The organism is Rhodococcus sp. OK519, from assembly GCF_003051005.1.
Lineage (GTDB): Bacteria > Actinomycetota > Actinomycetes > Mycobacteriales > Mycobacteriaceae > Prescottella.
Genome location: NZ_QAOW01000008.1, coordinates 115344 through 230686 on the forward strand (window position 1 = coordinate 115344; position 115343 = coordinate 230686).

Consider the following 115343-nt stretch of genomic DNA (forward strand, 5'->3'; position numbering starts at 1 on the left):
GAGGGTGTGGACAGCGCCTTCGTGTACTTGTTCGCCTTGCCCGGATACCCACACCGCCCGGACGGTGACCCCAGGGACGACTTGGACCGGGCGGGCCTGGGCATCGTCAAACTACTCGAAGGACGCCGGGGACAGACCTACCCCGACATGGAATGGGAACCCAAGGCCGCCTTCACCGCAGTGGCGCACCGGTATCGGGGAATTGTCGAGGGGACTGACTCAGCCGGTCAGACCTCACCTGGAACGAACGGCGTCTCCTGGTAGACGCAGTAGTTCAGCCAGTTGGAATACAGCAGGTGCCCGTGGCCGCGCCATCGATTGAGCGGGATGGCAGTGGGATCGTCGCCGGGGAAATAGTGCGCAGGAGCTGGGATCGGCAGCCCCTGCTCGCTGTCGCGGCGGTACTCACTTGCCAAGGTGTCCGCATCATATTCCGGGTGACCGGTCACGAAGACCTGGCGGCCGTCCGCGGTGGCTGCCAGGTAGACCCCGGCCTCTTCGCTCACCGCCAACACGTCGACCTCACCGGAGGCCTCGATGTCGGCGGCGTGAACATCGGTGTGCCGTGAGTGCGGCGCTAGGAACTCGTCGTCGAACCCGGTGACGATCGGCGACCCCGCACCAGTGATCCGATGGGAGAATACACCGGAGATCTTCTGTGGGACTTCATGTTTGCGGACACCGTAGTAATGGTAGAGGGCCGCCTGCGCACCCCAGCAGACGTGCAGAGTCGACTGCACGGCACTGCGTGCCCAGTCGAGGATCTTGGTCATCTCCGGCCAGTAGTCGACATCCTCGAAGTCGAGTTTCTCGATCGGCGCCCCCGTAATGATGAGGCCGTCGAAATGCATGTGGGCCACATCATCGAAAGTTGAGTAGAACGCTTCGAGATGCTCTGCAGAAGTGGTACGCGAGACATGGCTGGCCATGTGCAGCAGAGTGATCTCGATCTGCAGCGGATTATTGCTGAGCAACCGCAGCAGCTGCGTCTCGGTGCTGACCTTCATCGGCATCAGATTCAAAATGGCGATCCGCATAGGGCGAATATCCTGATGTCCGGCACGCTCGTCGGACATGACAAAGATTCGCTCCGCCTCCAGGATGGCCTTGGCGGGAAGATCGCGCGGCACAGTAACAGGCATCGCCCAGCAGCTTAGTCCGCGTCCAGTTGCCGGCAGGGACCGGAGCTTCGATAGCTCCAGCGGCGCGTCGCGAGAACAGCGTCGCAAGACAAGTCGCAAACACAATCTGTGCGCATAATCGAACGCAACCTCATCCGCGAACGCGCCTTCGCCGACCTCGTCACCGCCCGAGCCGGCCCGGCAGTCCCACAGCTCTTCCTCGGGACCGGCGGACGGCGCTACCGTGGTCTGTAACGCCGTTCCGGAGGAGGTTCGCTGTGACGCCGTTTCCAGCTCTCACCCACATCGCGGTCACGGTGTCCGACATGGCCGTCAGCACCGAGTGGTACACCCGCCTGTTCGGATCACCACCGGTGCTCGACGAGGACGAGGCCTCCGGCGTCTTTCACCACGCCGTGTTCGTGCTCGGAGGCGGGACGATGTTCGGCCTGCACACCCACACCGGCGAGCCCCCGAGGGACGGATTCGACGAACGACGGATCGGCCTCGACCACGTCGCATTCGCCTGCACCAGCGGAGAACTCGAATTCTGGCGGGACCGTCTCGACGAACTCGGCATCGCACACGGCGGCATCAAGCACGCGGCCTACGGGTCGGGGCTGTCGTTCCGCGATCCGGACGACATCGCGCTCGAATTCTTCTCCCCGCCCGACTGAACCTGACTGGTCGCACGTCAGCCGACCTGCTCGAACAGGGACACGATGATCCCTTCGGGCCCACGCACGTAGGCCATCCGCACGCTGTTCTCGTACTCACCGATGCCGCCGACCAGGCCGTACCCATCCGCAGCGACCGTGTCGACGGCCGCCTGGAGGTCGCCGACCTCGAAGGACACGTTGCGCAGCCCGAGCTCGTTGGCCATCGCAGTCGGCGATCCGGACACATGATCGGGCGTGACGAACGCCGAGAGTTCGAGCCGGGACCCGCCGCCGGGCGACCGCAGCATCACGATGTTGCAGTGCGCGCCGGGGATGCCGCACACGGTCTCCACGAACTCACCCTCCACGGACCCGGTGCCCTCCACCTCGAGACCGAGCCCGACGAAGAACGCCGTCGCCGCGTCCAGGTCCGCGACGGTGATACCGACGTGGTCGAAACGTTGCACGTGTGCCATCGAATCCATCGCCTCCGAGTCCGATGAGAGGGCGGCGTCGGTGTGCCTACTTCCCCTTCGCCGCCTTGGCCGCGGCCTTGGCGGCCTGCTTGAACTCGCGCACCTCGAGCAGCGTCTGCCGGTCGACGACATCGGCGATGGACCGGCGCGATCCCTCGTCGCCGTACGACCCCGCCGCCTCGCGCCAACCCTCAGGCTGCGCGCCGATCTGCTTCCCCAACAGCGCCAAGAAGATTCGAGCCTTCTGGTCGCCGTACCCGGGCAGCGCCTTGAGCCGCTTCAGCACTTCCTTGCCGCTCGGCTCGCCCGACGTCCAGATCGCGGCGGTGTCGCCGCCGTAGTGCTCGACGATGTAGCCGCACAGCGACTGGATGCGCTCGCCCATCGACTTGGGGAACCGGTGCACCGCCGGCGGCTGCGCGCACACCGCGATGAAGTCGTCCGGGTTCATCTCCGCGATCTTGTGGACGTCGAGGCCGCCGAGACGGTCATCGAGCTTCTTCGGTCCCGCGAAGGCGGTCTCCATGGGCACCTGCTGGTCGAGGAGCATCCCGATCAGCAGCGCGAGCGGGTCCGACGCCAGCAGGGCGTCCGCCTCGGGGTCACCGACGAGATTCAACGTGAGGGCCATGCCCCCGATCCTGCCACCGACCGCCCGGTCGGCGGGAACCATCGGCGTCACGCACTCGTTGGACCGGGCGCCGCCGTCGAAAGGTTCTCCGTGTCCGACGCAATCCACGAATTCGATCGCCAACTCGACCACCTCGTCTCCCTCGGCTACCCGGAGCTCTCCGGAAAGTCCGAGTCCGCGTTTCGAAACGGTCTGTACCCGCTGCGCGACGTCGTCGCCGCCCGACCCGACGCCGACGTGGTCCGCCACGAGGACCACGTCCCGTTCGTGCTGGTCCCGTCCGGGATTGCCGCCGACGAGTCCATCACCCGCACCGCCCTCGGCAAGCAGCAGGGATTCACCGTCCTCGAGGCAGCGGAACTGCCGACGTTCCGACCGATCGAAGGCGTCGAGGTGCCGGACGCAGACGGCTACCTGCTGTTCGATATCGACACGGGCACCGAGTTCCTGAACGTCACCCCGCAGGATGCGCTCGTGAAGATCATCACCGAAGGCCGCAGCCCGCTGACCATCGACGAAGGCATCGCGCTCGTCACCGCACGCCCGGACATGCTGCGCAAGAACAAGTGCTTCTCGCTGCTGGCGTCGCGGTGCGGCGACAAGCGGGTTCCGGCGCTGTGGATCAGCGACCGCAGGCCGAAGCTGGGCTGGTGCTGGAACGGCAACCCGCACACCTGGCTCGGCTCGGCGCACGCCGGGGACCGCGTCGGGATCTGACCACGGATCAGGCGTCGGCGCGGCCCAGCAGCGCCGACGCCCCCTCGACCAGCAGATCGCGCCACTGGATGTAGTCGTGGCCACCGCAGAACTCGCGGTAGGCCACATCGAACCCCCCGGCCCGCAGCAGGTCCCGAACCTCGCGATTCTCGTCGATCAACCGGGGCTCGAGCTTCCCGGCGGCCATCCAGAACCGCGACCCGCTCGCCTCGAGATCTGCGAGCCGCTCCTGGATCGAGCGTCCCGACATCGGAGGTCGCGGCCACCAGAACGAACCGGACAAACTCACCGCGCCGCCGAAATGTTCGGGCGCCTCGAGCGCCGCGAAGGTTGCCGCGAGCCCGCCGTAGCTGGAGCCACCCACGAGCACCGACGAAGGGGTGTCCGTGGCGCCCCACCGCTGCCGAAGGTCCGGCAGCAGCTCGGTGGTCAGCGATTCCAGAAAGGCTTCGCTGCAGGGGAGTTCCTTCGACCGCAGGCCGGGATCGATGCTGTCGATCATCACCACCAGCGGCACCCGGTGGCCACCGTCGCCGAGCCGATCGAGTGCGGGGCCGATCGGAATCTCCACCGCCGTGACCCGACCGTCGAACACGATCAGCACCGGACGGTCGTGGTCGGCGAGGCCGAGCGGCTCGTAGAACCAGATGCGCCGCTGCACCCCCGCGAGGGTCCGAACCTCCTCGGTCAGGGTGCCGCGCACCCGCGCGCCGTGCCGCCACCAGCGCTGCGCGGGCGCGTTCGGCATCACCGCCTCCGATCGCGCCGGCAGACCCATCGACGAGACTGGTGGCAGCGGGTTGAGGACATCGACCTCCAGGCCGGCAATCACTCCCCGCCACCACTCCCATTCCGTCTGCCCCGCAGCAGGTTCGGTGATCGGATCGACGCGCGGCAGGAAGCCGTACCCGCCACGCCACTCCTCGGGCACCTCGCGCGACAGCACCCACAGGTCGCTGCCCGGCACCGGACGGAGCGCGTTGGCCTCCGGATCCCGCCGATCGGTGATGCCGTTGGCCTCGAGGTACACGTGCCGCGCCCGCGACCCCGCCGGTGCGCGCCAGACGAAAGTCGCGGTCGCGAACCCGGGTGGTCCGGGGTCGATGAGCGGCCCACCCTCGGCGCGTAGGCGACGCTGCAGGCCGTCGACGGATGTGACCTCCGACATAGGTACCCCTTACTTAGGTGACGCTCCCCTAATATTAGGGTCGGGCCACCTACCCCTCAGGAGGAACCCCCCTTGTCACCCACGACGCTTCGCCGACGCTCCGTCGGCGCCCGGATCGCGGTCACCCTCGGCGCCCTCGCGATCGGTCTCACCACCGTCGCCTGCTCGTCGTCCGACGACAGCGCGGACGCCGCGGCCACCTCCACCCAGTCCGGCGAGTGGCCCCGCACCGTCGAAACGGCCAAGGGCCCAGTCACTCTCGATGTCCAGCCGACACGAATCGTTTCCACCAGCGTCACGCTCACCGGATCGCTGCTCGCGCTCGACGCTCCGCTGATCGGCACCGGGGCGCAGCCCAAGAGCACGGTCACCGACGACCAGGGTCTGTTCACGCAATGGGCAGACGTCGCTGCCGAGCGCGACGTGGAGGTGCTCTACCAGGGCGTGCCCAACGCCGAGAAGATCACCGCGGCAGCACCGGACCTCATCGTCGTGTCCACCAGCGGTGCCGACTCGGCCGCGCAGCAGGTCGAGACGCTGTCCAAGATCGCACCCACCCTGCTGTTCGACTACTCCGACAAGTCGTGGCAGGACCTCACCACCCAACTCGCTGCCGTCGTGGGCAAGGAGGACCGGGCGCAGGAGCTGCTCGCCGAGTTCGACGCCAAGGTCGACGGGGCCAAGAACACGATCGCGCCCGCGCTGCAGAACGGCGCCACCCCGGTGAACATCCTCACCTACAACTCGCCGGAGGATTCGAAGATCTTCACCGCCGAATCGGCGCAGGGACGTCTCGCGACGCGACTCGGCCTGACGATCGCCGACCTGCCCGCCGAGATCGCGGACGTGGGCGCCGCGGCCGGGCGGTCCGACATCGTCAGCGTGAACATGGAGAACCTACCGCGCGCGCTGACCGGTGCGACGACGTTCATCATCAACGCGCAGCAGCCGGGTGCCGACAAGCTGAAGGCCGATCCGACGCTCGCCGCCGTGCCGTCGGTGCAGCGCGGCGCCGTCGTCCCGCTCGACTACGACAGCTTCCGCCTGGACTACTACAGCGCGAACAACGTCGTCGACCGGATCGTGGCGGCGTTGTCGTAGCCGCGCACCGGGGGAAAGCACAGTGGCCGGGCACCTTTCGGTGCCCGGCCACTGTCGCGTTCGAGGGTTACTGCTTGGTGAGCGCGTGCTCCGCGGCCGCCAACAGAACGCACGTCGCGACGCCGTCCATCGCCTTGGTGAGCTCGTCCATCGACGGGAAGCTCGGGGCGAGGCGGATGTTCCGGTCCTCGGGGTCCTGCTTGTACGGGAAGGCGGAGCCGGCCGCGGTGAGCGCGATGCCGGCCTCCTTCGCGAGCTCGATGACGCGCTTCGCGGTGCCGTCGACGACGTCGAGGCTGATGAAGTAGCCGCCCTTGGGCTCGGTCCACGACGCGACCTTCGTCGCACCCAGCCGCTCGTCGAGGATCTCGAGCACCTTCGCGAACTTGGGCGCCAGGATCTCGCGGTGCTTGTCCATGTGTGCGCGGACGCCGGCGGCGTCGCCGAAGAAGCGCAGGTGACGCAGCTGATTGATCTTGTCCGGGCCGATGCTCTTCTTGCCCAGGTGCTGCTGGTACCACGCCAGGTTCGCCGCGGAGCCGCCGAAGAAGCTCACGCCGGCGCCGGCGAAGGTGATCTTCGACGTGGACGCGAACACCAGCGGACGGTTCGGATTGCCGGCCTCCGCCGCCATGCCGAGGATGTCGAGCGCCGGGGCGCACTCCTCGACCAGCGGATGCACGGCGTACGCGTTGTCCCAGTAGATGCGGAAGTCGGGGGCCGCGGCCGGCATCGACGCCAGCGCGCGGGCGACGTCCTCGGAGTACACCGCACCCGTCGGGTTGGAGTACGTGGGCACGCACCAGATGCCCTTGATCTGCGGGTCCGACGTCACCAGCTCGGTGACCTTCGCCATGTCCGGGCCGTCGTCGCGCATCGGGATGGCGATCATCTCGATGCCGAAGGACTCGGTGATCGCGAAGTGCCGGTCGTAGCCGGGCGCCGGGCACAGGAACTTGACCACCGACTCCTGCGACCACGGCCGCGGGGAGTCCGGGGTGCCGTGCAGCAGCGAGAACACGATGGTGTCGTGCATGATCTCGAGGCTCGCATTGTTGCCGGCCATCAGGTTCGCCGTCGGGATGTCCAACAGCTCGCCGAAGATCGCGCGCAGTTCCGGCAGGCCCGTCAGACCGCCGTAGTTGCGGCAGTCGGTGCCGTCGCCGTCCCGGAAGTCGCCGTCACCCGGCAGGGAGAGCAGACCGTCGGACAGATCCAGCTGTTCCGGTGCAGGCTTTCCGCGAGTGAGATCGAGCTTCAGCTTCTCCGCCTTGAGCTGCTCGTACTTCGCGTTCTGACGCTCGAGTTCGGCGCGAAGTTCTTCATGGCTCATCAACCCGATTTGGGTTTGCACAGGCATCTGGGCGGCCTTTCACCGACACAAACCGGTCGGGGACGGGAAGATAGGGGACCCCGCGCACCCGGCAGAGCCCGTTGACCCTTGCTGCCTTCCGGCCCTGGGGGAGTTCACAGGATGCGCGCCGCGCGGGATCCGCCTACGAGTGTAACCGGACGATCGGGAATCGCGTTGACGCACCCCTCCCCGGGGCCCGTTTGGCGTTCCGGCCCCTCCAACATGTAGGCTCCCCCACGGAGGATTCGCCTAGTGGCCTATGGCGCTCGCCTGGAACGCGGGTTGGGTTAACGCCCTCAGGGGTTCAAATCCCCTATCCTCCGCCACGGGAAGCCCCCGGTGACATGTCACCGGGGGCTTTTCTTCGTCCACTGCAGGTCAGCGGTGCCCGCGAAGATCGGCGCCCTCGGTCTTCGCAAGGGGAGCGTTGCATCGACCGCAGCGACTTCGCGCGCTCCTCGCCTATCGAGTTCATGAAACTTTCCTGGGTGCGCTTCTATCGCAGTGGCGATGGCGTCAATGTAGGCGCACGTCGAGATGGGTGAAATGCCATTGGGGGGCACGTAGCCGTTGCCTATACGGCAGGGATGACCGCTCGAACACGGGCCGCGAGCCAGATCGCATGATCAAGTTCCCAGGCGGAAATCCGGCGACCTATCCGGACGCTCAATCGCTCGGCGACAATTGCCAAAACAAACCGCGCCTCTCCCGCCGACACGCTCACACCCTGTCGGGCCAGCCAGCGCAGAACCATGCGATCTGGCTTCACGAGGTCGTCGTTTCCGAGGAGCATCCACAGATAGCCGCGGCGAACGCCTGCTGCACCCTCACCCGGGATCCCTCGTAGATCGGCTTCGACTTTCTCGAGCCGGGCCTGATCGGCCAACAGCTCACGAGCGTCCTGCAAAGTCCGAACCTCATGCTCGCACAAAACCTGCGCATGTCGCAGCACCGCATCGGCTTTCAGGATCCCGCCTCGCGTGGAAGTGCGCTGTTTGTTCTGGGTCCCGGCAACCAACGCGGCCGAGTCTGGATAGCGATCGAGGAACACCCCGAGCGGCAGCGGATCCGGCGCCTCGTCAGCCGAATTCGGAACCGCCGGGGCATCGATTCCACAATCCACAGCGACCCTGTGGACAACAGGAACCACAACAGAGTCGTAGCGGGCGCCGATGCTGTAGACGGCATCGAGGATGCAGAAGCTTGCGCTGACCCAGCGGCGCTGACGCGGTTGAGGATCGAGAGCCTCCGCGGCATCGACCAGTCGGTTGAGATCATCGTCTGTCGGCATGGAACGGACCGTAATGGCGCACCCCGACAGTCACTCGCATTTGGAGCGGATCCACTTAGCCGATTTTGTTGGTGGCCCGGCGCAGTCCACGAATCGGACAGAGCGCTTACGCTCGGCGCACAGTGCGGAGACCATGCCGAAGTCATGTCATAAGACCGCGCCTACGGCGGCCGGACGATGGCAGAGGATCGGTCCGGTTCCGATCACTGACCCGCATTCCGTGAGCGCTACCCACCGCAACGCGCGCAGCCGACCGCAGCCCCTCCCGCCCGCCTCCTGGCTATGGCAGATCTCCATCAGAATTCGCGGGAAGCACGATTACACTGTGCTCGGCGAGCAGCTCGTGCACGCCCACCACGACGCGGGTCTGCACTTCGAGAGAATGTTCTCGCCGCCCTACCTCGTCGGACTCCGGAACTCGCAATCGCCCTCGAGAACTACCGCTAGCTTCGGGCCGATCCCGACCGCTAACAGGCCACGCACTCACCCGCCCGGCGCGTTGGTGATCTTCTCCCCCGCTGGATTGAGCGCCCACCACAGGTTGTCCATGCCCTGTCCCGCAACGGAACCAGGCCGCGGATCACCCGCGAACAGGTACAGCGGCATGCCGTTGACGGTCACCTGTTTTCCGCCCTGCGGTCCCGGGATGGTGCCGATCACGCCGGCGACACCCACGACCTCGGGCCGGGGCATGTCGGTCGTCACGGGCGGCCACATCTGGAGGCACACGGCGTCGCACGCGCTCGCGTTCGCGCCGGGTTCGTCGCGGTCGTAGGCGTAGACCGTCATGTTGTCGACGTCCACCACGATCTGACCGATGCTGGACTCCCCCGTCGTCAGGGTGGGGCCTGCCTCCGGCACTGTGGACGGCATCGACGTCGTGGAAGACGGGGCCGGGCCGGAGTCGTCGTTGCCGGAGCAGCCGACCAGCGCGGCGCTCGCCGCGAGCGCGGACAGCGAGATCACCAGAATTCTTCTCATGCCGTTACTCCCATCCGTGTGTGCGATCCGGCCCGTTCCGGGCACGGGATGTCGGTGGCCGCACCTAACCTGGGCGGCATGGGGTGGTACACGCCGGCGCCCGTGGCTCCGGACCTGTCCGAGGCGCTCGTGTGCGCGTGGTCCGCGCGTGCCGAAGGTCGGCAGCTGCTGGTGCCCGACGGTTGTGTGGACGTGCTGTGGATCGCGGGCGTCGGCGTCCGGGTGTGCGGCCCCGAGACCTCGGCATGGTCGTTCACGCTGCCGCGAGGCAGTGAGTCTTTCGGCATCCGGTTCCGTCCGGGCGCTGCTCCGCACGTGCTGCGCACCTCGGCCGCGCACATCCGCGACACCCGGGTCGCCCTCGAAGACATCCTCGGCTCGGCGGTCGAACGAACGCTGATCGACCGACTCGAGCACGCGGCAGACACCACTGCACGGCTGACGATCCTGCAGGACACCGGCCGGCAGTGGCTCACCGGGCAACGCGCACCCGACCCCCTCGCGGCCCGGATCACGTCCGCCCTGGCCGCCCGCTCGTGGAGCGTCGAGCAGCTGGCGGATGCGTCGTCGATGACGAGCCGGCAACTGCACCGACGCTGCAACGAAGCGTTCGGGTACGGGCCGTCGACGTTGCGATCGATCCTGCGGCTGCAGCGGTTCATGGCGCTGGCCCGTGCCGGACGGCACGGCGGACTCGCCACTCTCGCAGCCGAATCCGGATTCAGCGACCAGGCCCACCTGTCGCGCGAATGCCGTCGCATCGCGTCGCTCACCCCCACCGCGCTTCTCGCGAGCGAGGCACCCGACTGGCACGGGGAGGCGTCCGTGCTCGACGCGGGGGTCCGATCCGTACAAGACCGCACCGTCACGACGAATGGAGAATCGGCCGCATGATCACCACCGAATCCACCCCGGACCTGTACCGGCGCCTGGCCGCCGCACTCACCGATCACATCGAGGCGGTGCCCGTCGACCGCTGGGACGCCCCGTCGCCCTGCGACGGCTGGACCACGCGAGACGTGGTCGCACACATCGTCGACACGCAGGCGCAGATCGTCGGCGTCGTCGGGTTGTCGATCCCGGACGGTCCGTCCGCTACCGACGACCCGGTCGCGGCCTGGCGCCACACCCGCGACGCTGTGCAGGCGATCCTCGACGATCCCGCCAAGGCGTCGCTCGAGTACGACGGACACTTCGGACGCACCGACCTGGCCACGACGATGCGCACGTTCTACTGCTTCGACCTGGTCGTCCACGGCTGGGACATCGCCCGCGCCGCGGGACTCGACGAGACGATTCCCGACGGCGATCTCGACATGCTCGACGCCGTCGTCGCGCAGTTGGGCGATTCGCTCCACATGGACGGCGTCTGCGGCCCCGCACTGGACGTGACCGCCGACGCCGACCGGCAGGCTCGCACCCTCGCCTCGCTGGGGCGCCGCGCCTGACGGAGACGGCTCACGGGCCGGCGTCATGTGTCGTCGCGATGCCGGCCCGGCTCGTGCCTCTCATCCTCCGGCGGCGGCTTGCGATCGCTGTCGGCCTCCCGATCACTACTCTCGATGACCTCTGTCAACTGTTGTTTGGATATACCCGGACCGATGTGCGCTTCGGCCCGCAACCGCTCCACCATGTGCGGGTAGTGCAACTCGAATGCCGGTCGCTCCGAACGGATGCGGGGCAGCTCGGTGAAGTTGTGGCGCGGCGGCGGGCAACTGGTGGCCCACTCGAGTGAGTTGCCGTATCCCCACGGGTCGTCGGCCGTGACGACGGTGCCGTAGCGGAGGCTCTTGAAAACATTCCACAGGAACGGCAGCGTCGACGCACCCAGGATGAACGACCCGACCGTCGACACCGAGTTGAGCACGGTGAAGCCGTCGCTCGGCAGGTAGTCGGCGTAGCGGCGCGGCATGCCCTCCGCACCGAGCCAGTGCTGCACCAGGAAAGTGCTGTGGAAGCCGATGAATGTCAGCCAGAAGTGCCACTTGCCCAGACGCTCGTCGAGGAAACGCCCCGTCATCTTCGGGAACCAGAAATAGATGCCGGCATAGGTGGCGAACACGATGGTGCCGAACAGCACGTAGTGGAAGTGCGCGACCACAAAGTACGAGTCCGTGACGTGCCAATCAAGCGGCGGGCTCGCGAGCAGGACGCCCGAGAGACCCCCGAACAGGAACGTGACGAGGAACCCGATCGCAAACAACATAGGCGCTTCGAAGGTCAACTGCCCCTTCCACATCGTGCCGATCCAGTTGAAGAATTTCACCCCGGTCGGCACCGCGATCAGGAACGTCATGAACGAGAAGAACGGCAGCAGAACGGCGCCGGTCGCATACATGTGGTGCGCCCACACCGCGACGGACAACGCCGAGATTGCGATCGTCGCGTACACCAGGCCCGTGTATCCAAAGATCGGTTTGCGGGAGAACACCGGGAAGATCTCCGAGACGATGCCGAAGAACGGCAGGGCCACGATGTACACCTCGGGGTGCCCGAAGAACCAGAACAGGTGCTGCCACAACAGGACTCCACCGGTCGCCGGGTCGTACACGTGGGCGCCCACCACTCTGTCCGCGAACAGGCCCATCAACGCCGACGTCAGGATCGGGAACGCGATCAGGATCAGGATGCTGGTGATGAAAATGTTCCACGTGAAGATCGGCATTCGGAACATCGTCATGCCGGGCGCCCGCAGGCAGATGACCGTCGTGATCATGTTGACCGCGCCGAGGATCGTGCCGAGACCGCTGAGGGCCAGACCCATGATCCACAGGTTCGCGCCCATGCCGGGCGAGTGCAGGTAGTCGGTGAGCGGCGAGTACGCCGTCCAGCCGAAATCCGCTGCACCACCAGGCGTGATGAACCCCGCGCTGGCGATGATGCCGCCGAACAGATACAGCCAATAACTGAAGGCGTTGAGACGCGGGAAGGCGACGTCGGGAGCCCCGATCTGCAGCGGCAGAATGTAGTTCGCGAATCCGAACACGATGGGCGTCGCGTACAGCAACAGCATGATGGTGCCGTGCATCGTGAACAACTGGTTGTACTGCTCGTTCGACAGGAACTGCAGGCCCGGCACCGCGAGTTCTGCGCGCATGAGCAACGCCAGCAGACCTCCGAACAGGAAGAACGCGAATGACGTGATCAGGTACAGGATTCCGAGCACCTTGGGATCCGTCGTCGTGACCACGCGATAGATGAGCTCGCCCTTGCGGGCGAACCGGGCCGGATACGGCCGGGCGGCAACAGGTTTGGATGTGACGGTGGCCACCGGTCCTCCTGACCGCACGCCACGCGATGGGGCGCGCTCCCTCGTCGTGGCATGCCCCGTCGCGCTCCGGTCGACGATTCGACCGACAGGGCGGCAACCGGCACACGCTCAGCACTGTGGACGCTACGCCTCCGACCCACCGTTGGCTACGCGATTCGCCCACCTGGACCGGACGCAAAGTGACCTCAACGACCTCGATAAGCTGCAGCAATGCCGAACCAGGTCGACGAATCGACGCAAGCGGGACGATTCGCCCCCAGCCCCTCCGGCGACCTCCATCTCGGCAATCTCCGCACCGCACTGCTCGCGTGGCTCTTCGCCCGGTCCACCGGTCGGCGCTTCCTCGTTCGGGTCGAGGACCTCGACCGGGTGCGCCCAGGGGCCGAGGAGCGTCAACTCGCCGATCTCGCTGCACTGGGACTGGACTGGGACGACGACGTCGTCCACCAGTCGTCGCGGCTGCCGGTGTACGACGCCGCGATCGCCCGACTGCAACGCGCCGGCCTGACCTACGAATGCTTCTGTACGCGGAAGGAGATCCTGAAGGCCGCGTCGGCGCCACATGCCCCGGCAGGCGCCTACCCGGGGACGTGCCGGGGCCTGTCGGAGGCCGCACGCGAGGAGCGACGGGCGAGTGGACGGCCCCCGGCGATACGACTGCGCGCGGGCACCGACTCGTTCACCGTCCACGACATCCTGCTCGGCGACTACACCGGGACGGTCGACGATCTGGTGCTGCGGCGGGGCGACGGCATCCCCGCCTACAACTTGGCCGTCGTGGTGGACGACGCCGCCCAGGGCATCGACCAGGTGGTCCGCGGCGACGATCTGCTGGCGTCGGCGCCGCGCCAGGCGTACCTCGCCGGGCTGCTGGGATTGCCGGCACCGATCTACGCGCACGTCCCGTTGGCGCTCAACAGCGAGGGCAAGCGACTCGCGAAGCGTGACGGCGCCGTCACGCTCGCGGATCAGGCCGCGCTCGGGCACAGCGCGCAAGACGTGCTGAGCGCGCTCGCGCGGTCGCTCGGGATGGCAGACGACGGGGAGTCCGTGACGCCGCAGCAGCTTCTCGATCGATGGGATCCGAACGCGATTCCGCAGGAGCCCTGGGTTTACACCGCATGAATCTCCGCTGGGGGACCATACAAACAGACCACTCGCGACGTAGGGTCACGGACGAGAAGTTCATCTTCGCCGTGCGCAGTACCCCGACGACGAGAACCAGGTGCACACATGACCAGTGGTGGACAGGACCCGAACCAGAATCCCGAGGGCGGCAACAACGAGCCGCAGCAGGGCGGAACGCCACCGCCTCCGGGGAACTACCCGCCCCCGCCCGGTGGCACGCCTCCCCCGCCGCCACCCGGGAACTACCCCCCACCGCCCGGTAGCTACCCGCCGCCGCCCGGTCCCGGTGGTGGCTATCCTCCCCCGCCGGGGAACTACCCCCCGCCGGGGAGCTACCCGCCGCCGCAGGGCGGCTATCCGCCACCGCCGGGTAGTTACCCACCCCCTCCGCCGGCGTTCGACTCCGGCTACGGCCAACCCGGACCCGGTGCCGGGCTCAGTGTCGGCGCCGCGATCTCGTACGGATGGAGCAAGTTCTCCGCCAACGCGCTGTCGTGGGTCGTGCTGATGCTGATCGCCGCCGTCATCCAAGGCCTGCTCAACTGGGCTTTCAGCAGCAGCAACAACGCGGTGTCGCTCATCGGCGGCCTGATCTCGATCATCGTCGGTTACCTGCTGCAGGCGGCCTTCGTGACGGGCGCACTCCAGGAGACTGACGGCACCAAGCCGTCGATCGGATCGTTCTTCCAGATCCGCAACGTCGGCGCCGTGATCGTCGCCTGCTTCCTCGTCGGTGTCCTGACCACGGTCGGCCTGATCCTGTGCATCATCCCCGGTCTCATCGCAATCTTCCTGACCTCATGGACGCTGCAGTTCGTGATCGACCAGAACCAGGATCCGATCGGCGCGATCAAGTCCAGCTTCGGGGCGATCTCCTCGAACTGGGGAACGCTCCTGCTGCTGGCGCTCGCTCTGCTGGGCATCAACATCCTCGGCGCGATCCCGGTCGGCCTCGGACTGCTCATCACGGTGCCACTGTCGATCATCACGATCACGTACGCGTACCGCGTTACCGTCGGAGGACCGGTCGCCCCCTAGTTCCACATTGCAGGTTCCGCGTTTCACGCACTTACCGCTGCCGCATCCATCCGGAGGGCAGCGGTAAGTGCGTAAAACGGGCGGTGACGGGGGTGCGAATCGGCGTCACACCCCCCTGGATGTTTGGATTGCGCGGTGACAGAGCCCGTGCATTCCCCGCCCCACGCGTCCGATCCGGCGGCCTTCGCCCCCGTCCATCGCGGCTACTACGCCACTCTCGTGGCCCTCTTCACGGCGACTCTGCTGGTCTCCAATATCTGCGCCACCAAGGGGGTGGCATTCTTCGTCGACCAGGATCTCTCGGTCGGCCCGTTCCAGGTTCTGCCGATCATCACCGACGGCGGATTCTTCCTGTTCCCCCTCGCGTACGTCGTCGGCGACGTCCTCAGCGAGGTGTACGGCTTCAAGGCCACCCGGCGCGCGATCTACATCGGTTTCGGCTCGCTGCTGCTCGCGGCGCTCAGCTTCTGGATCACCCAGCAGTTGCCGTCGGCCGACTTCTACGAGAACGAGGCGGCGTTCGACGCCGTCGTCGGCGTGGTGCCGCGACTGCTCATCGCCGGACTCGCCGGCTACCTCGTCGGCCAGTTGCTCAACTCGGCGGTGCTGGTGCTCATCAAGGAGCGCACCCGCGAGAAGTACCTGTGGGCGCGCCTCATCGGCTCGACGGTGGTCGGCGAGTTCGCCGACACCCTGATCTTCTGCTCCATCGCGGCCGGAGCGATCGGCATCTCCACGTGGGAAGACTTCATCAACTACTTGATCGTCGGCTTCGTGTGGAAGACCCTCGTCGAGATCCTCGTGATGCCCGTGACCTACCGGGTGATCGCGTACGTGAAGAAGCGCGAGCCGAGCTATGCGCCGGTCGAAGACGGCTTGCTGCCGTAGAAGCGGCCCAGCATCTCCGCCTTGTACTCGTCGAAGTAGCCGCCCTCGATGCTCTCCCGGATCCGGTCCACCAGACGCACGGTGAACCGCTCGTTGTGGATGGTGCAGAGCGTCGAGGCCAGCATCTCCTTCGCCTTGAACAGGTGGTGGATGTAGGCGCGCGTGTAGTTGGCGCACGTGTAGCAGTCGCACTCGTCGTCGATGGGCGTGAAGTCCCGACGGAAGCGCGCGGTGTTGATGTTGAAACGTCCGTCCGGGTGGTAGATCGCGGCGTTGCGTGCCACTCGGGACGGGTTGACGCAGTCGAACGTGTCGGCGCCGTTCTCGATCGCGACGAACATGTCGTCGGGCTCGCTGATGCCGAGCATGTGCCGCGGCTTGTGCTCGGGCAGCTCCTCGTTGACCCAGCGCACGATGGTGCCGAGGTTCTGCTTCTCGAGTGCGCCACCGATGCCGTAGCCGTCGAAGCCGCGTCCGCTCACGCCGGTGATGGTCTCGAGACCGCGGGCCGCCTGACGGCGCAGGTCCTCGTACTGTGCGCCCTGCACCACACCGAACAGCGCCTGGTACGGCCGGTGCGCGCGCTCAGCAGTGAGCTTCTCGTGCTCGGCGATGCAGCGCACCGCCCAGGCCTGCGTCCGTTCGACGGACTGCTCCTGGTAGCCGCGGGTGTTGAGCAGCGTGGTCAGCTCGTCGAACGCGAACATGATGTCGGCGCCCAACTGGTGCTGGATCTGCATCGACACCTCGGGGGTGAACCGGTGCGCCGAGCCGTCGAGGTGCGACTTGAAGGTGACGCCGTCGTCGTCGACGTGCGCGAGACGCTGCTTGCCCTCGGCGATGACGTCGTCGGACTGCACGCCGACGGCCTCCATCGCGAGCACCTTCTTGAAGCCGACGCCCAGCGACATCACCTGGAAGCCGCCGCTGTCGGTGAACGTGGGGCCGTCCCAGTTCATGAACTTCCCGAGCCCGCCGGCCTCGTCGACGATGTCGGAACCCGGCTGCAGGTACAGGTGGTACGCGTTGGCGAGCACAGCCTGGGTGTTCAGGTCCTTCATCGCCTCCGGCAGCACCGCCTTGACGGTGGCCTTGGTGCCGACCGCGATGAACGCCGGGGTCTGGATGTCGCCGTGCGGGGTATGGATGGTGCCGGTGCGGCCCAACCGGTCGGGCAGGCGGGTGCCCACCGTGAAGAACGGGTCGGGCGGGGTCGGCACAACATCACTCACGTGGCCATGGTGTCACAGCCCGGACGCGGCACCGCGCCACCGGGTCAGGCGCGCTCGTGCGCGGTGAGCAGCAGGTACTCCCAGTCCATCGCGAACGACCCGTTCCCGACGTCGAACTGTCGGGCCAGGTCGGCGAGGCCCCGATCCAGCGCCGCGACCTTGTCCGGATCGTCGGCGATGGCCTTGTACACCGCAATCGTGGGTCCGTAGTTGGCCTTGAAATAGTCGCGGAACGCCTCGGGTCCGTCGAAGTGGTCCACGTGGACGGTGTCGCGCTGCGCGACGACATCGGTGACCCGATCCCCGAGCAGTTCCCGCACGTGAGCTTCGTCGCCCCATCGCGGCGGCGGTTGCGCGCCGGGCGGGGGCGGCGGCGCGTACGGCTTCATCGCACCGAACATCCGGCCGATGAAACCGTCCGGTGTCCAGCTGAGCAGGCCGATGGTGCCACCGGGCTTGCAGACCCGGACCATCTCGTCGGCGCTGTCCTGATGGTGCGGCGCGAACATCACGCCGACGCACGACAGCACGACGTCGAAGTCGTCGTCCGCGAACGGCAGCGCCTCCACGTCGGCTTGCTGCCACTCGAGGTGGGCACCGCGCTTCGCCGCGAGTTCGCGGCCGCGGTCGAAGAGTTCGGGAGTGAGGTCCGACGCGACGACGTCGGCGCCCGCGAGGGCGGCGGGGATCGCGGCGTTGCCGGTGCCGGCGCCGACGTCGAGGACCCGTTGCCCGTCGTGGACTCCCGCCGCTCGGGCCAGGACCGCACCCAGGTCGGGGATGACATCCGCCGCGACGGCCGGATAGTCGCCCGACGCCCACACCGCCCGATGCTTGGCCTTGAGGACCCGATCGGCTTCCTTGGCTACAAGTGATTCGCTCATGGTTCGAGCGTGCGCCGGGGCGGCATCGGGAACAAGGCCACCCAGGGGGTCGAATCATCACCCCTTCGCCTCCCGCTGTGCCCGGAGCCTTATCCGCCATCAGGCGCCTCGGGTTCGTCCCCGGCGGACTCCACGATGCGGCGATAGGCTTTTTTTCGAGCCGCGGCACCACCGCGAGAATCGGGAGGCGCCACGTGACCGGACAACACACGACGGCCGGAGCTGCCAGCTCCGCCCAAAACCCCGCGTTCGAGAAGGTCGCACGCGTCGGCCAGGCCGCGAGCGGTCTCGTGCACCTCCTCATCGGCTACATCGTTCTGCGGTTGGCGTTGGGCGGCGGGGGGACCGCCGATCAGTCGGGGGCCCTCACCACGCTCGCCTCACAGCCGGGCGGCCGAGTCGCCCTGTGGGTGGCGGCCGTCGGCCTGGCGGCGCTCGCCGCCTGGCGGGTGGTGGAGGCCTTCGTCGGGAAACGCTCCGACGTCGAGGACCCGTCCGCGCTGGACCGGATCAAGACCGCAGGCGTCGCGGTGGCCTACATCGCGTTGGCCTTCACGGCATTCCAGTTCGCCCGCGGCAGCGGGAAATCGAGCACCGAACAGAACGTGGGCACGAGCGCCCGGCTGATGCAATCCGCCGGAGGCAAAACGGTTCTCGTCATCGCGGGGCTGGTGATCATCGGCATCGGCGCCTACCACGTCTACAAGGGCGCCAAGAAGAAGTTCCTCGACGACCTGCACCGCGCCGACCTGCCGCGAGTGGCCACACCCCTCGGCGTCGTCGGCTACATCGCGAAGGGCCTGGCGATCAGCGGAGCGGGTGTCCTGGTCGTCGTCGCGACGTTCACCACCGATCCGGCCAAGGCGAGCGGGCTCGACGGTGCACTCAAGACGCTGGGCACGGTCCCGTTCGGCCAGGTTCTCCTCGTCGCGGCCGGACTCGGCATCATCGCCTACGGCGCGTACTGCTTCGTCCTGGCGCGCTACGGCAAGATGTGATCGTCGGATCCGGCCTCGGCCGATAGACCGAGCGCGATCCCCTTCGACTGCGCCGTCGCCTGAGGCTCCCGAATTCGGGCCGTGCACTGCATCTCTCGTCATCCCGAACAAACCACCGAAACCGCATCTCGCTGACACGGTGTCGAGTTAACCTACGGGAAGTCAACACGGTACGGATGGCGCGCGGATTACCGATCAGCGAGGACCGGCTATGAACTTCTCTCTTGTCATCTCGAACGGAACAGTGGTGGACGGGACCGGTGGCGAGCCGTACTTCGCCGATATCGGCGTTCGTGAGGGCCGGATCGTGGCCGTCACTCCCAGCGGCGGTCTCGGCGGCGCGAACGCCGACGAGGTCATCGATGCGACCGGGCTGGTCGTGACACCGGGCTTCGTCGACATCCACACCCACTACGACGGGCAGGTCACCTGGGATCCGATGCTGACGCCCAGCTGCTGGCACGGCGTCACGACCGCCGTGATGGGCAATTGCGGCGTGGGATTCGCGCCCGTCACCGAGGCCGAGCGGGATTGGCTGATCGGGTTGATGGAGGGCGTGGAAGACATTCCGGGTGCCGCACTGTCGGAGGGCATCAAGTGGGCCTGGGAATCGTTCCCCCAGTATCTCGATGAGATCGATCGCCTTCCGCTGGCGATCGATGTCGGAACACACGTCCCACACGGATCGCTACGGGCGTACGTCATGGGCGATCGGGGTGCCCGCAACGAGCCCGCCTCGCCCGAGGACATCGAGCTGATGGCCAAGCTGGTGCGCGAGGGCGTCGAGGCCGGGGCCCTGGGGTTCTCGACCTCACGCACCATCGCCCACAAGGCCATCGACGGGGAGCCGGTGCCCGGCACCTTCGCTGCAGAGGACGAACTGTTCGCGATCGGTCAGGCGTTGGCCGCTGCGGGCACCGGGGTCTTCGAACTCGCTCCCGCGGGCATCATGGGCGAGGATCTCGCGGCGCCCGATCGAGAAATGGACTGGATGCTACGGCTGGCCGAACTCACCGGGCGGACAGTGTGTTTCGGTCTGATGCAGCACGACGCCGTACCGGACGACTGGAAGCGTCTCCTCGACCGGGCCGCCGACGCGTACGACTCCGGCATACCGCTGCGTCCGCAGGTTCCCGCGCGTCCACTCGGCCTACTGGCCGGGTTGCAGACATTCAACGCCTTCTCGACTCGGCCCACCTACCTCGCCGCCGTCGAACGCTCCGCCGGGGACCTGGACGCCCTGGTCGCCGCGCTTCGAGACCCTCGAGTCCGACGGGCCGTGCTCGCCGAGTCCGACTCGCCCACCAACAAGATGCCCTACCTCGGCCAGCTGGACCGGACCTTCAACCTCGGCAACCCGCCGGAGTACGAACCCGCTCCCGAGGCCAGCCTCGCCCGAGAGGCCGAGCGTGCCGGGCGGGATCCGTTCGAGTACGCCTACGACCTGCTGCTGTCGGATTCGGGCCGCGCACTGTTCTTCCGGCCGCTGCTCAGCTACTCCGACTTCACGCACGATGCCCTCCGGGACATGCTGATTCATCCCGCGACCGCGGTCGGCCTCGGGGACGGCGGAGCGCACGCTGGCGCCATCTGCGATGCGTCCAACACCACCTATCTGCTCACCCATTGGGCCCGCGACCGCAGCCGAGGCGCCCAGATTCCGTTGGCGACCGCGGTGAAGAAGATGACCCTGGACACGGCCACCATCTACGGGCTCGGCGACCGCGGCGTGATCGCCGAGGGCAAGAAGGCCGACCTCAACGTCATCGACTTCGAGCGACTGCAACTGCGGCCGCCGGCCGTGGAGCACGACCTGCCCGGCGGGGCACGGCGGCTGCTGCAGCGCGCCGACGGGTACCGGGCCACGATCGTCTCCGGCCAGGTGGTGTTGCGCGACGGGGAAGACACCGGAGCCCGTCCCGGCGCCCTGGTCCGCGGCCCACGCTGACCGCCCATCGCGCCAGCGCTCGACCGAAACCGGACGTCATCCGGATAGTCCAGCCCAACGGCCACCGTGGACCCGAGGCGCATCCCCGGAAGTTCGATGTCTTTGCTTCGGGAAGCCGTGGTCACCGGCCGATAATTCGGACGCGCCGTACAGTGGGGTACAAGCCGGGAAGTTCTCATACCCGGCGATCTATTCTCCTCAGAGATTCGTCTCGCTGATCGAGTAGTGAAATCCACCGCGACGCCGACGGGGCGTCGCCGGCGACGCCGACCTGGCGCGAGACAGTGCCAGGCTCGAGAGACGGCCGACCGATACCGACATGTAAGGACCCGCCGTGAACACCAACCATGATTCCGCGAACGGACGACTCTTCTCCGATCCGATAGCTGAAGCTGACGGCGGAAACAGCTACCCCGCACAAGAGGTCGCCGACCCCACAACCCCTCCTCATCGGCAGGCGCCGACGACCAGTGAGGAGATTCACCGCGCGCTCTTCAGCACGCAGTAGCCCTCTGCGACAACACTTGCGGGTTCTTCGACCAGCCGATCTCGGCGGGCCTGCACAGCCGATACGAGCTTTTCCCCGCATGTGTGGTTGACTGTCGTCGGTCGTAGTTTTTGTTCGCGTTTTGCCACGCTCGCAAATGCTTGTTGCGGGCGGAATGGATCTCCTTTTCAGGAATCGCCGTCGTGTGATGCCGACCTGGCTGTGCCAAATTCTCGGCAGAGTTCGTAGAGCATGACAAGAGGAGATACACATGGCAGAGGGCACCGTGAAGTGGTTCAACTCCGAGAAGGGGTTCGGCTTCATCGCACCTTCCGACGGTTCCGCTGACGTCTTCGCGCACTACTCGGAGATCCAGACCGGCGGGTTCCGCACGCTCGAGGAGAACCAGCAGGTGCGGTTCGAGATCGGCCAGGGCGCCAAGGGCCCCCAGGCAACCGGCATCACCGTAATCTGATCCACCCCGCCCTCCCCCTCGCGGGGATGTGAGGCAACGTCGAACCCCGCCCCCTATGCATGGGGCGGGGTTCGACGTGTTTGTACGATCAGGAAAACTGTAGCCGCGCAGTCGAATTCGCGAGCATCACGTTCTCCTCGATCAGGCGTGCGCGGGTGTCTTCCAGGTCCAGGATGTGCGCAATGCCGATGAGGTTCACCCCCAACCCGACCAGCTCGCCGATCCGGTCCAAACGCCGCAGATCGTTCGGACTGTAGCGCCGGGTTCCCCCCGACGTGCGGGTGGGAGTGATGAGGCCCCGGCGCTCGTACAGGCGCAGCGTCTGCAGGCCTACGCCGGATAGTTCCGAAGCGACAGAGATGCTGTAGACGCCGCGACTCGCGCGTCCGACCGAGTCAGTACCTGGCGCCACCGTGCCCTCCGGATCGATAGTAATTGCAGCTTCAATCACCCGATACCGAACACAATAGATCGCCCGCGCAGTGCCCGCCGGGCGTTGACTCGTCGCCAAGGCCTACGTCAGGGCAGTACGGCCACGTGCAGGTTGTCGACGGCACGAGCAAGGGTGGCAAGTTCTGCTCGCGCAGATTTCATCGCAGCCGAATGGCTGAGCGGGACCGCCCGCACGGCCCCGCCGCCGACCGGTCGACGCCGACCCGTCCCGGCCGCCCGCTCCCTGTCGTCTTCCACGCGCTGGCGGCTTGCATACACGCGGAGCCAGAACGCTGCATCGAGGGTTAGTGGCATGGGTTCAGTGACCACGGTCATAAAAATTCTATACTGGCGACTGTAGACAATCGGGAGCTTCCGTTATAGCCTTTGTTTCGTTGATACAGAAGCCCGAGTGGCGCGGCAGAGAACGAACTGCCGAACGGAGAATCCCGATTGGGAGGTGGTGCACGGTCAGCTATTACTCGATCGCGTCCCGTCCGCCGAGACAGGGCGCAAGCAAGGAGGCCGGCCGAAAGGCGGGTCTGTTCAAGTGAATCCCCTCGGGCCCCGGCGCCGCACAGGCGCCGGGGCCCCCGTCCGTGCATACGAAAGGCGCCGAGCGCATTCCTACGAAGCCTGATAGCAACAGCCCGAACGAAAGCGGCCCTGGAGACAGGTTCGACGACGAGGACTTTCCTGCATACAGCATGGGACGGGCCGCCGAGCTTCTCGGCGTCACACAAGCATTCCTCCGCAGCCTCGACACCGCGAAACTGGTCACCCCGCTGCGATCCGGCGGTGGCCACCGCCGCTACTCCCGATACCAGCTACGCATCGCTGCCCGCGCCCGCGAACTGATCGACCAGGGCACCGCACTCGACGCTGCCTGCCGCATCATCATCCTCGAAGACCAACTCGCCGAAGCCCTTCGCATCAACACCGAACTCCGAGCACAGCAGCATCCGGACCAGGCCACTGCCGAGGACGACATCACCGACTGACACCGGCCCCGATACCGTCCGATAACCGGCGCACCCGAGACCCCACCCGAGACCCTCAGTTCCGAGGATCTCAGGTCAGCTCCCGGTCACGTCGGAATCGAGCGCCTGCAATTCGGGAGTAGCGCGTCAGTCGCGGGCCCGGCTCGGGGGGAACCCACCTGTCGCGATGGGACCCCATTCCTCGATCGTGATCCGGATGAGGCTCTTGTCCTGCTTCCGCATCGCCTCGCGGTACTCGTCCCAGTCGGGATGTTCGCCCGAGATGCACCGGAAGTATTCGACGAGCGGTTCGAGGGCGTCGGGCATGTCGAGAACCTCGGCGGTGCCGTCGATCTGGACGTACGCCCCGTTGAACTCGTCGGACAGCACACAAACGCTCACGTGCGGGTCACGGCGCAGGTTCGCAGCCTTGGCCCGCTGCGGGTACGTCGAGATGACGATCCGGCCCTCCTTGTCCACACCCGAGGTGACGGGCGAAATCTGCAGTCCCCCCGACCGTTTGTGCGTAATGAGAACCATGCGGTGGCGGGGACGGATGAATTCGAGCAACTGCTCGCGGGTGACGATCTCGGCGGTGGCGACGGCCATGGCGCACTCTCCTGGTCGGCTCGGTCGGTGTACTTTCCCAGCCTATCGGCGGGACAATTCGTCTCGACGGGTGATCTCGCCGGAGGAGTCGGAAATGACACCGTTCAAGGGCTCGCCCAGACCGTCGTCCTCGCCATCGCCGTCGCAGACCGGTGGCGTTACATGACAACCTGATTCAGCGCCGATGCCCGTCCGGCGACGCCCCGTTCGCCGCCTGATTCCACGCCCCGCCCGCTCCCGACAGGAACGGGCCCACGATGTCGATCGGCAGTGGGAATACGACCGTCGAGTTCTGGTCCGCTCCGAGCTCGAGCAGGGTCTGCAGGTACCGCAACTGCAGCGATGCCGGGTTGCGACTGAGCACCTCCGCGGCCTGCCTCAGTTCCTCCGACGCCTGCAGTTCCCCGTGCGCGTTGATCACCTTGGCCCGTCGCTCCCGCTCGGCCTCGGCCTCGCGTGCCATCGCCCGCTGCATCGCCTCGGGAATCTCGACGTCCTTGATCTCGACGGCGCGCACCTGCACTCCCCACGGCTCGGTCTGCGCGTCGATGCTGGCGCGCAGGTCGCGGTTGAGCTCGTCGCGATGCGCGAGCAGGGTGTCGAGGTCGGCGCGCCCCACGACCGAGCGCAGAGTGGTCTGCGCCATGAGTGAGGTTGCCACGGCATGATTCTCGACTGCCGTCACCGACTTCACCGGATCTGTCACCTGGAACAGCACGACGGCGTTGACCCGGGCAGGCACGTTGTCCTTGGTGATCACCTCCTGCGGCGGAATGGTGAGGGTCACCACCCGCAGGTCGACCCGGATCATCCGGTCCACCGCGGGAGCCAGCAGACGCAGGCCGGGCCCGGTCGCAGGGCGCACCCGGCCCAAGCGGAACACCACACCGCGCTCGTACTCTCGCAGCACTCGCACCGAGAACAACAGAACGACGACGGCGAACACGATCACCGCGAGAACGACCACGACGGCGGTCATGATCGCCTCACCCGACTCCAGCCGGCCGGAGGACCGCCGTCGTCGGATGCGGGTTCGAATCCGCCCCACCGGGTGCGATAGCGATCGTGCCGCATGGCGTCCTCCCCTGGATTCTTCTCGGGCACAGCTGGATCGGGTGTGTCGAAGTTGGCGGGGCTGCGCCGCAGATGTGACGTGAGCGGGATCGCGCACACGGCGGAGAGCACCGCGCTGCCGACGAGGAGCGCGGACTCCACCGGTGTGTGGAATCCGATCAGCCCGAAGAGCGGAAACAGGACCGCGAGTCCGGCAGGAACGCACGCGATCCCGCGGTGGAAGAGGCCCGCCTCCGAATGCGGCCACGGGTCGAGCGCCCGACTCACCTCACGACCGTGCTCGGACGTGGTGCACGAGGCCTTGACCGGGCAGCTGTTGCACACGGCCGGACTCGCCCGGTACCTCACGACGCGGTTGTCCGGATCGAACGACGTCGGCCACAGCCACTGGTTCTCCGGACACTCCCACGCATCGTGATCGCGGTGATAAGTGAAAGCGCCGTGCGTCCAGTCCCCCGCCCGACGGCCGACCCGTCGGGCCAGAAGATCCAGCCCGTACGCGGCGACGACGAGGAACGCGGAGTATCCGCAGATCATCCAGACCACCGGATCGACGGCGCTCACGACTCCCGTTCCTTCTCCTGCGGGTGGACCTCGATGAACAGCACGTCCTGAGGCTGCTCGTGTGTGGTGGCCTTGATCCGGTATCGAACGCCGAGCCAGCAGATCCACAGGAACGGCAGGACTCCGCCGATGATGAACACCACATCGCCCGGCAAACGCATCCATTCGAGCAGGAGGTTGCCCGGCTTGGTGAGTTCGGCGAGCGACCGCGCCTCGAAGTAGCCGTTGGCCACGGACTCGTACAGTTGCGCCACACCGAGCGGCAGCAGGGACGCGAACACCATCCAGGCCAGCCCGAGATTGAGGCACCAGAAGGACAGCCGCGCCAGTTTGTCGGGCCATCTCTCGGGCGGGATCAGATAGCGCAGCGCGAACAGTGACAGTCCGACCGCGAGGTTGCCGTACACGCCCATCATCGCGCCGTGTGCATGATTGGCGGTCAGACCGGTCCCGATCTCGTAGTACGACACGATCGGGAGGTTGATGAGGAAGCCGAAGATACCGGCGCCCAGGAAGTTCCAGAATCCGACCGCGACGAGGAACATCACGGCCCACCGATGCGGGAACGGTTTCGCGGTGCGCGACTGTTGCCGGGAACCGAGTTGCAGGAAGCTCCACGCCTCGACGGTCAGGAACGTCAACGGAATCACCTCGAGTGCGGAGAAGAAGGCACCGAGAGCCATGTGCTCCACGGGCGTGCCCGAGAAGTACACGTGGTGCATCGTGCCGATCACACCACCCGCCGAGTACAGCACGATGTCGAGGAAAATGATTCCGAGAGCGATCTTTTCGCGCACGACGCCGAGCATCACGAATACGTAGGCGACCATCACCGTGGTGAACAGTTCGAGGAAGTCCTCCACCCACAGGTGCACCACCCAGAAGCGCCAGAAGTCCGCGACGGACAGGTGCGTCTCGGTGCCCGCGAGCAACCCGACCGCGTAGAACACCGGGATGGCGAGCGCCGAGTAGAAGAACAGCCACGGCATGTTGCCCCGCGACTCACCTTTCAACCTGGCCCGAATTCCGCGATAGATGATCGCGATCCAGAGGAACAGCCCGATGACCAACAGAACCTGCCACACCCGCGGCAGGTCGATGTACTCCCACTGTTGGTCGATGAACGGTGCGCCCAGCGACCACTCCACGCCGTAGATCGACAACGCCTCACCCGTCATGCTGCCGGCGACCACCAGTCCGACCGCACCCAGCAACCCGTAGGCCAGCAGGTGTTGATTCTTGGGTTCCTTTCCCGAAATAAACGGGGCCAGAAAGATTCCCGCCGCGAGGAATCCCGCGGCCGGCCACAGGATCGAGAGTTGGACATGCCAGGTCCGTGCAAGGTTGAACGGCAGGTAGTCGGCCAGGTCGAACCCGTAGAAGCTGAGGAGATCCGAGCGATAGTGCGCGGTGGCGCCGCCGACGAGCGTCTGCCCGAGGAACAGCAGCGCGATGACGAAGAAGAACCACGCACACGCCCGTTGCGCGGGGGTGATCCGCACCTCGCCGGGCTGACGGAACGAGATCGCCGGGGCGTCGACACTGCGCCAGCCGATCTTCTGACTCCATCGCCCGTAGACGGCGAACAGGATTCCGGTACCACCGAGCAGCGCGATGAGCGACAACACGCTCCACACGACGATGTCGGCAGTGGGCTTGTTGTCCACCAACGGTTCCGGCGGCCAATTGTTGGTGTACGAATAGTCCACGCCGGGGCGCTCCGCGGCGGCCGCCCACGCCGTCCACGCGAAGAACGATGTGAGTTGTCTGATCTCGCCGGGGTCGCTGATCGCGTCGGGCAGCAATCCGTTCTCGTTGGCCTCGGGCCCGAAGAACGTGGCGTAATGCTTCTGCACCTCACCGAACGCCTTGACCTGACGGTCGGTGAGCACCAGCACGCCGGAGCTCTCGTCGTAGCGGTTGGTGCGGAACTCCTCGAGCATCACCGCATCCGGATCCGGCACGCCCTCGCGCAGCAGGTCCTCACGCACGGTGGAGGCCGAGCGCCGCAGGTAGTCGGCGGTGTAGTCGGGCCCCAGGTAGCCGCCGTGCCCGACGATCGACCCGTACTGCATCAATCCGCGTTTGAGAAACAACTCCTGTCCAGCGACGATGTCGTTGCCGTCGAAGACCTGTTCGCCCGAACTATCCACCACGCGAACGGGTCTCGGCATCGAATCGGTGTAGGTGCGGTAGGCGAGGAACCCGAGAACGAAGAAACCGAAGACCATCACCAAGCCGACGGCTTGGACCCACGTCTTCGAAATCTGCATCGGGGAACGTTTTCGGGGCGGCTCCGCACCGGTACGTTCGACGGTGTTGTGGGCCATCTCGACACCTCCACCGGCGGACTCACCCCGCCGCTGGACGCGTCATCGGGGGTCCCTTTGGGTTCACGGGCAATCGGAAACAGGAGGCCTCGCATGTGACGGTATCCCACGAACACCGAGGTTGCCCAGGTGTTTTCGTCGCAATCGACCGAATCGCGGCCAATGTGCCGAATGCGGGACGGGTCAGCGGAAGGCCGCGTGCCCCGTGAGCGCTCGGCCGATCGACAGCAGATGCATCTCGCTGGTGCCCTCGTAGGTGAGCACCGATTCGAGGTTGTTGGCGTGCCGCAGCGGCGAGTATTCGAGGGTGATGCCGTTGGCGCCGAGAATGGTGCGGCACTCGCGGGCGATCGCGATGGCCTCGCGGACGTTGTTGAGCTTGCCGACGCTGATCTGGTCGGGTGTGATCTCGCCGCGATCCTTGATGCGGCCCAGCTGGATCGCGAGCAACATGCCCTTGCCCAGCTCCAAGGTCATGTCGGCGAGCTTCTCCTGGGTGAGCTGGTAGCCGGCGAGGGGGCGGTCGAACACCTCCCGTGTTCCGGCGTACGCGATCGCCGTCTCGAGACTGTCGCGGGCCGCGCCGAGGGCGCCGAACACGATGCCGAAGCGGGCCTCGTTGAGGCACGACAGCGGCGCACCGAGACTGTGTGCGCCCGGCAGCTGCGCCGAGGCCGGCAGGCGAACGCCGTCGAGCACCAACTCCGACGTCACCGACGCCCGCATCGACAGCTTGCCGTGCACGGTGTTGGCGGTGAATCCCGGTGTGTCCGTGGGGACGAGGAAGCCGCGCACGCCGTCGCCGGTCTGCGCCCACACGGTCGCGACGTCGGCCAGGCTGCCGTTGGTGATCCACATCTTGGTGCCGTCGAGGATCCAGTCGGAGCCGTCGCGGCGCGCGCGGGTGCGCATGCCCGCGGGGTTGGAACCGAAGTCGGGTTCGGTGAGGCCGAAGCAGCCGAGCGCCTCACCGGCCGCCAGACGCGGTAGCCACTCCTGCTTCTGTTCCTCCGACCCGTACCGGTGGATCGAGAACATCGACAGCGAGCCCTGCACCGACACGAAGCTGCGCAGCCCGCTGTCGCCTGCCTCGAGTTCGAGGCAGGCGAGCCCGTAGCTGACGGCGTTGGTACCGGCGCAGCCGTAGCCCTGCAGATGCATGCCGAACAGCCCGAGACCACCGAGCTCTCTCGCGACTTCCCGTGGCAGTGTTCCCGATTCGAACCATTCGGGCAGCTGCGGGCGCAGCCGATCGTCGACGAGCCGCCGGACCGTGGCCTGGACGTCGCGTTCCTCGTCACCGAGGAGGGCGTCGACCCCGAACAGGTCCAGCGGCTTCATCGTCATGTCAGTCCATCGCTCCCGCAAACTGGCTGTTGTACAGGTCGTAGTACGCGCCGCGCCGCTCGAGCAGCTGGTCGTGATGACCCTGCTCCACGATGTGTCCGTCCTCCATGACGACGATCAGGTCGGCGTCGCGGATGGTGGAGAGCCGGTGCGCGATCACGAAGCTCGTGCGGTCGCTGCGCAGCTGCGCGGTCGCCTGCTGCACCAGAAGCTCGGTGCGGGTGTCGACGGAGCTGGTGGCCTCGTCGAGGATCAGGATCGACGGCTGCGCAATGAACGCGCGGGCGATGGTGATGAGCTGCTTCTCACCGGCACTGACGTTGCTGCCCTCCTCGTCGATGACCGTGTCGTAGCCGTCGGGCAGCATGTGCACGAAGCGGTCGACGTAGCTCATCCGGGCGGCCTCACGGACCTGTTCGTCGGTGGCGTTGGGGCGGCCGTACGCGATGTTGTCGCGGATGGTGCCACCGAACAGCCACGTGTCCTGCAGAACCATGCCGATCCGCGAACGCAGATCGTCGCGGGTCATCTGCGAGATGTCGGTGCCGTCGAGGGTGATTCGGCCGCCGTCGATCTCGTAGAACCGCATGATGAGGTTCACCAGCGTCGTCTTGCCGGCACCTGTCGGGCCGACGATCGCGACCATCTGGCCCGGCTCCGCGGTGAGCGAGAGCCCCTCGATGAGCGGGGTCTCCGGGTTGTAGCCGAAGCGGACGTCCTCGAACTGCACGCGACCGCGGGCCTGCGCCGGCGTCGCGGCGGGATCCGGATCCTCGGACTCCTCGTCCTCGTCGAGCACTGCGAACACGCGCTCGGCGGACGCGATGCCCGACTGCAGCAGGTTCACCATGGAACCGATCTGTGTGAGCGGCTGCGTGAACTGACGCGAGTACTGGATGAACGCCTGTACGTCGCCGAGGCTCATGGTGCCCGACGCCACCCGCATGCCGCCGATCACGGCGATCGCGACGTAGTTCAGGTTGCCCAGGAACATGATTGCCGGCATCACCATGCCGGAGATGAACTGCGCCTTGAACCCGGACTGGTAGAGCTGCTCGTTCTTGCCCTGGAACTCGGCCTGCACCTCACGGCCGCGGCCGTACGCGGTGACGAGTTCGTGGCCGGTGAGGGACTCCTCGATCTGTCCGTTGAGCTCGCCGGTGGTCTTCCACACGGCCGCGAAGTGCGGCTTGGAGCGCTTCGCGATCTTCGCCGCGACGACGGCCGACAGCGGCACCGTCAGCACAGCGATGAGCGCCAGCAGCGGCGAGATGATGATCATCATCGCGAGGATGCCGATGACGCTCAGCGTCGCGATGACGAGCTGACTCAGTGTCTGCTGCAGGCTCTGCGAGACGTTGTCGATGTCGTTGGTGACGCGGCTGAGCAGGTCACCACGCGAGCTGGTGTCGAAGTAACGCAGCGGAAGTCGGTTGATCTTGCGTTCGACGTCGTTGCGCAGCTGACGCACGACACCCTGCACGATGTTGTTGAGCAGGTACGCGGCCGCCCACGACACGAACGCCGACCCGAGGTACAGGGCCAGCACCAGCGCGAGCACCTGGCCGATCGCGGTGAAGTCGATCCCGACACCCGGCACGACGTCCATGCCCGAGACCATGTCGGCGAACTGGTTCTGTCCGGCTGCGCGCAGCCCCTCGACGGCCTGGTCCTTCGTCAGGCCCTCGGGAAGCTGCCGGCCGATGACACCGTCGAAGATGATGTTGGTGGCGTGGCCCATCAGGCGCGGGCCGATCACCGACAGCACGACGCTCGCCACGGCGAGGATCAGGACGAAGCTGACCGCCATCCGCTGCGGGCCGAGCCGTCCGAGCAGGCGCTTCATGGACGCGCCGAAGTTCTCCGCCTTCGCGGTGGCGGGCGCCCCGGGGGCTCCGGGCATGGGGGGCGAGGATTGGGTCGCGGTGCTCACAGCGCCTCCTGAACAGAACGCTGGGACTCGACGATCTCGACGTACGTCGAACAGGTCTCGAGCAGTTGCTCGTGGGTGCCGATGCCGACGGTCGCGCCCTCCTCGAGGACGATGATCTGGTCGGCGTCGATGATGGTCGATACGCGCTGGGCGACGATGATGACGCAGGCGTCCTCGGTCTCGGGCCGCAACGCCGCGCGCAGTCGCATGTCGGTCGTCAGGTCGAGCGCCGAGAACGAATCGTCGAACAGGTACACCGCGGGACGCCGGACGACGGCCCGCGCGATCGCGAGTCGCTGCCGCTGACCACCGGAGACCGTGGTGCCGCCCTGCGAGATCGGGGACTCGAGGCCCTCAGGCATTGCGCGGACGAAGTCGGCCGCCTGCGCGATCTCGAGCGCCTGCCACAGTTCGTCGTCGGTGGCGTCGGGCTTGCCGTAGCGCAGGTTGCTGGCGACGGTGCCGGAGAACAGGAACGCCTTCTGCGGAACCAGACCGATCTGCGACCGCAGGAGGTCCGCGTCGAGCTCACGGACGTCGGTGCCGGACACCGTGACCGCGCCGGACGTGACGTCGATGAGCCGCGGGATCAGGCCCAGCAGCGTGGTCTTGCCGGAACCGGTGCCGCCGATGATCGCGGTGGTCTTGCCGGGCTCGGCGGTGAAGCTGATGCCGCGGAGCACAGGCTCGTCGGCACCCGGGTACTTGAACTCGGCGTCGCGGAACTCCACGAGAGCCGGCTGGTCCATGACCGTGACGGGATTCGACGGCGCCACCACCGACGGCTCGGTGTCGAGGACCTCGGTGATGCGCTCGGCACACACCGCGGCACGGGGGGCGAGCATCGCGATCATCGACGCCATCATCACGGCCATGAGGATCTGCATGATGTAGCTGAGCATCGCGGTGAGCGAACCGACGCCCATGGTGCCGTTGTCGATCTCGTGGCCACCGAACCAGATCACCGCGACGCTCGTCAGGTTCGCGATCATCATCACGAGCGGGATCATCAGCGCCGTCATGCGACCCACCCGCAGGGCGGTGTCGGTGAGGGCGCCGTTGGCCTCGTCGAACCGTTCGGCCTCGGAACGTTCACGCACGAAGGCTCGCACGACCCGGATACCGGTGATCTGCTCGCGCAGAACCCGGTTCACGGCGTCGATGCGCGTCTGCATCGTGCGGAACGAGGGCACCAACTTGGTGATCATCACGATCATCGTGAGCGCGAGCAGCGGCACGCTGACCGCGAGAATCCACGACAGTCCGGCATCCTCGCGGATCGCCATGATGATGCCGCCGACGCACATGATGGGCGCCATCACCAGGATCGTGGCGCTCAGCACCACCATCATCTGCACCTGCTGGACGTCGTTGGTGCTGCGAGTGATGAGCGACGGGGCGCCGAATCGTCCGACCTCGCGGGACGAGAACGCCCGCGCGCGGCCGACGATCGCGGCACGCACGTCGCGGCCGAAGCCCATCGCGGCTCGGGCACCGAAGAACACCGAGCCGATGGAGCAGATGATCTGCACCAAGGTCACGAGCAGCATCTTGCCGCCCGCGCTCATGATGTAGTTGGTGTCGCCGGCCGCCACTCCGTTGTCGATCAGGTCGGCATTGACGCTGGGGAGATACAGCGCGGCGCCGGTGGCGACGAGTTGAAGGAGGATGACGCCGGTGAGGTCGCGCTTGTAGGGCCCCAGATAGGTGCCGAGGAGTCTGATCAGCATGGTTTGCGAAGGTTACCAATCGAAAGGACGAAAAAGGAGGGATCAGGCCCACGTATTCGGACCCGATCCCTCCCTCTTCATCGAATGTTCACAGTCTCTTCCAGGAGACCTCTTCTAGGAGACCGTGGCGTCTTCGAGGTCCTGCTTGTCCCGCGGTAGTGCGCGGGTGAGCTTCTCGCCCTCGATGTCGACGTTGGGCAGGATCTTGTCGAGCCACTTGGGCAGCCACCATGCCTTGTCGCCGAGCAGGGCCATCACCGCGGGGATGAGCACCATGCGGACGATGAACGCGTCGAAGAGCACCGCCGCGGCGAGCGCGAAACCGATCGACTTGATGAACGAGTTGGGCTCGAGCATGAACGCCCCGAACACCGAGATCATGATCAGCGCGGCGGCGGCCACCACGCGGGCGCCGTGACTGAAGCCGATTGTCATGGCGCCCTTGGCGGACGCGCCGTGCACGTACTCCTCGCGCATCCGGGTCACCAGGAACACCTGGTAGTCCATCGCGAGACCGAACACCACACCGATCAGGAAGATCGGCATGAAGCTGACCAGAGGCTGCGGGTTGGCGATCAGCCCGCCCCAGCCCTCCTGGAAGATCGCGACGGTGGCGCCGAAGGTGGCGGCCACGCTGAGCAGGAAGCCGAGGGCCGCGGTCAGCGGCACCAGGATCGAGCGGAATACCAGCATCAGCAGGATGAACGCGAGCCCGACCACGATGATCAGGTACGGCACCAGAGCCTCGAGCAAGCGGTCCGAGACATCGGTCTCGAGCGCGGTCTGTCCGGTGACGCCGTAGTTGACGCCGATCTGTTCGTTGAGCGCGCCCTCACCGTCACGGATGGACTGCATCAGGTCGATCGTCTTCTCGTCGGTCGGTGCGCTGCCGGGAGTCACCAGGACCTGCGCGGTGTCTCCCGCCGGGTTCATGGCCACGATCTGGGCATTGACGACATCGTCCTGCGCGGAGATGGTCCGGACCACCTCACCGAAGGCCTCCGACGCCGGGACGGTGGCGTCCTGGGCATCGACGACGACGAGCAGCGGGGCGTTACGGCCGGGGCCGAACGCGTCGGACACCCGGTCGTAGGCCTGCCGCGAGCTGGTGGCGGGGTCGCCGGTGCTCTCGGACGGCAGGGCCAGCTTGAGTCCGGCGGCCGGCAGCGCCAGCGCGCCGAGGACGACGATTCCGGCAATCAGCGGGATCGCAGGCTTACGGGCGACCCAGCCTGCGTAGCGGGCGGCCGGACCGGGGGCCGCGTCCGCCGCCTCCGGATCCGGAGCCTTGACGAACGGAACCTTGCCTGCGAACGCCTTGCGGCCCAGCAGACCGAGGAAGGCGGGCAGGAAGGTGAGCGCGACGAGCACCGCGACGAACACGGAGAACGCCGCTGCCATACCCATGTCGCTGAGGAACTTGATGCCGACGACGCGGAGCGCCACGAGCGCGATGATCACCGTCAGGCCGGCGAACACGACAGCCGAACCGGCGGTGCCGACCGCGCGGCCCGCCGCCTCCTCGCGGTTGCCGCTGACGCTGACCTCATGCTTGAAGCGGGAGACGATGAACAGCGAGTAGTCGATGGCCACGGCGAGGCCGATCATCACCGCCAGGGTCGGAGTCATCGACCCGAGTTCGGTGAATCCGGTCGCGACGGTGATACCCAGGCTGCCGATGCCGACACCGATGATCGCGGCGATCAACGGCAGTCCGGCGGCAACGAGGGAACCGAACGTGAGCAGCAGAACCACGGCGGCGACGGCCAGGCCGATCAGTTCCGCGGATCCGCCCGGCATCTCGGGGGCCTGCGCGGCAGTGCCGCTGAGCTCGACCGTCAGTCCCGCATCCCGCGCGACCTGGGCGGCGGCCACGACCTGATCGGTCAGTTCGACGTTGACATCCTCGAAGGTGCCGGAGAAGGGAACCTCCACGTAGCCGACGGTCTTGTCCGGGCTCAGCGGAGACAGCGCCGCGGCGTCGGCCAGCGCAACGTCGACGGGTGTGCCGGCCTGTTCGGCCTGCGCCGTCACCATCTCGGTCAGACCGGCATCGGCGACCACCGGGTTGACCAGCGCACCCTGAGCGGCCTCGGGGGAGGCGGTGGCCGGGTCGACCTTGGCGGCCGGGTCGACGAGCTCGATGCCGCGAACCTGGGCCAGGGTCGCGTCCATCGCGGCCTGGTTCTCCGGGCTGTCGAGGGTCTGACCCTCGGGGGCAGCGAAGACGTACCGCGCGGAGATGGAGCTGAACGGATCCTTGGCCGAGGCGGGGAACCGCTCGGCCATCAGGTCCTGCGCCTTCTGCGCCGGCGTCCCGGGAATCGAGAACGAGTCGTTCGTCGGTCCCGACAGGGTTGCGGCGCCGACCCCCATCAGCACGAGGATGGCCAGCCAGATGGAGAGGACCGTGCCTTTTCGCCGGTAGGCGAATCGGCCGATCCGATAGAGATAGGTGGCCATGACGGCTCCTTCGCGATCGGGTGGGGTTTAGCGCGTGGGGACGGCGAGACCGGACCGCAGGTGGTCGAAGGCCTCGCGAACGAGTTGCTCGGGGTTGTCGGCCGACGACCGGCCGCTCATCCACAGATCGAGGGACGCCTTGCAGGCGGCGCCGACCACCATCTGCAGCAGGCTCGGGTAGAGGCCGGTGGCACCGGTGCGCTCGGCGATGACCTCGTCGAGCATCGGGGTGAGCCGCACGTGCATCTCCATCTTCTTGGCGAGCAGTGCGGGGCTCGAGTCGATGAGTTCGACGAGCGCCTGCATCTCGTCGAGTTCGCGCTCGGACCCGGTGAGGGCCCGCACGACGATCTGTTCGAGCGAATCGAGGATCGGTTCGTCGGCGGGACGCTCGCGCAGCCAGTCGGCCCACTCGAGAACCTGCGCCTCCAGGTGGTGGAGGACGGCCTCTTCCTTGCAGGAGAAGTAGTTGTGGAACGTCCGGGTGGAGACGCCCGCGTCGGCCGCGATCATGTCGGCGGTCACGAGTTCGAGGCCACGCCCCTTGGCGAGGCGTGCGGCGGCCTCGCTGAGCGCGATGCGCGTCGCCGCCTTCTTCCGGTCTCGGAGCCCGAGTACTTCACTCACTTCATCAAAAGTACCGAAATTGCAGATCTCTGCAATGTTGCAGCGGAGTGCATCTTTGTGGGCTTCAGCACACCCGGCGGATGCGAGTGATCGACGTCACCGCCAGGCCCTCCGGGCCTAGGCTGATCGCACACCCGGCGCACCACCGAACGGCGGCCGAAATGCCCGATTGGGACGGCGAACAGTACGCACGGACCAGCGATCTGCAGCGCGCGATGGCAACGCGCGCGATCGCCGGACTGGAGCTGAATCCGAACGACCGCCTGCTCGACGTCGGCTGCGGCGACGGCTTCGTCACGCGACTGCTCGCCAAGCAACTGCCCGCGGGCCGCGCGGTGGGCGTCGACGCATCCCCGCGGATGATCGCGAAAGCGGGCAAGGGCGCACCGAACGTCCAATTCGTCCTGGCCGATGCCCGCGACCTACCGTTCCGCGCCGAGTTCGACGTCGCGGTGTCGTTCAACGCGCTGCACTGGGTGACCGAACAGCGGCGCGCGCTCGGGTCGATCGCTGCCGCGGCCCGGCCCGACGCCCGCGTGTTGATCCAGGTGGTGTGTGCGGGCGAACGTCCCAGCCTCGAGACGATTGCAATGGAGGTCGCGGGCGCGCCGCGCTGGGTGGATCGGTTCGCCGGCTTCGCTCCCCCGTTCGTCCACGTCGACCCCGCCGAATACCCGGACCTCGCGGCGTCGGCCGGACTGCGCACGACCGACCTGTCGGTACACGACGTCACGTGGGACTTCGGCTCGCACGACGCGTTCGCCGAGTGGTGCAGCAACGGCGCCGACGCCTGGACCGGACGACTGGCCCCCGAGGACCGGCCACACTTCCTCGAGGATTGGGTGGCCGCGTACGAGGAGGTGTCGGGACACCCGGGGCTGTTCCAGTTCACGCAGATGCGTGCCGACCTGCGGGTGCACCACTAACGGCGGCGCCATGCCCCGGGGTCGGCGGTGAGGTCGTCGACGAAGGCGGGCAGCGCGCCGGCGGCGACGTCGGCGATCGTGACCCCCTCGAGCACCGCGCGCAGGTTGACGCGGACCGCGATCCACACCTGCTGCAGCGATGCGGCCGCGCCGTCGTAGCGGACATCCTCGGGCCGCTCCCCGCGCACCGACGCGAGCGGTCCCTCGACGGTGCGGATGACGTCGGCGATCGTGATCTCCTCGGCAGGACGGGTGAGCCGGTACCCACCCTCGGGTCCACGTCGGCCGTGCACCAGGCCGCCGCGACGCAGATCGGCGAGGATCGCCTCGAGGAATTTGGGGGCCATCGACTGCGCGCTCGACAGCGCCTCTGCCTTGACGAGGCTCGGCGCCGCGGCCGCGAGTTCGACGAGGGCACGCACCGCGCAGTCCACCCTCGCCGTGATGTGCACGCCTGCCCCCCGCCCGATTCGACAACGCCTCGGCACAGACGTTACTCACCACCCGTGCGACAGTGACCCAGGCCACCGTGCGGGGTAGATTTTCGATCAGATGCGCTCGAAAGCTCGGAGGCGACATGTGGGAGACCCTCACTGCGGCGTGGGGATCGCTGCTCGAACCGCTCGGTGACCCGGTCACCCTGGCGATACCGGCGTTCGTCGCGTTCCTGGGGCTCGAGTGGTTCGCCGCCCGCAAGCTCGAGGAGACCGAGCTCCGGGACGGCCGCTCTCATCCGCCGACGGCGGGGTACGAGTTCCGGGACGCGCGGGCGTCGATCTCGATGGGCTTGGTGTCGATCGCGACCACCGCGTTCTGGAAATCCTTGGCCTTGATCGGCTACTCGGCGATCTGGGTGTACGTCGCACCATGGCATCTGCCGGCGAACGCCTGGTACACGTGGGTGCTCCTGCTGGTCGGCATCGACCTGCTGTACTACACGTATCACCGTATGGCGCACCGGATCCGGCTGATCTGGGCCACGCACCAGGCGCATCACTCGAGCGAGTACTTCAACTTCTCGACGGCACTGCGGCAGAAGTGGAACAACAGCGGCGAGATCCTGATGTGGATTCCGTTGCCGCTGATCGGTATTCCACCGTGGATGATCTTCGTCGGATTCTCCGTGAATCTGGTGTACCAGTTCTTCGTGCACACCGAACGGATCGACAAGCTGCCGCGGCCCGTCGAATTCGTGTTGAACACCCCGTCGCACCACCGGGTCCACCACGGGTGCGATCCCGAGTACCTGGACCGCAACTACGGCGGCATCCTCATCGTGTGGGACCGGATGTTCGGCACCTTCCACGCCGAGAAACAGCGCCCCACCTACGGTTTGACGAAGCCGGTGGGCACGTACGACATCTGGAAGTTGCAGACCCACGAATATGCCGCGATAGGACGTGACGTCCGCGCCGCAGCCACGTGGCGTGAACGCCTCGGCTATGTGTTGGGGCCCCCGGGGTGGGCGCCGTCAGGATCGGGCCAGGCTCACCAGGAAGTCGACCGTGCCATTGCCGTCGACCGTCACGAATCCCAGTGACGGCGGCGTGATTCCGTAGTCGGTCCACGTGACCGGCACGGCGCCGGACGCGACGAGGACGTCGCCCGTGTGCAGCACCTTGACGTCCACGCTCACCGGACGGGTCTGATCCTTGAGGGTCAGCGTCCCGTCTGCCTTCACCGTCGCGGCCGTGCCGTCGGTGGGAAGCGACGCGAGATCGACCGGTGCGGTGAGGGCGAATTTCGCGGTCGGGAAGGTGTCGGCGTTCATCACGTTGCCGCGGAACTGTCCGTCGCGGCGCGAACTGTCGGTGGCGATGTCGGCGACCTGCACGACGATCTCGGCGGCGGTCAGCTTCTGGCCCGCAATGCTGACGTCTCCGTTGACCTGGTTCGTGGTGCCGACGACGGTGACCCGGGCTCCGTTGAGGATCTCGGACACCGTGTACCCGGCGACGGTCGCGTTGGCGCCCTCCCCCGGGCCGACAGCCCACTCACCGTCGATCGAACCTGACGCGGCCTGCGCCCCCTCTGTGGACACGCTCGCGGCCGGGGCGTCGTCCTCGGCGATGAACTTGCCGTAGATCCACGGGCCCGCGAGCAGACCTGCAAGCACCACGACGACGACGCCACCGACGATCCACCACTTCTTCATCGGCACAGAGTAAGAGCACCCCGGGCTCGGCCGCTACACCTACATCCTGGAAAGCTGTTCAAGACCGCTGCTCCACGCTCCCGCCCGGTCGCTGTCCTGGATCGGTTCGACGGCCGGCATCTCCGCAATAGCCGGATCCGGCGGCGGATGTGCCTCCCTCCAAATGCAACTCGTCCACCGGTGACGGTATGGCGATCTGGATCGAGCGGGATTCACCGCATGTCGTCACATTCCCGGCTGACTCCATTGTCTCGGTTAATGAACCCGAACGCGGTAACGCACTTCTCGTCGGCGGGGCTCGATCCATACGGGGCGGGAGAAGCCATCGACGATCGAGCCCAAGCCACATAGCAAGTGCGGGCGGCTCTCATCCTGTGTCGGTCATGCGAGGTTCTCCGTCACAATCGCCTCGCTATCGAGGGGCCGAATCACAGCCCAGAGTTCGGTGGCGTGGCACCTACTAATCTTCCACTGGCCGTCTTCGGTGACGTACGCGTCGTCGTACTCGACGGCGCAGACCTTCTCGGTGCGGTCACGCAGATTCAGTTGCCGGAACCGCAGTGTCCACGTCCCTTCGGCGGTGGTATCGCTGGTCAGCCGAATGTCTGGGTGCAAGCCGTGGTGCATATCGAGAATGAGATGCCTTTCGCCCTCCTTCTGCAGCGCGACGGCTCGATAGACAGCGGCGATACCATCGGCATCGTCGAAAGCGCCCATTCGTCCGTAATCGATCGACGCTCCCCTCGCCACGAAGCTGGCGCGGAAGCCGTCGGCGTCCTTGCCATCGCATGCCCGCCAGTAGCGGTACTTCAGCGCCTTGATTGCTTCGATGGCCTCTAGTCGAGCGATTCGCTGTTCGATATTTTCTTCAATATGCGTGGGGTTCATACTAGCCTCCTTCAGATTGATGATTTTTAATCGCCAGGTAGCGCGGTAGGCATTATTCTAAAATGGACCGCGGCGCAGCCGTCCACTCCGTCGATCACGGCAAGCTACAGGGTCGCAATTGCGCACTTCGCAGAGTGAATCTGCGCCGACAACATGGCGACCGACGGTGCCATGACTGCCTATCCACAGTTTTTCATGAAAGATTTTCAGCTCCGCATCTCCCTCTGGATGAGCGAATGGCTGGGGATCACACCGGGCCGAGATTTACTTCATTCCTATCCATGCTTGATCGAACAGCATGACGCCGGCGGCTGACGGAACAATGCCGTAGATGTTTCTCTGCCAAGCCCAGAATGAGGGCAGCCCACTGGTCGGCACAGACGGCACGGTTTCATTCCACAGGACCTGAATCTTCGACAGCGTCTCTTCTGAAGATTTGAGGTCCTTCGCGTGCTGAAATTCGAGAAGCAACATGTCCATATCCGGGTTCACGTAGCCGGAAGTATTGGATCGAGATTCACTGCTCACGGTTGAGTACAGGCCCAGATCCGGAATCGCTTCATAGAGACCCATTCCCGAGTGGGACAAATCAAAATCGTGCTTAACATAGACTTTCAGGCCCAGGTCTGCAACATTATTGACCGGCACTATTCTCACATCGAATCCGACGTCCTGTAATAGAGACTGCACAGCGAGACCGCCAGCCTGGTCCTTTGGTTCGTTGAGCACAACGTACTCGAGTGCCCCGTTGAACCCATCGGCCTTGGCCTGCGCCACAAGTTCTGCCGCCTTGGCTCGGTCATAGGCGACTCCCGGGGTGCTGGAGTGCCACTGCGAGGCTGGACCGAAGAGTTCAGAGCCGGGCAAACCTTGGCCCTTCTCGGCGCGCTGATCGATGAGGTCAGGATCCAACGCATAGGCGATTGCCTGCCGCACCCGGATGTCTGAGCCTGGACGGCCTTCTCGGTTGTTGATGATCACGGCGCCACCGGTGTTGAGGACGCTGATGTAACCGGGGTAGCCCTTTTCTTTGGCCGCGTTGATCGCCGAACTGTCTCCCCTGATGTAGGCGATGCCGAGCTGTCCACTCTCCAAGGATTCGAGGTTGGCCTGCGGTCCATTGAGCGGTACTATCCGGAGTTTTTCGAGCCTGACAGGGCCGCCGTAGTACACCGGATTGGATTTGAAGACCCGCTCTTCGTAAGGAGCAAACTTTTCATCAATGAAAGGACCCGCGCCAATCGCCTTGAAGTTTTCACCTTCGTCTACACACGGTGCGACTATCATGCCGTGTCCGAGTGCGAGCATCGACGGGAACCGCATCCACGGCGCATTGAGATGGAAAACGACGGTGGACGTATCGATGGCCTCAATCGACACAACGGACTCAAGCCAGAGTTCGGCACCGTTGCCCTTGTCTTCGTTGTAGCGATTGATGCTCGCGATCACGGCGAGAGCGTCGAGTGGAGTGCCGTCGCTGAATTTCACTTCGTCGCGTAGCCTCAGCGTCCACGTGGTGCCGCCATCGGTGGTATCGAGGGACCGCGACAACTTCGGCTTGAATTCTCCGGTGCCGGTGTCATACCGCATCAATACGTCGTAGACGGCGGCGAGTGCCGCCCCCGCGTCGTCGCGTGCGGCAGTCTTAGCCGGGTCCAGCGAGGTGGGCAACAATTGCACGCCGTAGGTCAGCGTGCCGCCCGCGACTGCCTCACCCGCCTCTGTTTGAGCATTGACCATGCCTGTTGCGAACATACTGTCGTCGCTGACCCCGGCCTCACTGTTGGCGCAACTGACGAGAAGAAAGCCAGCGCCGAGCAGCGCCGCTGTGCTCCGCCAGCGCTTCCCGAAACGAAACTTGATCATGCCGATCACCGCATTCTGTGTTTGCTATGGCCCTCATGGCTCCGACGGTAGGGACGCACACGTTGTTTATTGATGAACGGAGGCCTCAGGCGCCCAGGTGTTCGGGGCCGCCTTACTCAGACGGCCAGCTAATGGGGGTGATCACCTCGGATTCATCGGATGTGACGTAGCAACAAAGATCTCTGAGCTGGTTGATGCTTCGACTCGGGCCGCCGACCGGAGTCTGACCCTGCGCAGATCCGTCCATGTCCCTCCCGCGCGGATACTTCCGCAGTTCCGACGTCAGCCCGACGAGCATCTGACCACCAAATTCATCGCGTCGGTCGAACACATGATTGATCAATTTTCAGGGGGAAGTCCAAGACTGCGACCATGCCGATCTAGTTTGTTGGCATGCTTGATCTGACTCTGCGAGACCTTGAGTACGTCGATGTGGTGGAGAGGGAGCGGAACTTCACACGCGCCGCCGAGCAGATCCCCATGGCACAGCCGGCGCTTAGCCAGGCAATCCGGAGGGTGGAGCGCCGCCTCGGCGTTGAGCTTTTCTCCAGGACCAGTCGACATGTCGAGCCGACCCTGGCAGGCAGGGTGCTCGCATCACATGCTCGGCAGATTCTTCACGATGTGCAACGAGCAGTGGCCGACGCACAGGTAGCCGGGGGGAATCGGACATTGAGTGTTCACGTCACGGAACCGTCGCTTCGCATCCCGCGTCAGGTTCTCGCAGCAGTTCGCCGAGATGTTCCGTCGGCGGCCATCCACCAGACCACCCTGCCGCACCGATTCGTGCCGGATAAACTCCGCGCAGGCGAACTTTCGCTTTCTATCGGTAATCGAATCACCGGTCCTGACGTCACATCAGTATTGCTGTGCCACGAGCCCGTTGTCGTCGTCATGGCGGCCCACCATCCGCTGGCTGCATGCGAGACGGCCACCATTGCACAGTTGGCCGAATATCCGTTGGTGTCGATCGATGACACGATGAGCACCTGGAATCAGTTCGTCGAGCACATGCTCGTCCGCGAAAATCTTGTGCCACTGTGGACATCGTCGAGCTCATTCGGCGCTGCAGCCGGTGCCGACCTCGTGGCTGACGGTCGATCCCTGCTTGTTTGCCTGGCCTCCGTCGGCGACGAGCAACCATCCGATCGTGTGTCCCGCCCGCTTCGCCCAGCTCAACAGGTTGGCTGGTTCCTCAGCTGGCGAACAGCCACAGGTGAACTGCCGCTCATCCGTAAGGTGCTTGCTGCCGCGGTGCGATTCCATGGACGTGGGGTCAGCCACTGTACGGCCGAATAGGCACTGCGCCACTTTGGTTGACGGGCTGCGAGACGCACTTCGCGGTGAATGGATGTCGAGGAGCACCGCAATACCTACGGGTGCGAGGGCAGCCGTTCGACGGACCGTTCGGCGACGGCGGTGCCGACCTCGTTGACGGCGGTGCGGATAAGAATCGTCCTGTCGCTCTAGCTCTCCGACGCGGTCGGCATCGCAAGGGTGGTGAGGTCGCCGTCGGTCGCGGAACGGATCACGACGGGCATGTCGGGGGCGGAGATGTCGAGCATGATGTCGGGTCCGACGGCAGTCGCGATCGCGGACAGCAGGTTTCCGCGACGGAACGCAAGGGCCACGTCGGCTCCGGTGACGCGAGCCGTCATCGATTGCGGCGGGCCGTCATGCGTCCTCACGGACAACGACCCGTCCGCGGTGTCGACACGGACGGTGCCCTCCATCGGCCCCTCGACCGCGGCGAGCAACTCGTCGCGGCGAACGAGAACGCGGGTGCGCGACGCAGGCAGACCGTCGAGCATCATGCGGTAGCCGGGGTATTCGCCGTCCAGTACGGGACAACGGGTCTCGTCGCCGGACACCGCGATCACCAGAGCACCGGGGGCGGGGCGAAGAACGATCGCAGCAGCGGGGCTCTCGGGGCTCAGTGTTGCGACGAGAACGTCCAGTTCCCGCGCGGGAACCACGACCGCCCATGTTTCGCCGGGCGCCTGCGCCGGCAGGCTCCGGGTCGACAGGCGGTAGCGGTCGGTCGCGGTCAGCACCACAGCGCCGTCGCCCGCCTCGATCAGAATCCCTGTGAGGATCGGGAATTCGACGTCGGTGGCGGTGGCGGGCAGGACCTGTCGGACCGCTTCGGCGAACAAGCTCACCGGCAATGCGACCGAAGGCCCGTGACCTTCTACCGGCGGGGCCACCTGGAACGACGCGGCGACCGCGGCCGCCGCGTCGGCGCGCTCGCGCAGAAGCCGGACGTGTTCGTCCAGCAGCCGGGCCGCCTCGCTCGGATCGGCGGACAGAATCCGGGTCACCGCCTCGAGCGGAACGCCGATCTCGCGCAGCCGGCGGATCGTCGACGCGCGCTCGCGCTGGGCGTCGCTGTAGTACCGGTACCCCGTCACCGGGTCGATGTGCGCCGGCGCGAGCAGACCACTGTCGTCGTAGAACCGCAGCGCGCTCGGCGTCAGCCCGGTCGCCCGCGCGAAGACGCCGATCGTGATGAGGTCGTCGGATCCGGATGCACTCACGAGGCCATCATGGAGTCTCGACCAACTCGAAGGTCAAGCCGCCTTCGCACGCGCCTCGGCGTCGGACAGGGCGGGATCCTCGGTGATCTCGGGGGCGGCGACAGTCAGTTCCTCCGGATCCTCGGGGACCGGTGCGGCCTGCGTCGTCGCCTCCTTGCCGCGGCCCAGGACGATCGCGGCGACCAAGGCCACGACCAGGCACGTGATTGCGCCGAGCATCAGTCCGGCTCGGCCGCCCCATTCCTGACTCACCCATCCGGCGATCGGACCACCGATGGCGGTGGAGCCCTGGAAGGCGGTGGCCCACAGCGCCATGACTCGGCCGCGCATCTGCGGTTCGGCCTCGAGCTGCAGGGTGCTGTTGGTGGTGGAGTTGAAGGCGATGCTGACGGCGCCGACGATCATGAGCGCGACCAGCACCAGCGCCAGGTTCGGGGCCGCGGCCGCCGCGACCATCGAGAAACCGAAGGCTGCGGCCGCGACGATCAACACGCGGGTACCGGTGCGGCCCCACGTCGCGACCAGCAGGCCGCCGCACACCGCGCCGATTCCCATCGCCGCGGTCATGAACCCGTACGCCTCGGATCCGGCGCCGAACGTCTGATCGGCCACGATCGGGAGAACGACCTGGAACTCGAAAGCGAGGCAGCCGATGAACGCCATCATCAGCAGCGGAACCGCGAGATTGCGATTGCCCCGCACGTAGCGCAGGCCCTCGCGAAGCTGACCGCGGGCGCGTTCCATCGGCGGAGAGGGGTGCAGTTCGGAGACGTTCAGCCGCACGAGCGAGCTCACGACCGCGACGAAGCTGGCCGCGTTGAGCAGGAAACACAGCCCCAGCCCGCCTGCTGCGATGGTGACACCGGCAACGGCCGGCCCGATGATGCGCGACGCGCTGACCAGTGTCGACTGCAGACTGACGGCGTTGCGCAGATGCTCCGGGCCGACCATCTCGAGCAGGAACGACTGCCGCGCCGGGTTCTCGAAACAGTTGTTGAAGCCGAGTAGCAGCGCAAGCACGTACACGTGCCACAGCTGAACGGTTCCGGTGAGCGTGAGGACGCCGAGCACAAGGGCCTGGACGCCCATCATCGTCTGCAGCGCGATCATCAGCCGGCGCTTGTCGGTGCGGTCGGCGATGACGCCGCCGTACGGGCCGAGCAGCAGGACCGGCAGCGTCTGCAGCGCGACGACCAGTCCGATCGCGGTACCCGAGCCGGTGAGTTCGAGGACCAGCCACGACTGCGCGACGAGCTGCATCCAGGTGCCGATGAGCGAGACGGCCTGGCCGCTGATGAAGCGGCGGAAGTTGCGATTGGCCAGCGCCGCGAAAGTCTGGCGCCCCAGCTTGCCGGCCGCCGTCATGAGCGGGCCGCGGCCCGGGCCTGACACATCCGTTCGCCGAGCGCCTCGAGGGCCGGCAGGGCGTCGAGCAGGTCCTGGGTCTCCGTCTCGGGAAGCTGGCCGAGGTACTCGGCAAACAGCAGCGTCCGCTTGTCGCGCAACTCGGTGTGCAGGGCGATCCCCTCGGGAGTCGCAGACACGACGACGGCACGGCCGTCGTCGGGATGAGCGGAGCGCGACAACAGCCCCGCAGTCTCCATCTTGCCGATCATGCGCGAGAGCATCGTCGGGTTGAGGGTCTCGATCTCGGCCATCTCACTGGCCCGGATCGGGCCGCGCCGCACCGCCGTGGTGAGGATCGAGAACTGCGTCTTGGTCAGTTCACCGCCCGACGTCTGCCGATCGACCTGCCGCGAGATCCGGCCGAGCGCGACCCGCAGCCGCGACACCTCGTCCTCCTCGAAGAGGCTCGTCACATCCACCTCCCAGTTACTTGCTTATCGGCAAGCATACATTAGGTCGAGCTCGAGCTCCACCCGCCGCCGGCGCCATGCCGTGTCGCCTATAAAGTGCCGCAGTCACCAAAAAACCGTTCATGCGGTTTCATTACTCCAACTCACCATCGATTCAAGGAAGCTGATGACGAACTCCGTACCGCCGCCCGCCCCCGGCCAGCCCCAGAACCCCTACGGCCAGGCCCCCCAGGGCTACCCGGCTCCGCCTGCCCCTCCGGCACCGGCGAAGAAGAAGAAGTGGCCGTGGATCGTCGGGGCCGTCGTGGTGCTGTTCGTGATCATCGCCATCGCCGGCGGGGGCGGAGACAAGGACAAGGCGGACGAGGCAGCCCCGGCCGCGTCGAACAGCCAGCCGGCCGGCGGCGGTGCGCCCGCAGCAGCGCCCGCGGCAGCGCCCGCCAAGTCCGCGCCCGGCATCGGCGCCGAGGTCCGTGACGGCAAGTTCGGCTTCGTCGTCACCGGCATCGAGACCGGCGTAGCCACGGTCGGTGACAACCCCTACCTGCAGAAGGAAGCTCAGGGCCAGTTCGTCCTGGTGCACCTGAACGTGACGAACATTGCCGACAAGCCGCAGTCCTACTTCGCCTCCAATCAGAAGCTGATCGACGCTAAGGACCGCGAGTTCTCCACCGACGAGATGGCCGCGATCAATCTGAACGCCGAGACCGCGATCGGCGGTCAGATCAACCCGGGCATCACGCAGTCGACGACCATCGTCTTCGACATCCCGGCTGACGCGACCCCTAAGGAACTCGAGGTCCACGACTCCGCATTCTCGGGCGGCGAGACGATCTCGCTTACCCCGTAGTCACCCCGTCAACGCACGAAAGCGGCGGCCCGTCCTCGAATGCTCGAGGACGGGCCGCCGCTTCGTACCATTCCGATCAGGTCAGCTTGACGGCCTTGCCGATCGGCAGGACACGCTGCTGGTTGTCCACCCATTCGCGCATCACGACCATCTCCTCGCGGCGCTGCACCGAATCCCACGTGGCCATCTCGATATTGCCGACGAGGTTCTGGCTCTCCTTCACCACGCGTTCGCGTTTCGCCTGGACCACGCGGTCGCGGTAGCGCTTGACGGAAATCCGCAGGTCCTGGATAGCGTCGATCTCGCTCTTGGCGACCTCGAGTGGCCGGGACACGTCCTCGTCGAGTTCGGCGGGATCCTCGATGCCTGCCGTCACGAGGCGTTGCTTGAACAGGTGGATCCGGTAGATGTCGTTGTGGATGCGGCGAGCCACGTCGTCGAGCTTCTCGGGCGTGATCCGGATCGGCCCGACGTCGCCGCCGGCCCATCCGAGGAATGCCTTGAACAAGGCCACTTCGGTCGCGAGGTACACCAGGAGCGTGACCTCGGTGAGGACCTTCGGATCATCGGGGTGCGGCCGGGTCTTGACGCTGAGCAGCTCACCCTTGACGAGCACCTCGTGCTTCGGAAACACCCGATGCAGCAGGTCCAGGTAGACCCCGGGGCCTACCTTCTTGGCGCGGATGCGCTTGATCCCCTGCTCGTAGCGGGCCGTCCACTCGCCGCCGTCGTTCGGGATGTCGTACAGGAACACCCGAATGGGGTCCCCGTGCGAATAGTCGGACGCCTGATCGGCACCCTCGCCCTCCCCGCCGGCTACGGATGCCGGGGATTCGGGCTCGATCGACTGCGGATCGGAGTCCGGGGCGGCAGCCTTCGCCGCCTCGCTGTCACTGACGGTGGTCATGGTCAGTGCGCGGCCGCGAACGCCTCGGCGATCTCACGCGAGATACGCCCGCGGGTCGAGACGGCGAAACCGTTGCGGGACGCCCACTCGCGGATCTCCTGCGTGCTCGCGCCATCGGTTACAGAAATGGCCGCTGCGCGCGACTTCTGCCGACCGCCGACCTTGCTGGCATGCCGGATGTAGTAGTCCATCTTGCGATGGAACTCGGTAGCGTTCTTGTCGTTGAGGTCGATCGTGTACTCGACGCCATTGACCGCGAAGCTGATCGTTTCGCCGCCGACGTCGATGGGCTCACCATCAAGATCATCGATGAGCTCGACAATTACCTTCTGTGCCACGTGTCACTCCCGAGGTTCATCAACCAAGCTGCATCGGCAGCCTACGGGACAACCCCACACACAATCCGACGCGGATCACAGTTGCCACGTCGTGGACCGCCGAGCCGCTTCTCAGCGGACGTCGACGGCCACAGGCGGGTGGACCGGTCACGGCGCTGCCCGACCACGCGGTCACGGCACTCGCGGAAGTCTTCGAAGTTGCCGTAGAGCGCCTGCCGCAGCGCCGCCGGCGCTGTTCACCCATCCCACGCCCCTCCGGATCGGGTACGTCACCCGGCGGGCATGGTTGGTACCCGGGGCATCGCTTCCCATCGCAAGGAGGGTCGCGTGGACTTCCCGGAACCGTCGATATGGTCGCGCCCTACCCTTGCCGTGAAACCGAACCAAAAGGTTGATAAGTTTCAATCCGTCCATTCGGTTCAGTTCCACTGTCAGACAGGGAGTATCGAAATGCTGAGTGTCAACGATCTCTTCGCCGTCATCCTCAATCTGGGTCTGCGGGTCGGCTCCGCCGGGTTCCAGCTGAACACCTCCGTGGAGAACCCGGTCTAAGGTTCGGACTTCGGATTCACGCACTGGGCCCCCGGCGAGATCGCCGGGGGCCCAGTCGTACCGAGCGGGTCAGTGCCGCCGCCTTCGTCTCAGCACAGCACGCAGCAGAAGCCGCGCGACACCCACACCGGCCGCGACGGCCAGCGCGGGGGCTCTCGACGCGCGAGTTCGACAGCAGGGTCGGACCTTTCGTGGACCGCCGCCTTGGTGCGCGCCGGCACGTCCACTCGGTGGGTGAGCTCCTCTCCCGCTTCAGCGAGTTCGGCGCGCTGTTCCGGTCATCGAACTTCGCGCGGGCGGTCCCCACCGCGGCCGGCGCCGGAGATCTCGGCGCCGATTCCCATCCGGGTGCCTTTCGTCTCCCGCGGGTCGGCTTCTCGGGGCCCCATCGCGTCAGCCATCGTCACTTCCCTTCTCTTCTGCTGTCGATGGCGTGGAATGGGACAGGCGCAGACGGCGACCGTCCTCGACGTCCCGGGTGCGCTTCTTCTCGCGCTTCTCGATGTCACGCGTATCTCGGGGCGGCAACTGGATGGACTTCTCCGCGGGCAGCCCCGCCTGCAGTTCCCGGCCCCGCTCGAGTTCTGCATCGAATTCGGCCCCGAAGAGCAGTGCCAGGTTGGTGATCCACAGCCACAGCAGGAACACCACCGCGCCGGCCAGGGAGCCGTAGGTCTTGTTGTAGCTCGCGAAATTCGAGACGTAGACCGCGAACAGCGCCGACGCGCCGATCCAGACGACGATCGCGATCGCTGCGCCAGGGCTGATCCAGCGGAACTTCGGCTGGGACACGTTCGGCGTCACGTAGTACAGCACCGCCACGAGCACGCCGACCACGAGGAGCAGAACCGGCCACTTCGCGATGTTCCAGGCCGTGACGGCGGCCCCACCCAAACCCAGAACATCGCCGACGGAATGCGCGACCGGACCACTGATCACCAGCATCAGCCCCGATGCGCCGACCGCCACGAGGCAGAACGCGGTCACCACGAACATCAGGGGGCGAAGCTTCCAGATCGGCCGACCCTCTTCGATCTCGTAGATCCGGTTCATCGCACGGGCGAACGCGCCCACGTAGCCGGAGGCCGACCACAGAGCACCGAGCACACCGATGACCAGCGCGATCCCCGCGGACGGTGCAGCGACGAGCTGCTCCACCGGTTCACGCAGCGTGTCCACGGCATTGGTGGGGCCGAGCTGCCCGACCATCTCCATCACCGCATCCACCGTGCGCTGTCCCTGCCCGAAGACTCCGAGCAGTGAGACGATCACGAGCAGCGCGGGAAACAGCGCCAGAACGGCGTAGTAGGTGAGGGCCGCGGCGAGATCTGTGCATTGATCGCTGCCGAACTCCCGCGCCGTCTTGCGGAGCACGTAGATCCAGGAGCGCTTGGTGAGATCGCCCGGCGAATCGGGCTCGACCGCCTCGTCTGCGCCGGGCTCCCCTCGGCGCGCGGCGTGTAGATCGTCGCGAGCTGTCATCTTCGGGAGTTACCCGGTGTCCCCGATGTGTAAACAGACCGCCACTACGCCACCGCCGTAGAAACCGGCATCGTACGAGGCGGTCCACCGAAGATCAAGCGACGCAAAGTGAATCGGTGCAGGTCCGGATCGTACGGGCGGTACGCCAGGTAGGCACCGAGGTGGGTGAACCAGTGCAGCCGCAGGAGCCGGCGATGCTGAGGCGTCATGGCGCCGTGCCGCTCGAGGGTCCTGATCCCAGCCCGCACGTAGTGTGAGAACTCGCTGGGCGGGGTCAGTGCCCGGCGCGGCGAGACGTCCGCGCGCATCTGCGACAGCTGGGCGATCTCGGCGCCCGCGGCGCAGATGCACAGGGCCAGATCGGCGTCCTCGTGCACACCGAGATCGACGCTCGTCGCCGACTTCACTCGCTCCCACGTCGTTCGACGCAGAGCCATGTTGGCACCGTGCAGATTCCGTATCCGTTGTTCGTTACCGAGCACGCCCTTCGACACCAGTCGGCGCATGTACCAGCCCTTGAGGCTGCGATAGGGCGAGTCGTACGAATTACTCAGCCCGGTCACGGCGCCCACCGACTCGGTGTCGGTACGCCCGAAGAAGTCCAGGACGGTCCGCGCCCACCCTTCACCGACGCGGGTATCTGCGTCGATGCGTCCGAGGATGTCGCCGCTGGCAGCGTCGAAGCCGGTGTTGCGGGCATGTACTGCGCCGGGAGTGCGCTCGCGGACCAACCTGACGGCCGGGTGGGAGGCAGCTATTCGCTCGACGATCTCGACGGTGCGATCGGTGGAATTGTTGTCGACGACCAGGATCTCGTGGAGGAGTTCCTCCTCCCTCAGCAGCGCCTCCAGGCATACGCCGATGTAGTTCTCCTCGTTGAAGGTGGGCACGATGACCGACAGCGAATGTGCAGACGTCATACTTCCCGTATACCGGACCTGCCGAGGCCCTGCATGGCAACTCCTCGACGCTCGACCGGGTCTCGGAAGCCCCGCCGCACTCAGTCGACGCCGGGCCGGGGAATCAGCCAGGCGCGTGCCTCAGAGCAGGTGGGCCAACGGACTGCGATCGAGTTCGTTGCGCAATGCGTCGACGTCATCGCAGCAGTGATCGGCGCCCGCGTCGACCAGTTCCCCGCGCGAGATCCCTCCGCTCAGGACGCCGACGGTGGGCACTCCCAGTGCCCGGCAGGCACGCATGTCCCACACGCTGTCGCCCACGAACACGGCTCTGCCCGTGTCTGTTCCGGCGCGGTCGAGCGCGATCTGCACGATCGTGGGATCGGGCTTCGCGGTGTCGACGTCCTCGCCGCTCGTCACCGCGTACAGTACGGATTCACTGTCGAGAAGACGGCGCAGGATGGCCAGTTCGTCGGCCGGCGCGGACGTGGCCAACACCACTCGCAACCCGGCCTCGTGCAACTGCGCGAGGATCTCCCGGGCGCCCGGCAGCAGCCGCAACTGATCGGCGTCGTCTTTGTAGAAGCGTGAGTGCAGTTCGTCCACACGGTCCGCAGTCGCGTCCTCGATCCCCGGGCACACGTCGCGGATCAAGGTGGACCCGTCCATGCCGATCGCACGATGGATCCGCCATGTCGGCACCGTCAGACCCGTCTCCGTGAACGCGCGGTGCCACGCGTCGGCATGTAGGTAATTCGAGTCGACCAGGGTGCCGTCGATGTCGAACAGCACCGCAGCGTGGATTTCGGACACCTGGATTCACGCCCCTCACGTCTGTCTGTCGCGTGCGCCTCTCGTCCTCTCAGGCTAACGGGATCGGGCCGCCCCCGCGCGCCGCAGTCGCGTCTCGCACTGCCACCTCAGACCTATTGGACATGGGCGCGCACTCCGTGCACCCCGAACAGAATGAGTAGCTCGACGGCGCCGCCGTCGGCGCTGCCGAGCCAGTGTGGGTGGGCGGTGTCGAATTCGGCTGCCTCGCCGGCCGGCAGCGTCAGATCGCGGTCACCGCGCCGACATTCTTCGTGAACTGATCGACGGCGCGGCAGGGCGCTGAAAACCGTTCTACGGCAGGGTGGTCAGTCGGCGGCCATCCCCGCCTTCGCGTACTCGACGTCCTCGTCCGGCTGCGCGCCACTGACGCCGATCCCGCCCACGACCTCGCCGTCGACCACCACCGGCAGGCCGCCGGGCAGCGTCGTCAGCGACTGCGCGGCCTGACCGTCGATCAGTTCGACGAGCGCGGGGTGCGCGTCGGCCAGGCCCGAATAGGCGGTGGTGGGGATGCCGATCAGCGCGGAGGTGGCGGCCTTGGCCCGCGCCACACCGGCGGTGAACCATGCGGCGCCGTCGTCGCGGATCACCAGCACGTCGTGACCGCGGGTGTCCACGACTGCCACACTCACCCGGTTGCCACCCTGCCGAGCCGCCGCGATCGCCGCGTCGGCGGCGCGCCGTGCAGTCACCAGATCGAGCCGTGCCTGCTTGCCTGCCATCCAACGTCCTCCCACTGTCGGTCTCGTCGAGCCTCGATCAAACACGACACCCGCCGAACCCCCATCCGGCGGGCAGGATTCGACGGGCGTCGGTGCCGTCAGCCGAGGGCGGGCAATTCGACGCCGGCCAGATCCGCCTGGATCTGCAGCGCCAGGTACTTGCTGTAGTTGCGGACCAACATGAAGTTTCCGCCGTTGATCCAGAACCGGTCGTGTCCGGACCGTCGCCACACCGACCGCAGTTCGCCCTCGTCGTCGAGACCCCAGACGGGTCCGCAGGCGTCTGCGACCGTGTCGCCGAGGACCCGACGGGCGGTATCGAGGATGCCGCGGAACCCGGTGGCGCACACGATGGTGTCGGCCGGGACGTGTGTGCCGTCCGACATGACCAACCCGTCGGCGACCAAGCGGTCGATCGATCCCGAAACGAGCCCGATCCGGCCGTCCACGATCATCGGCGAGGCCCCGACGTCGATGTAGTACCCGCCGTTGCGGGTGAGGAACAGCATCATCACGCCGGTCCCGTCCGGGCCGCTGTCGTGGGTGAATCCACTTGCGGTGAGCCCGTCGAGCAGGTCGCGATCGTGATCGGCCAGAAGGCCCACCCCCATCCGCAACCCGGCGACGAACTGCGGATCCAACCGGGCGGTGGAGGCGTCGAGCAGGTCCGCGACCTCGGTCGAGGTGTGCTCGCTGTAGCGGCGGCGCGCCTGATTCGACAGCGCCTGTCCGCTGACGACGTGGGTGGGGCCGCGCTGGACCAGCGTGACATCCCCGCCGGATTCGTGGAGGTCCTGGGCGATGTCGTGTCCGCTGTTGCCGGTGCCGATCACCACCGTGCGGGTGCCGCGGCGCCCGGGACCGGTCCGGTAGTCGCTCGAGTGCAGCAGTTCTCCGGCGAAGTCCTCGGCGCCCGCGATCGTCGGCATCACCGGTTCGGTGCCGCTGAGGCCGGTTGCCAGCACCAGATGCTGCGGGCGCAGGGTGCGACGTGTTCCGTCACGGTCCACCACGACGGTCCACCGCCGCGAATCCGGATCGAACGTTGACTCCACGATCTCCGAGCGGTTCCAGACATTGAGTTCCATTGCTCGGGAGTATATTTCGAGCCAATCGCCCATCTTATCCTTGGGCGTGAACACCGGCCAGTTCGACGGGAACGGCATGAACGGCAGGTGATTGGACCAGACGGCGTCGTGCAGCACCAACGAGTCGTATCGGCCGCGCCAGTTGTCCCCGACCCGATCCGCCCGGTCGACCAGCAGCGTCCGGACCCCGAGCACGCCGAGTTGCGCCGCCAGGGCGAGACCCGAATGTCCGGCGCCGACGACGAGCACGTCGGGATCAGCATCCAGGCAATCCAATTCGCGCTCGCGTCGCGCCGACCAGTACTCGATTCCAGCCGCGGGCATCTCGGTACCCTCGCGGCGCAGCGGACCGACCGCCGGTTCGTGTCCGGCGAGCGAATCGAGCGCGGTGAGCAGGTTCCGGGCACGCCAGGTTCCGTCGTCGGAGACGAGGCGAGCGACGCCGCGCACATGCCCGAGTCGCATCGTGAACCGGAACACCACTTGGATCGACCCCGGCCCCGCGCCGCCGGGGACCAGCACGGGCGGCGCCGCCGGATCGAGGTGCTCGTCCCGTACGCCCTGGGCGAGTGCGGCGTCGAGCAGTTCGGCGGTCCGGTCGCTGCCGTGCAGGCTGCGCAGATCACCGGTGAAGGCGAGCAGGTCACGCCACCACAGGTCCTGATGCAACAGATCCTCGGCACCCGCAGCCGTGCGGAGTAGCTCGGCGAAGCCCGTCAGCCACCGCTGCGCCACGTCCGCGACGACATCCGCATCGAGCGAGGAGACGTCCAATTGTGTTGTCATTCCTTCTCCTTCGTATGCATTCAGCGGGTGGTGAACCCGGCGTCGACCTTGAGTTCGGTGCCGGTCACGTAGCGGGCCTCGTCCGATGCCAGGAACAGCACCGCGTGGGAGACGTCGACCGGATCCACCCACGGGACGGGAATCGCATTGGCGCCCGCGAACAACGGGGCCACCTGCTCCTTGGTCGGGTGTTCGACACCCGGCAGGAACAGACCGAAGCAGCGGTCGTTGATGATCATGTCGGTGTCCGTCGCCCCCGGATGAACGGTGTTGACCCGGATCCGATGCCCTCCGAGTTCACCTACGAGCGTGCGCATCAGCCCGACGACGGCATGCTTGCTGGCCCCGTAGGCGGCGGTTTTGGCGGCGCCCTTGAGGCCGGCGGTGGAACTGGTGATGACGATCGAACCACCGTCGCCCTGCTCGATCAGGTGCGGGATGGCCGCCTTGCACGTATGCCAGACGCCCTTGAGGTTGACGTCGAGGACGTCGTCCCACTCCGCCTCGGAGATCCGGTGCGCCGGCTCCCCGCTGATGAAGATGCCGGCGTTCGCCACGACGACGTCGATGCGGCCGAGTTCTGCGACACCGCGGTCGACGACGGCGCGCACGGCATCGAAGTCACGGACATCGGCTTTGTCGGCGACGATCCGACGTCCGAGGGCTTCGACCCCGCGCACCGTCTCGGCCAGATCCTCCGCGGTGGCAGGCGGATAGAACGGCGTGACGGTGTCGATGCCGTCCGCGATGTCCAGGGCGATGATGTCGGCGCCCTCCTCCGCGAGCCGGAGCGCGTGACTGCGCCCCTGCCCTCGCGCCGCCCCGGTGACGAACGCGACCTTCCCAGCAACTCGTCCTGACATGTCGTCCCTTCCACAAAACCGGCAATTCGGTCGGAAAGTAACGTCGATCACATCTGCGGCAAGGTAACGGTCCCGCTCACCGGGAATTCCTGTGCCGTGGATCACATATTCGCCGGAGGCGCGCCCGGAGGGGGTGAAGTTGACGCCCTACGCGGGACCGTCAACGGGCTCAAATCACCCAGTCCTTCACCAGGTTTCGACGCGACAAAGCGCGGCCGCAACCGCTAGCTTCATCTCGCAGCCTGCCGTGTTCGGGAAACGGTCAACCGTTTGAATTCGGTATTCCTTGCAGTCCAACCACTTTCACCCAAGGGGTAATCATGGGATCTCTCTCTGCGCTCGACCTGTTCAGCTTCGCTCTCGGCAGCCTCGTCGACATCTTCGTCAGCGACAGCGGCTCCGCCAGCGAGCTCGAAATCTTCGCCGGCCTGAGCTGATCAAGGAACAGAAAAGCCCCCCACTTGCATGCAAGTGGGGGGCTTTTTGGCGGTGGCGGAGGGATTTGAACCCTCGGTACGGGGTTACCGTACACAACATTTCGAGTGTTGCACCTTCGGCCGCTCGGACACGCCACCGCCGAGAACTGTACCGGAGCCGAGGCTCAGCATGAAATCGGCTGGTCAGAGTTACTTTCCGGTGAGTTTGTCCTTGACTGTGGAGGCGGCGTCCTTGATCTTTTCGCCCGCGTCCTTGACGGCGGACTCAGCCTGGTCGCCCTTGCCCTCGTTCTTCAAGTCGTCGTCACCGGTCGCCTTGCCGGCGGTCTCCTTGGCCTTGCCGCCGAGGTCCTGAGCTTTGTTCTGCGCCTTGTCTGCGATTCCCATGAGCACTCCTCCGTGAATCTGCGTAGACCTTGCGGTCCCGGTGCCACACGAGCACCTACCTCCACCAGACCACGATTCGCCGAACCGTGCCGGGAAACTCGGGCCACCGAGCCGTCGATACCCGAGATCGAAGCAGGTCAGACGGCTATCGCTGGTCCCGAAAGAAGTTCTCGAGAATGCCCGCGCACTGGTCCTCGAGCACGCCGCCGCGCACCTCGGGCCGATGAGTCAGGCGCCGGTCACGGACCACGTCCCACAGTGAACCGACCGCGCCCGTCTTGGGCTCCCACGCCCCGAACACCACCCGCTTGACGCGCGCGAGCACCAGCGCGCCCGCGCACATCGTGCACGGCTCGAGCGTCACCGCCAGCGTCGCGCCCTCGAGACGCCAGCCGTCACCGTGAATCCGCGCCGCCTCGCGCAGCGCGAGGATCTCGGCGTGCGCCGTCGGGTCTGCCGTGGCCTCCCGGGCATTCGCGGCGCGCGCCAACTCCACTCCGTCCGCGTCGAACACGACCGCGCCCACCGGCACGTCCACTTCCGATGCGGCGGCGGCTGCGTCGAGGGCGGCGCGGATCATCCGCTCGTCGTCCTGAAGTGTCACCTGGAGCTACCCGACGAGTCGGTCAGCGCGACGAGAGCTTGTCGAGCTCCGCCGTCAGCTCCGACTCGAACCCGCAGCGCTGGGCGATCATCGCCAGCTGCTCGTCCGGATACAGGTCGGTCTCCGCGAGGATCACACCGAGCACCGCGTCGGGCAGGCCCAGGTCGGCCAGCACGCCGAGGTCGCCTTCCTCCCACGGCTCGACGTCGTCGAGCTCGTCCGGATCGATGTCCGGAATCTCGACGTTGAGCGTGTCGAGCACGTCGGCGGCGACGTCGTAGTCGATGGCCGCGGTGGCGTCGGAAATCAGCAGCCGGGTGCCCGTCGGCGCGGGGCGGACGATGACGAAGAACTCCTCGTCGACGTCGAGCAGACCGAACACTGCACCCGAGCTGCGGAGCTCGAGCAGTTCCTTCTCCGCGGCGCGCAGACTGGTGAGCGCATCACCCGTCAGAGGGGTGCACTTCCAGCGACCTTCCTCACGGACGACGGCGATACCGAAGCCGTCCAGATCCTCCATCGAACCTGCGGAGGCGCTGTTGTTGTTCGCGCGCTGTGCACCCATGCGCGCAACGGTAGCCCGCGCGGTGCCACTAACAGAAGTCCAACGATGAATGTGCCAACCTGATGTGGTGTCTGATGCCGTCTCCGCGCCCCCCGTCTGCATTCTCGGCCTGGGTCTGATCGGTGGATCGCTGCTCCGCGCCGCAGTCGCCGCAGGCCGCGACGGCTGGGGCTGGAACCGCTCGACGCCCACCGTCGATGCCGCCCGCGCCGACGGCTTCGACGCCGACACCGACCTGGCCACGGTCCTGCGACGCGCCGCCGACGCCCGGGCACTGATCGTGGTCGCGGTGCCGATGCCGGCCGTCGACGCGGCGCTCGCGGCCATCGCCGAGCACGCCCCCGACTGCCCGATCACCGACGTGGTCAGCGTCAAGGCCGAGGTGGCCGCTGCCGTCGCCCGGCACGGCCTGCAGGACCGGTTCGTGGGCGGGCATCCGATGGCCGGGACGTCGGAGTCCGGGTGGGAGGCCGGCGACCCCGAACTGTTCCGCGACGCGGTGTGGGTGGTGAGCGCCGACGACGGCGTCGACCCGTCGATCTGGTCGCAGGTGGCGCGGCTGGCGCTGGACTGCGGGTCGGTGGTGGTGCCGGCAGAGTCCCGCGAACACGACGCCGCCGTCGCGCGCATCTCGCATCTGCCGCACGTGCTCGCCGAGGCGCTCGCGCTGTCCGGCGCGGCCGGCGGTGATCTGGCGCTGGGTCTGGCTGCCGGGTCGTTCCGCGACGGCACCCGCGTCGCCGGCAGCGCACCGGGCCTGGTGCGGGCGATGTGCGAGGGCAATCGGAGCGCGCTGTTGACCGCGCTCGACGAGACCCTCGATGTCCTGAACCGGGCCCGTGCCGAGCTGGCGGACAGGGGCACACTCGCCGAGCTGGTCGAGAGCGGCCACGGCGCGCGTCTGCGCTACGAGAACCGCGAACGTTGGACCATCACCGGTATCGAACCGGGCACCACCGAGGACTGGCGCGAGCGGATGCGCGACGCCGGACGACGCGGCGGGGTGCTGCGGCCGTGAGCACGCCGACGCTGCGGGACGTCGCCCAGCTCCTCGCCAAGAAGGAGATGACCGCCACCGAACACGTGCGCGCGACCCTCGACGCGCTCGACGGGCTGCTCGGGACACCGTGGGCGAACCTGGTGGCCGCGCGCGACGACACCGCGGCACTCGAGGCCGCGGCCCGCGCGGACGCCGCCATCGCGGCCGGCGACTGGATCGGACCGCTGCACGGGATCGCGGTCGCGGTGAAGGACAACATCGACGTCGCCGGGATGCCGACCCGTTGCGGCAGCGCGGTGCTCGCCGCCGCCCCGCCGGCCGTCGCCGACGCCCGGATCGTCGCGAAGCTGCGGGAGGCCGGCGCGATCGTCGTCGCCAAGTCGCATCTGCACGAGTTCGCGTACGGCCCGACGGGTGCGGTCAATGCGTCCGGTCCGGCCGCGCACCCGCACGATCCGACGCTCATCCCCGGCGGATCCTCCTCGGGGTCGGCGGCCCTGGTCGCGAAGGGCGTCGTCCCACTCGCGCTGGGCACCGACACCGGTTGCAGCACACGCACTCCCGCTTCCTTGTGCGGCGTCGTCGGAATGAAGCCGACCTTCGGCGCGCTACCGACGTCAGGGGTGTTCCCGCTGTCGACGACGTTCGATCACATGGGCCTGCTGGCGCCCGACGTCCTGGACGTCTCGCTGGCGTGGGGCGCGATCCCCGGCATCGCGCATGTCCGGACCCCGGTCGCGGGTCTGCGGGTGGGCCGGTTGCGGGGCGCGAACTGGGACGTCGACGATCCGGCGATCGCGGCCGCCGTAGACGCTGCCTGCCGGGCCCTGTCCGACGCGGGCGCCGAGGTGCTCGACGTCGAACTCCCGGAGACCGAACAGTTCCTCGCCGCCTATCCGGTGATCACCGGGTCGGAGGCGTACGAGACGCACCGGCAGTGGTTCGAGTCGACTCCCGAGCTGTATCAGCCGGCCACCGCCGCACTGCTGGCCGCCCAGAAGCACCGACCCGCCGTCGAGTACATCAACGCCGTCCGCACCGTCGAACGCTTACGCCGTCAAGCACTTTCGCGTCTACGTAGCGACCTGGGCCTGGACGCGCTCATCACCGCGACCACTCCCCTGCGCGCCGTCACGCAGCTCGACGCGCTCTCCCCGGATCCGACGCTGGCCCGAACCCCGTTGCTGCGCATGTGCATTCCGTTCAACGCGCTGGGTGTCCCGGCGATCTCGGTGCCGGCGCCCGGCGTGGTGGGCGATCCGATCGGCATCCAGGTGGTCGGCCTGCCGACCACCGCCGGCGGCCACGGATCGCACCCGGCCGAGTCGACTGCCCTCGCCTGCGCGCTCACGGTGGGCTGAGGGCTCGACCGAGCGCACGTCCGCTTCGGATCAGCGGTCTCGATGGGAACCGCCGCAACAGACGTCTCGCTCGCCTCTCGGGTCGACAAGTGGTCCGGGAAGTCACGCTGAATCCTTCTCGAGAAGGCTGACGCCCAGGTGAGACTTTTGTGGCCAATGGTCACTTATGCCCCCGCCCAGGTGTGCATACTGTTCGATCGAACGGCCCTGGACATGAAGGAGCGGGCGTGGACAGACTTCCCGAGCTCACCCAACTGCTGAAGACGGCGATGAGCAGCCGCGCCGACAACATCACCGAACTCGCCGAGCTCACCGGGCACACCCACCAGGACACGGAAACCGATGTCGCACACCTGGAAACACTGGGCTTCCTCAGCATCACCAACGGGACCATCACCTACCGTCGGCCCGACGTGACGGTGGCCGACCTCTCCCGGAACATCCTCACCGGACTGGCCCGTGATCTGGACGACACCGTTGCCCGAACCGAGGGTGTACTCGGCACGCTTCCCGGACTGCTCCAGGCTTGGGCGCAGGGCAACTCCGACGAGCAGAGCCTTGCGATCGACGTGCTGCACGGCCCGTGGGCACCTGCGGACATGTGGCGACTTCAGTTGTCCCGCATCGTACCCAGCGTCTCCGACGTCTGCATGCCCGACACCAGCGCCCTGTTCACCGTGCAACCCGAGTATCAGGCGTCGTTCTGGGCTCAGCGTGCCGGTCAGAAGATCGACGTCCGGCTCATCATGAGCATCACCGACGCCACCAACCCCGCGAGCCGGGAACGGGTGCGGGGCGAACTCGATGCGGGGGTGCAGATCCGGATGCACCCCAAGGCGCCCAGCTTCTTCTGGATCACCGATCACGACACCGTCGGCATCCCCCTCGAATGGGGACAGTCGTGGCCCACCAGCATCATGGCGATCCAGTCTCCGGCTCTCGCCGCGATCCTCACCTGGATCTACGACCGTGTCTGGGACGAGGCCGTGCCCGTGAACGGGCAGGAGCACCCGTGGGAGAGCATGCTCGAACTCATGAGCGCGGGCATGACCATGGATTCGGCCTCGCACGCCCTGGGCCTGACCGCCAGAACAGGACGCCGGCGCGTCGCCGACGCGATGGACCACTACGGCGCGTCCAGCCAGTTCTCCCTCGCAGCGGCCTGGGCCGGCCGGCGGCGATGAAACGCCGGTATCAGATCCGTTCGGCCAGCCCCGGGTAGTCCAGGACGAAGCCGCCCTCGTCGACCTTGATGGACGACGACGACACCGGCGACAGCACGTGGATGCCGTCGGCGCCGCTGCTGTAGGTGAGCGACGCCTCTTGCACAGCGAGGTCAGGCAGGTTGACGTACACGACGGGCACCTGCAAGTCCTCGGACGCGTGCTGCAGGCCGAAGCGGCGGATCGGCAGGGTGTTGAAGAACGGGCTCAACACGACGTCGACGTCCTTCGCACCGGCGAAACCGGACCGTAGGTGCGTGGTGCCGGTCTCGACCATCCAGACGCCCTCCTCGTCGCGGCTGATCGACATGTGACGCTCCCCCGTGGCCAGGGCGGTGTGCAGCGACAGCCGTCGGGTGACACCGTTCTCGTCGGTGACCAGGTCGTAGGACGCGCTGAAGGCGGGATGTTCGGGGCACGCACCGCCGACGATGCGACCCGTCGCCTTGATCCGGTTTCCGCTCACCTGCACCCGCACGGACTCCATGCGCGGGGCGGAGTGGGCACGCCACGTCAGAACGGCAGGCCAGGGCGACGCGGTGTTCGGAGTGCTCACGCTCTCTACGGTAAGGGACGAAGGCCGTCCAAGCGTGGACGGCCGGTGAGATTGGTTCCCCCGCGTCGTCATTCGGGCAATTCGACCTGCGCACGCTCGAGCACCGTGATGCGCCGAGAGAACACGATCAGAGCGCTCAGTCCGACCGCGACATTGATGAGCGCGCCGAACTCCTCCGCGACGAAGTTGAAGATCTCGGTCAGCAGGATCGTCACGAGGGCCGCGATCCGCAGCGCCCGCACGGGCCAGATGCGCCCGCTACGCAGTCGGGCAATCGCGACCCAGCACAGCACGAACGCAATCGCCGATCCGCACATCTGGCCCATCGTCGTGATGTCGGTGCCGGTACCGCCCTCGAGATCTTCGGCGAGGGTGACGACGGCGTTGACCGCTCCGGCGGTGGAGAACAGCGCGAGGACGATCGCCGCGACCCACAGCGCGCGGGTGCCGTCGAACACCCGCGACAGGCGCGTGCCGAGCCGGGTGCGGACGGCGTCGAGCCGTCCGGTCCGGCGGGGTGCGCACCGCGACAGCAGGTCCTCGACGCTGGCGATCGCCCCGGGGTCGACGCCCGCGGCGGCGGCCCGGTGCAACTGCCGCCGCGCCTCGGCGAGGCGATGCGGCGTGAGGCCGTGGATCAACCCGTCGGCGGCGGCGCCGGCGGCGTTGACGAGGTCTTCCGCGGTGGTCTGCTTGTGGACGTCGTGGATCCACCGGTTGACCAGCAGCAACGCCACGATCACGACGTACATGATCGCGACGGAGGGCTGGAAGAAGTAGTCGTTGGTCTTGGTGACGAACTTGCCGACCTCGTCGAGGAACAGGCCGAAACCGATGCCGCCGGCCACCACCGCAACGGCCCGGGGCAGGGACCCGAGGAACGAGAAGACCACCACGAGGGCCACGACCATGCCCAGCCCGCCCCACAACGCGTGCGCGATATGCAGCGTCGCGCCGCCGACCTGGGGGTAGCCCGTCGCGTGCAAATAAGCGCGGGTCACGAGAATCGTCAGGATCCCGATGACGACGAACGCCTCGACCAGCGCACCGGCCTGCGCGTCGCGCAACAGTCTCGGATTTCGGGCACCGGACGCTCGTTCGGCAGGCGTGGTGACTGTCGCCATGCGGCACAAACCCTTTCGGTCGTCGTCGACGGCCGGCGCCGACGACGTGGTCCGGAGACTCTTTACATTCCCTCACGGTGGCCGCAAGGTTGAGTGTGAGTCCACCGAGAGTGCGGACGAGTCCGAACCAGATAGCTGTGTGCAGAGATTTGGAGGATAGGACATGACCGAAGGTTGGGGGCGTATGGACAGCCCCTTCGACGACATTTTCGCGAGGTTCTTCGGATCGGGGTTGTCATCCCAACCCCCGGTTCAACGCGTCGATCTGGGACGGCTGCTCAACGATGACGCTCGGCGTCTGATCGGCACCGCGCGGAACGCGGCGAACGAGTGGGGCAACACCGAGATCACCCCCGAGCACCTCCTGTACGCCGCGGCGCAGAACGATCCGACCCGCGGCGTGCTCAGCAGCATCAACCTGGATCCGGACGAGTTGGCCGCCAAGATGGCCGCGCATCTGGACAAGCACGGTGCGCCGAAGACCACCTCCGAATCTCCGAGCCTGAGTCCGGCCGCGAAACTGGCGCTGCGGACCGCGCAGCAACAGGCCAGCGAGTCCGGCAGTAGCTTCATCGGGCCCGAACACATCCTCATCGGTATCGCGGCCAACTCAGAGAGCCCCGCCGGCAAGGCGCTGCTCGGCGCCACCATCGAGGGTGAGAAGACGTCGGCACCACCCAGTTCGACGCCGACCCTCGACGAGTACGGCCGCGACCTCACAGCCGAGGCGCGCGCCGGCAACATCGACCCGGTCGTCGGCCGCGCCAACGAGGTGGAGCAGACCATCGAGATCCTGTCCCGCCGCCGCAAGAACAATCCGGTCCTCATCGGCGACCCCGGCGTCGGCAAGACCGCGATCGTCGAGGGCCTCGCGCAGCGCATCGTCAACGGGGACGTGCCGTCGACGCTGACCGACCGTCGCGTCGTCGCGCTCGACGTCGGCTCCCTCGTCGCGGGCACCAAGTATCGCGGCGAGTTCGAGGAGCGGCTGACGAAGATCCTCGACGAGGTCAAGGCCCACTCGGACGAACTGGTGCTGTTCATCGACGAACTGCACACGATCGTCGGCGCCGGTGCGGGCGGCGAGGGCGCGATGGACGCCGGCAATCTGCTCAAGCCGGCGCTGGCCCGCGGCGAACTGCACGCGATCGGCGCCACCACGATCGACGAATACCGCAAACACATCGAGAAGGACGCTGCCCTCGAGCGCCGCTTCCAGCCGGTGCTGATCGCGGAGCCGTCCGTCGACGACACGATCGAGATCCTGCGCGGGCTCGTCGACAGCTACGAGGCGCACCACCAGGTGCACTACACCGACGAGGCACTGGTTGCGGCGGCCGAGTTGTCCGACCGGTACATCACCGACCGGTTCATGCCGGACAAGGCGATCGATCTCGTCGACCAGGCCGGCGCCCGCGTCCGGCTGCGCACCCGCACGCCCGACTTCGACACCCGCGCCGCGGAAGAGGAACTGTCGCGGCTCAAGCGGGAGAAGGACTCCGCCGTGGGGCAGGAGGACTACGAGCGCGCCAACGACCTCAAGCGGCAGATCACCGAGGCGGAGGAACGGCTCGGCGAGACGGGCGAGGAGAGCACACCCGAGGTGACCGTTCTCGACATCGCACACGTCGTGTCGCGGCAGACGGGAATCCCGGTGGCGGACTTGACCGCCGAGGAACGCGAACGCCTCATGAAACTCGAGGACGTACTGCACCAGCGAGTGATCGGGCAGGCGGAGGCCGTCACCGCGGTGGCCGAAGCGGTCCGGCGGTCGCGGGCGGGACTGTCCGACCCCAATCGGCCCATCGGCTCGTTCATGTTCCTCGGCCCCACCGGCGTCGGCAAGACCGAGACGGCGAAAGCTTTGGCGGAGGCCGTGTTCGGTGACGAGGACCGGATGATCCGGTTCGACATGAGCGAGTTCCAGGAGAAGCACACCGTCTCGCGGCTCGTCGGCGCTCCACCCGGCTACGTCGGCTACGAGGAGGCGGGGCAGCTCACCGACAAGGTGCGGCGGCAGCCGTACTCGGTGGTGCTGTTCGACGAGGTCGAGAAGGCGCACCCGGACGTGTTCAACGTGCTGCTGCAACTCCTCGACGACGGGCGCGTCACCGATGCGCAGGGCCGGACGGTCGACTTCAAGAACACCATCGTGATCCTCACCAGCAACATCGGCTCCGACCTCATCCTCGGCGCCCAGAGCGAGGACATCGACGACCTGGTGCCGACGCTCATGGAGCGGCTGCACGCCCACTTCCGGCCCGAGTTCCTCAACCGGATCGACGAGACCATCGTCTTCCACCGCCTCGACCAGACGGAGCTGCGGCAGATCATCGAGCTGATCCTCGACGGCACCCGCCGCCAGCTCCACGCCCAGAACGTCGAGCTGGACATCACCGAGGAGGCCGTCGACTGGCTCGCCGAGAAGGGCTACCAGCCGGAGTTCGGGGCGCGGCCGCTACGCCGGACCATCCAGAAGGAACTCGACAACCGGCTCGCCGGGCTGCTGCTGTCGGGCGAGCTCGAGCCGAAGGACATCGTCCGGGTGTCGGCGAACGGCGGCCTCGAACTCGGCGTCGTGCATCCCGGCAAGGGTGAGGGTTCGCTGCCTTCGGACCCCGAGCCGAGCGAGCCGGAGAAGGCGTCGTCCGACACCTGATCGCCCATCGGCGTGGAGGCGCTCGGCCGGATCACCCGACCGGGCGCCTCGTCACGTGGGCCGGGACCCGAACACGAGATTGAGAACGCCCGACAGCAATACCCCACCGCCGAGGTAACCGATGAACGCCGGGGAGAAGATCTCCGGCTGGTTCCAGTGGAGCGCCATCCACACGGCGCCGAACGCGACGGCCGCCGCGCCGAGCACGATCGCGGCGATCTGCACGGTGCGCCCTCGCTGTCCGATGATCGCGGTGACCACCACGGACAGACCGGCGAAGATGCACGCGAAGACGGAGGCGATGAACCACGGATCCGAGTCGAACGGCACCGAGGCCAGCGCAGAGACGATGCCGGCCCCGAAGATCGCGAATTCCGGCCACGGTCTACGCAGCACTGACGTGTCGACCAACGCGACCCCCTCCCCGCCCCGGCATGGTCGCAACGCTATCCGAACCGGGGCGCCAGATCCTTCTCGAACCAGTGGGTGGCGTAGGCGTTGTCGTTGTAGGCCGGAATGCGCCGGTAGCCGGACCGCTCGTAGAGAGCGACGGCCTGCGTGAGCGCGGCGTTGGTGTCGAGTCGGACCAGACGAGCGCCGTGGTCGACCGCGCGAGCCTCGAGGTCGTCGAGCAGTCGGCGCGCGAGACCGAGGCCGCGCGCATCCGGCGACACCCACATGCGTTTGATCTCCGCGACACCGTCGTGCAGTTTGACGGCGCCGCAGCCGATCGGAGCGCCACGCAGGTCTGCGATCAGGACGGCGCCGTTGGGCGCGCGCAGTTCGTCGCCGTCGGCAGGCGTGCTCGCGGCCGGGTCGAATCCCAGATCGAGTCGCTCGTCGAGTTCGTCGAAGTAGCGGCCGAAGCAGAAGCGGACCGCCTCCGAGTCGGGGTCGGCCACGGTGATGCCGACGGCGGCGGCATCGAGCAGTCGCGTCACGGCGCCCATCGCGGCGAGCAGTTCGCCGCGCTGGCGGTCGGGCAGCGCGCCGAGGATCCGCTCGGCCCGGTCCTGCGACGCCTTCTCCAAGGCGTCGTACTCGGCGCGGCCGGCGGCGGTCAGCGTCACCACCCGCCCGCGGCCGTCGTCCGGGTCCGACTCGATCCGCAGGACCCCGGCGGCGGCGAGCACGGCGAGCAGGCGACTGGCGTAACCGGAATCGAGGTCGAACCTGGCGCGCAGATCACGCACCCGGACGGTGTCGTGGCCGACCTCCCAGAGGATCCGGGCCTGCGAGTACGGGCGCGGCAGATCCAGATAGCGGTCGTGCAGCACCCCCAACTGCTCGGTGATGTCCATGTTGAACGAACGCAGTGCCGCGGTGTCCTTCGGTAGGTCCCTCATTTATCTGACTTTAGTCAGATAAATGAACGCCGACCACTCCACGACGACGCCGAGCGAACCGGGCGGGCGGCGTGACGCGGCCACGTCGGAGGACTCGAGTAACGTGCTCCTGGTATTTGTGCGTGAGGAAGGGTGCCGTGACGTCGACCGGGAACATGGTGGGGCTGTTCGCCGGCATCGGCGGGGTGGAGTTGGGGCTACGCAGCCACGGCTGGGAAACCGAGCTGTTGTGCGAGATCGACCCCGGCGCCCAGCAGGTGCTGCGCACCCGGTTCGCGGACGTCGAACTGCACGGTGACGTCACCCGACTGCGCTCGCTGCCGCAGGCCACCGAGCTGGTGGCCGCGGGTTTCCCGTGCCAGGACCTGTCGCAGGCCGGACGCACCGCCGGCATCACCGGCGCGCGTTCGGGCCTGGTCGACGAGGTGTTCCGGCTGGTCAAGCGCAAGAAGGGCCCGCGCTGGCTGCTCATCGAGAACGTCCCGTTCATGCTGCAACTCAGCCGCGGCGCCGCGATGCGGCACATCACCGACGCGCTCGAGGACCTCGGCTACACGTGGGCGTACCGGGTGGTGGACGCCCGCGCGTTCGGACTGCCGCAGCGGCGTCAGCGCGTGCTGATGCTCGCGTCGCGCACCGACGACCCCCGCGAGGTGCTGTTCGGGCAGGATGCGGGCGCCCCGGACGCGGGAGATCCGTCGCAGTACCCGTGCGGCTTCTACTGGACCGAGGGCATCCGCGGGCTCGGGTGGGCCGTCAACGCGGTGCCCACACTCAAGGGCGGCTCGACGGTCGGCATCGCTTCCCCGCCCGCAGTTCGGCTGCCGTCGGGCGAGATCGTCACGCCCGGCCTGATCGACGCCGAGCGACTGCAGGGCTTCGACCCCGACTGGACGGCCCCCGCCACGCAGCTCAAGGGCATCCGCAACGGGCACCGCTGGCGCCTGGTCGGCAACGCCGTGAGCGTGCGGATGGCCGAGTGGGTGGGCGGACGCCTCGCCGACCTGCGCCCCTACAGCCCGGACCACGAGACCCCACTCAGGCCGGGCGACGCGTGGCCCAGCGCCGCGTGGGGCCATAACCGCCAGGCGTTCCGAGTACACGAGTCACACTGGCCGGTGCAGCACCCGTACGAGGACCTCAGCGGGTTCCTCGAGCACTCGCAACTGCTGTCCGCGCGGGCCACCGCCGGGTTCCTCAAGCGGGCCCGCACCGGCAGCCTGCGGTTCGTGCCCGGCTTCCTGGACGACATCGAGAGCCACCTCGACCGGATGGGCGGCTACCCGGAAGCGGTGGCCTGAACCCGGTGCGAGGATGGTGGCGATGCCGCCCACCGATCCCCTGACCAGTGCCCGGATGCGGGCGCAGCGCCGACGCGACACCGCGCCGGAGGTGGCGCTGCGCCGCGAACTGCACCGCCGTGGGGCGCGATTCTTCGTCGACCGGGCACCGCTGCGCGGACTGCGGCGCCGCGCCGATCTCGTCTTCCCCCGCAAGCGCGTCGCCGTCTACGTCGACGGCTGTTTCTGGCACAGCTGCCCGCAGCACGCGACCGCCCCCAAGAACAACGCCCAGTGGTGGGCGGACAAGTTGGCCGCCAACGTCATTCGCGACCGCGACACCGACACCCGGCTCGAGGCGGCGGGCTGGACCGTCGTCCGGATCTGGGAACACGAGGATCCGACGGAAGCCGCAGATCGGGTGCAAACGGCCCTGTCCCACACGTGATCGGTCTCGAATCGGCCGCGAAACCACCGTGGCCGTCGGCTTTTTCTTAGGCTCTTCGACATGAGGATCCTCGTCGCGGGCGCCGGGGGCGTCGTCGGACTGCCACTGACCCGGGAACTGATCGCGCAGGGCCACGAGGTGGTGGGCACCTCGCGCAACCCCGACACGCGTCCCGAATTGCGCGACGCGGGCGCCACCGTCTTGCGTCTGGACGCCTTCGACGCCGCCTCGGTCGATCATGCCGTCGCCGAGGCCCGCCCCGACGCCGTCATCCACCAACTCACCGATCTGTCCGCGGTCGACCTCGAGGCGAACGCCGCCCTGCGCACCGTCGGTACTCGCAACCTCGTCGACGCGATGCGCCGCTACGGCGTCGACCGGCTCGTCACCCAGAGCATCGCCTGGTTGTATGCCGACGGGGAGGGCCTCGCCGACGAAACCGTGCCGCTGATGACGCCGGACGGGCCGGTAGCGCGAACCGTCGAGGGAGTGGTGGCGATGGAGCACGCGTCCGCGGAGATCCCCAACCACGTGATCCTGCGCTACGGAAAGCTGTACGGACCGGGCACGTGGTACTCCCCCGACGGCGACTTCGGCCGCGCCGCCCGCGACGGCGTGTTCGCCGGCAATGGGGTCGAGAGCTTCCTGCACATCACCGACACCGTCGCACCCACCGTCGCCGCGCTCTCCTGGCCGTCCGGGATCGTGAACGTCGTCGACGACGAGCCCGCCGGGCCGGACACCTGGGTGCCGACCTTCTGCCGCTGGGTGGGCGCCCAGGTTCCGACCGGGCTCGGCCCGGGCAACGGCCGGGGGGCGTCGAATGCGAAGGCCCGCAACCTCGGCTGGGTACCGCAATACGCGTCGTGGCGGATAGGAATGTCCGGCTGACGGTTCCGCGGTCGGCGTCCGGCTGCGGTCATCCGAGGGATCGCAGATAGACGAGCGTCGCCTGTACCCGCCGGTCGCCGTCCTCCAACGGCAGCTTCGAGAAGATGGATCCGATGTGCTTGCGCACCGCGGCCTCGGACACCGTCAACCGTTGCGCGATGCCGGAGTTCGTGTGCCCCTCCGCGACCAGTGCGAGCACCTCCCGCTCGCGGGGCGTGAGGGCTGCGAGCGGCCCCCGGCTCCTGGTCGCCTTCACGAGCGCGCGCACGACGTCCGGGTCGATGATCGCCTCACCACGAGCCACCCGGGCAACCGCTTCGAGGAACTGGCGAACGTGCCCGACACGTTCCTTCAGGAGATACCCGACGCCGCCCTCTGCAGCGTCACCGAGCAGCTCGTCCAGATACGCCACCGAGACATACTGCGAAAGAACGACAATGGGTAGTTTCGGCTGCAACTTCCGGATCGCGGCCGCTGCCCTCAGTCCGTCGTCCGTATTGGTGGGGGGCATCCGGACATCAGTGACGACGACGTCCGGCCCGTACGCCTCCCACGCATGCAGGAGCGTCGGCGCATCGCCCACTGCTGCGCACACGTCGTGTCCGGCAGAGGCGAGCACACTCTCCACTCCCGCCCTCAGCAGCGGGCTGTCCTCCGCGAGAACTATTCGTAGCGGCCGTTCCGTCGATGTCACACCGGGCACTCCATTCGGACGACCGTCGGACCTCCGACGGGACTTGTCACAGTGAGGATTCCGTCGAGAGCTCCGAGCCGTCCACGCAGTCTGTCGAGGCCGCCGCCTGCGGTGAACTGCGCACCTCCACCCCCGTCGTCGGTGACGCTCAACAGCCATGTGTTCGCGACCCGATCACCACGGACGGCGACGTGCCGTGCCCCGGCATGCCGAACGGCATTCGTCAGCGCCTCGGAGACAAGGACGTACGACATGTGTTCGACGGGTGGCGGTAGCCGCTGATCGGCCGCACCGTCGAGTTCCACGTCGACGTCGAGGGGGATGTCGGCGACCAGATCCACCAGGGCGGGGGCGAGGCCGCGTTCGATCAGCGCCCGCGGCGAGTACCCGAGCAGCACGGCCCGCAGCTCCGCGAGGGTCTCGTCCACCTGTCGGTGCGCGTCGGCGGCGAGACGGCCGGCGGGTCCGTCGGAATCGGCCGCCTCGGCCAGTCCGAGGCTCATCGACAGAGCGACCAGCCGATGCTGAACCCTGTCGTGCAGCTCCGACTCGAGCAGAGCACGCTCGGAACCCTCGGCATCGAGGAGTTCGGACCGGCTCGTCTCGAGGCGAGCCGCCTCCCGACGCCAGGGGTCGGCGTCGAACGTGAGGAGCCGCCGGGCCACCCCGGACTCGGCCATACCCCAGGCCCCGACCCCGAACGACAAGAGCATCGCGATCACCAACCCCGCCAGCGCCAGTCCCCAAGCACCCGAACTTGTTTCGATGGTCCAGGATCCGAGTTCGAAGTAGTCGTCGCGGACGACGACAGGCGCGGCGAGCAGAATGCCGACGACGGCGACGCCGAAGACCGCGAGGAGTCCGGCGAGACCGCCGGAGATGGCTGCAACCAGGACGTAGGCGACGTGCCGGGCAGTGGGCAGCCGCTGTTCGTCCGCGGACGCCCGCACGTCGGATTCCACGCGCATCGCAAGGGCCGGGTCGATCAGCCGCAACCGTGCACAGTGCGCACGCAGCATCGGTTCCCACAGCGCCGTCCGCAGTCGACGCGTGAGCCCCAGCAGCAGGATCGGGACGACGCCGATCACGGCGACACACGAGAGGACACCGGCGACGACGAGGCACGTGAGAGAGCGCCACGGCCACTGGGTGACGAGGTACCGGGGGCCGGACCGCACGGCCTCCGACACACTCCCCGTCACAGCTCCACCCCCGGCTTCCGGCGCTCACGCATCATCGACGCCCCGACGATGCAGGCGACGACCGGAACGTAGGCAGCGCACATGAGGAGAGTAACGGCACTCGCGTGACCGCCCGAGCCGACGAGACGCTCGAGACCCACTGCCACCACGAGGTTGCTGCCGCCGTGCAGGATCGCGGACGGCCACACCGATCCGCTACGGCTCCACAGCCAACCGATCACGAACTCCAGCAGCACCGACAGCGGAATCCACAGCAGCATCGCGATCACGGCGTCGGTTGCCGTACCCCCGGCGCCGAAGTACCCCACCCAGGGCAACGGCCAGTGCCACACACCCCAGATCAACCCGGTCGCGAAGGTGGTTGCAACCGGCCTGCCCGGCACGAGCCGATCCCTCAGGTACGCGGTCCAACCGAATTCCTCTCCCCAGAACACGGGCGCGGCCGCCACCGGCACGACCAGTGCGAACGCCACGAAGGCCAGATCGTCTCCACCGAACCGCCACCCGGCGACGTCCCACACCCCCGTTGCCGCCGCCAGCGCCGACGCGATCCCGAGAAGCCCGATCGGCAGCAGCGCGGCGATCACGTAGGAGGACCACGCGGCGGAGACTCGCGGCCTCAGCCCCGCGTCGGCGAACCCCTCGCGAGTGATCCAGCGGCGCGTGACGATCGCGGCGAGAGCGGGCACGAAGGCAGCGGTGAGCAACTGGACGATCGGGTCGTCGAGCGAGGACCCGGCCGTCCACACGATCGCCCACGGTATCCAGGACGCCCCGAAGGCGAGGACGAGGAACCAGACGATTCCGCGGCGGCGCAGCGACTCGTCGCGGGCGGTTACCGGCTCGGGAACAGATGGCGCAGTAGTCATACCTCCACTTCACGGCGACGAACACCGAAATGCTGTAGCCCACGAGACCGTCTCGAGGTAGCGCACGCGCTACCTAAACGCCGAAGCGGCGGCGCAACCGCCGGTGTCGGTGGGCGAACAAGCCGCGCACCACGACCCCCAGGACGGGCGTCAGGAACGGCAGTCGAGCTTCGAGAGTGACACGATCGCGCACCACGGTGCGGCCGGCACCGGCGGGAGTCAGGCTCCGCTCGTGCTCCCAGCGCCGCATGGTCAACATCGTCGATCTCTCGTGGAAGCGCTGCCCCGGAACCAATTCCGCGATGGTGAGCGCGTCGTACTCGAAGGGCAGGACACCGAACAGACGCAACCACGCTCGGCCCAGCGGGACGCCGATCGGCACGGTCGCGATGGTGACGGGCCCGAGTCGACGGGGAATGCTCATCGTCATCCAGGGACGCAACTCGTCGTTGATGCCCTCGGGAGTCACCACGCGCGCCCACACACGATCGGCGGACGCCGCGACGACCGACTCCCTCTCGATGATCATGCCCTCATGATGCCCCACCGTGCGAGTCCGAACCGACGCCTCCGGCGACGCCTGACAGCGTCCGCGACGGCCCGGTTTCTCGGTACCATCGGTAACGGACTCACCGCTGCGGGACACCGGGGCGGCGCCCCTCGTCCAGGGAGATGATCCGCGTGGATCGATCGTCGGTGCCGACTGAGATCTCGACGCGCGCCACGGTGCCGCGGCTGGAAAGACTCCGCAGTCCGGAAGGAGCAGCACATGAACTCCGAAGTCCCCCAACCACCGCCGGATCCCGCTGACTTCGACGCCCTCTATCGGGGCGATTTCGACGCCCTCAGCCGGAATCGGCAGCCGCCCGGTACCGAGCAGCTTCCCGGCTTCCGATTCGACCGGGTTCCCTGGGACATCGGGGAGGCGCAACCGGTGGTGCGCGCACTCGAGGCCGACGGCCAGATCTCCGACGAGGTTCTCGATATCGGCTGCGGCCCAGGAGAAAACGCGATATTTCTCGCAGACCGCGGATACCGGGTGTGCGGCCTCGACGCCGCACCCGCTGCGATCGACATCGCGCGCGGTCGCGCACGGCAGCGTGGACTGGACGAACGGGTGGAGTTCGCGGTAGCCGACGCCACCGACCTGAGCGACTATGCCGACCGGTTCACCACCGTCGTGGACAGCGCCCTCTATCACTGTTTCCCCGAGGAGCAGCGCCTCCGGTACGTCACCTCGCTGCACGGCGCCTGTCGTCCGGCGGCCCGACTGCATCTGGTGTGCTTCTCCGACCGGGTACCGGACGACTTCCCCGGCCCCTTCCGCATCAGCGAGGCTGACGTACGGGACACCCTCACCGAGGCAGGGTGGGACATTCACCGACTGGAGAGATCCACCTACACGACCGCAATGACCCGCGCCGATATGGAGAACCAGGACTCTGCGCCGCTGGCTGCCGCGGCGGCCGGACTCGACCACGACGACCGCGGTCGCCTCCTCGCCCCGGCGTGGCTGCTGACAGCCGAACGTCGTTGAGCGCCATGCGCACCGTGGCGCTGGAGTTGGTGCCACCTGAAATCGAGTGCGGCGAGACCGACGCCGCACGGACATCCACGGCTGCGGCCGAACACTGCGACCGACACGGGCTGACCGACCGGATCGGCCATGTCATGATCCCGGGCATCGTCCCGGAGGATGCGAACAGACCGGTCGCGCTCGCACCGAGACTGGACGCTCTCGACTTCTGGGAGGTCGTCCGGGAGTCGTTTCACGGCGTGTCGGGTCTCTGCGCGCAGGTGACCGTGTTCGACGACGAGCAGCACCTGTCCGAGCGGGTGCGCCGCCTGCGGGCCGCCGGTATCGACGGCATCACGTTCGTCGGAAAACCGCACGGTGTGCCGGCCGCCGACGCGGCGGGAATCACGCCGGAGGATGCGGTCGCGATGTTCCGGGACGCGGTACCGCACCGGGGCATCGTCCTCATCCCCACTCGCCGAGGTGAGCTCGACCGATTCGCCGGAAAGTGCGAGCGGGGAGCGACGTTCGCGCTGACGCAGTTGCTGTACTCCGATCGGATCGTGAACTTTCTCCGCTCGTTCGCTGCCCGGACCGACCACCGTCCGGAGATCCTGCTGTCGTTCGGCTTCGTTCCGGGTATCGAGGCGCGGACCCGGCTGATCGACTGGCTCGTCCACGACGACGGCAACGACGACGTTGCGCAGGAGCAGGCGTTCGTCGCGCACCTCGCGGCGAGCTCACCTCGGCAGCGCCGCGGCGCCCTCGTAGACCTGTACCGGCGAATCGTCGACGGCGTCGGCGAACTCGGCTTTCCGATGAGCGTGAATCTGGAATCGCCGTACGGACTTTCGGACGGTGCGTGCGAGACCTTCGCCGCGATGCTCGACTACTGGTCACCGCGTCCCGCGACGGCGACGTCGTGAGTAGTGACAGGCTCGACCTCGGGGACGCCCGTGCGCATCTGGCGTCGCAGCCGTTCAGTGTGCTGCTGGGCGCGCGACTCGTCTCCTTCGACGAGCACGGCGCCGTCCTCGAGGTAGATGCTCGACCGGACCTGCTGCAACAGAACGGCTTCTTCCACGGCGGTGTGTTGTCCTTTGCCGCCGACAACTGTCTCACCTACGCGGCCGGCACGGTGCTCGGCCCCGGGGTCCTCACCGGCGGGATGACCATCGAGTACATGCGACCCGCGCAGGGCACCGTGCTTCCCGTGGCTCCCTGAACCGGATCTCCCCCGGCAGCAACACTGATCAGCGCGTGTTTCCCGAGGAAACGTGGCGCTGGACGGCCCGCGCGATGATTTTTCCCCGATCGACGAGTCCATACCCGCGAGACCGTGAACGACAACAAGGAGCGAACCCATGCGCATCGTGGTCAGCGAGTTCATCAGCCTGGACGGCGTCGTGCAGGCGCCCGGCGGCCCCGACGAGGACACCGACGGCGGTTTCGCCCACGGGGGCTGGTCGCACCCGTTCTTCGATCCCGAGGTGGTGGGCGGGGCCTTCGCCGACGTGCTCGGCAAGGCCGACGCGCTGCTGTTCGGACGCCGTACGTGGCAGACGATGGCCGCCGCCTGGCCCGACCGCGCCGGTGACCCGTTCGCCGACCGGATGAACTCCATCCCGAAGTACGTGGTGTCGACGACCCTCACCGACGAGCAGTTGAACTGGAACAACACCACCCGCATCCCGGGCGGCGACGCCGTGGCCGCGCTCCGGAAGCTCCGCGATGCCGACGGCGACGCCCACGGCGGCGATCTGGTGGTGATGGGCAGCCCCACGCTGGTGCGAACCCTGTTGAGCGAGAACCTGGTCGACGAACTCCGGCTCATGCACATGCCGGTGGTCCTCGGTGGCGGCAAGACGATCTTCCCCGACGACGGTGGCCTGCGTGCGTTCGAACTGGTCTCCGCGACCACCGGAAGCGCGGGCACCCAGGTGTGCACCTACCGCGCCCGCACCCCCGAAGGTCAGTAGCCCGCCGCCGGATCGATCCGCGCCGCCAGCTCCTCACCCGCGACGAAGCGCCGCACGTTCTCGGCGACGTGGTCGGCGAACGCGCTCAACCGCACCGACGGCGGGTTGGAGTCGTGCGGGGTGATGATCGCGTTCGGCAGCGTCCACAGCGGGTGACCGTCGGGCAGCGGCTCGGGATCGGTGACGTCGAGCCCCACTCCCCCGATCCTGTTGTCACGCAAGGCGTCCACCACTGCGTCGGTGTCGACTAGCGGGCCACGCGCCACGTTGATCACCCACGACCGGGGACCGAGCTTCGCCAGCTGCGGTGCACCGACGAGGTGTTGGGTGTCGGACGTCGACGGGGCCGCGATCACGACGTGGTCGACGCGTCCGAACACCTCGTCCACCCGGTCCGCGGTCACGACCTCGTCGGCGCCGGGGACCTCGCGGCCGGAGCGGTTCACCGCGATCACCGTCGCTCCCACCGCGGTGAGCATCGGGATCATGGTCCGGCCGATGCCGCCCGCACCGATGATCGCGACGCGGGCCCCGCGCAGGGTGCCTACCTTGTCGAAGAACTCCTTCTGACGCCACGTGGTGGCCGCGAGGTGCTCGGGCAGCGCCCGCACACCCGCCAACAACAGCGCGAAGGCGTGCTCCGCGACGCTCGCCGAGAAGGCGCCCGCCGCCGAGGTCCACAGGAGGTCGGGGTGCCGCTGGATCACCCCGGCGTCGAACCAGTGCTCGACACCGGCCGAATGCAGCTGCACCCAGCGGATCGACGCGGGCAGCTCGCCCGGGAACCGGGTCGTGTCGTCGCCCGCCCACACCAGCGCCTCAGCCTCCGCGAGGTCGACGATTCGGCCGCCGCCGCGGGCGACGGCGTCTGCCAGCAGCTCGTCGGGCTCGGGTCCCAACGCGATGGGAATCGATGTCGTCACGGGCTCTCCTCACACGGCACGGTCCAGGTGTCGGGACCGCTGTTCGCGCAGTCGCTCACATCGGGACCCGACTCCGGAACCATACCGATGGGCGATTCGTCCTATTTTCGTAGGAAGTTCCGACCGACAGAAAGAAGGCCATGAGACGCAGGCCGCGTAAACCTCGAAGACCCGTCGACCAACGTGTGATCATGACTGACACCCCGGCTGTGGAGGTGGCGTCGTGCTGACCCTGCTCGGAATCGTCGCCGGTGTCGCCGTCGTCCTGGCGATCACCACGCTGACCGGCTACTTCGTGGCCCAGGAGTTCGCCTACATGGCGGTGGACCGGTCCCGGCTCAAGGCGCGCGCCGAATCCGGCGACGCCGCCGCCGTCCGCGCCCTGGGCGTCACCCGCCGCACCTCGTTCATGCTCTCCGGAGCCCAACTCGGCATCACCGTCACCGGCCTGCTGGTCGGTTACGTCGCCGAACCGCTCATCGGCCGCGGCCTCGGCGAACTGATGGGCGGCATCGGAATCCCGACAGGTGTCGGAATCGCCGTCGGCGCGATCCTCGCGGTGCTGTTCTCCACCGCCGTGCAGATGGTCTTCGGCGAGTTGTTCCCGAAGAACCTCGCCATCGCCCGGCCCGAACCCGTCGCTCGGCGCCTCGCGCTGTCCACGACGCTCTACCTCAAGCTGTTCGGCTGGCTGATCTGGCTGTTCGATCAGTCGTCGAACCTGTTGCTGCGCGCGCTCAAGATCGAACCCGTGCACGACGTCGAACACTCGGCGACACCCCGCGACCTCGAGCACATCGTCGCCGAGTCGCGTGACGCCGGCGAGCTGCCGCGTGAGCTGTCGACGCTGCTCGACCGCATCCTCGACTTCCCGACCCGCACCGCCGAGCACGCCATGATCCCGCGGGCGCGGGTCGACGTCGTTCGCGCGGGCGAACCGATCGGCGACGTCGTGGCGCGGATGGGCGCCGGGCACACCCGCTACCCCGTCGTCGGCGCCAGCAGCGACGACCTGCGCGGCGTCATCCACCTGCACGACCTTCTCGGCGCGGATCCGGTCGGCACCGCCGCCGACCACACCCGGCCGGCGGTGATCGTGCCGGCGACGCTGCCGCTGCCCGACGTCCTCGCCCAGCTGACCGCCGCGAAGGACGAGATGGCGCTGGTGATCGACGAGTACGGCGGCTTCGCCGGCGTCGTCACCGTCGAGGACATGGCAGAGGAACTGGTCGGCGAGATCGCCGACGAACACGACCCCGACCACGAGGAGACCGAGGTGGTCGCCGTCGACGGCGGCTGGCTGATCCCCGGCGGCGTGCACGTCGACGAGGTCGCCCGCGTGCTCGACGAGCACCTGCCCGAGGACGACGACTACGAGACGTTCGCGGGCCTCGTGATCGCCGAGTTCGGGGGACTCCCCCGGGTGGGCGACACCGTGACCGTCCAGCTTCCGGCCGACCCTGCCGACCTCGTCGCCGACGAGCCACCACCGCCGACCTACCTGGACGTGGAGGTGCGCGCGGTCGACAAGCACGTGCCGTCGGCGCTGTTCGTGACCGTCCGCACCGACCGGAAGGACGCCGTCGATGAGTAACCCCTGGATCGTCCTCGCCGTCACCGTCGTACTGATCGCCGCGAGCGCCTTCTTCGTCGCGGTCGAGTTCGCCCTCATCGCCGCGCGCCGACACCGCCTCGAGGACGCGGCTCCGAACAGCCGTTCGGCCCGCGCCGCACTGCGCAGCGCGTCCGAACTGTCGGTGCTCCTCGCGGGCTCGCAGCTGGGCATCACCGTCTGCACCCTCGCGCTGGGCGCCGTGACGAAACCTGCTGTGCACCACTGGCTCACCCCCGCCTTCGCGGACTGGGGCGCGCCGCTGTGGCTGGCCGACGTCGCCGGATTCGTGCTCGCACTGATCATCGTGACGTTCCTGCACCTGGTGGTCGGCGAGATGGCGCCGAAGTCGTGGGCGATCGCCCACCCGGAGAGGTCCGCGACGATGCTCGCGATCCCGATGCGTGGATTCATGTGGCTCACACGGCCGCTGATCGTGGCCCTCAACCGAGTCGCGAACTGGTGCCTGGCAAAGGTGGGCGTGCAGGCTGTGGATCAGGTGGCGTCCGGCCAGGACCCCGAGGCGCTGCGGCACCTCGTCGAGCACTCGGCGACCGTCGGCACCCTCGACGAGCGCTACCACGGGCACCTCACCAGCGCGCTGGAACTCGAGTCGCTCACCGTCGGCGACATCGTCCGACCCAATGACCGACCGAGCAGCGTCGACGCCGACGCACCCGTCGAGCGAATCCGCGAGACCGCCGACGCCAGCGGGCACCTACGCCTGCTGGTCCGCAACGGCGACGACGTCGAGGGCGTCCTGCACGTCCGCGACAGCATCGGATCCGGGCCCGACGTCCGTGCCCGCGACCTGATGCGTGACGTGCTCACCCTGCAGGCGGCGACCCCCGTCTACGAAGCGCTCGCGACCATGCGGAACACCCGCAGCCACATCGCGATCGTCCGCGACGACGCCGGGCAGCTGATCGGGTTGATCACCCTCGCCGACGTCCTGGCGCGGCTGATGCCCATCACGGGCGCCGCGGCCTGATCGACGGACGCGGCGGAACCGGGAGTGACGCCCGGTCCCGCCGACGTCCACTCCTCCGGTGCGTACTTGGCGACGCACTTCCGCTCCGGTGATCCCGAGGTTTCCGCCCGCAGATCTCGGGGTACTCCCTCCGCATGGAGATGCGTGTGACCCTCTCTGTGGACGGCGCCGAACGCACCGTCACCGTCGACACCCGCACGACGCTGCTCGACGCGCTCCGTGACCGCCTCGGCGTCTTCTCACCCAAGAAGGGCTGCGACCACGGCCAGTGCGGCTCCTGCACGGTACTGGTCGACGGCCGACGGGTGACGACGTGCCTGTCACTCGCCGTGGCACAGGACGGCGCCGAAATCGTCACGGCGTCCGGACTGTCGGACTCCGGCCTCCACCCTGTCCAGCAGGCGTTCATCGATCAGGACGCCTTCCAGTGCGGCTACTGCACGCCCGGCCAGGTGTGCTCGGCGGTAGGGATGCTCGCCGAGGTGGCAGACGGGGCGCCGAGTCATGTGACCGAGGACCTCACCTCCGCACCGGAGTTGACCGACAACGAGATCCGCGAACGGATGAGCGGCAACCTGTGCCGGTGCGGCGCCTACCCCAACATCGTCGCTGCCGTCCGGCAGGTCGCCCACGAGAACGCTGCCGACAGGTGATTCCGTTCCGCTACGAGCGCCCCGCCGACGCGGCCGCGGCGGTGGCGCTGCTGCACGAGAATCCGGGCGCGAAGTTACTGGCCGGCGGGACCAACCTGGTCGATCACCTCAAGCTCGGCATCGCCACCCCCCAACTCGTAGTGGACATTTCGCGGATTTCACTCGATTCCGTCGACCCGACAGACGACGGCGGGCTCCGGATCGGCACCAACGTACGCAACAGCGACCTGGCCGCGAATATTGTTGTTCGCGAACGCTATCCGGCGCTGTCACGAGCCCTGTCCGCCGGCGCGTCACCACAGTTGCGCAATCTGGCCACGACGGGCGGGAACCTGCTCCAGCGAACGCGGTGCGTCTACTTCCAGGACGTGTCGACGCCGTGCAACAAGCGACAGCCCGGCACCGGGTGCTCGGCGGTCGGTGGATTCACCCGGCATCACGCCATTCTGGGCGCCTCGGACGCCTGCGTCGCGACCCACCCGTCGGACATGGCGGTGGCGCTCGCGATGTTCGACGCTCAGGTGCTGGCGCTGGGCACCGACGGTGAGCGGCGCATCCCGGTGACAGAGTTCCACCGGCTTCCGGGACGCGAACCCGACCGGGACACCGTGCTGGAATCCGACGAGATGATCGTCGCGGTCGAGCTGCCGGCACCGATGCCGGGTGCGGTGTCGTCGTATCGGAAGGTGCGCGAACGCGCGTCGTACGCATTTGCGCTGGTCGCCGTCGCCGCGGAACTGGGACTCGACGCCGGAGTCGTCACCCGTGTCCGCATCGCCTTCGGCGGTGTGGCGCACAAGCCGTGGCGGGCCACGCGCGCCGAGGCGGCATTGCGTGGGCGCACCGCCGACGTCGACGCGTTCGCCGATGCGGTCGACGCCGAACTGGCGACGGCACATCCCCTGGACGGCAACCGATTCAAGGTCCCGCTGCTGCAACGCACCGCCGTCGCCGTGCTGCGAGAACTTGCCGGGGAGGCGGCGCAGTGAACGCCATCGGCAGCTCCCTCCCGCGCATCGACGGCCCCGCCAAGGTCACCGGAACGGCCCCGTACGCGTACGAGCATTCCGTGGCCGCCCCCGTGTTCCTGCACGCGGTCACCTCGACGATCGCGCGCGGATCCATCGTGGACATCGACACCACCGCGGCCGAAATGTCCGACGGGGTGCTGGCGGTGCTCACGCCGTGGAATGCGCCGCGCCTGACGGACACCACGGACGGCGAGTACTGCGTACTGCAAGACCTGACCGTGGGCTTCCGTGGGCAGCCGATCGGCGCCGTGATCGCCGAGACCCCGGAGCAGGCCCGTCACGCGCAGTCCCTCGTGCGCGTCCAGTACGACGTCCACACTCACGACACCACATTTCGTACGGACGCAGCGGGCATGTACCTCCCCGACTCCGCCAACGGCGGCTACGACACCACCACGGAGGCGGGCGATCCGGACGGCGCCTTCGCCGAGGCTCGCACCGACGGCGTGACCGTCGACGGCTGGTACACGACGCCGGAAGAGCACAACAATCCGATGGAACCGCACACGACCATCGCGCTGTGGGACGAGGCCGAACAGTCGCTGACGCTGTACGACTCCACGCAGGGACCGCACGGAGTCGCGGACACGCTCGCGCCGGTTCTGGGGTTGTCCCCGGAGCAGATCCGGGTGATCGCGCCGCATGTGGGCGGCGGATTCGGTTCCAAGGGCGCCCCGCACGCGCACAACGTCATCGCCGCCATGGCCGCGATGACATTGCCCGGCCGAGCGGTGAAGTTCCCGGTGACCCGGCAGCAGATGTTCGTCTTCGTCGGCTACCGTCCACCGACGGCGTCGCACATCCGGATTGCGGCGAACCACGACGGCGGCATCACGGCGCTGGTGCACGATGCGTACTCGCAGAGTTCGCACACCAAGGAGTTCGTCGAGCAGACCGCGGTCCCGTCCCGGTCGATGTATTCGGCCCCCCATCGGCGCACCTCCCACCGAGCCGTGGCACTCGACGTTCCGGTGCCGTACTGGATGCGCGCACCGGGTGAAGCCCCCGGCATGTACGCGGGCGAGGTGGCGATGGACGAGCTCGCCGAAGCCTGCGGAATCGATCCCATCGAGCTGCGGGTCCGCAACGATCCGTCCGTCGACCCGGAAAGCGGCAAGCCGTGGGCGTCGCGCCGTCTGGTCGAGTGTCTGCGCGAGGGTGCCCGCCGATTCGGTTGGGGAGCCCGGCGGCCGGCGGGGAGTCGGCGTGAAGGCGACGCGCTTGTCGGCTTCGGCGTGGCGAGCGCCGCCTATCCGCACATGATCAATGCGGGTTCGAAGGCGAGCATCCGACTCCGCGAGGACGGTCGGCTGGGCGTGCAGATCGACGCCGTGGACATCGGCACCGGCACGTGGACCACGCTCACGCTCATCGCCGCCGACGCTCTGGGGTGCCTCCCCGAACAGATCGCACTCGAGATCGGGGACACCGCGTTGCCGTACGGAACCGTCGCGGGAGGATCGTCCGGGACGTCATCGTGGGGCTCGGCGATCCTGGCGGCCGCACACAAGTTCCGCGCCGAGTTCGGCGACGATCCCCTCCAGGGGGCCGAGGTGACCGCGGAATCCGACACCGAACCCGACGACAACTACAGAATCCATTCCTACGGAGCACATTTGATCGAAGCCCGCGTCGACGTACACACCGGCGAGATCACCGTTCCGCGCATGCTCGGAGTGTTCTCGATCGGCCGGGTCGTCAACCCGCGCACGGTCCGTTCTCAACTACTCGGTGGCATGACGTTCGGGATCTCGATGGCGCTGCACGAGGAGAGCGTCCGCGACGGCCGGTTCGGACACGTCGTCACTCAGGATCTCGCGACGTACCACTTTCCCACGAACGCGGACATCCGGGACATGGATGCGATCTGGCTCGATGACATCGACCAACGCGCCACCCCGATGGGCTCGCGCGGCGCCGGCGAGATCGGAAATGTCGGCAGCGCTGCCGCCGTCGTCAACGCCGTCTGCAACGCGACCGGGATCCGCGTGCGCGAACTGCCGATCCGCGCGGACGACCTGCTCCCCCACCTGCCGGACATTCGAGAGATCTGAAACGACCGACCGATGGGCCGACGACATGAGCGTCTCCTGGAATTCCCTGATTCCCGGCGCGATAGCCGTCGGGCTCGGACGAACCCCGTTCGCGATCTTCTGGGTGGTGGTCTTCACCGCCCTCGCCATCGGCGTGGTCGCGGCAGTGCTGCCGTCGAGCTGGAATCGATGAGAGGCCCGCCCCACCAGGGTTGATTTCGCGGGTGAATTCCAGGGTAGGGCGCACACTTCGTCCCTACCATGCGGTAACTTGCGAGCGCGCGGTTCGCGCAATCCAACAAACACATGGATGGGAAGCAGTTATGGGTTCTTCCGAGTTCGCTACGTCTGTCGCCGAGGTCAAGCCGGTCGTGAGCGGCGTCGCCACCGCGCTCACCGCGATCGCCACGATCCTGGGCGTGATGGGCACACTGGCTTCCTTCAGCTGATGTGAGCTCGCGACGGCCGCAGCGCCATCGCGCCGTCGCGCCACCACTACTTTCGAGAATCCCCCACCAGCGCTGCCGGTGGGGGATTCTCCATGTGCGGTCCGTAACAGCATGCGAAACAACAGGATCGACACTACGAAGTTCCGGACCGGTTCACCGGCAGTCCATCCAGCCGCATTCTGTCGTTGTGGTTGCCGACTTACCTTCCTCTCGACCTTGATCATCGAAAGGGAGGCCGCACAGTGCCTACGTCACCGCTCAATCGCCGCACGTTCCTCGAGCGCACTGCCCTGGCCGGAATCGGGGTGACGCTTGCGGGCAGTGTCGGCACCCTGTTCCGACCTGCTCTCGCGGGCGCCGCGCCCGCCGGCACGATCGGCTTCGGCCCGCTCGTCGCCGACCCCAACGGGATCCTCGCCCTTCCGAAGGGCTTCTCGTACACGATCGTCTCCCGCTCGGGTGAGACGCTGCTCGACGGCGGTGTCCCGTTTCCGAGCGATCCCGACGCGAACGGCGTGTTCGCGAACGGCAGCGGCACCACGATCGTCACCAACCACGAGGTCGGCGGCAACGAACCGTACGGCGTCCCGGTGGTCGACGGCCTCACCTACGACCCGGGTGCGCGCGGCGGCACCACCACGACCGCGCTCGACCGCAGCGGTGTGCGCCAGAAGCAGTACGTCAGCGTCGCGGGCACCGTGAACAACTGCGCGGGCGGCATCACCCCGTGGGGCACCTGGCTCACGTGTGAGGAGACCGAGGCCCGCGCCGGATCGAACGGCTTCACCCTCGCCCACGGCTACGTCTTCGAGGTCGACCCGGCGAGCCAGGCCGCGAACGTCGGCAAGAGCCCGATTCCGCTGAAGTTCCTGGGCCGGTACGCCCACGAGGCGGTCGTCGTCGACCCCGCATCGAGCGCCGTCTACCTCACCGAGGACGCCGGGAACCCCAACGGCCTGTTCTACCGCTGGACACCGCCGCAGGGCTTCGTCGGCGGGCCGGGTGCGTTCCACGCGCTCGCGCAGTCGCCCGGCGGGGATACCGCCGGCACCCTGCAGGCGATGAAGTGCTTCCTGAACGGCACCCACGTACCCGACCTGGCGCAGGCGACCGCACCCGGCGTCCGCTACGCCGTGCAGTGGGTCGACGTCCCCGACCGTGACGCGAAGACCACCTCGGTGCGCAAGCAGTTCACCAACGACCAGGTGACCCGCAGCCGCAAGCTCGAGGGCCAGTGGTGGGGCGACGGCGGCGCCTACTTCGTCGCCAGCTTCGCCCGCACCAGCGACGGCAGCGTCGCCGAGCACGACGGGCAGGTGTGGTTCTACGACCCCGCCACCCAGACGGTCGAGCTGAAGACCCTGTTCGGCGTGAACCCGGATCCGTCCGTCGACACCGGAAACTACGACGGCCCCGACAACATCACCGTCTCGCCGCACGGCGGCCTGATCCTCGCCGAGGACGGCGACGGCATCAGCCACCTGATCGGCGTGACCGAGAGCGGCGAGCCGTTCTCGGTTGCCCGAAACGAACTGAACGAGAGCGAGTTCTGCGGTCCGGCCTTCAGCCACGACGGTAGGACGCTCTACGCCAACATCCAGACCCCGGGCATCACCGTCGCGATCCGGGGACCGTGGCGACAGTCGACGGGATCGTCCGTCGGCTCCTCCTTCGGCTCACTGGATCTGCCGTTCGGTTCGTAGAACGAATCCTCACCCAGTGAAACGACTGTTGCCCAGCTCGATCGCGAGCTGGGCAACAGACGGACACCTCTGTGTCAGTTGGCTTCTGCAGCGACCGGCTTCTTGTCGATGACGACATGGTCGAATCGGGTGCCGTCGAAGCTGACGTCGAACGCCTTGCCGAAGCCGACGACGTAGCGGCCGTCCTGCGGCGTCAGGCGGAACAGATGGAAGTCGAGGGTGCGCAGCAACTTGACCATCTTGGGGTTGGACTTGTCCCCGAACTTCTCGAAGACGGCGTCGTGGCCCTCTTCCTCCACGCGCTCGACCGTGCACGCGAAGCTGGCTCGTTCGACACCGAAGATGTTGGCGGAGGCGGCTTCGTCGGCGTGGAAGAAGACATGCGCGGTGTCCGCCCGGCTCAGGTACCGGAAGTGGTCCGCGATCTCGCTCAGGTAGACGTACAGCGCGCCGTCGTGCCCGGCGAACGGTGCGATCGACTGGAAAGGCTGACCGTTCTCGTCCGTCGTCGCGATGACGACAGTCTTGCGGTCGACGAGAAAATCGCGGTAACCGGCCAAGGACTGTTCGAGTTCTGTTGCGGAAAGCATCAATTCTCCTCTGAGATAGGAACGGCCACGGGAATGTTCCATTGCCGTCGGACCAGGTGAATGCGGGGCTGCGAGGTGACGGGGTGCTCCTCGACCTCGGCTTCCATGCCGTACACGTCACGGATCAGGTCGGGCGTCAGAACCTCTCTGGGCGTGCCCTCGGACGCGATCCGGCCGGAGGCGAGGGCAACGATCCGGTCGCTGAAGGTTGCCGCCTGATTGAGATCGTGCAGCACCATGAGAACCGAGATTCCCAGCGTGCGGTTGAGCGAGGTGACCACCTCGAGGACCTCGTGCTGGTGCGCGATGTCGAGATAGGTGGTCGGCTCGTCGAGCAGCAGGACCCGCGGGCGTTGCGCGAGAACCATGGCGAGCCAAGCCCTCTGGGCCTCACCACCGGACAGCTCGGCGACAGGACGGTCCGCCAGGGCTTTCAGCTCGGTGTGCGCGATGGCCCAGTCGACGGCCTCGCCGTCCTCGCCGGTGGTGCGCTCGTACCAGCGGCGGTGCGGGTGCCGTCCGTAGCCGACCAGTTCGCGCACCGTCATATCCGTTGGTGCCGTGTTCTTCTGGTTGAGCATCCCGATCGCCCGCGCGCGTCGACGCGACGACCACGACGCCATGTCCGAGCCCTCGAGCAGGACGGTCCCGGTGCGGGGGCCGAGCCGGCCGCTCAGGGCCTTGAGAATGGTGGACTTCCCGGACCCGTTCGGCCCGATGAGGGTCACCACCTCTTCGGATCCGACGGCGATCGAGACGTCGTCGACGATCTGCTTGTCGCCGTACCAGATGCCCAGTTCCCGGGCTTCGATCAGTGTCACTACGCCCCCTGGCGGCGCATGAGGTAGAGGAAGTACGGCGCACCGACCACGGCCATGACGATGCCTGCGGGAATCTCGGTGGGACTGAACACCGTCCTCCCCAGTGTGTCGGAGACCAGCACCAGCAGGGCGCCCACGGCGATGCTCATGGGGATGAGCACGGCATGGTTCGATCCCACGATCATTCGGGCGATGTGCGGCACGACCAGGCCCACGAAGCCGATGATCCCGACGGCCGCCACTGCGATTGCGGCGAGGAAGACGGCCACCAACGACAGCAAGATCCGAGTGGTGTTGACGCCTTCGCCCAGATTGCGCGCGACATCGTCGCCCAACCGCATGACGTTCGCCGAACGGATGCACAGCATGGCGACCACGAGCCCGATCACCGTGTAAGGCAGGATCATCCAGACCGAGTTCATGCCCTTGGCGGCGAGGCTGCCGTTCATCCACTGGATCGCAGCTGGCAGCCGGTCGCTGTAGCGCAGCGACAGGAACGCGATGACAGCACCGGCGAGGGCGTTGACCGCGACTCCCGCCAGGATGATGTTCAGTGGCTTGATTCCCTCGCGACGCCACGCCAGCGCGTAGACGATCACGGCGGCAATGACGCCGCCGCCGAATGCGGCGACCGGAATCATCGACTGGTAGCTCGGGGCGGCCAACAGGATCACCAGGACGAGAGCCGCGGCGCCGCTCGTGACGCCGGTCAGGCCCGGGTCGGCGAGCGGGTTGCCCATCACGGTCTGGAGGAGCGCACCCGACACCGCGATGCTCGCGCCGACCAGGAGCGCGAGCAGAACGCGCGGCAACCGCACGTCCCAGAGAATCGTGCTGAAGGAGTCACTTTCGGTGCGGCCCGCCAGGAGCGAGACGATCTCTCCCGGGGAGATGTGCACGCTGCCGAGACCGAGGCTGACCAGAGTGACGACCGCGAGCAGGGACCACGCGATGGGGAGGGCCCACTTCGCACGCGTGCGAGTGGCCGTCGACGGAGAACTCACGGGTAGAGCAGACCTGCGAGGGCCGGGACGGCCTGTGCGAGCTGGCCGACCGAGGTATAGCCGAACGTCGAGTAGTCCAGCACGTGAATACGGCCATTCGCGTACGCGGGCAAGCTCTTCCAGGCAGCGTTCTTCGCAACCTCGGCATCGAAGGCAGCCTGGCTGTCGGCGACGTTGCCCGAGCGCAGCACCAGCACCACATCCGGAGCCGCCGCGATGATGTTCTCCAGGTTGACGGCGCTGTAGGTTTCCTTGGCCTTCAACGCCGACACCGCGATGTTGTCGGCGCCGGAGAGGTTGATGAGGCTGCCCAGGAAGGAGCTGTCGTTCATCACCATGAACGAATCGGTGGCCCCGATCAGCACCAGCACCTTCGGGGCGTCCGTCGACGCGCCGGCCGAGGCGAGCGTCTGCTCCTGATCGTTCATCGTGTCGATGATCTTGTCGGCCTGATCCGTGCGATCGAAGGCCGCGCCCAGCACCTCCACCGCGAACTTCAGATCGCCAAAGCTGTCGGTCTCGAGAAACGCCGACGGTGTCGTGGTGGACGCCAGACTCGCCTCGACCGTGCTGCGCGAGGACTCGGCTGCGATGACCAGGTCGGGGGCAAGGGCGACGATCTTCTCCACGTCGGGCGCCATCGTCGAACCGATGCGGGGCACACCGTCGAGCGCGGCGGGGAGCTGCTGCGTCGTGGTGGATGGGACGCCGGCGACCGGAATGTCGAGCAGCGTGAGAATCTCCGCGAGAGGAACGGACGCCGCCACCACTGTCTTCGGCGGGGTCGCGGGGAACTGCGCGAGAGCCGCCTCGAGCTTCGCCGTGGCCTCGGCCGCGGTGGTCGTGGACGTCGAGGCGGTCTCCGCGGAGACGGGAGCGTCGGTGCTGCACGCGGTGACCCCGCCGACCAGCGCAAGTCCGACGCACAGCGCTGCAATCGGCGCAAAACGGTATCGCACGGCGGTGCTCTCCTTGGGGTCGCGATGTGACATCTTCGAGATAAATTAGGGCAGACTACCCAAAGTGAGTTCAGCCTAGCCTGTGAATATTCAGCACGGCTCCCGGGACTGTCAAATCAGGGTTGAAGTGTTCGCGCTGGCCACGACGGATACCCGACAACCGGGCACGAGAAGGCCCCACCGGCATTGCTGCGCACACGCGAAGGGGCCTGGGGCACTTGGACTTCCGATCACGTCCTACTCCGAATGGCGGCGTGTTACCGGCCTCGAGGGAAGTCGGCGGTCCACACCCGTTGCAGCATGTGCCAGTCGGCCGGGTGCGCCGCAATACCGGTCGCGAACTGGCTGGTCATTGCCTGCGTCGTGTGCCGCAGTCCACCACGTGTATCGATCGGCGTGCCGACGTGGAAGCCCCAGCCGTCGGGCGTGAACCAACAGTTGACCGGCAGCAGTGGCGCACCGGTGTCGATCGCCAGCCGAGCCGGCCCGGCAGGCATACGGGTCGGTTCACCGAAGAAAGTCACCGGCACGCCCGTCCCCGCCACATCGCATTCGGCGAGTAGCCCGACGATCCGCCCCTGCCGTAGACATGCGGCCAGCTGCTCGAACGGCGGTTGCGCGGCCCCGGTGAGCGGGATGATCTCGAAACCCAGACTCTCACGGAACCGAACGAAACGCTGGTAGAGCGATTCGGGCCTGAGCCGCTCGGCGACGACGACAGGTGGACCCACCCGCTGTGCCAGCCATACGCCCGCCATGTCCCAGTTTCCGCTGTGATGTAGGGCCAGAACCGCACCGCTGCCACGGTCGACCGCCTCGTGAATGTTGTCGAGCCCTGTGGCCGTGGATTCGATGCCTTCAGCCAGCCGCACCGGATCCATTGACGGCAGCCGGAAGGCTTCGCACCAGTAGCGGGCGTAGGAACGCAGACTCGCATGCACGAGGTCGTCGGGCACCTGCGCCGGCGTGGTGGACAGCACCCGAGCCAGATTGCGCCGCAACTGGTCCGGTCCGCCGCCCCGTGCCGCACGATCGGCCGCGAGGTCGAACAGGCGCCTCGCCCACCGCTCGGGTAGGGCGCGCACCAACCGCCAACCAGCCGCGTACCCGACGTCCCAGGCCCGGTCCCCCGGATTCACCGGTCGCACCCGGCGACGGAAGCCGCAGGAGCACAAGAGAGGTCGCTCCTGATCCGCGGGGGATGACATCCCAGCCTCATCCTTCGAGTGTCCTCTCCCATGCGACACAGGGGAACGGCTTTCGCCGCGACCTTCGAGCACAGCGCAGGAGGGCGCCGGATCCGGAGTGAACGTCGGGATCGTCCGACCGTGCTGCCAGGGGCTGTGGTGTGAAGCGATCGAGAAGCGGGTATGCGTCCTACGCTCCTGGCCACCCCGTTCCGACTGGAGTCGACATGCTTGTGATCATCGGACTGATTCTCCTCGTCGCAGCCGTCGTGATCGCGATCGCCGGAGTCCTGACCAACGGCGGCACCGACCATGCGATAACCGACGACTTCTCGATCTTCGGGTACCACGTGACCGGATCGACCGGGACGCTCTTTCTCTACGGCATCGTCGTGGGCGCGGTCGGAGTGGTCGGCCTCGCGCTCCTGCTGGCCGGTGCCCGGCGGTCCTCCCGACGAGGACGCGCGGCCCGCAACGAACTCGACCAGATTCACCGCGCCGACAGCGCACGGGCCGATCAACAGCGCAATACTCCGCCTCCGCCGCCGGAGCAGGGTGCGTGAATCAACTCGTGCCTGAGCACAATTCGAATCGGGCCCAACCCGATCGCCCCGGGACCGCCTCGATTCGGGATGCTCTATGCGACCCTGTAGCCGTCGTCGACCAGCGCTCGCATGTCTTCGTAGGCGCGTTGCGGTTGGGTGTTCGGTGGAATCACCACCAGGAGCGTGCCCCGTCGATCGGCGCCGATCAGACACATCACCCCAGCGGGCTGCCCCGGCAGTGGTCCGATGAACCGGATCCCGTCGGTGTTGTCGATTCGTCGCTGATTGACGCTGAGCATGTCCCAGTCGAACGCGATCCGCTCGATCGGCCCGGTTCGGGGTGTGAGCACGGCGATCAGATCGTGCAGCTGGGCGGTCAGGTTCGACGTCCATGGCCACCAGGCACCGGCGATCTGCCCGGACCCCGGATTCTGACCGCACAAGACCAGTCGCGGAGTACGGGTCGGGATGGGGAACGGCTGTAGACCGTCTGCTGTCTCGACCTCGTAAAGGAGGCCATTCACCAGATCCAGCTGTCGCGTCATGGCTGGCGCTCCTTCATCGGGGGACGAAACCGATCGTTGTCCGACCGATGCACTGCCGTACGAAGACCCGCCGGCGACCTAGCACCTCGATACCTTCAGCCTACGCGTCACCCATCCCGACGCAGTGGCCCGAGGAAAGCGCGCCAGACGAACGGCCCGGTCGTGAGCCTCGGCGTTCGACAGACCCGTGAAGCGTGAGCCCGCCCACAACGTCACCATCGACGGCAGGGGCACCCCCCTTGCGAGAGCAAGAAAGCCCCTCATCAGCATTGCTGCTGATGAGGGGCTTCCTGTTGTGCGCCCGAAGGGATTCGAACCCCTAACCTCTTGATCCGTAGTCAAGTGCTCTATCCGTTGAGCTACGGGCGCATGGTCTATCTTCAGTTGTACTGGACCCACGAAAGGACCAGTGTGGCGGAGGCGAGAGGATTTGAACCTCCGGTCCCCTTTGAGGGGGACAACTCATTAGCAGTGAGTCCCATTCGGCCGCTCTGGCACGCCTCCTTGGGGGCCGGCTCGTTTCCGATCCGCCGGGCGAAACATTACACAGGGATCGCCAGCAAACGCAAAACGGCTGGTCAGTGGCCACACCTACCTCAGATTGCCGTCGAACCAGTCGAAGATCCGACGTTGGGCGTCGAGGATCGCGACCACCAGGGGATCGTCGTCGTCGGCCGACGGCTCCCGGACGGGCGGCTCGTCGGCGCGGTGCGCGAGTCCGACGTAGCTGACGATGTTGGTGGGCGCGTCGGCCTTCGCGACGGCGTCCCGCAGCCGCTCGACGTGCTCGGGCGGGGTCCGCGGATCGTCCTCGCCGTAGAGGCCCAGCCACGGAGCTTTCAGTGCGGGCGCGGCGTCTACGAGCGTGGGGGTGTCGTCGGCGAGCGGTTCGACGATGCCGCCCGCCGCCACGCTCACCGCGGCCCCGACCGGACGATTCGTCGCGACGAGCATCGCGGCGGTGCCGGCGTCGTCGAAACCGAGGACGCCGACGCAGTCCGCATAGACACCCCGTTCGACGAGCCAGTCGAAGGTGGCGTCGAAGTCGTCGAAGAGGCTCTGGCCGAACACCTCGATATTGCTGTGTGCCGGTTCGTGATGGAAAAGGTGAGGGGCCGCCACCACCCAGCCCTCCGCGGCCAGCGCCCGCATGAGGTCGAGCAGGGCCGGGCCGAATTCGCGTGATTCGTGCAGGAGGACGATGCCGCCGCGGGCCGGACGATCGGGTTCGACGGCGGTGATCGGCACCCGGTCCCGCGACCCCGCGGGGGCGTCGGCGGCAGAGCGCAAAGGGGCGTCGTCCCGGAAGATCCCCGGCATGAATCAACCTTGGCACGACCGCGTCGGCTGTGCACGCGATCCCGGGGCGCATAATCGCATCGTGACCCCCGTGACCCGCGCAGACCTCGCATCCATTCCGACCTATGTGCCGGGCCGCAGTTATCCCGGGGCGATCAAACTGGCCAGCAACGAGACGACGCAGGGGCCGCTGCCCGGCGTCGCGCAGGCCATCGCCGACGCCGCCGCGACCGCGAACCGCTACCCCGACAACACGTCGGCCGCCCTGGTCCGCGCACTGTCCGAGACGCTCGGGGTGCCGACGGAGAACATCGCGACCGGATGCGGTTCCGTGGCGCTGTGCCAGGAACTGGTGCAGGCCACGTGCAACGAGGGCGACGAGGTCATCTACGCGTGGCGGTCGTTCGAGGCGTACCCGGTGGTGACGAAGGTGGCCGGCGCGGTCTCCGTCCCGGTGCCACTCACCCCGGAGCACAGCCACGACCTGGACGCGATGGTCGCCGCGATCACCGACCGCACCCGCCTGATCTTCGTGTGCAACCCCAACAACCCGACCGGCACCGCACTGGGCCGCGACGAACTCGAGCGCTTCCTCGACGCCGTCCCGGCGCACATCGTCGTCGCGCTCGACGAGGCGTACTACGAGTACAACCGCTCCGGAGTCGACGGCGTCGAACTGGCCCGCACCCGCCGCAACGTCGTGGCGCTGCGCACGTTCTCCAAGGCCTACGGGCTCGCGGGGGTCCGCGTCGGATACGCGGTCGCCGACCCGGCGATCATCGCCGCCCTCGCGAAGGTGCACATCACGTTCAGCGTCAACGCCGTCGCGCAGGCTGCGGCCATCGCGTGCCTCGGCGCGCGGGACGAGTTGCTGCACCGCACCCACGACGTCGTCGCCGAGCGCGACCGGATGCGTGATGCGCTGCTCGCCGCCGGCTACGACGTCCCGGTCACGCAGGCCAACTTCGTGTGGCTGCCGCTGGGCGAGCGTTCCGCCGCGTACGGCGAGGCGTGCGCCGAGGTCGGCGTGCTCATCCGCCCGTACGGTGTCGACGGCGTCCGCATCACCATCGGCGACCCGCACGAGAACGACGCCTTCCTCGCCTTCGCGACCTCGGCGGCCGCGGAGCGACTCGCCGGGGTCACGGCCGAGTCGACCACGGCGTAATCCAACCGTTATCGGCCGACGGGGACACCGTCACCTTTTCGTTGGCAAACTCATCCCGGTGTGCCGACCAGGAAGCGATACGCCCGGACGCCGGAGCCGCGGCCGGGCGATCGTTCTCGCGACGGCACTCGGCGCATCGCTGACGGTCGGCGCCCACACCGCGGAGGCGCGGCCGTCGGATATCGAGAAGGTGCCCGTCCGCCTCCTCGCGATCAACGACCTGCACGGCAGCCTGCAGCCCCCCAAGGAGGCTCGGGCCCAGGTCTCGCGGCCCGACGGCCCCACCGTCGAGGCCGGCGGGGCGGCCTACCTGGCCGCCTACGTCCGCCAGTTGCGCGGGCAGGCCTCGAACTCGCTGCTCTACTCGGTGGGCGACAACTGGGGGTCCTCCCCCATCGAGTCGGCACTGTTTCACGACGAACCGGCGGTGAACCTGCTCAACATGCTGGGCGTCGACGCCGCCTCGATCGGCACCCACGAGCTCGACGAGGGCTTCGGCGAGTTCCGGCGCATGCAGACCGGCGGCTGCCACCCCGTCGACGGCTGCCAGTTCGAATCCGAGTTCGCCGGAGCACAGTTCCCGCTGCTCGCGGCGAACATGACCTTCCCGGACCGCACCCCCGCCACCCTGCCGTTCGCGGTGAACTACGCCGACGGGGTACCCGTCGGGGTGATCGGCGTGATGCCGTCCGACGCACGGTCGAAGGTCGCGGTCGAGGGGGTCGAGGGGCTCGACTTCGGCGACGAACTGACCGCCATCGACCGCACCGCCGAGACGCTGGACTTCCTCGGCGTGCACGCGATCGTCGTGCTGCTGCACCGCGGCGACGAGCAGACCACCGGTGGCCCCAATTCGTGCGATCTCGCCGACGGCCCGGCCCGGGCGATCGCGACCCGGGCGACGCCGCTGGTGGACGCGATCTTCACCGCCGACAGTCACACCCAGTACAACTGCACCGTCGACGATCCGGCGGGTAATCCTCGTCCGATGATGCAGGCGGCGTCCCACGGCCGCATCGTCTCGGTGGTGGACATGACGCTCGATCGGGCCACCGGCGAGGTGAACCGCGAGAGCACGCAGGCTTTCAATCAGATTGTCACCCATGACATCCCACCTGATCAGACGGTGACCGACCTCGTCGACCGGGCAGACCTGCAGTCGGCGGAGGTGGCCCGGCGACCCGTCGGCGCCGTCACCGCGGACATCACCCGCGAACCAGGCCCCACCGGGGAGAGTCCGCTCGGCAACCTCGTCGCCGACGCCCAACTCGAGGCGGCCCGCGGGCGCGGCGCGCAGATCGCCCTCACCAACCCCGGCGGCATCCGCACCGATCTGCTGTACGGCGCCGACGGCACCGCCACCTTCGGGGACGCCTACCAGGTGCAGCCATTCGTCAACTCGCTCGAGGTCCGCACCCTCACGGGAGGACAGCTGAAAGACGTTCTCGAACAACAGTTCCAGGTTCGATCCGACGGATCGACACTAGAGCTCATCCTTGCGCCGTCGGCATCGCTGACCTACCGGGTGGACCGCGGCGCACCCATCGGTTCGCGCATCACCGACATCCGCGTCGACCGCATTCCCGTCACACCGGACGCCCGCTATCGGGTGGCGGTCAACAAGTTCCTGGCCGACGGCGGCGACGGCTTCACCGCCCTGCGCGGTGGCACCGAACCCGCGTCCGCCGGAAACGATCTCGACGCGCTCACGGCCTACCTCGAAGCCCGGTCACCGGTGGCACCCCCGCCGCCGGACCGCATCACCGTCGTAGCCCCCAACTAGCCTCGCCGATTCTGCCAGAGATCTGCCAGAGCGAACCAAGCTGGCCCACAGGTCCGCGGAGCAGTATGGCCAGTGCGCAACCGCGTACCTCTCCACGACGAAAGGCTATGTTTCCCATGGACCTGAGCTACCTCGCCGAGTTCTTCGGCGCCTTCTCCGATCTCTTCGGCGCCCTCGACTTCTTCAGCGGATCACTCGGCGCCTGAGCTCGGTGACACCGACCGTGGGGCTGCGTGTGTGATGTGGCGCGCAGCCCCACAGTCGTATCCGATCGGAGTCAGCCCCGACGGGCCAGATTCTCGGCCACTTCACGCTTCCACGATTCGACGGGACGAGTCGTGTCCAATTCGAACTCGAAGCGGTTCACCATGTCCGGCTCGACATCCGCGATGTCGACGTAGAACTGCTCGTACCACCGCCGCTGCTGGTAGACCGGTCCGTCCTGCTCACACAGCAAGGGGTTGTCGATCCGAATCTTGTTGCGCCAGATCTCGACGTCCTGCTCGAAGCCCTTGGTGATGAAGGCACCCATGTTCTCCGCCATCTTCTCGGCCGCGGCGGCATCGAGATGCTCGGAGTTCCTGACGATCACGCCGTAGGTGAGGACGAAACTGTTCGCGTCGATCGGATAGTGGCAGTTCAGCAGCACCGACTCGATGTCGAATCGATCGTAGTGATAGGTCAGTTCGTCGATCATGAAAGACGGGCCGTAGTAGGCCGCCGACGAGCTGTTGCCGACCAGTTCGGGCTCGCCGTCCTTACTGGGCGGGCGGATGTCCTCACGGCTCACGCCGTTCATGTGCTGAGCTGCAACGTGCCCCTCGAAGACGTTCTTGAAGTACGTCGGGAACGAGCCGTGCACATAGAAGAAATGTGCCATGTCAACGTTGTTGTCGATCAGCTCACGGCAGTTCGTCTGCACAACAGTCTGTTTGAAGCCCTTCCAGTCCGTCCACTCGTCCGATGTCGCGCCCGGGATCCGGGGCGGCGCAACTTCCGCCGGTGGCGGTCTACCCTCGGGATCGTTGTAGACGAACAGCAGACCGTCCTGGTCGAGGGTGTGCCACGACCTCGTCTTCGCGACGGGGGGAACCCTTCGGGCATAGGGAATGTCGGTGCAGCGGCCGTTGCCGTTCCAGCGCCAGTCGTGGAACGGGCACGCCACCGAGTCGCCCTTGATCTCGCCCTGGCTCAGGTCACCGCCCATGTGCCGGCAGTACGCGTCGAGCGTCCGGAGTTCACCTGTGCTGTCCGCGAAGATCACCAGCTTGGTACCGAACGCCTGAATCGAGTGCGGCTTACCGTCCCGGAACTCCCGGGACAGACCGAGGCAGTGCCAGCCCCGGGCATAGCGTTCCGGCGCGGTGCCGGCCTCGATCTCGCGGAACTGCTCTTCGGCAGCGCCGGTGTCGGTCATGCCGTCACGCGGCCGGCGTGGCCGGCATCGACGGGTAGCACCGTCCCGGAGATGTGGGCCCCGGCCTCGTCCGCGAAGAAGAGAACCGCCCGAGTGATCTCGCTGGGGTCGAGCCACGGTGTCGGAATGGCGTGCAGCCCTTGCATGATGGTGGCGATATCGTCCGGACCGGGAGCATCGAGGTCCGGTCGCATGTGCCGGTAGAGAGTGTCGTTGAGGAGCATGTCGGTGGCGATGTTGCCCGGGGCGATCGCGTTGACCGTGACGCCGGACTCGGCGAGGTCGAGCGCGGCGCTCTTGGTCAGGCCGATCACGCCCCACTTCGATGCGCAGTAGGCAGCCATGTTGGTGTTGCCCTGACGCCCCAGCATCGACGAGATCGTGACGATCCGGCCGTAGCCCTGCGCGATCATCGTCGGCGCGACAGTGGCAACAGTGTTGAACACCCCGGTCAGATTGGTGCCGATCACCTCGTCCCACACCGCCGACGACGTGTCCTGCACGGCGCCCTGAACGGACACCCCGGCATTGGCGACGGCGATGTCGATCCGGCCGAACTCCGCGAGACCCTGCGCGACAGCCGACTCCATCGCCGAGCGATCGCCGGAGTCCGCCTTGACCGCGAGGCAACGGCGTCCGGTCTTCTCCACCAGGCGCACGGTTTCCTCGAGATCGTCCACGGTCGGCATCGGATATCCGACGACATCCACGGCCTCGCAGCGGTCGGTGACGATCACGTCGGCGCCGCCCTCCGCGAATGCGATGGCATGTGAGCGTCCCTGCCCGCGCGCCCCGCCGGTGATCAGAGCAACCCGTCCTTCGAAACGATTCATCGCGACCCTTCCCTCGTGTGCGGTTCGGGTCAGTGAGCCACGACGTCACCGCCGGTGGCGCGCCCATCTCGCCGCATGAGACGAACGGCGGTCAGACGGCCCTCGCCAGCGCGGCGGCGGCCTCCCGCATGACCGGCACGAGGCTCTCGGGGCGCAGTGAACCGGCGTCGCCCGCGACGGACAGGGAGACGGCGGCGCCGTCCCTCGACCGCACGGCGCAGCCGAGGCTGCCGATGGTCTGCATCTCGGCGCCGATCCCCGTGGCCGCGGTCTCGAAGGCAATGCCCTTCCGGTTCCGGATCCGGGCCAGTTCCGCGTGCAGGGCGGGCATCGTCCAGTGAGGATCCGCACCCGGGCGGGCGAGGGCGGGACCCACCACGTCGTCCACCTCCTCCGGGCTCAGCAGCGCGAGCATGGAACGGCCGCCGGCCCCTCGGTGCGCCGGAAACCTTCCCCCGACGCGTGACCGGAGCACCTGCGCGTACGGCCCGCCGATCTTGTCGAGGAAGTACTCCTGTCCACCGTCGAGCACCCCCAGGTGGATCACCATTCCGGTGCGCAGGAACAAGTCCTGAAGGATGCCGCTGGCGCCCATGCGGATCCGGGCGTGGTCGGCTTGAGGACCGACCGCACCGAGAGCGCGGGGTCCGAGGCGGAAGTTTCGCCCCCACCGGGTGAGCCAGTCCAGGTCGATCATCTCGACGATGATCCGGTGCGTGCTGGACCGGGGCAGCCCGGAGCGGCGTGCGATCTGGTCGAGGCTGAGATCGACGTTCGGGTCGTCGAACGCGTCGATGATCCGCGTCATCCGGGTCAGGAGGGACTCCCGACCGGAGCGTCGTACCGGCACCGCAGACATGGCTTCTGTGCCCTCCACTCGACTCGGAGCGCCCTACACGGCCCGTCCGGCACAGTGTAGTGAGCTACGCCACGAATTCGACCGCATCGCCACTCTCGGTCCCGGAAACGGGTTGTCCCGCGAGGTGAGATGGTGCCGCGCCGACACGCCCGCAAACCATATTGTCCCGACACCGAAACACGCACGCGAGGAGATGAAGTGACCGACACCGACATCGGCCGAATCGAACGCATGGTGGCGTTGGCGCGTGAACATGCGGCGGCCGAGTCGCGAGGAGACGTGGAAGGGACGTTGGCCACGCTCGAGAGCGACTGCCTGTACGAGCTGCAGCCGGCGGGCCTCGCCTTCCGCGGCCTGGACGCGGCAGCCGCGGCGTACCGGCACTTCTTCGCGGAGTTCTCGCCGCGCAGTACCGGGACCCTGGTGCAGGAGTGGTACTCCGAAGATTGTCTCGGTCAGGAGTACCGCATCGATCACGTCTCGCCCGACGGCGAACGCAGCACCCACTCGGTCATCGGCATCATCACCTTCGGTCGCAACCTACTGTCCGGCGAACGCATTTATGCCACAGAGGCTTTGCAGCGCCTGATGTACGGAAACCAGGTCGTCGACGACGCCGTGCCGCTGGGCCCGGCCTTCGACGGCAACTGACCGCGATCCCACACGATCCATTCGATCGGCCTGACGACGCAGCGGTCACTTCATACGGCGTTGTCCAGGCCGAGGAAGACCTTCGCGATGCGCCACTCGCCGTCCGCGTCTTCCAGTGTGAACGTGTAGAAGCCGGTTGCGATCACCGTCGCCTTCCCGCCCGCATTCGACGTCAGCATCAGGTAGGCCGAGACCACCGCTGCGCCGGCGCCCGCACGGCGGAAGACCGTGTTGATCAGATTGTGCCGTCGCTGGTCAGTCTGCGCTTCCGCCGCCTCTCGCACCAGGTTACGAATCGCCGCGCGCCCGACGACGGGGCCCTGCTCGACGTGACCGGCGATGTCGGCCGTCCAGGTGGCGCCTTCGGTCAGAGTGTCCCCCAACGCCACGAGATCTCCGTGGTCCAGGGCGAACGCGTAGCGGGCCAGCGTTTGCTGGACCGCAAGCCGGCCGGCGGGATCGAGGTCCACCTCTCCCATCGGTGTCGTGTCGAGGTGGCTGCGTCCCCAGCCGTACGCCGCAGTTGTCGTCACATCAATCCTTTCTCATGCTCGGTCGTCGAATGAAAGATCGTGCGCAGCAACATTTGTCGCCCGACGCACACGGGGCTGGACGCGAACGCCACGTCTAGGCGTCGGAGAATCGGCGCGTTCCCTGAGCGACCGTGAGCACGATCTTGCCTTGGATGTGCCCCTGCGCGGCGCGTTCGTGCGCGGCGCGGGCATCCTCGAGCGGAAAGGTGCTGTCGATGGCGACGCGAATCGCGCCCGCGTCGAGCAGGCGTCCCAGTTCGGCGAGTTGCGCTCCGTTCGAGCGGACCTGGGCTCCCGAGACCGTGACACCCAACTCGGCCGTCTCTTCTTCCTCGAACTCGCCGAAGAACACGGGGAACAGCGCGCCCCCGCGGGCAAGGGTGCGCAGGAAGCGATTGCTCTCGGAGCCGCCGACGGTGTCGAGAACGAGGTCGACGTCGTGCACCAGATCCTCGGGACGGCCTCTGGTGTAGTCGATGAACTCGTCGGCACCGAGGCCTCGCAGGAACGACTCGTGGCGACCCGATGCCACCGCGATGACACGTGCGCCCTTCCACTTCGCGAGTTGCAGCGCGAGGTGTCCCACTCCGCCCGCGGCGCCGTTGACGAGCACCGTCACGTCGGGACCGAGGGGCACCGGGCGATGCTTGGCCGCCTGGAAGGGCGAGGGATGGTCATGCCCGACCTCGATCAGGAACTGCCATGCGGTGAGCCCGGACATAGGCACGGCGGCAGCCTGCACGTGATCGATACCGGCCGGCTTCAACGCGAGATCCGACGCAGGCGCGGCCACGTACTCGGCGTAGGTGTGGCCGTCGAAACTGGGGAAGCGGAGGAGGCCGAAAACTTCGTCACCTACGGAGAATCCGTCCACATCCGCGCCGACGGCCTCGACCACACCCGACATGTCCGTCCCCGGGACCACGGGCAGGTCGAACGCCGGCCTCGTCTCCGGGGGCAGGTTGGACATGCCGTCGCGCAGGTACCAGTCCGGAGGATTGACGCCGACCGCGTGCACACGAACGAGCACCTCGCCCGGCCCCGGATCGGGAACCGGCACCTCGTCGTAATGGAGTACATCGGGACCGCCGTGCTCATGTAGCCGGATCGCCCGCATCGTGTTCGTTGCCATCGATTTCTCCTGCTCGTGCATCGAGATAGACTCATTCGGATCAGCGATCCACATAAATGGATCACTGATCCGAATATACGGACCAGTGATCCACATAGTCAAGGAGAGCGGATGCGTGCCGACGCGCGAAAGAACCGCGACCACCTGCTCGCAGTAGCGGGCGCCGCCATCGCCGAGCAGGGCGTCGACGTGTCACTGCGCGACATCGCACGCCGAGCGGAGGTCGGACTTGCGACGCTGTTGCGTCACTTCCCCACCCGCGAGGCACTGCTCGACGCACTGCTCCGCACGAGCTTCGACGAACTGACGACCAAGGCCGACGAGCTCGAGAAGTGGAGCTCACCCGAGGACGCTCTCGTTTCGTGGCTCCGCGACTGCGTCGTGTGCGCAACCGAGTACCGGGGGGTGACGACGCTGATGGCAGCCGCCATCGAGGACACCGATTCCGCACTCCACGATTCGTGCGTCGCCATGCGCGCAGCCGGTGCCCACCTCCTCGTCCGCGCCCAGGAGGTGGGCACCGCGCGGACCGACCTCGATGGCACCGATCTCTTCGCGCTGGTGGCGGCGCTTTCATGGCTCGGAGATCAACCCGCGCTCGCGCCGCGCACCGATCACCTCTTCGATGTTGTCGCGAGCGCGATCCTGGCGAGCGCAGGCAGCAGCGATGCCGGGCGGGGACGTCCCCCGCAGAATGTCAGCTGAATCGGCACGCGCACAACGGCTTCGTAGCGGCGGCCAGGGAGGGGATTCCTCTCGGCCACCGCATATGGACTCCGCGGTCACAGTGCACTTCGGGTCGCCGGCTGTCGGACCAGGAGATCGCGAAGCACAGCGACGATCTCGTCCGACGACTCCTCCGCCATGAAGTGGCCCGCGTTCGTCGTCCGGTGGACCAGGTCGGGCGCCCAGGCCCGCCACAGCCCGACGGCGTCGTAGCCGAGAGCGTCACCCCAGTCCTGCTGGACGACGGTGACCGGCATCGTCAATCGGCGTCCCGACTCGCGGTCGGCGCGGTCGTGTTCGACGTCGATCCCGGCCGACGCCCGGTAGTCGGCGACGATCGACGGCACGGCCTCCCGCGACGCCCGAAGATATTCGGCGCGAACGTCGTCGGGGATCGCGGCACTGTTCTGCGTCCACACATCGAGGAAGTACCCGAAGAAGGCATCGGCGCTCGCCTCGATCATCCGCTCCGGAAGGCCCGGCGGTTGCGCCATCAGGTAGAGATGGAACGCCACGGCCGCGTTCGCGCCGTGCAGCACGTCCCACATGTCGAGGGTGGGCAGCACGTCGAGGGTCGCGAGGTGCGTAATGGTGTCGGGATGATCCAGCGCCGCGCGGACCGCGACGAGGGCGCCGCGATCGTGGCCGGCCAGGGCGAAGCGGTCGTGGCCGAGCGCTGCGGCCACGGCCACGATGTCAGCCGCCATGGTGCGCTTGGAGTACACGTCGGGGCTCGCCTCGACCGGCTTGTCGCTCGTGCCGTATCCACGCAGGTCCGGGCAGATGACCGTGTGATCGGAGGCGAGCGCGCGGGCAACGTGGCGCCACATGAGGTGGGTCTGCGGGAATCCGTGCAGGAGTACGATCGGGGCGCCCGTCCCGCCGGTAGCGACGTTGAGGTCGATGCCGTCGGCCGCGGTCAACCGCTGATAGTCGAAGCCGGGAATCGTGGGCCTGGGGTGCACTGCGGACATGTGTCGGTCCTTTCGCTGCCGGTGATGCGCTGTCCACCCTGGCGGGGCCGGATGAGCATTCGATGAGCAAATGACGGGAAGGGGCGCGCACCGGTGTCGACAACGTTCGGCGTACTCGGTCCGACCTCGGCGTGGGACGACAAGGGGCGTCCAGTCGCGTTGAGGGGTCCACGCCATCGCGCGGTCCTCGCCCGCCTGCTTGCGGCGCGCGGCCGTGTCGTCCCGCTGGGCGTGCTGATCGACGACCTCTGGGAGGATCCGCCCGACGGTGCTCCCAGCGCCGTGCGCACGTTCGTCGCCGCGCTACGCAGATCCCTCGAACCGGACCGGCCCCCACGCGCTGCCGCCACTCTGCTCGTCACCGAGGGGCCCGGATATGCGATACGCCCCGACCCGGACGCGGTCGACGCCTGGAACTTCGAGCGGATGGTCACCGAGGCCGCGGCCCTGCCTCCGGCCCACTCCCGCCAACTCCTCGACGCTGCGCTCGCGTCGTGGCGTGGGCCCGCCTACGCCGACGTCGACGAGATGGATTGGGCGCGAAGCGAACGCGCACGCCTGGAGCAGCTCCGGCTGGTGGCCGTGGAACGCCGAGCGGAGGCCCTCCTGGCACTCGATCGGGCAGCCGACGCCGTCCCGGACCTCGACGCGCACGTCACCGAGCATCCGTGGCGGGAGGAGGGGTGGCGGCTGCTCGGTCTCGCGCTCTACCGCTGCGGTCGGCAGGGCGAGTCGCTCGCCGTGCTGCGCCGCGCGCGGGCGCTGCTCGCGGACGACCTCGGGATCGATCCGTCCCCCGCGCTGACCCAGCTGGAAGTCGATGTCCTACAGCAGAATCCGGCACTGACTCCGGCTCGCGGCGGCACCGGCACGGAGCAGGTCTTCACCGCCGCGGCCGCGGCCTACCATCGGGTTTCCGGTGCCGGTTCCCGAGCCCAGCTCGAATCCGCGGTGAGCCTGCTGCGGAGTCTCGCGGTCACCGGCGGCGCCGGACTGACCGCAGCCCGCGAGCAACGGCTCGCAACCATCACCGCCGCAGAGCAACTCGGCGATCCCGTGCTCACCGCCCGGGTGATCGGAAGCTACGACGTGCCCGGCGTCTGGGCGCGCTCCGACGACCCCGAACAGGCGGCACGCGTCGTCGCGGCCGCCCGGCGTGCACTGACGGCCCTGCCCGACGGCAACGACAGTGTGCGCTCCCGGCTGCTCGCGGTCATCGCGATGGAGTCGCGCGGCACCCGCGACGTGGCCGCGGTCCGCGCGGCCGCGGAATCCGAGCGCCTGGCCCGCGACCTCGACGATCCCGCCCTGCTGGCACATGCCCTGAGCGGAGTGTTCATGCAGTCGTTCCACCGCTGCGGGCTTGCGCCCGAACGTGATTCCATCGGATGCGAGGTGCTTGCCCTGGCGCGACGGCACGCGTTGGTGAACTTCGAGGTCCTCGGCCACCTGATCCGCATGCAGGCACTCGGCGGACTGGGACGCTTCGACGATGCGGACCGCGAGGCCGACGCCGCAGAGGCGCTCGGCGCAATGCACGAGCGTCCGCTGGTGGCGCCGTTCGTCGCGTGGTACCGCGCGATGCGCCGTTCGGCGATCGGAATCCCCTGGGCGGAAGCAGAATCGGAGTACCACAGCGCCGATCGAAGCCTCGCGGGCTCCGGCATGCCGGGAGTGGACCGCGGAATCCTGCCATTGGCCCTGCTCTGCCTGCGCGTGTGGCAGCGTCGGCCGCTCGCGTTCGATCCCGGCACGGACTGGGGCCCGTACGAACCGTGGGCGCGGCCGCTGATCCTGCTGGCCGAGGACGATCGGGATCGGGCTGCTGCCGCGGCACGATCACTTCCCGATCCGCCCGCAGACCACCTCGCCGAGGCGCTGTGGGCGCTGACCGCGACGGCGGCGGTCGCAGTGAACGACACCGCGCTCATGAGGCGGAGCCGGGACGCGCTGGTTCCGGCGGCAGGGCAGATCGCTGGCGCGTCGAGCGGACTGCTGACCGCAGGCCCCGTCGACCACTACCTTGCGATGCTGTCGGACGCACTCGGCTGACGTCGGATCGTCAGATCTCCAGGGCGCGGGCCAGCGTCGGCCACGCCTCGCGCAGGTCGTCCTGCCAGTACGGCCACGAGTGGGTTCCGTAGGGGCGCAACAGGACCGTGGCGGGGATGTCGAGTTGACGCAGCCGATTGTCGAACAGTTCGGTGCACCACCGCGATGCCGCCTCGAGCGGACCGCCGACCACCACCTTCTCGAGCACGTCCGGCGCACCGAGCTCGTACGGCCCGGCGAGACCGTTGCCGGCCGAGACGAAGATGTCCTTGCCCCGCAACTGCTCCGCCAGCAGCAGCGGGTCGTGGCCGGCCCAGTCGGGCGACCCGGGCGGGCCCCACATGTTGTCGGCGTCGCCGCCCTTCGACGCGACGGTCCCCCGCACCGCGGCCTGCGATTCGAAGCGTCCGGTGTCCATGCAGCCGCTGAGCGCCGCCACCCCGCGGTAGAGGTCGGGATTGCGGGTGATGAGCGTCAGCGCGCCCTGCGCACCCATCGACAGCCCGGCGATGGCGTTGGTCCCGTCACCGTGGAACCGGGCGTCGACGATCGGTGGCAGCTCGCGCGTCAGGAACGTCTCCCACCGATTCTCGCCGAGGACCGGATCGGCTCTCTCCCAGTCGGTGTAGAAGCCTGCGGTGCCGCCGACGGGCAGGACCACGTTGACGTCCTTGTCCGCGAAGAACTCGACCGCGTCCGTCTTCTGTGTCCAGGTGCTCTCGGTGTAGTCCGACTCCGAACCGGCGCTGACGCCGTCGAGGAGATAGAGGGTGGGGCGCGGGGCCTTCCCCACGGGATGCAGGATCTGCACCTGCACCACCTTGCCCATGGCCGGAGAGAACACGAACAGCGCGGTCCGCTGGTCGGTCAGTTCGACGGCGCGATCGACGGTTGCGGCCGCTTCGACGGCTGGCGGCGCCTGCTCCACCGGCGTCGCGTGCGCCGTGAGCGCCGGCCCCAGCAGCGACAACGCGAGCACAGCCCCCGCCGTCGCCGCGGCTAATCGACCCATCTTTCCTCCGCCCTCCCCAGGGGTATCGGTGGACACCCACGGTACGTGCGGAACCCCTCCGTCGCCGGGCATCGGCCGATGGGTGGCCCACATCACGACGGTTGTCCGGAATACCCCCACAGCGGACGGCGTTGATGTGTTCGGATCGGTGTGCTCCGTGTCCCCCGGGCTCATTTATCAGCCTTCGCGGAGTTCCGTTCGGCTGGAGCCGCGTTGCGCCTTTCGCCGTGAGGCGACCGAGCACACCGGTCCGCTCTTCTTCTCTCCTCGCAGCCGCGCGAATGGAGGTCCGCTGATGGCCACGCCGGATCATCATGCCCGGATCGAGGCCGAACGCGCCGATGTGGATCGCCGCATCGCCTCCCTGACCGCGCGGTTCACCGCAATCCTCGAGGGCTCCGAGTTCACCACGGACGACGACGAGCACGATCCCGAAGGCTCGACCATCGCGTTCGAACGTGCGCAGGTCGCGACGCTCCTCGACGACGCGCGCCGCGAGGTCGACGAACTCGACGCGGCGACACGGCGGCTCGAGAACGGCACTTACGGGCTCTGCGCCAAGTGCGGCAAACCGATCAGTGAGGCGCGACTCGACGCCCTCCCCGCCGCCCGCACGTGCATCGACTGCTCGGGCTAGGACCTGCAACCTCGCCGTTCCACGAAAGAACCCCTCACCCGAACGAGCAGGTGAGGGGCCTCGAGCGGAAGCGGAGGGATTTGAACCCCCGGTGGGTTTAACGCCACGCTCGCTTTCAAGAAGTGAGCGTGCATAAACTCAGAATCCAGGAAGAGTTTCTCCTGGCCAGGCACCTTCCCTTCAGCTAACCGGTCCACGCCTGCACATGACACTCCGGCGATGTGTCATGTATGTGTCATGTCGACGCCTCCTGATGCCGTCTACGAAACTCACTATCGTTGTTCGCCCTCGCTTGAAACCCCGATCGCAGCGCCGACCTGAACACTTGGACCTCAGGGTGAGCAACCGCCAGGCGCGATCCTCGCCCGATGCCACCCCATCACGAGGCTCGAAGCGCATTCTCACCAGAACTCGCCGCGGCCGTCGGATACGTGGTTCTGGAGGCCGCCGCCGAAGACTCGCTTGCTGAACTCGTCTTGCTGCGCGTCGGTCTTGCCCAACCTGATCCGCGTTGGTGGCGCAGGGACAGATCCCCGTCGAGGCCGTCGAGGCAATCGGCGACCCGCTCCTGCAACCCATGACCGACCTACTGCGCGATCTTCTCGATACGCGTCACAACGGTAATGTAACGTTTCCGATACATTCAGACGCGCGCGACCGGGACCTATCGAGGACAGAGCATTGGCTGAGGCAGCAAGCAATACGACGACCGCACGCATCGTTTGGGAGACAGCCGACAAGTACTTGCGCAACATCGTTGACGAAGAGGATTACGGCGACTACATCCTCCCGTTCACGGTGCTTCGCCGCCTGGAGTGCATGCTCGCGGACACGAAGGAGGAGGTGACCGCGTTCGTCGCCTCGCTCAGCGGGATGCCGCCGCACCTGATCGACATCGCAGTGAAGGACAAGTTCGGGCTGAGCTTCTACAACGTCTCGCCGCTCAACCTCGCCACGATCTCCTCTGTCGACGACAACGTCGACAAGTCGCTGCAGAGCTACATCGACGGATTCTCGAACAACATCTCCGACATCTGGACCTCCTTCGACTTCAACCGCCGCGCGAAGGTTCTTGCCGACGCCAACCGACTGCTCGCCGTGGTCAAACACTTCTCGAAGCTCGACCTGTCCCCGGGCAAACTCGCCAACACCGCGATGGGGGATGTCTTCGAGGACGTGATGTACCGGGCCTTCAACAAGAAGGGGAAGGCCGCGGGTAACTTCTACACCCCGCGCGATGCAATCAAGCTCATGGTCGACATCCTGATCACCAACGATGACGACGGACTCGCAGGCGAGAGCGCCCTGCGTTCCATCTACGACCCGACCGCCGGCTCCGGCGGCATGCTGCTCGTCGCGCAGGACGCGCTCAAGCGGATGAACGAGAAGATCGACGTCACGCTCTACGGGCAGGAGCTCATGCCGTCGGCGTTCGCCCTTGGTAAGGCTGACCTGCTGATCCAGGGTGGCCGGCCGGACGCGATCAAGCAGGGCAACACCCTCCTCGAGGATCTGTACGGGGATCAGACCTTTGACTACGTGCTGTCCAATCCTCCGTTCGGCAAGGACTGGGAGGCCGACGAGAAGGCGGTCAAGGATCAGGCCAAAATTCACGGGTCGCGCTTCAGCCACGGTCTGCCGGGTACAAGTGACGGTCAGATGTTGTTCCTGGCCCACTGCGCATCGAAGCTCAGTCCCGCGGCCAAGAATGGTCAGGGTGGCCGCGCCGCCGTTGTCTCGAACCAATCGCCGCTGTTCAACAGCGACAACGGGCCGAACTCGATTCGCCAGTGGCTCCTCGAGGAAGACCTGATCGACGCGATCATCGGGCTGCCTACGAGCATGTTCTACGGCACCGGAATCGCAACTTACGTCTGGATCCTCGACACGAACAAGGATCCTGACCGCAAGGGCAAGATCCAACTCATCGACGGCTCAGGCCAGTGGGACCCACTGCGGAAGCCTATGGGCGACAAGCGCCGCGAAGTCGGGAAGAACCGTCGGGCGACAATACTCGAGGCGTACAAGGCGTTTGAGCAGGCTGACCCCGCGATCTCTCGCGTTATGACACCGGAGGACTTCATGTTCCGAGACGTGCCTGTGTACAAGCAGGCACGGTTCGCGACGTGCTTCAGCAACCCAGTCGTTGAATCGCTGCGCAGTCGTCGAGACTTCACCGAGGATCACGTCGCGATCCTGCGTTCTCTCGAGGGCACACCCTGGAACGACCTTCCGAAGACGTTCCAGGAAGCCGCGAAGGTTGCAGGGTTGAAGGCCCCAGTTGGTTTGGTTGACGCCGTGATGAAGGCGATGGCGGTGGCGGACGATTCCGCACCGTTGGCTGTCGACAGGAAGGGCAAACCGGTCATAGCCGCTGATTGGAAACTTACTGAACGTGTGCCGCTCAGTGAGGATCTCACCGAGCACATGAAACAAGAGGTACTGCCGTATGCGCCGGACGCTCTGTGGGACGAGAGCAAAGCAAAGCACGGCACGGACATCCCCTTTACGCGGATCTTTTACGTACCCGAAGAAACCCGTCCGCTTGGGGCAATCGACGCGGACGTGCAGAAGCTTATGAGCGAGCTGGCCGAGATTTTCACGACGGTGAGTAAAGAATGAGTGAATTTACCGGCAATTCCCCCCACTCGCCGGCATACGGAATTCCATCCCATTGGGGGGTGACCAAGTTTGGTTATCACTTCACAGAGAGCGACGAGAGGAACGGCTCGAATCCTGTCGGTAAATTGCTTTCAATCTCGGAATATCGAGGCGTTGAAGTAAACACGAGGACGGATGGCCAGAAGGCCTCGCTTGACGTTTCGAAGTATCGCGCGGTTCACCCTAATCAGCTTGCCGCGAATATGATGTGGCTAAATCATGGGGGTATCGGCGTATCGTCGCTAACCGGGCACATCAGTCCTGACTACAAGGTGTTCCAGATATCCGATAGTTTCGAGCCACGCTACGTACACCATCTCTTCCGCAGTTCGCGGTATGTCGGATATTTCTCGGCTATCGCCACGGGGGTGCGGCCAAACGCTCAACGAGTTACGAAGACCGTACTGGATGCAACCCCGGTACCGCTGCCGCCTCTGGACGAACAAGCGTGCATCGCTGACTACCTTGATCGAGAAACAGGCGAGATTGACCTAATAGTCGAAAAGCTAGACGAACTCGCAGCGAAGCTGGAAGCGCGTCGCGGAATCGCCATCTCGGACGAGATTGCACCACATTACCACGCGGGATCCATTCCCCTCGCGTTCGCATCGGATCCAGCACAGTTTTTTGACGGCGATTGGGTGGAGAGTAAGGACCAGGATCCCGAAGGAGAAATCCGGCTTCTTCAGCTCGCCGATATAGGCGTGGGGAGGTTTCTTGACAAGTCTGATCGCCACGTTAATCAGGAGGCGTTCGACCGCCTACAGTGTAAAGAGTTGTCTGTTGGCGACGTCCTAATTGCACGAATGCCCGAACCCATCAGCCGGGCGTGCATACTCCCTGAGGGTCTAGGACGATCGATCACGGTGGTAGATGTTGCAGTCCTTCGCCCGGATACGAGCAAGATCCTCCCCGAGTACCTTGCTTACGTTCTCAATAGTCGAAGGTTTCGCAGCCTGGTCGAGAGTCTGCAAGGCGGCTCCACCCGGCAGCGAATCCCTCGTTCGCGGCTCGGGCAGCAGCATGTTCCATTCGTGAGCATTGAGACGCAGCGGGTCTCCATCGTCAGACTCGACGAGATCACGGGGAAGATCGATGCCATGCTTGCCAAGGTCGCCAGCCTCAAGGCTCTGCTCATCGAACGCCGCGTGGCGTTGATCACCGACGTCGTCACCGGCCGGAAAGAGGTCGCATGATGAGCGATGCGCAGCTGATGGAGCTGGAGTTCGAGCGCAACCTCTGCACCGAGCTCGCGGAACGTGGATGGCTATACGAGAATGAGGGCAAACCGACCGGCTGGGACATCGGTCTGGCGATGGCCCCCGCCGACGTTCTGAACTGGCTCACAACCCAGTACCCGGACGAGTACGAGAAGGCCGTGCCTGCAGACCTCGTCGGCAGACAACAGACCGACGCCGAGCGGAAGCTGTTGCAGCACATCACCAAAGAGCTCGCCAAGGCGACGAAGATGGACGCCACCACCGGCCACCCGGTCGGCGGCCTCCTCGGTGTCCTGCGCAAGGGCTTCACTTATGCCCAGGTCGGCCGCCCCGCCGCGAAGTTCGGGCCGATGATGGTTTTCCCGCCGGCGAACCCGAACCTCACCGAGGTCGTGGAGGCTGCCGACGCGGTGCGCCTGCGCATCCTGCGGCAGGTGCGTTTCGACACCGCGACCACCGAGACCATTGACGTCGTGCTCCTCGCGAACGGCCTGCCGGTAGTGACGCTGGAGCTGAAGACCGACAACACCCAGACGGTCAACCATGCAATCCGTCAGTACAAGGAAGACCGCCGGCCGGGAAAGAACCGGGCACTGCTGGTGCCCGGTCGCGCGCTGGTGCACTTCGCGGTGTCGAATGACCTCGTCTACATGACCACGAAGCTGGAGGGCGAGGACACCGTGTTCCTGCCCTTCAATCAGGGCAACGAAGGCCACGAGGGCAATCCGCCTTCAGACACCGGATCGTCGACGAACTACCTTTGGCGTGAGATCCTCGCCCGCCCATCGTTTATGCGCATCCTGAAGGACTTCGCGCTGTTCGAGCCGAGCAAGTCCGGCAAGAAGGACGGTCGGCTGGTGTTCCCGCGTTTCCACCAACTACGCGCCGTCGAGAGAGTCGTCGACGACATCGAGGCGAATGGGACCGGGAAGCGTTACCTGATTTGGCACTCCGCGGGCTCCGGCAAGACGAAGACGATCGCGTGGCTCAGTCACCGGCTAATCCGGCATATGAGCGCGGACTCGAAGTCGACGTTCGACTCGGTCATCGTCGTCACCGACCGCAATGTGCTCGACGAGAACATCCGACACGACATGAACCTGGTGCAGTCCAGCAAGGGATTGGTAGTCACCGTCGGGGAGAAGTCTGGGGCGAAGTCACCCCAGCTGAGGAAGGCGCTCGTCGAGGGCGACCACATCATCACCTGCACCCTCCAGACGTTCCCGGAAGTCATGAAGCTGATCGAGGACAGCGAAGAGCTGCGCGGCCGGCGGTGGGCGGTGATCGCAGACGAAGCGCACTCCTCGCAGTCAGGGTCCGCAGCGAAGAAGCTGAAGGAGCTGCTGGTCGACGTTGAGCTCGATCCGGACGATGAGGACATCAGCGCCGACGACCTGCTGCTGGCGAAGGACTCGGCGATCGCTGCGTCTAGCAACATCACGTTCGTGGCGCTTACCGCGACTCCCAAGGCGAAGACGCTGCGACTGTTCGGCACTGAGCGCGACGGACGGTGGGAAGCCTTCGACACGTACACGATGGCGCAGGCGATCGAGGAGGGCTTCATCCTCGACGTTCTCACCAACTACTCGACCTACGACATGTTCCTACGGGTGAAGAACACCTTGGAGGGCGAGACCGAGATCCGAGTCAACACCGGCGAGGCGGTCACCAACATCGTCCGGTTCGCCCGGCTGCACCCGACGGCGATCGCGCAGAAGGTCCGTGTCGTCATCGAGCATTTCCGGCGGAACGTGATGGATGTGCTCGGCGGCGAGGCAAGGGCGATGGTCGTCACCAGTTCACGCATCGAGGCGCTCAGATGGTCGAAGAAGATGAATTCCTACCTCGACGAGCAGGGCTACACCGACATGAAGACCCTAGTCGCCTTCTCCGGTTCACTCACCGATGAGGACACCGGCGAATCCGTCACCGAGGTCTCGCTCAACGACCGCAGCGACGTCGCCCGCACGTTCCGCGAGGAAAGCGAGAACCGCGTGCTCATCGTTGCCAATAAGTTCCAAACCGGCTTCGACGAGCCACGGTTAATGGCGATGTACGTCGACAAGAAGCTCTCTGGCGTCGCGACCGTCCAGACACTCTCTCGGCTCAACCGCACTTACCCGGGCAAGACCGCGCCGATGGTCGTGGACTTCCGGAACTCGCCGGCGAGCATCCAGAAGGACTTCAAGCTCTACTACTCCGACGCCCACGTCGAGGGAGACGTCGACCCGAACGCTCTGTACACGCTCGGTGAACGCCTCGACACCGCCGACATGTACTCGCATGACGAGATGGACGCCGTCGCTGACGCCTTCCTCACCTATTCAGGCGGGGAGGCAATCGCGAAGTCCCTCGCGCCGATCAAGAATCGCTGGAACGGTCAGATGCGACAGGCAGTGCTCGGCAAGGACAAGGCGAAGCGCGAGGAACTTCAGCAGTTCCGCGCTGACGTGATCAGCTACCGCAACGCCTGGCAGTTCCTCAGCCAGATTGTCGACTACCAGGACGCGGACCTGCCCCGCCGTGCGATCCTGGCCACGCTCCTGGCGCGCAACCTGCACGCCGATGGCGACGACTACGACGACAGCTACTTGGAGGGCGTGCAGCTCTCGGGTGTGAAGCTCGTACCGTCCGCGATCGGTGAGGACTACTCGCTGAGTGAGGGCAACAGTGACGGAATCAAGTTGCCCACCTTCGATGGAGAGCACAAAGGCGGCGGCGCGACACCGCCGCGGGGGCCGCTTGCCGAGGCCATCGACAAGGTAAACGAGATGTTCCAGGCGAAGGGTGTCGATGTGAGCCCGGAGAGCGTGTCCGGGTTCATCACGACGTTCTGGGGTTTCCTCGACGCGAACGAAAATGCTGTGGCAATGGCGAAGAACAACACCATCGCTCAGCTCAAGGCTTCTGAAGGATTCAGCGGCGCTGTCGGTCTCGCGGTACTGAAGACGGTCAAGGAGACGCAGGAGATCCAGTCGTACATGACCGATCCAGCGTTCCTCGAGGCGATCACTGACATCGCTGCGGATGCAATCCACACTCGGTATCGCAAAGCCCAGGATGCCGGGAACGACGTTGACCTGACCGAGGACGCGCGAACCGCACGGAAGGTACTCGGCGCGTTGGCTTCCCTTGAGGATGGCTGGTTCGACGGCGATGCAGGAGAAGCTATCTCGACACTGGTGATTAGTCGAGGCGCTGAGGTCATCGACGCGATGACGGATCTCGGGAATGTCACGAAATCGATCTTCCCGACCGAAGAAGGCGGTGTTCGATTCTACTGGCCCGACGCCGAGAATCAGCTGTCGATCGAAGTGGAGCCCTCAGGTGCGCTCTACATTCACACCGCCGACGTGGCAGCGGGGACATTCCAGGACGCAGCGGTGCCCCGAGACGCCGACATAACCGATCGACTCGCGACGTGGTTGGCCGAGGACGACGCCGATGAGTGAGGACGTAGGTGTGCCGAGACGTGAACGGATTGACGTCGGTGAGACGGAACTTTTGCGCCCAATCATTGATGCCTGGTGCATCGACGGTGTAGTCGATCCGCAAGCGTTCAACCTCAGTAGTGCGGACAAAAAAGACTTCAATCGCATGTCTGTCGTACGCGGCGACGTAACAACTCCCGAGCAGGCGTACTTGGCCCGAGCCACCTCGATAAGAGCTCGGTGTGACGCCTCGGGAAAATCGTATACACCTCCGGTCGGCGTCCTGGCCGTGACCGTCGAAGAAGTCGAGTCCGTCGAGATCAAGTCGCCCGCAGGCAGCGAAGACCGAACGCCACTCACCGTGTGGGACGACTCGATGAATGACGATCGTCCAGATGACCACGGCCATATCGACTTCAACGACGTACCCCCCACCGACAAGGGAGCGTGCTTGCTCGCCGCGAAGACGATGCTGGCAATGGCACAAGCCCGCGGCTGGAAGTACAGACCTGTGGAGCCTGCGGAGGAGCCATGACCGATCCAGCCATGGGCCTGGCTTCCGTCGGCGACGCTGTCCGGGGCGCGCGCCGTGAACGCAGGTGGTCTCAGACCCAACTGGGTGACGCAGCAGGGGTGTCCCGGCCGACGATCGCGCGTATCGAACGCGGTGATGACGTATCGGTCGGGACCCTCGTTAAGGTGACTGCAGCTGTAGGGCTGACGGTCAAGATCGAGGCGGCGCAGTAGGCCCCGCCTGCTCCTCGCGGACAAACGCCGCCACAATCGAAACACCCTCGGGCAGCGTCACGCCCTCAGCGATCTGCTGGGCCGCCGGTGCCTGACCGGGCGACTCCTCGCCGCCGTCTCTGAAACGCACCGTCTCCCGACACTCGCCGCCCGCGGCTGCGTGCTCGTCGTGCTCGCTGTGTTGTTGGTCGTGGTCTCCTCGCTGCTGCAGCCCGCCAACGTCAGCGCGACTGCTGCGGCCGCCCGAGCGCAGAAGATGCTCATCTTCTTCAATGCTCGACAGCATCGCAGAGCCACCGATCGTTCTCACGGGCTGTGGCCGTCCCAAACGAGCGTGTCTATCGCACAACCTTCTCAGTGACACGGTCAGCATCCTGATGTCGGCGGCCGGGTTCAACCAGGTTGCGGCGTCTCAGAAGTTAATCGGCCGCCCGGAGGTCACTCCGCCAAGTCGACCACTCGCAAAGCCGGTCGTCGTCGAACAAGTTTCGAGCTCGGGTGGCGTTGTTGCGCCGCCTCAGCCAGTCCGAAGACCTACTGATGCGGGTACTCGGACGGCGGGGGCCGGCGAGGAAACCAAACCGTGGGGCAGGTCATCCTGTCACCTGATCTTGCAGCAGTCCCGTTCCAGGCGGAGAGTGGCCTGCTGCAAGGTGCCAGCGATCCATCCAAGGACCGCCAGGGGAACAGCGAAGAGCAACGATCGCCAGAAGGACGACCAGCACACCAGCCCAGCGATCGACAAACCCGACGAGTGGGCGTCTCAAGGTTTCAGTGGCGGTGGCTGAGGCTGGGGGCACCACCGCTGACGACCCGGCGGACCCCCACGGTCGATGTTGGCCGGCCCGTTCGGGCCTTGGCTGCGCGGATGCGGCTTCGTCCCAGTTCGTCGAAGACCTTCTGGAGGTCCTCCTTGCCGCCGGTGGCCTTGCCACCGGCGGTTCGGCGGCCCCGTAGGTTCTTCATGTCCTTGCGGTCCTGCTTGGTGGGCTGACCGGATCGCACCCGCTCGGCATGGTTGCGGAACGCTTCGAGCTTGGCGAGTGCGTCCAGTTCGGCTTGCACCGCCAATCCGCTCTCCGTGCGGGCCTTCAGCTTCTGGAGCGTCTCGTCGAGCCGCTTCGGATCTGCGCGTAGGTGAGCGAACCTCTTGAGGTCATGCTCCGTCAGCACGCCCTGTCGCTGTTTCGACTTCTTCGGCTTGGCCATGTCGGGAATCGTAGGTTCGGCCCCCGACACCTCGAGACGGCGGCATCGCCAAAACCCGCTTCCCCCACTCCGCCACCTCGCCACTCCTACTTTCTGCGCGATCACAGACGGGAATTTCCTTTCCCGCAGCGTCTCCGGCAAAAGGCCGCCTCAGCGCGCATTTGGATGTCCGTGAGGACTCCGCACCGCCGGGTGGGCCGCGGGGTTGTTCGGCCAGCGCGCAGGGCGCACGCCTACGACACTGCAGCGCACGCTGGCGAAACCTCCAGAAACCACGCTTTACCTGACGAATTCGCGTCACCGTTCAGAGGAACGCCCGAGTCGCTCTAGAGATAGCGTGGCGTCCGACGGAGAACGGCCGCGCG

Annotated in this window: 110 protein-coding genes, 4 tRNA genes, 1 other RNA gene and 1 pseudogene (1 of these 116 only partly in view); 49 read left to right on the top strand and 67 right to left on the bottom strand. The window is 66.9% G+C overall.

The window, feature by feature from the left end:
* On the top strand, positions 1-264 hold the 3' portion of the coding sequence (locus C8K36_RS19340; RefSeq protein WP_258195501.1) for a hypothetical protein. Its footprint begins 807 nt before the window's first position; 264 of the gene's 1071 nt are visible here — the last part of the coding sequence; its start codon lies off the left edge, out of view; its stop codon occupies positions 262-264.
* On the opposite strand, the gene metA is transcribed toward C8K36_RS19340, so the two are convergent.
* The gene (metA, locus tag C8K36_RS19345) at positions 228-1142 is read right to left on the bottom strand and encodes a homoserine O-acetyltransferase MetA (RefSeq protein WP_107986156.1); all 915 of its coding nucleotides are present in this window, start codon (positions 1140-1142) and stop codon (positions 228-230) included. The genes C8K36_RS19340 and metA overlap by 37 nt on opposite strands.
* A 257-nt stretch (positions 1143-1399) precedes the next feature.
* Between metA and C8K36_RS19350 the strand changes: the two genes are divergently transcribed.
* Positions 1400-1798, top strand: coding sequence for a VOC family protein (locus C8K36_RS19350; RefSeq protein ID WP_107986157.1), 399 nt, complete (start codon positions 1400-1402; stop codon positions 1796-1798).
* 17 nt (positions 1799-1815) lie between these two features.
* On the opposite strand, the gene C8K36_RS19355 is transcribed toward C8K36_RS19350, so the two are convergent.
* Together C8K36_RS19355 and C8K36_RS19360 are read right to left on the bottom strand one after the other, a co-directional pair.
* The gene (locus tag C8K36_RS19355; RefSeq protein ID WP_107986296.1) at positions 1816-2256 is read right to left on the bottom strand and encodes a VOC family protein; all 441 of its coding nucleotides are present in this window, start codon (positions 2254-2256) and stop codon (positions 1816-1818) included.
* A gap of 46 nt (positions 2257-2302) precedes the next feature.
* Entirely contained in the window at positions 2303-2887 is a 585-nt protein-coding gene (locus C8K36_RS19360) for an HhH-GPD-type base excision DNA repair protein (RefSeq protein WP_107986297.1), read from the bottom strand.
* 90 nt (positions 2888-2977) lie between these two features.
* Between C8K36_RS19360 and C8K36_RS19365 the strand changes: the two genes are divergently transcribed.
* On the top strand, positions 2978-3604 hold the full coding sequence (locus C8K36_RS19365) for a DUF5701 family protein (protein WP_107986158.1): 627 nt from the start codon (positions 2978-2980) through the stop codon (positions 3602-3604).
* 7 nt (positions 3605-3611) lie between these two features.
* On the opposite strand, the gene fes is transcribed toward C8K36_RS19365, so the two are convergent.
* The gene (gene fes, locus C8K36_RS19370) at positions 3612-4772 is read right to left on the bottom strand and encodes an enterochelin esterase (protein WP_107986159.1); all 1161 of its coding nucleotides are present in this window, start codon (positions 4770-4772) and stop codon (positions 3612-3614) included.
* A 72-nt stretch (positions 4773-4844) separates the two neighbouring features.
* On the opposite strand from fes, the gene fepB reads away from it, so the two are divergent.
* The gene (fepB, locus tag C8K36_RS19375; protein WP_107986160.1) at positions 4845-5873 is read left to right on the top strand and encodes a Fe2+-enterobactin ABC transporter substrate-binding protein; all 1029 of its coding nucleotides are present in this window, start codon (positions 4845-4847) and stop codon (positions 5871-5873) included.
* A gap of 67 nt (positions 5874-5940) precedes the next feature.
* Here the strand turns inward: fepB and C8K36_RS19380 are convergent, their stop codons facing one another.
* Complete coding sequence (locus C8K36_RS19380; protein ID WP_107986161.1) at positions 5941-7233, bottom strand: aminotransferase; 1293 nt, start codon at positions 7231-7233, stop codon at positions 5941-5943.
* A 42-nt stretch (positions 7234-7275) separates the two neighbouring features.
* An RNA gene (gene ffs / locus C8K36_RS19385) (signal recognition particle sRNA small type) lies at positions 7276-7370 on the bottom strand.
* 95 nt (positions 7371-7465) lie between these two features.
* On the opposite strand from ffs, the gene C8K36_RS19390 reads away from it, so the two are divergent.
* Positions 7466-7553 (top strand) — tRNA-Ser (locus C8K36_RS19390).
* A 248-nt stretch (positions 7554-7801) separates the two neighbouring features.
* Here C8K36_RS19390 and C8K36_RS19395 read toward each other — a convergent pair.
* Together C8K36_RS19395 and C8K36_RS19400 are read right to left on the bottom strand one after the other, a co-directional pair.
* On the bottom strand, positions 7802-8518 hold the full coding sequence (locus C8K36_RS19395) for a hypothetical protein (protein ID WP_107986162.1): 717 nt from the start codon (positions 8516-8518) through the stop codon (positions 7802-7804).
* A gap of 483 nt (positions 8519-9001) precedes the next feature.
* The gene (locus C8K36_RS19400; RefSeq protein WP_107986163.1) at positions 9002-9499 is read right to left on the bottom strand and encodes a hypothetical protein; all 498 of its coding nucleotides are present in this window, start codon (positions 9497-9499) and stop codon (positions 9002-9004) included.
* Positions 9500-9577: 78 nt separating this feature from the next.
* Here C8K36_RS19400 and C8K36_RS19405 point away from each other — a divergent pair, with 78 nt between their 5' ends.
* Together C8K36_RS19405 and C8K36_RS19410 are read left to right on the top strand one after the other, a co-directional pair.
* Positions 9578-10393 carry a helix-turn-helix domain-containing protein gene (locus C8K36_RS19405; RefSeq protein ID WP_107986164.1) on the top strand — a complete coding sequence of 272 codons (816 nt, stop codon included), beginning with the start codon at positions 9578-9580 and terminating at the stop codon, positions 10391-10393.
* The gene (locus C8K36_RS19410) at positions 10390-10947 is read left to right on the top strand and encodes a TIGR03086 family metal-binding protein (RefSeq protein ID WP_107986165.1); all 558 of its coding nucleotides are present in this window, start codon (positions 10390-10392) and stop codon (positions 10945-10947) included. Before C8K36_RS19405 ends, C8K36_RS19410 begins: the two co-directional genes overlap by 4 nt.
* Positions 10948-10970: 23 nt before the next feature.
* Here the strand turns inward: C8K36_RS19410 and ctaD are convergent, their stop codons facing one another.
* Positions 10971-12770: a cytochrome c oxidase subunit I gene (gene ctaD, locus C8K36_RS19415; protein ID WP_107986166.1), complete on the bottom strand. Its 1800-nt coding sequence runs from the start codon at positions 12768-12770 to the stop codon at positions 10971-10973.
* 210 nt (positions 12771-12980) lie between these two features.
* Here ctaD and gluQRS point away from each other — a divergent pair, with 210 nt between their 5' ends.
* From gluQRS to C8K36_RS19430, 3 genes are all read left to right on the top strand, one after another.
* Positions 12981-13895, top strand: a complete 915-nt coding sequence (gluQRS, locus tag C8K36_RS19420; RefSeq protein WP_107986167.1) for a tRNA glutamyl-Q(34) synthetase GluQRS — start codon at positions 12981-12983, stop codon at positions 13893-13895.
* 108 nt (positions 13896-14003) lie between these two features.
* Positions 14004-14936, top strand: coding sequence for a hypothetical protein (locus C8K36_RS19425; protein WP_107986168.1), 933 nt, complete (start codon positions 14004-14006; stop codon positions 14934-14936).
* Positions 14937-15071: 135 nt separating this feature from the next.
* Positions 15072-15824, top strand: a complete 753-nt coding sequence (locus C8K36_RS19430) for a queuosine precursor transporter (protein WP_181319638.1) — start codon at positions 15072-15074, stop codon at positions 15822-15824.
* On the opposite strand, the gene tgt is transcribed toward C8K36_RS19430, so the two are convergent.
* Positions 15791-17056: a tRNA guanosine(34) transglycosylase Tgt gene (tgt, locus tag C8K36_RS19435; protein WP_181319639.1), complete on the bottom strand. Its 1266-nt coding sequence runs from the start codon at positions 17054-17056 to the stop codon at positions 15791-15793. The genes C8K36_RS19430 and tgt overlap by 34 nt on opposite strands.
* Before the next feature lie 44 nt (positions 17057-17100).
* Complete coding sequence (locus tag C8K36_RS19440) at positions 17101-17940, bottom strand: class I SAM-dependent methyltransferase (RefSeq protein ID WP_107986170.1); 840 nt, start codon at positions 17938-17940, stop codon at positions 17101-17103.
* 194 nt (positions 17941-18134) lie between these two features.
* Here C8K36_RS19440 and C8K36_RS19445 point away from each other — a divergent pair, with 194 nt between their 5' ends.
* The 3 genes from C8K36_RS19445 (at position 18135) to C8K36_RS19455 (ending at position 21848) form a co-directional block, all read left to right on the top strand.
* Positions 18135-18938 (top strand): DUF1206 domain-containing protein, encoded by an 804-nt coding sequence (locus C8K36_RS19445; protein ID WP_107986171.1) that lies wholly within the window; start codon positions 18135-18137, stop codon positions 18936-18938.
* 211 nt (positions 18939-19149) lie between these two features.
* Entirely contained in the window at positions 19150-20886 is a 1737-nt protein-coding gene (locus C8K36_RS19450) for an N-acyl-D-amino-acid deacylase family protein (RefSeq protein ID WP_107986172.1), read from the top strand.
* A 758-nt stretch (positions 20887-21644) separates the two neighbouring features.
* Entirely contained in the window at positions 21645-21848 is a 204-nt protein-coding gene (locus C8K36_RS19455; protein ID WP_107986173.1) for a cold-shock protein, read from the top strand.
* An 88-nt stretch (positions 21849-21936) separates the two neighbouring features.
* Here C8K36_RS19455 and C8K36_RS19460 read toward each other — a convergent pair whose 3' ends face one another.
* Positions 21937-22278 (bottom strand): MerR family transcriptional regulator, encoded by a 342-nt coding sequence (locus C8K36_RS19460; protein WP_420910912.1) that lies wholly within the window; start codon positions 22276-22278, stop codon positions 21937-21939.
* Between the two features lie 709 nt (positions 22279-22987).
* On the opposite strand from C8K36_RS19460, the gene C8K36_RS19465 reads away from it, so the two are divergent.
* Positions 22988-23281 carry a MerR family transcriptional regulator gene (locus C8K36_RS19465; RefSeq protein ID WP_219910030.1) on the top strand — a complete coding sequence of 98 codons (294 nt, stop codon included), beginning with the start codon at positions 22988-22990 and terminating at the stop codon, positions 23279-23281.
* 126 nt (positions 23282-23407) lie between these two features.
* Here C8K36_RS19465 and C8K36_RS19470 read toward each other — a convergent pair whose 3' ends face one another.
* The 9 genes from C8K36_RS19470 to C8K36_RS19510 form a co-directional block, all read right to left on the bottom strand.
* Complete coding sequence (locus C8K36_RS19470) at positions 23408-23869, bottom strand: PPOX class F420-dependent oxidoreductase (RefSeq protein ID WP_107986176.1); 462 nt, start codon at positions 23867-23869, stop codon at positions 23408-23410.
* A 175-nt stretch (positions 23870-24044) separates the two neighbouring features.
* Entirely contained in the window at positions 24045-24848 is an 804-nt protein-coding gene (locus C8K36_RS19475) for a slipin family protein (protein WP_107986177.1), read from the bottom strand.
* Positions 24845-25507 carry a hypothetical protein gene (locus tag C8K36_RS25005; protein WP_107986178.1) on the bottom strand — a complete coding sequence of 221 codons (663 nt, stop codon included), beginning with the start codon at positions 25505-25507 and terminating at the stop codon, positions 24845-24847. Before C8K36_RS25005 ends, C8K36_RS19475 begins: the two co-directional genes overlap by 4 nt.
* On the bottom strand, positions 25504-27780 hold the full coding sequence (locus C8K36_RS19485) for a cbb3-type cytochrome c oxidase subunit I (RefSeq protein ID WP_258195503.1): 2277 nt from the start codon (positions 27778-27780) through the stop codon (positions 25504-25506). The genes C8K36_RS25005 and C8K36_RS19485 overlap by 4 nt, the downstream gene beginning before the upstream one ends.
* 240 nt (positions 27781-28020) lie before the next feature.
* On the bottom strand, positions 28021-29184 hold the full coding sequence (locus C8K36_RS19490; RefSeq protein ID WP_107986180.1) for an acyl-CoA dehydrogenase family protein: 1164 nt from the start codon (positions 29182-29184) through the stop codon (positions 28021-28023).
* A gap of 1 nt (position 29185) precedes the next feature.
* The gene (locus C8K36_RS19495; protein ID WP_107986299.1) at positions 29186-31087 is read right to left on the bottom strand and encodes an ABC transporter ATP-binding protein; all 1902 of its coding nucleotides are present in this window, start codon (positions 31085-31087) and stop codon (positions 29186-29188) included.
* A gap of 26 nt (positions 31088-31113) precedes the next feature.
* Positions 31114-32847, bottom strand: a complete 1734-nt coding sequence (locus tag C8K36_RS19500; RefSeq protein ID WP_107986181.1) for an ABC transporter ATP-binding protein — start codon at positions 32845-32847, stop codon at positions 31114-31116.
* Between the two features lie 114 nt (positions 32848-32961).
* Positions 32962-35310 carry an MMPL family transporter gene (locus tag C8K36_RS19505; protein ID WP_107986182.1) on the bottom strand — a complete coding sequence of 783 codons (2349 nt, stop codon included), beginning with the start codon at positions 35308-35310 and terminating at the stop codon, positions 32962-32964.
* A 27-nt stretch (positions 35311-35337) separates the two neighbouring features.
* The gene (locus tag C8K36_RS19510; RefSeq protein WP_107986183.1) at positions 35338-35937 is read right to left on the bottom strand and encodes a TetR/AcrR family transcriptional regulator; all 600 of its coding nucleotides are present in this window, start codon (positions 35935-35937) and stop codon (positions 35338-35340) included.
* 161 nt (positions 35938-36098) lie between these two features.
* On the opposite strand from C8K36_RS19510, the gene C8K36_RS19515 reads away from it, so the two are divergent.
* Entirely contained in the window at positions 36099-36863 is a 765-nt protein-coding gene (locus tag C8K36_RS19515; RefSeq protein WP_107986184.1) for a class I SAM-dependent methyltransferase, read from the top strand.
* Here C8K36_RS19515 and C8K36_RS19520 read toward each other — a convergent pair.
* Positions 36860-37315, bottom strand: coding sequence for an RrF2 family transcriptional regulator (locus C8K36_RS19520; protein WP_107986185.1), 456 nt, complete (start codon positions 37313-37315; stop codon positions 36860-36862). The genes C8K36_RS19515 and C8K36_RS19520 overlap by 4 nt on opposite strands.
* Positions 37316-37440: 125 nt before the next feature.
* Between C8K36_RS19520 and C8K36_RS19525 the strand changes: the two genes are divergently transcribed.
* Positions 37441-38403 (top strand): sterol desaturase family protein, encoded by a 963-nt coding sequence (locus C8K36_RS19525; RefSeq protein ID WP_107986186.1) that lies wholly within the window; start codon positions 37441-37443, stop codon positions 38401-38403.
* Here C8K36_RS19525 and C8K36_RS19530 read toward each other — a convergent pair.
* The 3 genes from C8K36_RS19530 to C8K36_RS19540 all read right to left on the bottom strand — a co-directional run bounded on the left by C8K36_RS19530 (position 38335) and on the right by C8K36_RS19540 (position 41772).
* A complete protein-coding gene (locus C8K36_RS19530) occupies positions 38335-39018 on the bottom strand; it encodes a YceI family protein (RefSeq protein WP_107986187.1) in 684 nt (227 codons plus the stop codon). The two genes, C8K36_RS19525 and C8K36_RS19530, sit on opposite strands and share 69 nt — an antisense overlap.
* A gap of 381 nt (positions 39019-39399) precedes the next feature.
* The gene (locus tag C8K36_RS19535; protein WP_107986188.1) at positions 39400-39906 is read right to left on the bottom strand and encodes a nuclear transport factor 2 family protein; all 507 of its coding nucleotides are present in this window, start codon (positions 39904-39906) and stop codon (positions 39400-39402) included.
* A 264-nt stretch (positions 39907-40170) separates the two neighbouring features.
* Positions 40171-41772 (bottom strand): ABC transporter substrate-binding protein, encoded by a 1602-nt coding sequence (locus tag C8K36_RS19540; protein WP_258195504.1) that lies wholly within the window; start codon positions 41770-41772, stop codon positions 40171-40173.
* Between the two features lie 393 nt (positions 41773-42165).
* On the opposite strand from C8K36_RS19540, the gene C8K36_RS19550 reads away from it, so the two are divergent.
* Positions 42166-43071 (top strand): LysR family transcriptional regulator, encoded by a 906-nt coding sequence (locus C8K36_RS19550; RefSeq protein WP_107986190.1) that lies wholly within the window; start codon positions 42166-42168, stop codon positions 43069-43071.
* A gap of 167 nt (positions 43072-43238) precedes the next feature.
* Here the strand turns inward: C8K36_RS19550 and C8K36_RS19555 are convergent, their stop codons facing one another.
* Genes C8K36_RS19555 through C8K36_RS19565 form a run of 3 tightly spaced genes read right to left on the bottom strand, consistent with a single transcriptional unit; the run spans position 43239 to position 46129 of the window.
* Positions 43239-44309: a MerR family transcriptional regulator gene (locus C8K36_RS19555; protein WP_107986191.1), complete on the bottom strand. Its 1071-nt coding sequence runs from the start codon at positions 44307-44309 to the stop codon at positions 43239-43241.
* Between the two features lie 33 nt (positions 44310-44342).
* Positions 44343-45674, bottom strand: coding sequence for an MFS transporter (locus C8K36_RS19560; protein ID WP_107986301.1), 1332 nt, complete (start codon positions 45672-45674; stop codon positions 44343-44345).
* A complete protein-coding gene (locus tag C8K36_RS19565) occupies positions 45671-46129 on the bottom strand; it encodes a MarR family winged helix-turn-helix transcriptional regulator (protein ID WP_107986302.1) in 459 nt (152 codons plus the stop codon). The genes C8K36_RS19560 and C8K36_RS19565 overlap by 4 nt, the downstream gene beginning before the upstream one ends.
* Positions 46130-46292: 163 nt before the next feature.
* Here C8K36_RS19565 and C8K36_RS19570 point away from each other — a divergent pair, with 163 nt between their 5' ends.
* A complete protein-coding gene (locus C8K36_RS19570; RefSeq protein WP_107986192.1) occupies positions 46293-46976 on the top strand; it encodes a DUF4352 domain-containing protein in 684 nt (227 codons plus the stop codon).
* A 76-nt stretch (positions 46977-47052) separates the two neighbouring features.
* On the opposite strand, the gene C8K36_RS19575 is transcribed toward C8K36_RS19570, so the two are convergent.
* The 12 genes from C8K36_RS19575 to C8K36_RS19640 form a co-directional block, all read right to left on the bottom strand.
* Entirely contained in the window at positions 47053-47883 is an 831-nt protein-coding gene (locus tag C8K36_RS19575; protein ID WP_107986193.1) for a hypothetical protein, read from the bottom strand.
* 2 nt (positions 47884-47885) lie between these two features.
* Positions 47886-48221, bottom strand: a complete 336-nt coding sequence (locus C8K36_RS19580) for a histone-like nucleoid-structuring protein Lsr2 (protein ID WP_107986194.1) — start codon at positions 48219-48221, stop codon at positions 47886-47888.
* Positions 48222-49166: 945 nt separating this feature from the next.
* On the bottom strand, positions 49167-50255 hold the full coding sequence (locus C8K36_RS19590; protein ID WP_107986195.1) for a YihY/virulence factor BrkB family protein: 1089 nt from the start codon (positions 50253-50255) through the stop codon (positions 49167-49169).
* 44 nt (positions 50256-50299) lie between these two features.
* Positions 50300-51175 (bottom strand): glycosyltransferase, encoded by an 876-nt coding sequence (locus C8K36_RS19595; protein WP_107986196.1) that lies wholly within the window; start codon positions 51173-51175, stop codon positions 50300-50302.
* Between the two features lie 120 nt (positions 51176-51295).
* Complete coding sequence (locus tag C8K36_RS19600) at positions 51296-51967, bottom strand: HAD family hydrolase (protein WP_107986197.1); 672 nt, start codon at positions 51965-51967, stop codon at positions 51296-51298.
* Positions 51968-52293: 326 nt separating this feature from the next.
* Entirely contained in the window at positions 52294-52710 is a 417-nt protein-coding gene (locus C8K36_RS19610) for a heme-binding protein (RefSeq protein ID WP_107986198.1), read from the bottom strand.
* A 98-nt stretch (positions 52711-52808) separates the two neighbouring features.
* Positions 52809-54584: a flavin-containing monooxygenase gene (locus C8K36_RS19615; protein ID WP_107986199.1), complete on the bottom strand. Its 1776-nt coding sequence runs from the start codon at positions 54582-54584 to the stop codon at positions 52809-52811.
* A 20-nt stretch (positions 54585-54604) separates the two neighbouring features.
* Positions 54605-55447, bottom strand: coding sequence for a mycofactocin-coupled SDR family oxidoreductase (locus C8K36_RS19620; RefSeq protein ID WP_107986200.1), 843 nt, complete (start codon positions 55445-55447; stop codon positions 54605-54607).
* A gap of 484 nt (positions 55448-55931) precedes the next feature.
* Positions 55932-56022, bottom strand: a tRNA-Ser gene (locus C8K36_RS19625).
* A 51-nt stretch (positions 56023-56073) separates the two neighbouring features.
* Positions 56074-56271 carry a CsbD family protein gene (locus C8K36_RS19630; RefSeq protein ID WP_107986303.1) on the bottom strand — a complete coding sequence of 66 codons (198 nt, stop codon included), beginning with the start codon at positions 56269-56271 and terminating at the stop codon, positions 56074-56076.
* A gap of 145 nt (positions 56272-56416) precedes the next feature.
* Complete coding sequence (locus tag C8K36_RS19635; RefSeq protein ID WP_107986201.1) at positions 56417-56875, bottom strand: nucleoside deaminase; 459 nt, start codon at positions 56873-56875, stop codon at positions 56417-56419.
* A 22-nt stretch (positions 56876-56897) separates the two neighbouring features.
* Positions 56898-57440: a tRNA adenosine deaminase-associated protein gene (locus tag C8K36_RS19640; RefSeq protein ID WP_107986202.1), complete on the bottom strand. Its 543-nt coding sequence runs from the start codon at positions 57438-57440 to the stop codon at positions 56898-56900.
* A 49-nt stretch (positions 57441-57489) separates the two neighbouring features.
* On the opposite strand from C8K36_RS19640, the gene C8K36_RS19645 reads away from it, so the two are divergent.
* The 3 genes from C8K36_RS19645 to C8K36_RS19655 all read left to right on the top strand — a co-directional run bounded on the left by C8K36_RS19645 (position 57490) and on the right by C8K36_RS19655 (position 60985).
* Positions 57490-58458 carry a prephenate dehydrogenase gene (locus C8K36_RS19645; protein WP_107986203.1) on the top strand — a complete coding sequence of 323 codons (969 nt, stop codon included), beginning with the start codon at positions 57490-57492 and terminating at the stop codon, positions 58456-58458.
* Positions 58455-59801: an amidase gene (locus tag C8K36_RS19650; protein ID WP_107986204.1), complete on the top strand. Its 1347-nt coding sequence runs from the start codon at positions 58455-58457 to the stop codon at positions 59799-59801. The genes C8K36_RS19645 and C8K36_RS19650 overlap by 4 nt, the downstream gene beginning before the upstream one ends.
* A 227-nt stretch (positions 59802-60028) precedes the next feature.
* The gene (locus C8K36_RS19655) at positions 60029-60985 is read left to right on the top strand and encodes a hypothetical protein (RefSeq protein WP_107986205.1); all 957 of its coding nucleotides are present in this window, start codon (positions 60029-60031) and stop codon (positions 60983-60985) included.
* Between the two features lie 10 nt (positions 60986-60995).
* Here the strand turns inward: C8K36_RS19655 and C8K36_RS19660 are convergent, their stop codons facing one another.
* Both C8K36_RS19660 and C8K36_RS19665 read right to left on the bottom strand, forming a co-directional pair.
* The gene (locus C8K36_RS19660; RefSeq protein WP_420910910.1) at positions 60996-61580 is read right to left on the bottom strand and encodes a putative glycolipid-binding domain-containing protein; all 585 of its coding nucleotides are present in this window, start codon (positions 61578-61580) and stop codon (positions 60996-60998) included.
* 68 nt (positions 61581-61648) lie between these two features.
* Positions 61649-62704 carry a hypothetical protein gene (locus tag C8K36_RS19665; RefSeq protein WP_107986207.1) on the bottom strand — a complete coding sequence of 352 codons (1056 nt, stop codon included), beginning with the start codon at positions 62702-62704 and terminating at the stop codon, positions 61649-61651.
* 163 nt (positions 62705-62867) lie between these two features.
* Here C8K36_RS19665 and C8K36_RS19670 point away from each other — a divergent pair, with 163 nt between their 5' ends.
* Positions 62868-65363, top strand: coding sequence for an ATP-dependent Clp protease ATP-binding subunit (locus tag C8K36_RS19670; RefSeq protein ID WP_107986208.1), 2496 nt, complete (start codon positions 62868-62870; stop codon positions 65361-65363).
* 51 nt (positions 65364-65414) lie between these two features.
* Here the strand turns inward: C8K36_RS19670 and C8K36_RS19675 are convergent, their stop codons facing one another.
* Together C8K36_RS19675 and C8K36_RS19680 are read right to left on the bottom strand one after the other, a co-directional pair.
* Positions 65415-65774: a hypothetical protein gene (locus C8K36_RS19675; RefSeq protein WP_146176508.1), complete on the bottom strand. Its 360-nt coding sequence runs from the start codon at positions 65772-65774 to the stop codon at positions 65415-65417.
* Positions 65775-65809: 35 nt separating this feature from the next.
* Positions 65810-66709, bottom strand: coding sequence for a helix-turn-helix domain-containing GNAT family N-acetyltransferase (locus C8K36_RS19680; protein ID WP_107986210.1), 900 nt, complete (start codon positions 66707-66709; stop codon positions 65810-65812).
* A gap of 155 nt (positions 66710-66864) precedes the next feature.
* On the opposite strand from C8K36_RS19680, the gene C8K36_RS19685 reads away from it, so the two are divergent.
* The 3 genes from C8K36_RS19685 to C8K36_RS19695 are packed head-to-tail and all read left to right on the top strand — an operon-like array spanning position 66865 to position 69328.
* Positions 66865-68010 (top strand): DNA (cytosine-5-)-methyltransferase, encoded by a 1146-nt coding sequence (locus C8K36_RS19685; protein WP_181319647.1) that lies wholly within the window; start codon positions 66865-66867, stop codon positions 68008-68010.
* A gap of 22 nt (positions 68011-68032) precedes the next feature.
* Positions 68033-68437 (top strand): very short patch repair endonuclease, encoded by a 405-nt coding sequence (locus tag C8K36_RS19690; RefSeq protein WP_107986305.1) that lies wholly within the window; start codon positions 68033-68035, stop codon positions 68435-68437.
* A gap of 60 nt (positions 68438-68497) precedes the next feature.
* Positions 68498-69328 carry an NAD-dependent epimerase/dehydratase family protein gene (locus C8K36_RS19695; RefSeq protein WP_107986211.1) on the top strand — a complete coding sequence of 277 codons (831 nt, stop codon included), beginning with the start codon at positions 68498-68500 and terminating at the stop codon, positions 69326-69328.
* Positions 69329-69356: 28 nt separating this feature from the next.
* Here C8K36_RS19695 and C8K36_RS19700 read toward each other — a convergent pair whose 3' ends face one another.
* From C8K36_RS19700 to C8K36_RS19715, 4 genes are all read right to left on the bottom strand, one after another.
* Positions 69357-70022, bottom strand: coding sequence for a response regulator transcription factor (locus C8K36_RS19700; protein ID WP_107986306.1), 666 nt, complete (start codon positions 70020-70022; stop codon positions 69357-69359).
* On the bottom strand, positions 70019-71224 hold the full coding sequence (locus C8K36_RS19705) for a sensor histidine kinase (RefSeq protein WP_107986212.1): 1206 nt from the start codon (positions 71222-71224) through the stop codon (positions 70019-70021). The genes C8K36_RS19700 and C8K36_RS19705 overlap by 4 nt, the downstream gene beginning before the upstream one ends.
* Positions 71221-72093 (bottom strand): CPBP family intramembrane glutamic endopeptidase, encoded by an 873-nt coding sequence (locus C8K36_RS19710; RefSeq protein ID WP_107986213.1) that lies wholly within the window; start codon positions 72091-72093, stop codon positions 71221-71223. Before C8K36_RS19710 ends, C8K36_RS19705 begins: the two co-directional genes overlap by 4 nt.
* A 73-nt stretch (positions 72094-72166) precedes the next feature.
* The gene (locus C8K36_RS19715) at positions 72167-72622 is read right to left on the bottom strand and encodes a hypothetical protein (protein WP_107986214.1); all 456 of its coding nucleotides are present in this window, start codon (positions 72620-72622) and stop codon (positions 72167-72169) included.
* A 240-nt stretch (positions 72623-72862) separates the two neighbouring features.
* Between C8K36_RS19715 and C8K36_RS19720 the strand changes: the two genes are divergently transcribed.
* The 4 genes and pseudogenes from C8K36_RS19720 to C8K36_RS19735 all read left to right on the top strand — a co-directional run bounded on the left by C8K36_RS19720 (position 72863) and on the right by C8K36_RS19735 (position 75588).
* Positions 72863-73630 (top strand): SAM-dependent methyltransferase, encoded by a 768-nt coding sequence (locus tag C8K36_RS19720; protein WP_107986215.1) that lies wholly within the window; start codon positions 72863-72865, stop codon positions 73628-73630.
* Positions 73631-73635: 5 nt separating this feature from the next.
* On the top strand, positions 73636-74535 hold the full coding sequence (locus tag C8K36_RS19725) for a mycobacterial-type methylenetetrahydrofolate reductase (RefSeq protein ID WP_107986216.1): 900 nt from the start codon (positions 73636-73638) through the stop codon (positions 74533-74535).
* A pseudogene (locus C8K36_RS19730) lies at positions 74532-74819 on the top strand (PaaI family thioesterase); the annotation flags it as partial. The gene C8K36_RS19725 and the pseudogene C8K36_RS19730, both read left to right, overlap by 4 nt.
* A 154-nt stretch (positions 74820-74973) precedes the next feature.
* Positions 74974-75588 (top strand): dihydrofolate reductase family protein, encoded by a 615-nt coding sequence (locus tag C8K36_RS19735; protein WP_107986217.1) that lies wholly within the window; start codon positions 74974-74976, stop codon positions 75586-75588.
* Here the strand turns inward: C8K36_RS19735 and C8K36_RS19740 are convergent.
* The gene (locus tag C8K36_RS19740; RefSeq protein ID WP_107986218.1) at positions 75582-76511 is read right to left on the bottom strand and encodes a D-isomer specific 2-hydroxyacid dehydrogenase family protein; all 930 of its coding nucleotides are present in this window, start codon (positions 76509-76511) and stop codon (positions 75582-75584) included. The two genes, C8K36_RS19735 and C8K36_RS19740, sit on opposite strands and share 7 nt — an antisense overlap.
* Before the next feature lie 223 nt (positions 76512-76734).
* On the opposite strand from C8K36_RS19740, the gene C8K36_RS19745 reads away from it, so the two are divergent.
* The 8 genes from C8K36_RS19745 (at position 76735) to C8K36_RS19770 (ending at position 84983) form a co-directional block, all read left to right on the top strand.
* A complete protein-coding gene (locus C8K36_RS19745; protein WP_107986219.1) occupies positions 76735-78105 on the top strand; it encodes a hemolysin family protein in 1371 nt (456 codons plus the stop codon).
* Entirely contained in the window at positions 78098-79114 is a 1017-nt protein-coding gene (locus tag C8K36_RS19750; protein ID WP_107986220.1) for a hemolysin family protein, read from the top strand. Before C8K36_RS19745 ends, C8K36_RS19750 begins: the two co-directional genes overlap by 8 nt.
* Before the next feature lie 134 nt (positions 79115-79248).
* The gene (locus C8K36_RS19755) at positions 79249-79767 is read left to right on the top strand and encodes a 2Fe-2S iron-sulfur cluster-binding protein (RefSeq protein WP_107986221.1); all 519 of its coding nucleotides are present in this window, start codon (positions 79249-79251) and stop codon (positions 79765-79767) included.
* A complete protein-coding gene (locus C8K36_RS19760) occupies positions 79764-80756 on the top strand; it encodes an FAD binding domain-containing protein (protein ID WP_107986222.1) in 993 nt (330 codons plus the stop codon). Before C8K36_RS19755 ends, C8K36_RS19760 begins: the two co-directional genes overlap by 4 nt.
* Positions 80753-82852 carry a xanthine dehydrogenase family protein molybdopterin-binding subunit gene (locus C8K36_RS19765; protein WP_107986223.1) on the top strand — a complete coding sequence of 700 codons (2100 nt, stop codon included), beginning with the start codon at positions 80753-80755 and terminating at the stop codon, positions 82850-82852. The genes C8K36_RS19760 and C8K36_RS19765 overlap by 4 nt, the downstream gene beginning before the upstream one ends.
* A gap of 25 nt (positions 82853-82877) precedes the next feature.
* Positions 82878-83024, top strand: a complete 147-nt coding sequence (locus C8K36_RS24885; protein WP_181319640.1) for a hypothetical protein — start codon at positions 82878-82880, stop codon at positions 83022-83024.
* A 130-nt stretch (positions 83025-83154) separates the two neighbouring features.
* Positions 83155-83280 carry a hypothetical protein gene (locus C8K36_RS25260; protein ID WP_258195505.1) on the top strand — a complete coding sequence of 42 codons (126 nt, stop codon included), beginning with the start codon at positions 83155-83157 and terminating at the stop codon, positions 83278-83280.
* Between the two features lie 242 nt (positions 83281-83522).
* Complete coding sequence (locus C8K36_RS19770) at positions 83523-84983, top strand: alkaline phosphatase PhoX (protein ID WP_107986224.1); 1461 nt, start codon at positions 83523-83525, stop codon at positions 84981-84983.
* Between the two features lie 74 nt (positions 84984-85057).
* Here the strand turns inward: C8K36_RS19770 and C8K36_RS19775 are convergent, their stop codons facing one another.
* The 5 genes from C8K36_RS19775 to C8K36_RS19795 form a co-directional block, all read right to left on the bottom strand.
* Positions 85058-85573 (bottom strand): HugZ family protein, encoded by a 516-nt coding sequence (locus tag C8K36_RS19775; protein ID WP_107986225.1) that lies wholly within the window; start codon positions 85571-85573, stop codon positions 85058-85060.
* Positions 85573-86394 carry an ABC transporter ATP-binding protein gene (locus C8K36_RS19780; RefSeq protein ID WP_219910031.1) on the bottom strand — a complete coding sequence of 274 codons (822 nt, stop codon included), beginning with the start codon at positions 86392-86394 and terminating at the stop codon, positions 85573-85575. The genes C8K36_RS19775 and C8K36_RS19780 overlap by 1 nt, the downstream gene beginning before the upstream one ends.
* Positions 86394-87398 (bottom strand): FecCD family ABC transporter permease, encoded by a 1005-nt coding sequence (locus C8K36_RS19785; protein WP_181319641.1) that lies wholly within the window; start codon positions 87396-87398, stop codon positions 86394-86396. Before C8K36_RS19785 ends, C8K36_RS19780 begins: the two co-directional genes overlap by 1 nt.
* Entirely contained in the window at positions 87395-88357 is a 963-nt protein-coding gene (locus C8K36_RS19790; protein ID WP_181319642.1) for an ABC transporter substrate-binding protein, read from the bottom strand. The genes C8K36_RS19785 and C8K36_RS19790 overlap by 4 nt, the downstream gene beginning before the upstream one ends.
* A gap of 257 nt (positions 88358-88614) precedes the next feature.
* Complete coding sequence (locus C8K36_RS19795; protein WP_107986227.1) at positions 88615-89496, bottom strand: phosphatidylinositol mannoside acyltransferase; 882 nt, start codon at positions 89494-89496, stop codon at positions 88615-88617.
* Between the two features lie 275 nt (positions 89497-89771).
* Between C8K36_RS19795 and C8K36_RS19800 the strand changes: the two genes are divergently transcribed.
* The gene (locus C8K36_RS19800; protein ID WP_107986228.1) at positions 89772-90107 is read left to right on the top strand and encodes a hypothetical protein; all 336 of its coding nucleotides are present in this window, start codon (positions 89772-89774) and stop codon (positions 90105-90107) included.
* 74 nt (positions 90108-90181) lie between these two features.
* Here C8K36_RS19800 and C8K36_RS19805 read toward each other — a convergent pair whose 3' ends face one another.
* From C8K36_RS19805 to C8K36_RS19820, 4 genes are all read right to left on the bottom strand, one after another.
* Positions 90182-90634: a DUF5994 family protein gene (locus tag C8K36_RS19805; protein WP_107986229.1), complete on the bottom strand. Its 453-nt coding sequence runs from the start codon at positions 90632-90634 to the stop codon at positions 90182-90184.
* 296 nt (positions 90635-90930) lie between these two features.
* Positions 90931-91003 (bottom strand) — tRNA-Arg (locus tag C8K36_RS19810).
* A gap of 43 nt (positions 91004-91046) precedes the next feature.
* Positions 91047-91138, bottom strand: a tRNA-Ser gene (locus tag C8K36_RS19815).
* Between the two features lie 87 nt (positions 91139-91225).
* Complete coding sequence (locus tag C8K36_RS19820; protein WP_107986230.1) at positions 91226-91954, bottom strand: dienelactone hydrolase family protein; 729 nt, start codon at positions 91952-91954, stop codon at positions 91226-91228.
* A 61-nt stretch (positions 91955-92015) separates the two neighbouring features.
* On the opposite strand from C8K36_RS19820, the gene hisC reads away from it, so the two are divergent.
* Positions 92016-93101 (top strand): histidinol-phosphate transaminase, encoded by a 1086-nt coding sequence (gene hisC, locus C8K36_RS19825; RefSeq protein WP_107986309.1) that lies wholly within the window; start codon positions 92016-92018, stop codon positions 93099-93101.
* Positions 93102-93159: 58 nt separating this feature from the next.
* Entirely contained in the window at positions 93160-94884 is a 1725-nt protein-coding gene (locus tag C8K36_RS19830) for a bifunctional metallophosphatase/5'-nucleotidase (protein ID WP_107986231.1), read from the top strand.
* A gap of 277 nt (positions 94885-95161) precedes the next feature.
* Here C8K36_RS19830 and C8K36_RS19835 read toward each other — a convergent pair whose 3' ends face one another.
* The 3 genes from C8K36_RS19835 to C8K36_RS19845 all read right to left on the bottom strand — a co-directional run bounded on the left by C8K36_RS19835 (position 95162) and on the right by C8K36_RS19845 (position 97942).
* Entirely contained in the window at positions 95162-96301 is a 1140-nt protein-coding gene (locus tag C8K36_RS19835) for a Rieske 2Fe-2S domain-containing protein (RefSeq protein WP_107986232.1), read from the bottom strand.
* A complete protein-coding gene (locus C8K36_RS19840) occupies positions 96298-97134 on the bottom strand; it encodes a mycofactocin-coupled SDR family oxidoreductase (RefSeq protein WP_107986233.1) in 837 nt (278 codons plus the stop codon). The genes C8K36_RS19835 and C8K36_RS19840 overlap by 4 nt, the downstream gene beginning before the upstream one ends.
* Before the next feature lie 91 nt (positions 97135-97225).
* Positions 97226-97942 (bottom strand): IclR family transcriptional regulator domain-containing protein, encoded by a 717-nt coding sequence (locus tag C8K36_RS19845; RefSeq protein ID WP_181319643.1) that lies wholly within the window; start codon positions 97940-97942, stop codon positions 97226-97228.
* A 249-nt stretch (positions 97943-98191) separates the two neighbouring features.
* Between C8K36_RS19845 and C8K36_RS19850 the strand changes: the two genes are divergently transcribed.
* Positions 98192-98644, top strand: a complete 453-nt coding sequence (locus tag C8K36_RS19850) for a nuclear transport factor 2 family protein (protein ID WP_107986235.1) — start codon at positions 98192-98194, stop codon at positions 98642-98644.
* A 50-nt stretch (positions 98645-98694) separates the two neighbouring features.
* Here C8K36_RS19850 and C8K36_RS19855 read toward each other — a convergent pair whose 3' ends face one another.
* Complete coding sequence (locus C8K36_RS19855) at positions 98695-99177, bottom strand: nuclear transport factor 2 family protein (RefSeq protein ID WP_107986236.1); 483 nt, start codon at positions 99175-99177, stop codon at positions 98695-98697.
* A gap of 94 nt (positions 99178-99271) precedes the next feature.
* Positions 99272-100309, bottom strand: a complete 1038-nt coding sequence (locus tag C8K36_RS19860) for an NADP-dependent oxidoreductase (RefSeq protein WP_181319644.1) — start codon at positions 100307-100309, stop codon at positions 99272-99274.
* A gap of 111 nt (positions 100310-100420) precedes the next feature.
* Here C8K36_RS19860 and C8K36_RS19865 point away from each other — a divergent pair, with 111 nt between their 5' ends.
* Positions 100421-101014, top strand: a complete 594-nt coding sequence (locus tag C8K36_RS19865) for a TetR/AcrR family transcriptional regulator (protein ID WP_107986237.1) — start codon at positions 100421-100423, stop codon at positions 101012-101014.
* A gap of 77 nt (positions 101015-101091) precedes the next feature.
* Here C8K36_RS19865 and C8K36_RS19870 read toward each other — a convergent pair whose 3' ends face one another.
* Positions 101092-102009: an alpha/beta fold hydrolase gene (locus tag C8K36_RS19870; RefSeq protein ID WP_107986238.1), complete on the bottom strand. Its 918-nt coding sequence runs from the start codon at positions 102007-102009 to the stop codon at positions 101092-101094.
* 93 nt (positions 102010-102102) lie between these two features.
* On the opposite strand from C8K36_RS19870, the gene C8K36_RS19875 reads away from it, so the two are divergent.
* A complete protein-coding gene (locus C8K36_RS19875) occupies positions 102103-104061 on the top strand; it encodes a BTAD domain-containing putative transcriptional regulator (RefSeq protein WP_107986239.1) in 1959 nt (652 codons plus the stop codon).
* A gap of 10 nt (positions 104062-104071) precedes the next feature.
* Here C8K36_RS19875 and C8K36_RS19880 read toward each other — a convergent pair whose 3' ends face one another.
* On the bottom strand, positions 104072-105073 hold the full coding sequence (locus C8K36_RS19880) for an alpha/beta hydrolase (protein WP_107986240.1): 1002 nt from the start codon (positions 105071-105073) through the stop codon (positions 104072-104074).
* Between the two features lie 295 nt (positions 105074-105368).
* Between C8K36_RS19880 and C8K36_RS19885 the strand changes: the two genes are divergently transcribed.
* The 6 genes from C8K36_RS19885 (at position 105369) to C8K36_RS19910 (ending at position 113769) form a co-directional block, all read left to right on the top strand.
* Positions 105369-105710, top strand: a complete 342-nt coding sequence (locus C8K36_RS19885) for a TraR/DksA family transcriptional regulator (protein ID WP_107986241.1) — start codon at positions 105369-105371, stop codon at positions 105708-105710.
* A 681-nt stretch (positions 105711-106391) separates the two neighbouring features.
* Positions 106392-108332, top strand: a complete 1941-nt coding sequence (locus C8K36_RS19890) for a type I restriction-modification system subunit M (protein ID WP_107986242.1) — start codon at positions 106392-106394, stop codon at positions 108330-108332.
* 59 nt (positions 108333-108391) lie between these two features.
* Complete coding sequence (locus tag C8K36_RS19895; RefSeq protein WP_258195506.1) at positions 108392-109567, top strand: restriction endonuclease subunit S; 1176 nt, start codon at positions 108392-108394, stop codon at positions 109565-109567.
* Complete coding sequence (locus C8K36_RS19900; protein ID WP_107986244.1) at positions 109567-113043, top strand: type I restriction endonuclease subunit R; 3477 nt, start codon at positions 109567-109569, stop codon at positions 113041-113043. The genes C8K36_RS19895 and C8K36_RS19900 overlap by 1 nt, the downstream gene beginning before the upstream one ends.
* A complete protein-coding gene (locus tag C8K36_RS19905; protein ID WP_107986245.1) occupies positions 113036-113557 on the top strand; it encodes an endo-1,4-beta-xylanase in 522 nt (173 codons plus the stop codon). Before C8K36_RS19900 ends, C8K36_RS19905 begins: the two co-directional genes overlap by 8 nt.
* Positions 113558-113568: 11 nt before the next feature.
* The gene (locus C8K36_RS19910) at positions 113569-113769 is read left to right on the top strand and encodes a helix-turn-helix domain-containing protein (protein WP_258195511.1); all 201 of its coding nucleotides are present in this window, start codon (positions 113569-113571) and stop codon (positions 113767-113769) included.
* Here C8K36_RS19910 and C8K36_RS19915 read toward each other — a convergent pair.
* Entirely contained in the window at positions 113747-114055 is a 309-nt protein-coding gene (locus C8K36_RS19915; RefSeq protein WP_107986247.1) for a hypothetical protein, read from the bottom strand. The genes C8K36_RS19910 and C8K36_RS19915 overlap by 23 nt on opposite strands.
* A 485-nt stretch (positions 114056-114540) precedes the next feature.
* On the bottom strand, positions 114541-114978 hold the full coding sequence (locus C8K36_RS19920; protein ID WP_107986248.1) for a hypothetical protein: 438 nt from the start codon (positions 114976-114978) through the stop codon (positions 114541-114543).
* Positions 114979-115343 lie beyond the last annotated feature (365 nt).

Bases quoted from the DNA above. Each gene is read 5' to 3' on its own strand.
- metA (WP_107986156.1), bottom strand. From the start codon at position 1,142: ATGCCTGTTACTGTGCCGCGCGATCTTCCCGCCAAGGCCATCCTGGAG.
- C8K36_RS19355 (WP_107986296.1), bottom strand. From the start codon at position 2,256: ATGGCACACGTGCAACGTTTCGACCACGTCGGTATCACCGTCGCGGAC.
- C8K36_RS19360 (WP_107986297.1), bottom strand. From the start codon at position 2,887: ATGGCCCTCACGTTGAATCTCGTCGGTGACCCCGAGGCGGACGCCCTG.
- fes (WP_107986159.1), bottom strand. From the start codon at position 4,772: ATGTCGGAGGTCACATCCGTCGACGGCCTGCAGCGTCGCCTACGCGCC.
- C8K36_RS19380 (WP_107986161.1), bottom strand. From the start codon at position 7,233: ATGCCTGTGCAAACCCAAATCGGGTTGATGAGCCATGAAGAACTTCGC.
- C8K36_RS19395 (WP_107986162.1), bottom strand. From the start codon at position 8,518: ATGCCGACAGACGATGATCTCAACCGACTGGTCGATGCCGCGGAGGCT.
- C8K36_RS19400 (WP_107986163.1), bottom strand. From the start codon at position 9,499: ATGAGAAGAATTCTGGTGATCTCGCTGTCCGCGCTCGCGGCGAGCGCC.
- C8K36_RS19405 (WP_107986164.1), top strand. From the start codon at position 9,578: ATGGGGTGGTACACGCCGGCGCCCGTGGCTCCGGACCTGTCCGAGGCG.
- C8K36_RS19410 (WP_107986165.1), top strand. From the start codon at position 10,390: ATGATCACCACCGAATCCACCCCGGACCTGTACCGGCGCCTGGCCGCC.
- gluQRS (WP_107986167.1), top strand. From the start codon at position 12,981: ATGCCGAACCAGGTCGACGAATCGACGCAAGCGGGACGATTCGCCCCC.
- C8K36_RS19425 (WP_107986168.1), top strand. From the start codon at position 14,004: ATGACCAGTGGTGGACAGGACCCGAACCAGAATCCCGAGGGCGGCAAC.
- C8K36_RS19440 (WP_107986170.1), bottom strand. From the start codon at position 17,940: ATGAGCGAATCACTTGTAGCCAAGGAAGCCGATCGGGTCCTCAAGGCC.
- C8K36_RS19450 (WP_107986172.1), top strand. From the start codon at position 19,150: ATGAACTTCTCTCTTGTCATCTCGAACGGAACAGTGGTGGACGGGACC.
- C8K36_RS19455 (WP_107986173.1), top strand. From the start codon at position 21,645: ATGGCAGAGGGCACCGTGAAGTGGTTCAACTCCGAGAAGGGGTTCGGC.
- C8K36_RS19465 (WP_219910030.1), top strand. From the start codon at position 22,988: ATGGGACGGGCCGCCGAGCTTCTCGGCGTCACACAAGCATTCCTCCGC.
- C8K36_RS19470 (WP_107986176.1), bottom strand. From the start codon at position 23,869: ATGGCCGTCGCCACCGCCGAGATCGTCACCCGCGAGCAGTTGCTCGAA.
- C8K36_RS19475 (WP_107986177.1), bottom strand. From the start codon at position 24,848: ATGACCGCCGTCGTGGTCGTTCTCGCGGTGATCGTGTTCGCCGTCGTC.
- C8K36_RS19485 (WP_258195503.1), bottom strand. From the start codon at position 27,780: ATGCAGATTTCGAAGACGTGGGTCCAAGCCGTCGGCTTGGTGATGGTC.
- C8K36_RS19490 (WP_107986180.1), bottom strand. From the start codon at position 29,184: ATGACGATGAAGCCGCTGGACCTGTTCGGGGTCGACGCCCTCCTCGGT.
- C8K36_RS19495 (WP_107986299.1), bottom strand. From the start codon at position 31,087: ATGCCCGGAGCCCCCGGGGCGCCCGCCACCGCGAAGGCGGAGAACTTC.
- C8K36_RS19500 (WP_107986181.1), bottom strand. From the start codon at position 32,847: ATGCTGATCAGACTCCTCGGCACCTATCTGGGGCCCTACAAGCGCGAC.
- C8K36_RS19505 (WP_107986182.1), bottom strand. From the start codon at position 35,310: ATGGCCACCTATCTCTATCGGATCGGCCGATTCGCCTACCGGCGAAAA.
- C8K36_RS19515 (WP_107986184.1), top strand. From the start codon at position 36,099: ATGCCCGATTGGGACGGCGAACAGTACGCACGGACCAGCGATCTGCAG.
- C8K36_RS19525 (WP_107986186.1), top strand. From the start codon at position 37,441: ATGTGGGAGACCCTCACTGCGGCGTGGGGATCGCTGCTCGAACCGCTC.
- C8K36_RS19530 (WP_107986187.1), bottom strand. From the start codon at position 39,018: ATGAAGAAGTGGTGGATCGTCGGTGGCGTCGTCGTCGTGGTGCTTGCA.
- C8K36_RS19535 (WP_107986188.1), bottom strand. From the start codon at position 39,906: ATGAACCCCACGCATATTGAAGAAAATATCGAACAGCGAATCGCTCGA.
- C8K36_RS19540 (WP_258195504.1), bottom strand. From the start codon at position 41,772: ATGATCAAGTTTCGTTTCGGGAAGCGCTGGCGGAGCACAGCGGCGCTG.
- C8K36_RS19550 (WP_107986190.1), top strand. From the start codon at position 42,166: ATGCTTGATCTGACTCTGCGAGACCTTGAGTACGTCGATGTGGTGGAG.
- C8K36_RS19560 (WP_107986301.1), bottom strand. From the start codon at position 45,674: ATGACGGCGGCCGGCAAGCTGGGGCGCCAGACTTTCGCGGCGCTGGCC.
- C8K36_RS19570 (WP_107986192.1), top strand. From the start codon at position 46,293: ATGACGAACTCCGTACCGCCGCCCGCCCCCGGCCAGCCCCAGAACCCC.
- C8K36_RS19575 (WP_107986193.1), bottom strand. From the start codon at position 47,883: ATGACCACCGTCAGTGACAGCGAGGCGGCGAAGGCTGCCGCCCCGGAC.
- C8K36_RS19590 (WP_107986195.1), bottom strand. From the start codon at position 50,255: ATGACAGCTCGCGACGATCTACACGCCGCGCGCCGAGGGGAGCCCGGC.
- C8K36_RS19595 (WP_107986196.1), bottom strand. From the start codon at position 51,175: ATGACGTCTGCACATTCGCTGTCGGTCATCGTGCCCACCTTCAACGAG.
- C8K36_RS19610 (WP_107986198.1), bottom strand. From the start codon at position 52,710: ATGGCAGGCAAGCAGGCACGGCTCGATCTGGTGACTGCACGGCGCGCC.
- C8K36_RS19615 (WP_107986199.1), bottom strand. From the start codon at position 54,584: ATGACAACACAATTGGACGTCTCCTCGCTCGATGCGGATGTCGTCGCG.
- C8K36_RS19620 (WP_107986200.1), bottom strand. From the start codon at position 55,447: ATGTCAGGACGAGTTGCTGGGAAGGTCGCGTTCGTCACCGGGGCGGCG.
- C8K36_RS19630 (WP_107986303.1), bottom strand. From the start codon at position 56,271: ATGGGAATCGCAGACAAGGCGCAGAACAAAGCTCAGGACCTCGGCGGC.
- C8K36_RS19640 (WP_107986202.1), bottom strand. From the start codon at position 57,440: ATGGGTGCACAGCGCGCGAACAACAACAGCGCCTCCGCAGGTTCGATG.
- C8K36_RS19645 (WP_107986203.1), top strand. From the start codon at position 57,490: ATGTGCCAACCTGATGTGGTGTCTGATGCCGTCTCCGCGCCCCCCGTC.
- C8K36_RS19665 (WP_107986207.1), bottom strand. From the start codon at position 62,704: ATGGCGACAGTCACCACGCCTGCCGAACGAGCGTCCGGTGCCCGAAAT.
- C8K36_RS19670 (WP_107986208.1), top strand. From the start codon at position 62,868: ATGACCGAAGGTTGGGGGCGTATGGACAGCCCCTTCGACGACATTTTC.
- C8K36_RS19680 (WP_107986210.1), bottom strand. From the start codon at position 66,709: ATGAGGGACCTACCGAAGGACACCGCGGCACTGCGTTCGTTCAACATG.
- C8K36_RS19685 (WP_181319647.1), top strand. From the start codon at position 66,865: ATGGTGGGGCTGTTCGCCGGCATCGGCGGGGTGGAGTTGGGGCTACGC.
- C8K36_RS19690 (WP_107986305.1), top strand. From the start codon at position 68,033: ATGCCGCCCACCGATCCCCTGACCAGTGCCCGGATGCGGGCGCAGCGC.
- C8K36_RS19695 (WP_107986211.1), top strand. From the start codon at position 68,498: ATGAGGATCCTCGTCGCGGGCGCCGGGGGCGTCGTCGGACTGCCACTG.
- C8K36_RS19710 (WP_107986213.1), bottom strand. From the start codon at position 72,093: ATGACTACTGCGCCATCTGTTCCCGAGCCGGTAACCGCCCGCGACGAG.
- C8K36_RS19715 (WP_107986214.1), bottom strand. From the start codon at position 72,622: ATGATCATCGAGAGGGAGTCGGTCGTCGCGGCGTCCGCCGATCGTGTG.
- C8K36_RS19720 (WP_107986215.1), top strand. From the start codon at position 72,863: ATGAACTCCGAAGTCCCCCAACCACCGCCGGATCCCGCTGACTTCGAC.
- C8K36_RS19725 (WP_107986216.1), top strand. From the start codon at position 73,636: ATGCGCACCGTGGCGCTGGAGTTGGTGCCACCTGAAATCGAGTGCGGC.
- C8K36_RS19735 (WP_107986217.1), top strand. From the start codon at position 74,974: ATGCGCATCGTGGTCAGCGAGTTCATCAGCCTGGACGGCGTCGTGCAG.
- C8K36_RS19750 (WP_107986220.1), top strand. From the start codon at position 78,098: ATGAGTAACCCCTGGATCGTCCTCGCCGTCACCGTCGTACTGATCGCC.
- C8K36_RS19755 (WP_107986221.1), top strand. From the start codon at position 79,249: ATGGAGATGCGTGTGACCCTCTCTGTGGACGGCGCCGAACGCACCGTC.
- C8K36_RS24885 (WP_181319640.1), top strand. From the start codon at position 82,878: ATGAGCGTCTCCTGGAATTCCCTGATTCCCGGCGCGATAGCCGTCGGG.
- C8K36_RS25260 (WP_258195505.1), top strand. From the start codon at position 83,155: ATGGGTTCTTCCGAGTTCGCTACGTCTGTCGCCGAGGTCAAGCCGGTC.
- C8K36_RS19775 (WP_107986225.1), bottom strand. From the start codon at position 85,573: ATGCTTTCCGCAACAGAACTCGAACAGTCCTTGGCCGGTTACCGCGAT.
- C8K36_RS19800 (WP_107986228.1), top strand. From the start codon at position 89,772: ATGCTTGTGATCATCGGACTGATTCTCCTCGTCGCAGCCGTCGTGATC.
- C8K36_RS19805 (WP_107986229.1), bottom strand. From the start codon at position 90,634: ATGACGCGACAGCTGGATCTGGTGAATGGCCTCCTTTACGAGGTCGAG.
- C8K36_RS19820 (WP_107986230.1), bottom strand. From the start codon at position 91,954: ATGCCGGGGATCTTCCGGGACGACGCCCCTTTGCGCTCTGCCGCCGAC.
- C8K36_RS19835 (WP_107986232.1), bottom strand. From the start codon at position 96,301: ATGACCGACACCGGCGCTGCCGAAGAGCAGTTCCGCGAGATCGAGGCC.
- C8K36_RS19840 (WP_107986233.1), bottom strand. From the start codon at position 97,134: ATGAATCGTTTCGAAGGACGGGTTGCTCTGATCACCGGCGGGGCGCGC.
- C8K36_RS19845 (WP_181319643.1), bottom strand. From the start codon at position 97,942: ATGACGCGGATCATCGACGCGTTCGACGACCCGAACGTCGATCTCAGC.
- C8K36_RS19860 (WP_181319644.1), bottom strand. From the start codon at position 100,309: ATGGCAACGAACACGATGCGGGCGATCCGGCTACATGAGCACGGCGGT.
- C8K36_RS19865 (WP_107986237.1), top strand. From the start codon at position 100,421: ATGCGTGCCGACGCGCGAAAGAACCGCGACCACCTGCTCGCAGTAGCG.
- C8K36_RS19870 (WP_107986238.1), bottom strand. From the start codon at position 102,009: ATGTCCGCAGTGCACCCCAGGCCCACGATTCCCGGCTTCGACTATCAG.
- C8K36_RS19880 (WP_107986240.1), bottom strand. From the start codon at position 105,073: ATGGGTCGATTAGCCGCGGCGACGGCGGGGGCTGTGCTCGCGTTGTCG.
- C8K36_RS19885 (WP_107986241.1), top strand. From the start codon at position 105,369: ATGGCCACGCCGGATCATCATGCCCGGATCGAGGCCGAACGCGCCGAT.
- C8K36_RS19900 (WP_107986244.1), top strand. From the start codon at position 109,567: ATGAGCGATGCGCAGCTGATGGAGCTGGAGTTCGAGCGCAACCTCTGC.
- C8K36_RS19905 (WP_107986245.1), top strand. From the start codon at position 113,036: ATGAGTGAGGACGTAGGTGTGCCGAGACGTGAACGGATTGACGTCGGT.
- C8K36_RS19910 (WP_258195511.1), top strand. From the start codon at position 113,569: ATGGGCCTGGCTTCCGTCGGCGACGCTGTCCGGGGCGCGCGCCGTGAA.
- C8K36_RS19915 (WP_107986247.1), bottom strand. From the start codon at position 114,055: ATGCTGTCGAGCATTGAAGAAGATGAGCATCTTCTGCGCTCGGGCGGC.
- C8K36_RS19920 (WP_107986248.1), bottom strand. From the start codon at position 114,978: ATGGCCAAGCCGAAGAAGTCGAAACAGCGACAGGGCGTGCTGACGGAG.